The sequence below is a fragment of the Streptomyces sp. NPDC059499 genome, assembly GCF_042749285.1.
Taxonomy (GTDB): Bacteria; Actinomycetota; Actinomycetes; order Streptomycetales; family Streptomycetaceae; genus Streptomyces.
The window spans coordinates 757473-867752 of sequence record NZ_JBHYTT010000001.1; the positions used below are offsets into that span (position 1 = coordinate 757473).

124 protein-coding genes and 4 tRNA genes (2 of these 128 running past the window's edge) are annotated in these 110280 nt (G+C 69.3%); 34 read left to right on the top strand and 94 right to left on the bottom strand.

Going from position 1 to position 110280, the window contains the following annotated elements; translation table 11 throughout:
- The 7 genes from ACFW9O_RS03485 to tsaB form a co-directional block, all read right to left on the bottom strand.
- A protein-coding gene (locus ACFW9O_RS03485) for a VOC family protein (RefSeq protein ID WP_384604524.1) crosses the window boundary here: on the bottom strand, nt 1-112 show its beginning. The gene continues 353 nt to the left of window position 1, outside the view; the window shows 112 of its 465 coding nt (coding positions 1-112); it begins with the start codon at nt 110-112; its stop codon lies off the left edge, out of view.
- Between the two features lie 69 nt (nt 113-181).
- Complete coding sequence (locus tag ACFW9O_RS03490; protein ID WP_384604526.1) at nt 182-1423, bottom strand: RNA polymerase sigma factor; 1242 nt, start codon at nt 1421-1423, stop codon at nt 182-184.
- 77 nt (nt 1424-1500) lie between these two features.
- Entirely contained in the window at nt 1501-1857 is a 357-nt protein-coding gene (locus ACFW9O_RS03495) for a YciI family protein (RefSeq protein ID WP_384604529.1), read from the bottom strand.
- 142 nt (nt 1858-1999) lie between these two features.
- A complete protein-coding gene (locus tag ACFW9O_RS03500; RefSeq protein WP_384604532.1) occupies nt 2000-2269 on the bottom strand; it encodes a hypothetical protein in 270 nt (89 codons plus the stop codon).
- Nucleotides 2266-3366 (bottom strand): tRNA (adenosine(37)-N6)-threonylcarbamoyltransferase complex transferase subunit TsaD, encoded by a 1101-nt coding sequence (gene tsaD, locus ACFW9O_RS03505; protein ID WP_384604535.1) that lies wholly within the window; start codon nt 3364-3366, stop codon nt 2266-2268. Before tsaD ends, ACFW9O_RS03500 begins: the two co-directional genes overlap by 4 nt.
- Nucleotides 3366-3857 carry a ribosomal protein S18-alanine N-acetyltransferase gene (rimI, locus tag ACFW9O_RS03510; protein WP_351170137.1) on the bottom strand — a complete coding sequence of 164 codons (492 nt, stop codon included), beginning with the start codon at nt 3855-3857 and terminating at the stop codon, nt 3366-3368. Before rimI ends, tsaD begins: the two co-directional genes overlap by 1 nt.
- Nucleotides 3854-4516: a tRNA (adenosine(37)-N6)-threonylcarbamoyltransferase complex dimerization subunit type 1 TsaB gene (gene tsaB / locus ACFW9O_RS03515; RefSeq protein WP_384604538.1), complete on the bottom strand. Its 663-nt coding sequence runs from the start codon at nt 4514-4516 to the stop codon at nt 3854-3856. The genes rimI and tsaB overlap by 4 nt, the downstream gene beginning before the upstream one ends.
- Nucleotides 4517-4671: 155 nt before the next feature.
- Here tsaB and ACFW9O_RS03520 point away from each other — a divergent pair, with 155 nt between their 5' ends.
- Entirely contained in the window at nt 4672-5232 is a 561-nt protein-coding gene (locus ACFW9O_RS03520) for a hypothetical protein (protein ID WP_384604540.1), read from the top strand.
- A 75-nt stretch (nt 5233-5307) separates the two neighbouring features.
- On the opposite strand, the gene ACFW9O_RS03525 is transcribed toward ACFW9O_RS03520, so the two are convergent.
- The 8 genes from ACFW9O_RS03525 to glmS all read right to left on the bottom strand — a co-directional run bounded on the left by ACFW9O_RS03525 (nt 5308) and on the right by glmS (nt 12789).
- Complete coding sequence (locus ACFW9O_RS03525; RefSeq protein ID WP_351170146.1) at nt 5308-5496, bottom strand: hypothetical protein; 189 nt, start codon at nt 5494-5496, stop codon at nt 5308-5310.
- Nucleotides 5497-5663: 167 nt separating this feature from the next.
- Nucleotides 5664-6197: a tRNA (adenosine(37)-N6)-threonylcarbamoyltransferase complex ATPase subunit type 1 TsaE gene (tsaE, locus tag ACFW9O_RS03530; RefSeq protein ID WP_384604543.1), complete on the bottom strand. Its 534-nt coding sequence runs from the start codon at nt 6195-6197 to the stop codon at nt 5664-5666.
- Nucleotides 6166-7443, bottom strand: a complete 1278-nt coding sequence (locus ACFW9O_RS03535; RefSeq protein WP_384604547.1) for an alpha/beta fold hydrolase — start codon at nt 7441-7443, stop codon at nt 6166-6168. Before ACFW9O_RS03535 ends, tsaE begins: the two co-directional genes overlap by 32 nt.
- The gene (alr, locus tag ACFW9O_RS03540; RefSeq protein ID WP_384604549.1) at nt 7440-8606 is read right to left on the bottom strand and encodes an alanine racemase; all 1167 of its coding nucleotides are present in this window, start codon (nt 8604-8606) and stop codon (nt 7440-7442) included. The genes ACFW9O_RS03535 and alr overlap by 4 nt, the downstream gene beginning before the upstream one ends.
- A gap of 60 nt (nt 8607-8666) precedes the next feature.
- Entirely contained in the window at nt 8667-9053 is a 387-nt protein-coding gene (locus tag ACFW9O_RS03545) for a DUF488 family protein (protein WP_351170158.1), read from the bottom strand.
- Nucleotides 9054-9098: 45 nt separating this feature from the next.
- A complete protein-coding gene (locus tag ACFW9O_RS03550; RefSeq protein WP_384604552.1) occupies nt 9099-10556 on the bottom strand; it encodes an NAD(P)H-hydrate dehydratase in 1458 nt (485 codons plus the stop codon).
- A 4-nt stretch (nt 10557-10560) separates the two neighbouring features.
- Nucleotides 10561-10929, bottom strand: coding sequence for a holo-ACP synthase (locus ACFW9O_RS03555; RefSeq protein WP_384605255.1), 369 nt, complete (start codon nt 10927-10929; stop codon nt 10561-10563).
- 12 nt (nt 10930-10941) lie between these two features.
- On the bottom strand, nt 10942-12789 hold the full coding sequence (gene glmS, locus ACFW9O_RS03560) for a glutamine--fructose-6-phosphate transaminase (isomerizing) (protein WP_384604554.1): 1848 nt from the start codon (nt 12787-12789) through the stop codon (nt 10942-10944).
- A gap of 336 nt (nt 12790-13125) precedes the next feature.
- Between glmS and ACFW9O_RS03565 the strand changes: the two genes are divergently transcribed.
- The 3 genes from ACFW9O_RS03565 (at nt 13126) to ACFW9O_RS03575 (ending at nt 15920) form a co-directional block, all read left to right on the top strand.
- On the top strand, nt 13126-13875 hold the full coding sequence (locus tag ACFW9O_RS03565; protein ID WP_384604557.1) for a vWA domain-containing protein: 750 nt from the start codon (nt 13126-13128) through the stop codon (nt 13873-13875).
- A gap of 72 nt (nt 13876-13947) precedes the next feature.
- On the top strand, nt 13948-14940 hold the full coding sequence (coaA, locus tag ACFW9O_RS03570; protein WP_351170173.1) for a type I pantothenate kinase: 993 nt from the start codon (nt 13948-13950) through the stop codon (nt 14938-14940).
- Nucleotides 14941-14957: 17 nt separating this feature from the next.
- A complete protein-coding gene (locus ACFW9O_RS03575; protein ID WP_384604560.1) occupies nt 14958-15920 on the top strand; it encodes a DUF389 domain-containing protein in 963 nt (320 codons plus the stop codon).
- Nucleotides 15921-15924: 4 nt separating this feature from the next.
- On the opposite strand, the gene glmM is transcribed toward ACFW9O_RS03575, so the two are convergent.
- The 4 genes from glmM to ACFW9O_RS03595 all read right to left on the bottom strand — a co-directional run bounded on the left by glmM (nt 15925) and on the right by ACFW9O_RS03595 (nt 20370).
- The gene (gene glmM, locus ACFW9O_RS03580; RefSeq protein ID WP_384604563.1) at nt 15925-17283 is read right to left on the bottom strand and encodes a phosphoglucosamine mutase; all 1359 of its coding nucleotides are present in this window, start codon (nt 17281-17283) and stop codon (nt 15925-15927) included.
- Between the two features lie 213 nt (nt 17284-17496).
- The gene (gene rpsI / locus ACFW9O_RS03585; RefSeq protein ID WP_329208277.1) at nt 17497-18024 is read right to left on the bottom strand and encodes a 30S ribosomal protein S9; all 528 of its coding nucleotides are present in this window, start codon (nt 18022-18024) and stop codon (nt 17497-17499) included.
- Between the two features lie 45 nt (nt 18025-18069).
- Nucleotides 18070-18513, bottom strand: coding sequence for a 50S ribosomal protein L13 (rplM, locus tag ACFW9O_RS03590; RefSeq protein WP_031096418.1), 444 nt, complete (start codon nt 18511-18513; stop codon nt 18070-18072).
- 237 nt (nt 18514-18750) lie between these two features.
- The gene (locus ACFW9O_RS03595; RefSeq protein WP_384604567.1) at nt 18751-20370 is read right to left on the bottom strand and encodes an ABC-F family ATP-binding cassette domain-containing protein; all 1620 of its coding nucleotides are present in this window, start codon (nt 20368-20370) and stop codon (nt 18751-18753) included.
- 67 nt (nt 20371-20437) lie between these two features.
- Here ACFW9O_RS03595 and ACFW9O_RS03600 point away from each other — a divergent pair, with 67 nt between their 5' ends.
- Nucleotides 20438-21289, top strand: coding sequence for a hypothetical protein (locus ACFW9O_RS03600; protein WP_384604570.1), 852 nt, complete (start codon nt 20438-20440; stop codon nt 21287-21289).
- 67 nt (nt 21290-21356) lie between these two features.
- The gene (locus tag ACFW9O_RS03605) at nt 21357-23246 is read left to right on the top strand and encodes a hypothetical protein (RefSeq protein WP_384604573.1); all 1890 of its coding nucleotides are present in this window, start codon (nt 21357-21359) and stop codon (nt 23244-23246) included.
- On the opposite strand, the gene truA is transcribed toward ACFW9O_RS03605, so the two are convergent.
- The 31 genes from truA to rpsJ all read right to left on the bottom strand — a co-directional run bounded on the left by truA (nt 23215) and on the right by rpsJ (nt 40574).
- Nucleotides 23215-24069 carry a tRNA pseudouridine(38-40) synthase TruA gene (gene truA, locus ACFW9O_RS03610; protein WP_351170193.1) on the bottom strand — a complete coding sequence of 285 codons (855 nt, stop codon included), beginning with the start codon at nt 24067-24069 and terminating at the stop codon, nt 23215-23217. The genes ACFW9O_RS03605 and truA overlap by 32 nt on opposite strands.
- A 78-nt stretch (nt 24070-24147) precedes the next feature.
- Nucleotides 24148-24654 carry a 50S ribosomal protein L17 gene (gene rplQ / locus ACFW9O_RS03615; protein ID WP_056796563.1) on the bottom strand — a complete coding sequence of 169 codons (507 nt, stop codon included), beginning with the start codon at nt 24652-24654 and terminating at the stop codon, nt 24148-24150.
- 187 nt (nt 24655-24841) lie between these two features.
- Nucleotides 24842-25864, bottom strand: coding sequence for a DNA-directed RNA polymerase subunit alpha (locus tag ACFW9O_RS03620; RefSeq protein ID WP_003966937.1), 1023 nt, complete (start codon nt 25862-25864; stop codon nt 24842-24844).
- Nucleotides 25865-26000: 136 nt separating this feature from the next.
- Nucleotides 26001-26405, bottom strand: a complete 405-nt coding sequence (gene rpsK / locus ACFW9O_RS03625; RefSeq protein WP_003956432.1) for a 30S ribosomal protein S11 — start codon at nt 26403-26405, stop codon at nt 26001-26003.
- A 105-nt stretch (nt 26406-26510) separates the two neighbouring features.
- A complete protein-coding gene (rpsM, locus tag ACFW9O_RS03630) occupies nt 26511-26891 on the bottom strand; it encodes a 30S ribosomal protein S13 (RefSeq protein ID WP_307125430.1) in 381 nt (126 codons plus the stop codon).
- Between the two features lie 197 nt (nt 26892-27088).
- The gene (gene rpmJ, locus ACFW9O_RS03635) at nt 27089-27202 is read right to left on the bottom strand and encodes a 50S ribosomal protein L36 (RefSeq protein WP_003956441.1); all 114 of its coding nucleotides are present in this window, start codon (nt 27200-27202) and stop codon (nt 27089-27091) included.
- Between the two features lie 61 nt (nt 27203-27263).
- Nucleotides 27264-27485 carry a translation initiation factor IF-1 gene (gene infA / locus ACFW9O_RS03640; RefSeq protein ID WP_014047798.1) on the bottom strand — a complete coding sequence of 74 codons (222 nt, stop codon included), beginning with the start codon at nt 27483-27485 and terminating at the stop codon, nt 27264-27266.
- 235 nt (nt 27486-27720) lie between these two features.
- Nucleotides 27721-28557 carry a type I methionyl aminopeptidase gene (map, locus tag ACFW9O_RS03645; protein ID WP_384604576.1) on the bottom strand — a complete coding sequence of 279 codons (837 nt, stop codon included), beginning with the start codon at nt 28555-28557 and terminating at the stop codon, nt 27721-27723.
- A 122-nt stretch (nt 28558-28679) separates the two neighbouring features.
- Complete coding sequence (locus ACFW9O_RS03650) at nt 28680-29339, bottom strand: adenylate kinase (RefSeq protein ID WP_329208288.1); 660 nt, start codon at nt 29337-29339, stop codon at nt 28680-28682.
- Nucleotides 29339-30658 carry a preprotein translocase subunit SecY gene (gene secY / locus ACFW9O_RS03655; protein WP_351170202.1) on the bottom strand — a complete coding sequence of 440 codons (1320 nt, stop codon included), beginning with the start codon at nt 30656-30658 and terminating at the stop codon, nt 29339-29341. The genes ACFW9O_RS03650 and secY overlap by 1 nt, the downstream gene beginning before the upstream one ends.
- 224 nt (nt 30659-30882) lie before the next feature.
- The gene (rplO, locus tag ACFW9O_RS03660) at nt 30883-31338 is read right to left on the bottom strand and encodes a 50S ribosomal protein L15 (protein ID WP_384604580.1); all 456 of its coding nucleotides are present in this window, start codon (nt 31336-31338) and stop codon (nt 30883-30885) included.
- Nucleotide 31339: 1 nt separating this feature from the next.
- Nucleotides 31340-31522, bottom strand: coding sequence for a 50S ribosomal protein L30 (rpmD, locus tag ACFW9O_RS03665; protein ID WP_018550611.1), 183 nt, complete (start codon nt 31520-31522; stop codon nt 31340-31342).
- Entirely contained in the window at nt 31522-32127 is a 606-nt protein-coding gene (gene rpsE, locus ACFW9O_RS03670; protein ID WP_056796577.1) for a 30S ribosomal protein S5, read from the bottom strand. Before rpsE ends, rpmD begins: the two co-directional genes overlap by 1 nt.
- 47 nt (nt 32128-32174) lie before the next feature.
- Nucleotides 32175-32558 carry a 50S ribosomal protein L18 gene (rplR, locus tag ACFW9O_RS03675; RefSeq protein ID WP_328905327.1) on the bottom strand — a complete coding sequence of 128 codons (384 nt, stop codon included), beginning with the start codon at nt 32556-32558 and terminating at the stop codon, nt 32175-32177.
- Nucleotides 32559-32561: 3 nt separating this feature from the next.
- Nucleotides 32562-33101 carry a 50S ribosomal protein L6 gene (gene rplF / locus ACFW9O_RS03680; protein ID WP_351170209.1) on the bottom strand — a complete coding sequence of 180 codons (540 nt, stop codon included), beginning with the start codon at nt 33099-33101 and terminating at the stop codon, nt 32562-32564.
- A gap of 21 nt (nt 33102-33122) precedes the next feature.
- The gene (gene rpsH / locus ACFW9O_RS03685) at nt 33123-33521 is read right to left on the bottom strand and encodes a 30S ribosomal protein S8 (RefSeq protein ID WP_014154584.1); all 399 of its coding nucleotides are present in this window, start codon (nt 33519-33521) and stop codon (nt 33123-33125) included.
- Between the two features lie 223 nt (nt 33522-33744).
- Nucleotides 33745-33930, bottom strand: coding sequence for a type Z 30S ribosomal protein S14 (locus ACFW9O_RS03690; protein ID WP_003948630.1), 186 nt, complete (start codon nt 33928-33930; stop codon nt 33745-33747).
- 2 nt (nt 33931-33932) lie between these two features.
- Complete coding sequence (gene rplE / locus ACFW9O_RS03695) at nt 33933-34490, bottom strand: 50S ribosomal protein L5 (protein WP_014047789.1); 558 nt, start codon at nt 34488-34490, stop codon at nt 33933-33935.
- Entirely contained in the window at nt 34490-34813 is a 324-nt protein-coding gene (rplX, locus tag ACFW9O_RS03700; RefSeq protein ID WP_014047788.1) for a 50S ribosomal protein L24, read from the bottom strand. Before rplX ends, rplE begins: the two co-directional genes overlap by 1 nt.
- 2 nt (nt 34814-34815) lie before the next feature.
- Nucleotides 34816-35184 (bottom strand): 50S ribosomal protein L14, encoded by a 369-nt coding sequence (rplN, locus tag ACFW9O_RS03705; protein ID WP_003966950.1) that lies wholly within the window; start codon nt 35182-35184, stop codon nt 34816-34818.
- Between the two features lie 100 nt (nt 35185-35284).
- Complete coding sequence (gene rpsQ / locus ACFW9O_RS03710; RefSeq protein ID WP_073718385.1) at nt 35285-35569, bottom strand: 30S ribosomal protein S17; 285 nt, start codon at nt 35567-35569, stop codon at nt 35285-35287.
- On the bottom strand, nt 35569-35793 hold the full coding sequence (gene rpmC, locus ACFW9O_RS03715) for a 50S ribosomal protein L29 (protein WP_014047786.1): 225 nt from the start codon (nt 35791-35793) through the stop codon (nt 35569-35571). Before rpmC ends, rpsQ begins: the two co-directional genes overlap by 1 nt.
- Nucleotides 35793-36212, bottom strand: coding sequence for a 50S ribosomal protein L16 (rplP, locus tag ACFW9O_RS03720; RefSeq protein WP_014047785.1), 420 nt, complete (start codon nt 36210-36212; stop codon nt 35793-35795). Before rplP ends, rpmC begins: the two co-directional genes overlap by 1 nt.
- 5 nt (nt 36213-36217) lie before the next feature.
- Nucleotides 36218-37054: a 30S ribosomal protein S3 gene (rpsC, locus tag ACFW9O_RS03725; RefSeq protein WP_014047784.1), complete on the bottom strand. Its 837-nt coding sequence runs from the start codon at nt 37052-37054 to the stop codon at nt 36218-36220.
- The gene (rplV, locus tag ACFW9O_RS03730; protein WP_026290933.1) at nt 37054-37401 is read right to left on the bottom strand and encodes a 50S ribosomal protein L22; all 348 of its coding nucleotides are present in this window, start codon (nt 37399-37401) and stop codon (nt 37054-37056) included. Before rplV ends, rpsC begins: the two co-directional genes overlap by 1 nt.
- 42 nt (nt 37402-37443) lie before the next feature.
- Entirely contained in the window at nt 37444-37725 is a 282-nt protein-coding gene (gene rpsS, locus ACFW9O_RS03735) for a 30S ribosomal protein S19 (protein ID WP_023539342.1), read from the bottom strand.
- A gap of 12 nt (nt 37726-37737) precedes the next feature.
- Nucleotides 37738-38574, bottom strand: coding sequence for a 50S ribosomal protein L2 (gene rplB / locus ACFW9O_RS03740; RefSeq protein ID WP_031096363.1), 837 nt, complete (start codon nt 38572-38574; stop codon nt 37738-37740).
- A 39-nt stretch (nt 38575-38613) separates the two neighbouring features.
- Nucleotides 38614-38952, bottom strand: a complete 339-nt coding sequence (gene rplW, locus ACFW9O_RS03745) for a 50S ribosomal protein L23 (RefSeq protein ID WP_031096361.1) — start codon at nt 38950-38952, stop codon at nt 38614-38616.
- On the bottom strand, nt 38952-39602 hold the full coding sequence (rplD, locus tag ACFW9O_RS03750) for a 50S ribosomal protein L4 (protein WP_384604591.1): 651 nt from the start codon (nt 39600-39602) through the stop codon (nt 38952-38954). The genes rplW and rplD overlap by 1 nt, the downstream gene beginning before the upstream one ends.
- Before the next feature lie 4 nt (nt 39603-39606).
- A complete protein-coding gene (gene rplC, locus ACFW9O_RS03755) occupies nt 39607-40251 on the bottom strand; it encodes a 50S ribosomal protein L3 (RefSeq protein ID WP_328905321.1) in 645 nt (214 codons plus the stop codon).
- A 14-nt stretch (nt 40252-40265) separates the two neighbouring features.
- Nucleotides 40266-40574, bottom strand: a complete 309-nt coding sequence (gene rpsJ, locus ACFW9O_RS03760) for a 30S ribosomal protein S10 (protein ID WP_003948644.1) — start codon at nt 40572-40574, stop codon at nt 40266-40268.
- Nucleotides 40575-41019: 445 nt separating this feature from the next.
- On the opposite strand from rpsJ, the gene ACFW9O_RS03765 reads away from it, so the two are divergent.
- Both ACFW9O_RS03765 and ACFW9O_RS03770 read left to right on the top strand, forming a co-directional pair.
- Nucleotides 41020-41478 (top strand): GNAT family N-acetyltransferase, encoded by a 459-nt coding sequence (locus tag ACFW9O_RS03765; RefSeq protein ID WP_384604594.1) that lies wholly within the window; start codon nt 41020-41022, stop codon nt 41476-41478.
- Between the two features lie 180 nt (nt 41479-41658).
- A complete protein-coding gene (locus ACFW9O_RS03770; RefSeq protein WP_384605258.1) occupies nt 41659-43677 on the top strand; it encodes a PIG-L family deacetylase in 2019 nt (672 codons plus the stop codon).
- Nucleotides 43678-43794: 117 nt separating this feature from the next.
- Here ACFW9O_RS03770 and tuf read toward each other — a convergent pair whose 3' ends face one another.
- The 13 genes from tuf to ACFW9O_RS03835 form a co-directional block, all read right to left on the bottom strand.
- Nucleotides 43795-44988, bottom strand: a complete 1194-nt coding sequence (tuf, locus tag ACFW9O_RS03775) for an elongation factor Tu (RefSeq protein WP_351176412.1) — start codon at nt 44986-44988, stop codon at nt 43795-43797.
- 158 nt (nt 44989-45146) lie between these two features.
- Nucleotides 45147-47276 (bottom strand): elongation factor G, encoded by a 2130-nt coding sequence (gene fusA / locus ACFW9O_RS03780; RefSeq protein WP_351176409.1) that lies wholly within the window; start codon nt 47274-47276, stop codon nt 45147-45149.
- A 38-nt stretch (nt 47277-47314) separates the two neighbouring features.
- On the bottom strand, nt 47315-47785 hold the full coding sequence (gene rpsG, locus ACFW9O_RS03785; protein WP_014154599.1) for a 30S ribosomal protein S7: 471 nt from the start codon (nt 47783-47785) through the stop codon (nt 47315-47317).
- Between the two features lie 2 nt (nt 47786-47787).
- Nucleotides 47788-48159, bottom strand: a complete 372-nt coding sequence (gene rpsL / locus ACFW9O_RS03790; RefSeq protein ID WP_003948652.1) for a 30S ribosomal protein S12 — start codon at nt 48157-48159, stop codon at nt 47788-47790.
- Between the two features lie 547 nt (nt 48160-48706).
- Nucleotides 48707-52606 carry a DNA-directed RNA polymerase subunit beta' gene (locus ACFW9O_RS03795; RefSeq protein ID WP_351176403.1) on the bottom strand — a complete coding sequence of 1300 codons (3900 nt, stop codon included), beginning with the start codon at nt 52604-52606 and terminating at the stop codon, nt 48707-48709.
- A gap of 128 nt (nt 52607-52734) precedes the next feature.
- Nucleotides 52735-56220: a DNA-directed RNA polymerase subunit beta gene (rpoB, locus tag ACFW9O_RS03800; RefSeq protein ID WP_384604599.1), complete on the bottom strand. Its 3486-nt coding sequence runs from the start codon at nt 56218-56220 to the stop codon at nt 52735-52737.
- Nucleotides 56221-56820: 600 nt separating this feature from the next.
- Entirely contained in the window at nt 56821-57204 is a 384-nt protein-coding gene (gene rplL, locus ACFW9O_RS03805) for a 50S ribosomal protein L7/L12 (protein ID WP_351176397.1), read from the bottom strand.
- A gap of 86 nt (nt 57205-57290) precedes the next feature.
- Entirely contained in the window at nt 57291-57854 is a 564-nt protein-coding gene (gene rplJ, locus ACFW9O_RS03810) for a 50S ribosomal protein L10 (protein ID WP_145804073.1), read from the bottom strand.
- 534 nt (nt 57855-58388) lie between these two features.
- Nucleotides 58389-59111, bottom strand: coding sequence for a 50S ribosomal protein L1 (gene rplA, locus ACFW9O_RS03815; RefSeq protein ID WP_384604602.1), 723 nt, complete (start codon nt 59109-59111; stop codon nt 58389-58391).
- Between the two features lie 82 nt (nt 59112-59193).
- Nucleotides 59194-59628, bottom strand: a complete 435-nt coding sequence (gene rplK, locus ACFW9O_RS03820) for a 50S ribosomal protein L11 (RefSeq protein WP_329208309.1) — start codon at nt 59626-59628, stop codon at nt 59194-59196.
- A gap of 175 nt (nt 59629-59803) precedes the next feature.
- Nucleotides 59804-60727 (bottom strand): transcription termination/antitermination protein NusG, encoded by a 924-nt coding sequence (nusG, locus tag ACFW9O_RS03825; RefSeq protein ID WP_384604606.1) that lies wholly within the window; start codon nt 60725-60727, stop codon nt 59804-59806.
- 73 nt (nt 60728-60800) lie between these two features.
- The gene (gene secE / locus ACFW9O_RS03830; RefSeq protein WP_329208312.1) at nt 60801-61088 is read right to left on the bottom strand and encodes a preprotein translocase subunit SecE; all 288 of its coding nucleotides are present in this window, start codon (nt 61086-61088) and stop codon (nt 60801-60803) included.
- A 106-nt stretch (nt 61089-61194) separates the two neighbouring features.
- Nucleotides 61195-61267: transfer RNA gene (locus tag ACFW9O_RS03835), tRNA-Trp, on the bottom strand.
- 213 nt (nt 61268-61480) lie between these two features.
- On the opposite strand from ACFW9O_RS03835, the gene ACFW9O_RS03840 reads away from it, so the two are divergent.
- Both ACFW9O_RS03840 and ACFW9O_RS03845 read left to right on the top strand, forming a co-directional pair.
- Nucleotides 61481-62707 carry a pyridoxal phosphate-dependent aminotransferase gene (locus ACFW9O_RS03840; protein ID WP_384604610.1) on the top strand — a complete coding sequence of 409 codons (1227 nt, stop codon included), beginning with the start codon at nt 61481-61483 and terminating at the stop codon, nt 62705-62707.
- 125 nt (nt 62708-62832) lie between these two features.
- Nucleotides 62833-63846, top strand: a complete 1014-nt coding sequence (locus ACFW9O_RS03845) for an adenosine deaminase (RefSeq protein ID WP_384604613.1) — start codon at nt 62833-62835, stop codon at nt 63844-63846.
- On the opposite strand, the gene ACFW9O_RS03850 is transcribed toward ACFW9O_RS03845, so the two are convergent.
- A complete protein-coding gene (locus tag ACFW9O_RS03850) occupies nt 63839-64429 on the bottom strand; it encodes a TetR/AcrR family transcriptional regulator (protein ID WP_384604616.1) in 591 nt (196 codons plus the stop codon). The two genes, ACFW9O_RS03845 and ACFW9O_RS03850, sit on opposite strands and share 8 nt — an antisense overlap.
- An 89-nt stretch (nt 64430-64518) precedes the next feature.
- Here ACFW9O_RS03850 and ACFW9O_RS03855 point away from each other — a divergent pair, with 89 nt between their 5' ends.
- Entirely contained in the window at nt 64519-65154 is a 636-nt protein-coding gene (locus ACFW9O_RS03855; protein ID WP_384604619.1) for an NAD(P)-dependent oxidoreductase, read from the top strand.
- 65 nt (nt 65155-65219) lie between these two features.
- Here ACFW9O_RS03855 and ACFW9O_RS03860 read toward each other — a convergent pair whose 3' ends face one another.
- The 6 genes from ACFW9O_RS03860 to ACFW9O_RS03885 form a co-directional block, all read right to left on the bottom strand.
- Nucleotides 65220-66275 carry a UDP-N-acetylmuramate dehydrogenase gene (locus tag ACFW9O_RS03860; RefSeq protein WP_384604622.1) on the bottom strand — a complete coding sequence of 352 codons (1056 nt, stop codon included), beginning with the start codon at nt 66273-66275 and terminating at the stop codon, nt 65220-65222.
- Nucleotides 66276-66386: 111 nt separating this feature from the next.
- The gene (locus tag ACFW9O_RS03865; RefSeq protein ID WP_351175753.1) at nt 66387-66815 is read right to left on the bottom strand and encodes a MaoC family dehydratase; all 429 of its coding nucleotides are present in this window, start codon (nt 66813-66815) and stop codon (nt 66387-66389) included.
- Nucleotides 66815-67267: a MaoC family dehydratase N-terminal domain-containing protein gene (locus ACFW9O_RS03870; RefSeq protein ID WP_329208321.1), complete on the bottom strand. Its 453-nt coding sequence runs from the start codon at nt 67265-67267 to the stop codon at nt 66815-66817. The genes ACFW9O_RS03865 and ACFW9O_RS03870 overlap by 1 nt, the downstream gene beginning before the upstream one ends.
- Nucleotides 67268-67369: 102 nt before the next feature.
- Nucleotides 67370-67534, bottom strand: coding sequence for a 50S ribosomal protein L33 (gene rpmG, locus ACFW9O_RS03875; protein WP_003956487.1), 165 nt, complete (start codon nt 67532-67534; stop codon nt 67370-67372).
- Nucleotides 67535-67622: 88 nt separating this feature from the next.
- Nucleotides 67623-67695 (bottom strand) — tRNA-Met (locus ACFW9O_RS03880).
- Nucleotides 67696-67740: 45 nt separating this feature from the next.
- Nucleotides 67741-67813, bottom strand: a tRNA-Thr gene (locus ACFW9O_RS03885).
- A 346-nt stretch (nt 67814-68159) separates the two neighbouring features.
- Here ACFW9O_RS03885 and ACFW9O_RS03890 point away from each other — a divergent pair.
- The gene (locus tag ACFW9O_RS03890) at nt 68160-69419 is read left to right on the top strand and encodes an amidohydrolase family protein (protein WP_384604625.1); all 1260 of its coding nucleotides are present in this window, start codon (nt 68160-68162) and stop codon (nt 69417-69419) included.
- 34 nt (nt 69420-69453) lie between these two features.
- Entirely contained in the window at nt 69454-70110 is a 657-nt protein-coding gene (locus ACFW9O_RS03895; protein ID WP_384604628.1) for an SDR family oxidoreductase, read from the top strand.
- A 58-nt stretch (nt 70111-70168) separates the two neighbouring features.
- Here the strand turns inward: ACFW9O_RS03895 and ACFW9O_RS03900 are convergent, their stop codons facing one another.
- A complete protein-coding gene (locus ACFW9O_RS03900) occupies nt 70169-70828 on the bottom strand; it encodes a histone deacetylase (protein WP_384604630.1) in 660 nt (219 codons plus the stop codon).
- Between the two features lie 148 nt (nt 70829-70976).
- Here ACFW9O_RS03900 and ACFW9O_RS03905 point away from each other — a divergent pair, with 148 nt between their 5' ends.
- Complete coding sequence (locus tag ACFW9O_RS03905) at nt 70977-71483, top strand: cupin domain-containing protein (protein WP_384604633.1); 507 nt, start codon at nt 70977-70979, stop codon at nt 71481-71483.
- A 394-nt stretch (nt 71484-71877) separates the two neighbouring features.
- Here the strand turns inward: ACFW9O_RS03905 and ACFW9O_RS03910 are convergent.
- Nucleotides 71878-71959, bottom strand: a tRNA-Tyr gene (locus ACFW9O_RS03910).
- A gap of 166 nt (nt 71960-72125) precedes the next feature.
- Here ACFW9O_RS03910 and ACFW9O_RS03915 point away from each other — a divergent pair.
- From ACFW9O_RS03915 to ACFW9O_RS03925, 3 genes are all read left to right on the top strand, one after another.
- The gene (locus ACFW9O_RS03915; RefSeq protein WP_056796691.1) at nt 72126-72614 is read left to right on the top strand and encodes a YajQ family cyclic di-GMP-binding protein; all 489 of its coding nucleotides are present in this window, start codon (nt 72126-72128) and stop codon (nt 72612-72614) included.
- A gap of 186 nt (nt 72615-72800) precedes the next feature.
- Nucleotides 72801-73316, top strand: a complete 516-nt coding sequence (locus ACFW9O_RS03920) for a methylated-DNA--[protein]-cysteine S-methyltransferase (RefSeq protein ID WP_351175761.1) — start codon at nt 72801-72803, stop codon at nt 73314-73316.
- A gap of 17 nt (nt 73317-73333) precedes the next feature.
- Nucleotides 73334-74029: an alpha-ketoglutarate-dependent dioxygenase AlkB family protein gene (locus tag ACFW9O_RS03925; RefSeq protein WP_384604638.1), complete on the top strand. Its 696-nt coding sequence runs from the start codon at nt 73334-73336 to the stop codon at nt 74027-74029.
- 1 nt (nt 74030) lies between these two features.
- Here the strand turns inward: ACFW9O_RS03925 and ACFW9O_RS03930 are convergent, their stop codons facing one another.
- The 14 genes from ACFW9O_RS03930 to ACFW9O_RS03995 form a co-directional block, all read right to left on the bottom strand.
- Nucleotides 74031-74303 carry a GlsB/YeaQ/YmgE family stress response membrane protein gene (locus ACFW9O_RS03930; protein WP_351175765.1) on the bottom strand — a complete coding sequence of 91 codons (273 nt, stop codon included), beginning with the start codon at nt 74301-74303 and terminating at the stop codon, nt 74031-74033.
- Nucleotides 74304-74383: 80 nt separating this feature from the next.
- On the bottom strand, nt 74384-74776 hold the full coding sequence (locus ACFW9O_RS03935) for a YccF domain-containing protein (protein ID WP_329208376.1): 393 nt from the start codon (nt 74774-74776) through the stop codon (nt 74384-74386).
- Nucleotides 74773-75636 carry a zinc metalloprotease HtpX gene (gene htpX, locus ACFW9O_RS03940; protein WP_384604642.1) on the bottom strand — a complete coding sequence of 288 codons (864 nt, stop codon included), beginning with the start codon at nt 75634-75636 and terminating at the stop codon, nt 74773-74775. The genes ACFW9O_RS03935 and htpX overlap by 4 nt, the downstream gene beginning before the upstream one ends.
- Nucleotides 75637-75888: 252 nt before the next feature.
- Nucleotides 75889-76353, bottom strand: coding sequence for a large conductance mechanosensitive channel protein MscL (mscL, locus tag ACFW9O_RS03945; RefSeq protein WP_384604645.1), 465 nt, complete (start codon nt 76351-76353; stop codon nt 75889-75891).
- A 90-nt stretch (nt 76354-76443) separates the two neighbouring features.
- Nucleotides 76444-77979, bottom strand: a complete 1536-nt coding sequence (locus ACFW9O_RS03950) for an NADH-quinone oxidoreductase subunit N (RefSeq protein WP_384604648.1) — start codon at nt 77977-77979, stop codon at nt 76444-76446.
- Complete coding sequence (locus tag ACFW9O_RS03955) at nt 77976-79544, bottom strand: NADH-quinone oxidoreductase subunit M (protein WP_384605261.1); 1569 nt, start codon at nt 79542-79544, stop codon at nt 77976-77978. The genes ACFW9O_RS03950 and ACFW9O_RS03955 overlap by 4 nt, the downstream gene beginning before the upstream one ends.
- Before the next feature lie 27 nt (nt 79545-79571).
- Complete coding sequence (locus ACFW9O_RS03960) at nt 79572-81566, bottom strand: NADH-quinone oxidoreductase subunit L (RefSeq protein WP_384604651.1); 1995 nt, start codon at nt 81564-81566, stop codon at nt 79572-79574.
- Nucleotides 81563-81982, bottom strand: a complete 420-nt coding sequence (gene nuoK, locus ACFW9O_RS03965; protein ID WP_351175775.1) for an NADH-quinone oxidoreductase subunit NuoK — start codon at nt 81980-81982, stop codon at nt 81563-81565. Before nuoK ends, ACFW9O_RS03960 begins: the two co-directional genes overlap by 4 nt.
- On the bottom strand, nt 81982-82536 hold the full coding sequence (locus tag ACFW9O_RS03970; protein WP_384604655.1) for an NADH-quinone oxidoreductase subunit J: 555 nt from the start codon (nt 82534-82536) through the stop codon (nt 81982-81984). The genes nuoK and ACFW9O_RS03970 overlap by 1 nt, the downstream gene beginning before the upstream one ends.
- Nucleotides 82533-83162, bottom strand: coding sequence for a NuoI/complex I 23 kDa subunit family protein (locus tag ACFW9O_RS03975; protein ID WP_384604657.1), 630 nt, complete (start codon nt 83160-83162; stop codon nt 82533-82535). The genes ACFW9O_RS03970 and ACFW9O_RS03975 overlap by 4 nt, the downstream gene beginning before the upstream one ends.
- Complete coding sequence (locus tag ACFW9O_RS03980; RefSeq protein WP_351175781.1) at nt 83162-84130, bottom strand: complex I subunit 1 family protein; 969 nt, start codon at nt 84128-84130, stop codon at nt 83162-83164. The genes ACFW9O_RS03975 and ACFW9O_RS03980 overlap by 1 nt, the downstream gene beginning before the upstream one ends.
- On the bottom strand, nt 84127-85482 hold the full coding sequence (locus ACFW9O_RS03985) for an NADH-quinone oxidoreductase subunit C (protein ID WP_384604660.1): 1356 nt from the start codon (nt 85480-85482) through the stop codon (nt 84127-84129). The genes ACFW9O_RS03980 and ACFW9O_RS03985 overlap by 4 nt, the downstream gene beginning before the upstream one ends.
- Entirely contained in the window at nt 85479-86114 is a 636-nt protein-coding gene (locus ACFW9O_RS03990; RefSeq protein WP_351175785.1) for an NADH-quinone oxidoreductase subunit B family protein, read from the bottom strand. Before ACFW9O_RS03990 ends, ACFW9O_RS03985 begins: the two co-directional genes overlap by 4 nt.
- Complete coding sequence (locus ACFW9O_RS03995) at nt 86105-86530, bottom strand: NADH-quinone oxidoreductase subunit A (protein WP_351175787.1); 426 nt, start codon at nt 86528-86530, stop codon at nt 86105-86107. The genes ACFW9O_RS03990 and ACFW9O_RS03995 overlap by 10 nt, the downstream gene beginning before the upstream one ends.
- A 143-nt stretch (nt 86531-86673) precedes the next feature.
- Here ACFW9O_RS03995 and ACFW9O_RS04000 point away from each other — a divergent pair, with 143 nt between their 5' ends.
- The 5 genes from ACFW9O_RS04000 (at nt 86674) to ACFW9O_RS04020 (ending at nt 93519) form a co-directional block, all read left to right on the top strand.
- Nucleotides 86674-87864, top strand: coding sequence for a sensor histidine kinase (locus ACFW9O_RS04000; RefSeq protein ID WP_384604664.1), 1191 nt, complete (start codon nt 86674-86676; stop codon nt 87862-87864).
- Between the two features lie 156 nt (nt 87865-88020).
- Nucleotides 88021-89376 (top strand): sensor histidine kinase, encoded by a 1356-nt coding sequence (locus ACFW9O_RS04005; RefSeq protein WP_384604667.1) that lies wholly within the window; start codon nt 88021-88023, stop codon nt 89374-89376.
- Nucleotides 89377-89605: 229 nt separating this feature from the next.
- Nucleotides 89606-90265 (top strand): response regulator transcription factor, encoded by a 660-nt coding sequence (locus ACFW9O_RS04010; RefSeq protein ID WP_351175799.1) that lies wholly within the window; start codon nt 89606-89608, stop codon nt 90263-90265.
- Nucleotides 90266-90512: 247 nt separating this feature from the next.
- On the top strand, nt 90513-92468 hold the full coding sequence (locus tag ACFW9O_RS04015; RefSeq protein ID WP_384604670.1) for a 2-oxoacid:acceptor oxidoreductase subunit alpha: 1956 nt from the start codon (nt 90513-90515) through the stop codon (nt 92466-92468).
- Nucleotides 92461-93519, top strand: coding sequence for a 2-oxoacid:ferredoxin oxidoreductase subunit beta (locus ACFW9O_RS04020; RefSeq protein ID WP_384604673.1), 1059 nt, complete (start codon nt 92461-92463; stop codon nt 93517-93519). The genes ACFW9O_RS04015 and ACFW9O_RS04020 overlap by 8 nt, the downstream gene beginning before the upstream one ends.
- A gap of 7 nt (nt 93520-93526) precedes the next feature.
- On the opposite strand, the gene ACFW9O_RS04025 is transcribed toward ACFW9O_RS04020, so the two are convergent.
- Entirely contained in the window at nt 93527-93949 is a 423-nt protein-coding gene (locus ACFW9O_RS04025) for a winged helix-turn-helix transcriptional regulator (RefSeq protein WP_384604676.1), read from the bottom strand.
- 105 nt (nt 93950-94054) lie between these two features.
- On the opposite strand from ACFW9O_RS04025, the gene ACFW9O_RS04030 reads away from it, so the two are divergent.
- The 4 genes from ACFW9O_RS04030 to ACFW9O_RS04045 all read left to right on the top strand — a co-directional run bounded on the left by ACFW9O_RS04030 (nt 94055) and on the right by ACFW9O_RS04045 (nt 96684).
- Nucleotides 94055-94915, top strand: coding sequence for an NmrA family NAD(P)-binding protein (locus tag ACFW9O_RS04030; RefSeq protein WP_384604680.1), 861 nt, complete (start codon nt 94055-94057; stop codon nt 94913-94915).
- A 117-nt stretch (nt 94916-95032) separates the two neighbouring features.
- On the top strand, nt 95033-96073 hold the full coding sequence (gene rarD, locus ACFW9O_RS04035; protein ID WP_384604683.1) for an EamA family transporter RarD: 1041 nt from the start codon (nt 95033-95035) through the stop codon (nt 96071-96073).
- Between the two features lie 4 nt (nt 96074-96077).
- Entirely contained in the window at nt 96078-96221 is a 144-nt protein-coding gene (locus tag ACFW9O_RS04040) for a hypothetical protein (protein WP_384604686.1), read from the top strand.
- Between the two features lie 13 nt (nt 96222-96234).
- Nucleotides 96235-96684 (top strand): hypothetical protein, encoded by a 450-nt coding sequence (locus ACFW9O_RS04045; RefSeq protein ID WP_384604689.1) that lies wholly within the window; start codon nt 96235-96237, stop codon nt 96682-96684.
- 6 nt (nt 96685-96690) lie between these two features.
- Here the strand turns inward: ACFW9O_RS04045 and ACFW9O_RS04050 are convergent, their stop codons facing one another.
- Entirely contained in the window at nt 96691-97074 is a 384-nt protein-coding gene (locus ACFW9O_RS04050; protein ID WP_384604692.1) for an SRPBCC domain-containing protein, read from the bottom strand.
- A gap of 13 nt (nt 97075-97087) precedes the next feature.
- On the bottom strand, nt 97088-97717 hold the full coding sequence (locus ACFW9O_RS04055) for an ABATE domain-containing protein (protein WP_351181005.1): 630 nt from the start codon (nt 97715-97717) through the stop codon (nt 97088-97090).
- Between the two features lie 22 nt (nt 97718-97739).
- Between ACFW9O_RS04055 and ACFW9O_RS04060 the strand changes: the two genes are divergently transcribed.
- From ACFW9O_RS04060 to ACFW9O_RS04070, 3 genes are all read left to right on the top strand, one after another.
- On the top strand, nt 97740-98189 hold the full coding sequence (locus tag ACFW9O_RS04060; protein ID WP_384604696.1) for a VOC family protein: 450 nt from the start codon (nt 97740-97742) through the stop codon (nt 98187-98189).
- A gap of 66 nt (nt 98190-98255) precedes the next feature.
- A complete protein-coding gene (locus tag ACFW9O_RS04065) occupies nt 98256-99062 on the top strand; it encodes an HAD family hydrolase (RefSeq protein WP_384604699.1) in 807 nt (268 codons plus the stop codon).
- A 160-nt stretch (nt 99063-99222) separates the two neighbouring features.
- A complete protein-coding gene (locus ACFW9O_RS04070) occupies nt 99223-99771 on the top strand; it encodes a flavodoxin family protein (RefSeq protein WP_384604701.1) in 549 nt (182 codons plus the stop codon).
- On the opposite strand, the gene ACFW9O_RS04075 is transcribed toward ACFW9O_RS04070, so the two are convergent.
- From ACFW9O_RS04075 to ACFW9O_RS04095, 5 genes are all read right to left on the bottom strand, one after another.
- Complete coding sequence (locus ACFW9O_RS04075) at nt 99764-100432, bottom strand: TetR/AcrR family transcriptional regulator (protein WP_384604703.1); 669 nt, start codon at nt 100430-100432, stop codon at nt 99764-99766. The genes ACFW9O_RS04070 and ACFW9O_RS04075 overlap by 8 nt on opposite strands.
- Nucleotides 100433-100630: 198 nt before the next feature.
- Complete coding sequence (locus ACFW9O_RS04080; RefSeq protein ID WP_384604706.1) at nt 100631-101515, bottom strand: ABC transporter permease; 885 nt, start codon at nt 101513-101515, stop codon at nt 100631-100633.
- Nucleotides 101502-102488, bottom strand: coding sequence for an ABC transporter ATP-binding protein (locus ACFW9O_RS04085; RefSeq protein WP_384604709.1), 987 nt, complete (start codon nt 102486-102488; stop codon nt 101502-101504). Before ACFW9O_RS04085 ends, ACFW9O_RS04080 begins: the two co-directional genes overlap by 14 nt.
- Nucleotides 102489-102592: 104 nt before the next feature.
- Nucleotides 102593-103855: an outer membrane lipoprotein carrier protein LolA gene (locus ACFW9O_RS04090; RefSeq protein ID WP_384604712.1), complete on the bottom strand. Its 1263-nt coding sequence runs from the start codon at nt 103853-103855 to the stop codon at nt 102593-102595.
- Between the two features lie 218 nt (nt 103856-104073).
- Nucleotides 104074-105084, bottom strand: a complete 1011-nt coding sequence (locus ACFW9O_RS04095) for a polyprenyl synthetase family protein (RefSeq protein WP_329208425.1) — start codon at nt 105082-105084, stop codon at nt 104074-104076.
- A gap of 337 nt (nt 105085-105421) precedes the next feature.
- Here ACFW9O_RS04095 and ACFW9O_RS04100 point away from each other — a divergent pair, with 337 nt between their 5' ends.
- The 5 genes from ACFW9O_RS04100 to ACFW9O_RS04120 form a co-directional block, all read left to right on the top strand.
- The gene (locus ACFW9O_RS04100; RefSeq protein WP_384604715.1) at nt 105422-105625 is read left to right on the top strand and encodes a hypothetical protein; all 204 of its coding nucleotides are present in this window, start codon (nt 105422-105424) and stop codon (nt 105623-105625) included.
- A 133-nt stretch (nt 105626-105758) separates the two neighbouring features.
- Entirely contained in the window at nt 105759-107753 is a 1995-nt protein-coding gene (locus ACFW9O_RS04105) for a CocE/NonD family hydrolase (RefSeq protein ID WP_384604718.1), read from the top strand.
- Between the two features lie 126 nt (nt 107754-107879).
- The gene (gene fahA, locus ACFW9O_RS04110; RefSeq protein ID WP_384604721.1) at nt 107880-109106 is read left to right on the top strand and encodes a fumarylacetoacetase; all 1227 of its coding nucleotides are present in this window, start codon (nt 107880-107882) and stop codon (nt 109104-109106) included.
- Nucleotides 109103-109813 carry a GPP34 family phosphoprotein gene (locus tag ACFW9O_RS04115; protein WP_384604724.1) on the top strand — a complete coding sequence of 237 codons (711 nt, stop codon included), beginning with the start codon at nt 109103-109105 and terminating at the stop codon, nt 109811-109813. The genes fahA and ACFW9O_RS04115 overlap by 4 nt, the downstream gene beginning before the upstream one ends.
- 186 nt (nt 109814-109999) lie before the next feature.
- On the top strand, nt 110000-110280 hold the start of the coding sequence (locus ACFW9O_RS04120) for a GntR family transcriptional regulator (protein WP_384604727.1). Its footprint extends 490 nt past the window's final position; 281 of the gene's 771 nt are visible here — the first part of the coding sequence; it begins with the start codon at nt 110000-110002; its stop codon lies beyond the right edge, outside the window.

Consider the following 110280-nt stretch of genomic DNA (forward strand, 5'->3'; position numbering starts at 1 on the left):
TGTAGTAGGTGATGTCCACGACCGCGGAGTCACCGCCGAAGACCGAGACGTAGAAGTTCGCGGCGTCCTCCGCCTGGTCGTCGAACCACAGACAGGGCTTGATCTTCTGCATGGTCTTCTCCTTGCCACGTCGAGCTGCTCGGGAACGCTGTGCAAGGTAGACCGCGCCGGGTCCGGAAACTCATCGGGACCCGCCGTCCGCCCGTGCCAGCAACATCGCCCGCTCCCGGGCGTTGCGGGTCAGCCCGGCCGCCCGCAGGAAGGCGGCCCGCGCCTCCTCCTCACGTCCCAGCCGTCGCAGCAGATCGCCGCGCACGCTGGGCAGCAGGTGGTACGAGGCGAGCGCCGGGTCCCGCGCGAGCGCGTCGGCCAGGGCGAGTCCGGCGGCCGGGCCCTCGGCCATGGAGACGGCGACCGCACGGTTCAGTTCCACCACCGGGGACGGGGCGGCCTTGACGAGATGGCCGTACAGGGTGGCGATGGTCGCCCAGTCCGTGTCCGCGTACCGCAGCGCGCGGGCGTGACAGGCGGCGATCGCGGCCTGCAGGGCGTACGGCCCCGGGGCACCGCCCGCGGCGTGCGCCCGCTCCAGGGCCGCGAATCCACGCCGGATCAGCAGCTGGTCCCAGCGGGAGCGGTTCTGGTCGGCAAGCAGTACGGGCGCGCCGTCCGCACCGGTCCTGGCCCTGGTCCGGGAGGCCTGGAGCTCGAGCAGCGCAGCCAGCCCGTGGACCTCGGGTTCCCGGTCCATCAGCCCGGCCAGCAGCCGGGCCAGGCGCAGCGCGTCCTCGCACAGTGCGGGGCGCAGCCAGTCGTCACCCGTGGTCGCCGCGTACCCCTCGTTGAAGATCAGGTAGATGACGTCGAGCACGGAGCCGAGGCGAGCGGCGCGCTCGGGGCCGTAGGGCACCTCGAAGGGGACGCCCGCCCGGCCCAGGGTCCGCTTGGCGCGCACGATGCGCTGCGCGACAGCCGCCTCGGTGGCAAGGAAGGCGCGGGCGATCTCCTCGGTGCTCAGGCCGCCGAGCAGCCGCAGGGTCAGGGCGATGCGGGCCTCGGTGGACAGGACCGGGTGGCAGGACGTGAAGATCAGCCGGAGCAGGTCGTCGTCGATGCCGTCCGGGTCGGCGGTGTCGGGCGCCGGCACGTCCTCCAGGGCCCGCCCGGCCTCCGCCAGCTTGCGCGCGTAGGTCTCCTTGCGGCGTACGAGGTCGATCGCCCGGTGCTTCGCCGTGGCCATCAGCCAGGCGCCGGGCCGGTCGGGGACACCTGTGCTCGGCCACTGCTCCAGCGCGGCGACCAGTGCGTCCTGCGCGAGCTCCTCGGCGATGCCGACGTCCCGCACGATGCGTGCGGTTCCGGCGATGATCCGCGCCGACTCGATCCGGTACACGGCCTCGACGGCACTTCTTGCTTCTGTCACGGCCACCCATCAGAGCAGCCGGGGGCGGGGGCGGCAAGGACCCGCCGCACCCGCCCCGCTCCGGAGGACGGCTGCCGTCAGCCCTCGGCGATCTCGCGGATCTCGGAGGTGACGGTCCAGTAGGTCTCGTGGACGGCGAGGAAGCGCTTGGTCCACTCCAGGATCTCGGCCTTGTCCTTGGCCTGGATGAGGGCGTAGCCGCCGATGACCTCCTTGGTCTCGGTGAACGGCCCGTCCGTGACGGTGAACTCCCCGTCGGACCAGGTCACCCGGGTGCCCTCGGACGTCGGGGTGAGCCCGGCCGTGTCGAGCAGGACACCGGCCTTGGTCATCTCCTCGATGAGCGCGCCCATACGCTCCATCAGGCCCTCGCTGGGGCCTTCGGCGGGAGCGTTGTTCTCGTCGATGCGGACCATCGTCAGATAGCGCGGCATGGTGACTCCTCGGATCGGGCGGCGGGGCTCGTCCCCGCCTCTCACCCCTGCGTCGAACGGGACGGACCCGGATCGACACATCCGGCAGAATTCTTCTGAGATTTTTCCGGAACGGCCACCGGAAGGTCTGTGGCGGGCGGCCTCAGGCGTCCGCCGGCCCCAGCGACTCGAAGCGCCAGCGGTGCACCGGGCGCGTGATCAGCGCGGCGTCCGGCTCGGGCAGCTCCGGCAGGTCGTCGTCGTACTCCGCCTCCCACCAGGTGAGGACGAGCACCCGGTCCTGCGGGGCGCGCAGCAGCTCGCTGCGCAGCGGCTCCCGGGCCAGCTCGCCCGCCCTGGACCGGGCCCACTCCAGCAGTTCCGCGCCGCGGCCCTCGGTGGCGCGCGCCTCCCACATCAGGGCGACGGTCATGAGTAGAGGTTGTCCTTGCTGATCTCGTGCACGTGGTCGTGGTCGTGGCTGTGCGCCCCCGGCACATGGGTCTCGGTGACCGGCAGCGAGGAGTCCGCCGAGAGCTCCCAGTCCGAGGCCGGGCGGTTGCGGGCCACCATCTCCGCGCCGAGCGCGGCGACCATGGCCCCGTTGTCCGTGCACAGTCCGGGCCTGGGCACCCGCAGCCGGATCCCGGCCCGCTCGCACCGCTCCTCGGCCAGCGCCCGCAGCCGCGAGTTGGCCGCGACACCGCCGCCGATCATGAGGTGGTCGACGCCCTCGTCCTTGCAGGCCCGCACGGCCTTGCGGGTCAGCACGTCCACCACGGCCTCCTGGAAGGACGCCGCCACATCCCGTACGGGAACGTCCTCGCCCGCCGCACGCTTCGCCTCGATCCAGCGCGCGACCGACGTCTTGAGGCCGGAGAAGGAGAAGTCGTACGCGGGGTCGCGCGAGCCGCTCAGCCCGCGCGGGAACGCGATCGCCTTGGGGTCGCCCTCCCTCGCCAGCCGGTCGATGACCGGTCCGCCGGGGAAGCCGAGGTGCAGCACCCGGGCGATCTTGTCGAAGGCCTCGCCCGCCGCGTCGTCGATCGTCGCGCCCAGCGGCCGTACGTCGTTGGTGATGTCCGGCGCCAGCAGCAGCGAGGAGTGCCCGCCGCTGACCAGCAGTGCCATCGTCGGCTCGGGCAGCGGGCCGTGCTCGAGCTGGTCCACGCAGATGTGCGAGGCGAGGTGGTTGACCCCGTACAGCGGCTTGTTCAGCGCGTACGCGTACGCCTTCGCCGCGGACACCCCGACGAGGAGCGCCCCGGCGAGCCCGGGACCGGCGGTGACCGCGATGCCGTCGAGGTCGCGGGCGCTGATCCCGGCCTCCTTCAGCGCGCGTTCGATGGTGGGGACCATCGACTCCAGGTGGGCGCGGGAGGCGATCTCCGGGACGACGCCGCCGAAGCGGGCGTGCGTGTCGACACTGGAGGCGACGGCGTCGGCGAGCAGTGTCGTACCGCGCACGATGCCCACGCCGGTCTCGTCGCAGGAGGTCTCGATACCGAGTACGAGCGGTTCGTCAGCCATCAGTCAGTCTCTGTTCCTTGTACGGTCAGGCGCATGACGAGTGCGTCGATGTTCCCGGGCTGGTAGTAACCCCGGCGGAAACCGATCGGTTCGAAGCCGAAGCGTTCGTACAGCTTCTGCGCACGGGTGTTGTCGACACGGACTTCGAGGAGCACCGCGGTGCACTCGAAGGCGGTGGCGTGTCTGAGGAGGTCGGTCAGGAGTTCGGAGCCGAGGCCGCCGCCCCACTGACCGCGGCTGACGCCGATCGTCTGGACGTCGGCGAGCTCACCGGCCGCGGCGAGACCCGCGTAGCCGACGATCCGCCCGTCGACGGGGTCCTCGGCGACGACGTAGCGCCGGGTGGCCTGCGGGCCGCGCGCGTGGGCCAGCTCGGACCAGAACATCCCGGCCGACCAGGCGTCCTCGGGGAACAGCTCGTGCTCCAGTTCCAGCACCGGATCGATGTCCCACCAGCGCATCTCGCGGAGCACTGCGGTCACGGTCGTCACTTCGGGGTGACCACCTTGTAGTTCTTCGGGACCTGGGCGTCGGGCCTGCGCAGGTAGAGCGGCTGCGGGGGCAGCAGTTCCGCCCCGGCGGCGAGGCGCTCGGCGGCGAGGGCGGCGAGGGCTCCGGCCGAGACATGTTCGGGGCTGCGCGCGTCCGGGAAGGCGTCGGGGTAGAGCAGGGCGCCCGCGCCGACGACGGGCAGCCCGGCGAGCCGCTCGGCCAGGTCGGCCGGCCGGTCGACGGCGGGTTCACCGGACCGGGTGCGGGAGTCCTCGTACCGCGCCCAGTAGACCTCCTTGCGCCGCGCGTCCGTCGCGACGGCGAACGGGCCTTCGAGGCCGGCCTGCCCGGCGGCGTACGCGAGGCCGTCGAGCGTGCACAGTCCGTGCACCGGTACGGAGAGGGCGGAGCCGAACGTCGCCGCGGTCACCAGGCCGACGCGCAGCCCGGTGTACGGGCCGGGGCCGACCCCGACAACCACGTCCGTCACGGCGTCGAGTTTCACCCCGGCCTCGGCGAGGACACGGTCGACGGCGGGGAGCAGGAGCTCCCCGTGCCTTCGGGCGTCGACCTGGCCGGTCTCGGCTACGACGGAGGTCCCGTCGTGGAGGGCGACGGTGACGGCGGGCGTGGCGGTATCAACGGCGAGCAGGAGCACACAAACAGCCTACGGCTCCGCCGACTCGGGTATGTCCCGCCCGTACGTCGTACCGGTCGGCACCGTCGCTGCTGGTACCGTCGCCGGGTATACGTGTGTACGACGTAAATGCTTGTACGACATGCGACGGACGGCATGCGAAAGGGGAGCTCACGGTGGCTAGGGGCAGCTCGGGAATCGTGGCCGGGCTCACGGCGGCGGCGGTGGCCGCGGTCTGTTTCCTCGCCTACCAGGCATCGGCGAACGCCCCGGACTCCGTCGCCGCCCCCACGGCGCGGTCCTCCGGCAGCTCGACGGCCGCTCCCAGCGAAAAGCCCGAGGCACCGAGGGAACCGCTCGCGATCCCCGCCGACTCCGACACCGGGGCGCGCGTCGTGTACGCGCTGAAGGACCGGCGGGTGTGGATCGTGGACGCCAAGGAGAAGTCGCTCCGGACGTTCACCGTCATGCCGAGCGCCATCAGCCCGCTGCCCGGTGTCTACCGGGTGACCTCGCGCTCCGGCACCATCAAGGGCTCGGACGGCGTACCCATCGAACACGTGGTGCGCTTCGCGAGCGTCGACGACGTCATCGTGGGCTTCAGCGCCGCACAGGACGACTCCATGCACAGCCCCGACCCCACGATCAAGACCGGCGGGGTCCGGATGAAGCGTGCCGACGGCAACGCGATGTGGACGTTCGCGACGGTCGGCGTCAAGATCGTCGTCGTCCCGTAGGACCGCACCGCCCGTAACGCCGCACCGCACGTACCGCCTGAGCCGCCCGTCCCGCAGTGCGCGGCCGGGTTCCCCTCAGGCCGCGTCGCGTCCGGCCGGCAGCTGTTCCTGCCCGTCGTCGTCCTCGTGCTCCCCACGGGGCGGCGTCGAGACCGCCGTCGCGGCCGCGCAGGAGGCCAGCAGGTCCTTCATCGACACCGCGGACGCCGACGGTGGCTCCGCCTGCGGCGACTGCGGCTGCACTTCACGCTCGGGTGTCGGCATGCATGCCTCCTCGGGCTTCGGTGAAAGATCTGGTTAGGCAGACCTAACCCGATCTCACGACCATGTGACCACGGCCGCAGCCCCCTGCGCAACATTTTACCGACGGCTTGTCGGAAAGCACCGTCGGCGACATCGGCGACATCGGCGACATCGGCCGGAACCCGTGGTCATGCCAGGGCCAGATCCGTTCGCAGGTCCACCCAGCGCTCCCCGATGCCGACCAGCGTCACCGTGCGCCGCTCGTCGTCCGTGTCCCCGACCGCACGGTGGATCAGGACCTGCAGCCGGTCGTCCGACAACTCCTCGACCTTGCCGTCGCCCCATTCCACGACGATCACCGAATCCGGCAGCGACACATCGAGGTCGAGATCCTCCATCTCGTCGAGCCCGCCGCCCAGGCGGTACGCGTCGACGTGGACCAGGGCGGGCCCGTCGCCCAGCGACGGGTGGACCCGGGCGATCACGAAGGTCGGCGAGGTGACGGCACCCCGTACCCCGAGGCCCTCACCGAGCCCCCGGGTGAGGGTGGTCTTGCCCGCGCCGAGCTCGCCGGTGAGCATCACCAGGTCGCCGGGGGCCAGCACTCCGGCGATCAGGCGGCCGAGGTCCCGCATCTGTTCGGGGGACTCGACGGCGATGTCCAGGGTGACGGTGCCCGGTACGGCGGTGTCAGCCACCGGGCCGTTGTGCGCTGCTTCCATGCTCGCCAACGTTAGAGGATCCGGGCGCCTCGCCCGGAACCGCTCCGATCCGCACCAGCAGGTCCGCGAGCCGGTCGGTGACCGTCTCCGGGTGTTCGAGCATCACCAGGTGACCGGCGTCCGGCACGATGACCAGCTCCGCGTCCGGCAGTTCGTCCGCGATGGCCTCGCTGTGCGAACTGGGTGTGACCAGGTCCTTGTCGCCGGCCAGGATCAGCACCGGAAGATCGAGGAAGGCGGGCAGCGCCCCGCTCTTGTCGTGCTCGGTGAACGCCGGGTAGAACTCGGCGACCACATCGATCGGGGTGGACTCGATGAGCCGCTCCGCGAACCGCGCGACCGCCGGGTCCACGTCCCGCGAACCGAACGAGTACCGCTTGATCAGCCCCGCGAACAGGTCGGCGGTCGCCCGCCGTCCGCGCTCCACGAGCTCCGTCTGCGAACCGAGCGCCTTGAGCACCCCGGGCAGCACCCGGCGCACCGCGTTCACGCCCGCCACCGGCAGCCCGAAGTTCACCTCGCCGAGCTTCCCGCTCGACGTGCCGACGAAAGCGACGGCGGCGACCCGGTCACGGACCAGTGCCGGGTACTGGTCGGCGAGCGCCATCATCGTCATGCCGCCCATGGAGTGCCCGACCAGCACCAGCAGACCCTCGGGGGCCGCGGCGTCGATGACCGCCTTCAGGTCGCGGCCGAGCTGGTCGATGCCGACGGCCACCCCCTCGGCCTGGGCCCGGCCGCGCTCGGAGCGGCCGTGACTGCGCTGGTCCCAGTGGACCGTGCGCACCAGGCCGCGCAGGGCCGCCCGCTGGAAGTGCCAGGAGTCCTGGCTGAGGCAGTAGCCGTGGCTGAAGACGACGGTGACGGGCCCGGGGGCCTTGCGGCCGAAGAGCCTGCGCCGTCGCGGGCCGGGGGCCGTGCCGGATCCGGCGCCCGCCTTCGTGCCCGCGCGGCCCGTGCCGCCGTCCGGTTCGACCTCGTCGACCTCGTAGTACAGCTCGGTGCCGTCGTCGGCGACGGCCCGGCCGGACGCCCCGCGCAGCGAGCCGTACGGTCCTGCGGCGTCCAGCGCGAGCCGGGCCTTCTTGCGCATGCCGCGGCCCACCGTCAGCCGCTCGACCGCGACACCGGCCGCCGCACCCGCGGCGATGACGCCTATCGCCGCCCCGGCGATGCCCGCCCGGCGCCAGCCGGCCGCGGCAACGGCAGCCGTCGCCACCACGTCCCCCGCGCTGGTGTCGCTCACCGTGCAGTGCTCCTCGTCGTTGTCGCCGCGTTCAGATAGACGCGGGGTACGCGTGCACCGATGCGGGTGACGATCTCGTACGCGATCGTGTCGGCCGCGACCGCCCAGTCCTCGGCGCTCGGCTCGCCCCGGTCGCCCGGCCCGAACAGCACCGCCTCCGTACCCGGTTGCGGGGTGTCGCCCTCGAGGTCGACCACGAACTGGTCCATCGCGACCCGGCCCGCCACCGTCCGGATCCGCCCGTCGACGAGGACGGGGCCCCGGCCGGAGGCGTGGCGCGGGATGCCGTCCGCGTAACCGACGGGCACCAGGCCGAGCGTCGTCTCGGCGGAGGTCGTGTAGTGGTGGCCGTAGCTGACTCCGTGGCCCGGGGGCACCTGCTTGACCAGCGCGATCGACGCGGCGAGCGTCATCGCGGGGCGCAGGCCGAAGTCGGCGGATGTGCCCAGCTCCGGGCTCGGCGAGATGCCGTACACGGCGATTCCGGCGCGTACGAGATCGAAGTGCGACTCGGGCACCGTGAGGGTCGCCGGCGAGTTCGCGATGTGCCTCACCTCGGGCTCGGCGCCCGCCTTCTCCGCGTACGCCACCATGTCGCGGAACACGTTCAGCTGGGCGGCGATCGACGGGTGGCCCGGTTCGTCGGCGCAGGCGAAGTGGGACCACAGGCCGGTGATGCGCAGCGTGCCCGCGGCCTCGGCGGCGCGGGCGGCGGAGACCAGTTCCGGCCAGTCGGCGGGCTGGCAGCCGTTGCGCCCGAGGCCCGTGTCGGCCTTGAGCTGGACCCGCGCCGGAATGCCGGCCTCCGAGGCCGCGGCGACGACTTCGGTGAGTGCCCACAGGCCGCTCACCGAGACGTCGATGTCCGCCTCGATCGCCTCGCGCCAGGGGCCGCCGGGCGTCCACAGCCAGCACATCACCCGGCCGCCGATCCCGGCCGCCCGCAGGGCGAGCGCCTCCTGCGGGGTCGCCGTGCCCAGCCATGTCGCGCCGGCCTCGAGCGCGGCCCGGGCACAGGGCACCGCGCCGTGTCCGTACGCGTCGGACTTCACGACGGCCATGAGCTGTGCCCCGGACGCCCGCGCACGCAGGGCGCGCACATTGGCGCGCACCGCGGCGAGGTCGATCTCGGCACGGGCTCTCGGGGACGCTGTCTCGTTCATCGCGCCCAGTCTCTCAGAGCCGTACGCATGTGCCCTCGACCTCCCGGGCGCGGTGAGGCGTCAGCCGTGCTCCAGGGCGTGTTCCAGGTGCTCGGCGAGGACGGGGACGTGGCTGGCCGGGATGTCCTTCACCGCCGTGAGCAGCGTGACCGGGCCGCCCCGGCGCAGCAGGCCGAGCAGCTCGTCCACGGCCCGGGTGTGGGCCGGGTCTCCGAGCTCGGTGCGGTAGCGGTCCACGAAGTCGTCGTAGCGGCTGCCGGAACGGTCCTCGTGGTACCAGGAGCGGAGCTCGTTCGAGGGGGTCGCGTCCTTGGCCCACACGTCGACGGCGGCCCGCTCCTTGGACACCCCGCGCGGCCAGAGCCGGTCGACGAGGACGCGGGTGCCGTCGCCGTCCTCCGGCGGGTCGTACACCCTGCGCATCCGTACGGTGTCGCTGCTGCCCACGTCCGATCACCCTTCCGGCTCCCGTTCCGCTCCTGCCAGGGTGGATCAGGCCCGCACATCCCGCCAGGCCGCCGGGATCGCGTCCGCGACGTCCTGCGCGGCGACCGGCGCCCCGTCCGAGACCCGGCGCGCCGCGAGCCCGTGCAGGTAGGCGCCCACCGACGCGGCGTCCCGCGGGGCGAGGCCCGCCGCCAGCAGCGAGCCGGTCAGCCCGGAGAGCACATCGCCGCTGCCCGCCGTGGCCAGCCAGGACGTACCCGTCGGGTTGACCCGTACGGGCGCGCCCCCGGCCTCGGCGACCAGGGTCGTCGACCCCTTGAGCAGCACCGTCGCGCCGTAGCGCGCGGCCAGTTCCCGTACGGCGGCGAGCCGTCCCGCCTCGACCTCCTCGCGCGGGACTCCGAGGAGCGCGGCGGCCTCCCCGGCGTGCGGGGTGAGCACGGTGGCGGCGGTGCGCGACCGTACGGCTCGGGCGTCCATCAGCCGCAGCCCGTCCGCGTCGACCAGCACCGGAACGTCCGTGGCCAGTACGTCGGACACCGCGTCGGACGCCGCGGTGGAGTCTCCGAGCCCCGGCCCGACCACCCAGGCCTGCACCCGTCCGGACTTCGACGGCGGCCACGGGTGCACCAGGGTCTCCGGGAAGCGGGCGATCACCGCGTCCGCGCCGGGACCGGCGTACCGCACGGCTCCGGCACCGCCGCGCAGCGCGCCCGCGACCGCGAGCACCGCGGCACCCGGGTACCGCTCCGACCCGGCGGCGACGCCGACCACGCCACGCCGGTACTTGTCGCTCTCGGCCCCCGGCACGGGCAGGAGCGCCGCCACGTCCGCGTACTGCAGCGCCTCCAGGTCGGGGCGCCCGGGCAGCTCGGGTCCCAGCCCGATGTCGACGAGCCGCAGGGCGCCCGCCCGTTCGGCGCCCGGGTCGATGAGCAGCCCCGGCTTGTACGTACCGAAGGTGACGGTGGCGTCCGCCCGTACGGCCGCCCCCAGGACCTCACCGGTGTCCGCCTCGACCCCGCTCGGCAGATCCACGGCGAGCACCGGCGCACGCCCGCCGGTGACCGCACGGACCAGTTGCTCCGCCTCGGGGCGCAGACCTCCGCGGCCCCCGATTCCGGTGATGCCGTCGACCACGAGGTCGACGGGACCGAAGGCGTGGCCGATGCGGTCCGGGGAGTCCAGGACCTGACCGCCCGCCGCGAGCAGCGCGGCGAGACCGCCCCGGTGGGCCTTGTCCGGCGCGGTCAGCAGGGCCCGTACGCCCGCTCCGCGCCGGGCCAGCCGGGCACCCGCGTACAGCGCGTCGCCGCCGTTGTCACCGCTGCCGACGAGCAGGAGCACCCGTGACCCGTACACCCGGCCGTTGCGCCGGAGCAGGTCGCCGCAGGCCACCGCCAGACCCGCGGCGGCGCGCTGCATCAGGGCGCCCTCGGGCAGCCGTGCCATCAGCGCCTGTTCGGCGGCCCGTACGGTCTCGACGCTGTACGCCTGTCGCATGCCCTCAACCCTCCGCGATCACCACGGCCGACGCCACCCCCGCGTCATGGCTGAGCGAGACGTGCCAGCTGCGCACGCCCAGCTCGGCGGCGCGGGCCGCGACCGTGCCGCGGACCTCCAGCCGGGGCTTCCCGCTGTCCTCGACGCACACCTCGGCGTCCGTCCAGAGCAGCCCGCCCGGCGCCCCGAGCGCCTTGGCCAGCGCCTCCTTGGCGGCGAACCGGGCGGCCAGGGAGGCGATACCCCTCCGCTCCCCGCTGGGCAGCAGCAACTCCCTCTCCAGGAAGAGGCGGTCCGCCATCTGCGGTGTGCGTTGCAGCGCCGCCCCGAAGCGTTCGATCTCCGCCACATCGATCCCGACCCCAATGATCACGCGCTCACTCACTCACTCGACTGTCACGGACTTCGCCAGGTTGCGCGGCTGGTCCACCTCGTTGCCGCGGGCCGTCGCCAGCTCGCAGGCGAAGACCTGCAACGGCACGGTGGCGACCAGCGGCTGAAGCAGCGTAGGCGTAGCGGGGATCCAGATGAGGTGGTCCGCATACGGGACGACCGCCTCGTCGCCCTCCTCGGCGATGACGACGGTACGCGCGCCGCGGGCCCTGATCTCCTGGATGTTCGACACGATCTTGTCGTGCAGCACCGAACGGCCGCGCGGGGACGGCACGATGACGACGACGGGCAGCCCCTCGTCGATGAGCGCGATCGGCCCGTGCTTGAGCTCTCCGGCCGCGAAGCCCTCGGCGTGCATGTACGCGAGTTCCTTGAGCTTCAACGCGCCTTCCAGGGCCACCGGGTAGCCGACGTGCCGGCCCACGAAGAGCACCGTGTCGCGGTGCGCGAGCGAGCGGGCGAGCGCGCACACCGGCTCCATCGTCCCGAGGAGCTCCTCCACCTGCCGGGGGATCCCGGAGAGCTGACGCACCACGGTGCGGATCTCGTCGCCCCACTTGGTGCCGCGGATCTGGCCGAGGTACAGCGCGACGAGATAGCAGGCCACGAGCTGCGTCAGGAACGCCTTGGTGGAGGCGACGGCCACCTCCGGACCGGCGTGGGTGTAGAGGACGGCGTCCGACTCCCTCGGGATCGTCGACCCGTTCGTGTTGCAGATGGCGAGGACCTTCGCCCCCTGCTCACGGGCGTGCCGCAGAGCCATGAGCGTGTCCATCGTCTCGCCGGACTGGGAGATCGCGATGACGAGGGTGTTCCGGTCCAGGATCGGGTCGCGGTAGCGGAACTCGCTGGCCAGCTCCGTCTCGCAGGGCAGCCGGGTGACGTGCTCGATGGCGTACTTGGCGATCATCCCGGCGTGGAACGCGGTCCCGCAGGCGACGATGAAGACCTTGTCGACCTCCCTGAGCTCGCTCGGCGGGATCCGTACCTCGTCGAGGCGCAGCGCACCCGAGGCGTCGATCCGGCCCAGGAGCGTGTCGGCGACCGCCTTCGGCTGGTCCGCGATCTCCTTGAGCATGAAGGAGGCGTAGCCGCCCTTCTCGGCGGCGGAGGCGTCCCAGTCCACGTGGTACTCACGCGACTGGGCGGGGAAGCCGTCGAACCCCGTGACGGTCGCCCCGTCCCTGCGCAGCTCCACCACCTGGTCCTGGCCCAGCTCGATCGCGGACCGGGTGTGGGCGATGAAGGCGGCCACATCGGAGGCCAGGAACATCTCCCCGTCCCCCGCCCCGACCACCAGGGGCGAGTTCCGCCGCGCCCCGACGACCACATCCGGTTCGTCCGCGTGCACCGCGACCAGGGTGAACGCGCCCTCCAGCTGCCGGCAGACCTGGCGCATCGCCTCGGCGAGCTCACCGGCCGAGGAGTACGCCTCCGCGAGCAGGTGGGCGACGACCTCGGTGTCGGTCTCGGAGGCCAGCTCGTGACCACGCCCGGTCAGTTCCTCGCGCAGGGCGGCGAAGTTCTCGATGATCCCGTTGTGCACGACGGCGACGCGCCCCGCGTTGTCGAGATGCGGGTGGGCGTTGACATCGGTCGGCCCGCCGTGCGTGGCCCAACGGGTGTGCCCGATACCGGTGTTCCCGGCGGGCAGTGGCCTCTCCTTGAGCTCCTTCTCCAGGTTGAGGAGCTTCCCGGCCTTCTTCGCCCCGGCCAGACCACCGTCCGAGAGGACGGCGACCCCGGCGGAGTCGTACCCCCGGTACTCCAGCCGCTTCAGCCCCGCGACGACGACGTCCTGCGCCGACTGCCCACCGACGTAACCCACGATTCCGCACATATCGGCACCATAAGGCCGCGAGGTGGCGGAGGACAGTAGCGGTGGGCCGCGCCTCCTGACACCCCGTGTCGGTGGCCTGAAAGTCCCGGCGCCCACGGCCGAAGGCGATGATCCGAGATGCGCAGTCCTGCTGGTCCGCGTAGTACCGGAGGGCCGGATTCACGGCCTCCTTCTTGATCCTGGCCCTGGACAGGGCCATGGTGCGCTCCAGCGCGTCATCGTCGACTACGGACATCCGGCGCCTCCGGGTGAGCATGGGGCACGTACAAAGAATTGGCTGAGCAATTTCGACGAAAACCACGCGCCCCGAGCCGGACGCGCGAACAATCACGCCGCATGAGCATCGACTACCGCAAGCAACCCAAAGCGCCCGCAGCCGCCGTCGGACTGGAGCAGATCACAGACAGCGCTCCCGGCCTCGTCAGCCTCTACAAGACCGCCGCGGTCTCGCTGGCGAAACGCCGGATCAGCGGGGAACGCGCCGCCGTCTATCTCGTACTGGACCGCTCCGGAAGCATGCGCCCCTACTACCGCGACGGCTCGGTTCAGCACCTCGCCGAACAGACCCTCGCCCTGGCCGCCCACCTCGACGACGACGGCGTGGTGCCCGTCATCTTCTTCTCCACCGGCATCGACGGAACCGCCGACATCAGCCTCGACGCCTACCAGGACCGCATCAACCCCCTGCACGAATCCATGGGGCACATGGGGCGCACCAACTACCACGTGGCCATGCAGGCCGTCATCGACCACTACGAATCGTCCGGCGCCACCGCCCCGGCACTCGTCGTCTTCCAGACCGACGGCTCCCCCTCCTCCAGGACCGCGGCCGAACACGTCCTGTGCACAGCGGCGAGACTGCCGATCTTCTGGCAGTTCATCGGTTTCGGCCACGACGACTTCCGTTTTCTCCGCAAGCTCGACGATTTGCCCGTGCCGGGCAGGCGCGTCATCGACAACGCCGGGTTCTTCGCCGCCGGGCCGTCGCCGAGGGACATGGGAGACGTGGACCTGTACGACCAGCTGCTTCAGGAGTTCCCGCACTGGCTGACCGCAGCCCGCAACGCCGGAATAGTCAGGAACTGACAGGGGCCGCCGGCTCCCCCACGTGACCGAGCCCACCCTCCACTCCGTTAAAACTCCCGCAACAATGAGTACGTGATCACTTCGCCCGCACGGAGCTCCCGTCGCACCGAGCACGCGCCGACGCCCTACGTCGACCTGACCCGGGCGGAGTGGAGCGCTCTGCGCGACAAGACCCCGCTGCCGCTCTCCGCCGACGAGGTCGAGAAGCTGCGCGGGCTCGGCGATGTCATCGACCTCGACGAGGTGCGGGACGTCTACCTGCCCCTCTCCCGGCTCCTGAACCTGTACGTCCAGGCCACCTCCGGTCTGCGTGGCGCGCTGAACACCTTCCTCGGGGACGCGGGCAACGGCCACGGCGAGCAGCGCGGCACACCGTTCGTCATAGGGGTCGCGGGCAGTGTCGCCGTCGGCAAGTCCACCAGCGCCCGCATCCTGCAGGCACTGCTGGCGCGCTGGCCGGAGCATCCCCGGGTAGAGCTGGTGACCACGGACGGGTTCCTCCTGCCGATGAAGGAGCTCGAGGCGCGCGGGCTGATGTCGCGCAAGGGGTTCCCGGAGTCCTACGACCGGCGGGCCCTGACCCGGTTCGTCGCCGACATCAAGGCCGGCAAGGACGAGGTGACGGCGCCCGTCTACTCGCACCTGATCTACGACATCGTGCCGGGCGAGCGGCTGACCGTACGCCGTCCCGACATCCTGATCGTCGAAGGGCTGAACGTGCTGCAGCCCGCACTGCCCGGCAAGGACGGCAGGACCCGGGTCGGCCTCGCCGACTACTTCGACTTCAGCGTGTACGTGGACGCGCGCCCCGAGGACATCGAGAACTGGTACCTCCACCGCTTCCGCCGACTGCGCGAGACGGCGTTCCAGAACCCGTTCTCGTACTTCCGCAAGTACACCCAGGTCTCCGAGGAGGAGGCACTGGACTACGCGCGCACCATGTGGCGGACCATCAACAAGCCCAATCTCCTGGAGAACGTGGCACCGACACGGGGCCGTGCCACTCTGGTGCTGCGCAAGGGGCCGGACCACAAGGTCCAGCGTCTGTCGTTGCGCAAACTCTGACTCCGGAAGGGTGCGCCGTGCTGCATCTGCGCCTCATCGTGCCCGCCGACCGCACCGAGGAGGTGCTGGAGCTGCTGGAGCACACGGTGGGCACCGCACATCTCGCGGTGCTCAGCGGCGCGGCACGCAGCCCGGCGGGCGATGTGGTCCTGTGCGACGTGGCGCGCGAGGCGGGCGACGAACTGATCGGCGCACTGCGGGAACTCGGTATCGACAAGTCCGGTTCGATCACCGTCGAGAACATGGACCTCACCCTGTCCGCGCACGCCGACAAGGCGGAGAAGGACGCGCCCGGCGAGGGCGCGGACGCGGTGCTGTGGGAGGAACTGACGGAAGTCACCCACGAGGAGTCCACGTTCAGCGTCACGTATGTGGCGTTCCTCGCCGTGGCCACGATGCTGGCCGCCTGCGGGGTGATGCTCGACAACGCGATCCTGATCGTGGGCGCGATGGCGGTGGGCCCGGAGTTCGGCCCGCTGGCCGGGATCTCGACCGCGCTCGTGCAGCGCGCGCCGCGGCTGGTCGGGCGGTCGCTGTGGGCACTGATCGGCGGGTTCGCGGTGGCGATGGTGGTGACGGCCGGGTTCGCCTGGCTGCTGGACGCCTTCGGGCTGTTCGACGAGGGCATGGTCACGGCGGACCGGCCCAACACGGGATTCATCTGGCATCCGGACTGGATGTCGTTCGTGGTGGCGCTCCTGGCGGGCGTCGCCGGAACGCTCTCGCTGACCTCGGCGAAGTCAGGGGCACTGATCGGCGTGGCGATCTCGGTGACCACCGTGCCGGCCGCCGCCAACGCCGCGGTCGCCTTCAGCTACCAGGACCTCCAGCAGACCTGGGGCTCCACGGCGCAGCTCCTCGCCAACCTGGGCGGCATCGTGGTCGCGGGAACACTGACGCTGCTGCTCCAGAAGGCGCTGTGGGCCGCCCAACGCCGGAAGGGCCCGACCACGCGGCCGAGCCCTTCCACAGTCGGGTAGTCCGTCAGCCGAGGGCGGACTTCACCACGTCGGCCAGCTGCCCGGCCACGGCGCGCGCCTGCTCGATGTCGGCGGCCTCGACCATGACCCGTACCAGCGGCTCCGTGCCCGACTTGCGCAGGAGTACACGCCCTGTGTCGCCGAGCTCACGCTCGGCCTCGGCGACCGCGGCGGCCAGCTCGGGCGAGGTGTCGACGCGGGACTTGTCGACGTCCGGCACGTTGACGAGCACCTGCGGGAGGCGCTGCATCACACCGGCAAGGTCCGCGAGCGTACGGCCGGTGGCGACGATCCGTGCCGCGAGCATCAGGCCGGTCAGCGTGCCGTCACCCGTCGTGGCGTGGTCCAGGACGATGACGTGGCCGGACTGCTCGCCGCCCAGCGCGAAGCCTTCGGCCTTCATCGACTCCAGGACGTAGCGGTCGCCGACGGCGGTCTGGACGAGTTCGATGCCCTCGCGCTCCATCGCCATCTTGAAGCCGAGGTTCGACATGACCGTGCCGACGACGGTGTCCTTGCGCAGCTGTCCGGCCTCGCGCATGGCGAGGGCGAGCACGGCCAGGATCTGGTCGCCGTCGATCTCCTCGCCCATGGCGTCCACGGCCAGGCAGCGGTCGGCGTCGCCGTCGTGCGCGATACCGAGGTCGGCGCCGTGCTCGACGACAGCGGCGCGCAGCAGACCCAGGTGGGTGGAGCCGCAGCCGTCGTTGATGTTCAGGCCGTCCGGCTCGGCACCGATGGTGACGACCTCGGCCCCTGCGCGGGCGAAGGCCTCGGGCGAGACGCGGGCGGCGGCGCCGTGTGCCTCGTCCAGGACGACCTTCAGCCCGTCGAGCCTGTTCGGCAGGACCGCGATGAGGTGCGCGACGTACCGGTCGAAGCCCTCGGTGTAGTCGGTGACCCGGCCCACTCCGGCACCCGTCGGACGCGCCCAGGGCTCGCCGGTGCGGTGCTGCTCGTAGACCGTCTCGATGCGGTCCTCCAGCTCGTCGGCCAGCTTGTGGCCGCCGCGTGCGAAGAACTTGATGCCGTTGTCCGGCATGGCGTTGTGGCTCGCGGAGAGCATCACGCCGATGTCGGCGCCGAGCGCGCCGGTGAGATACGCCACGGCGGGGGTCGGCAGCACGCCGACCCTCAGGACGTCCACGCCCGCGCTGGCCAGGCCCGCCACGACGGCGGCCTCCAGGAACTCTCCGGAGGCGCGGGGGTCACGGCCCACCACGGCTGTCGGCCGGTGTCCCTCGAAGGTGCCTGCCTCGGCCAGTACGTGCGCCGCAGCGACCGAGAGCCCGAGCGCGAGCTCGGCCGTCAGGTCCGCATTGGCGACACCGCGCACGCCGTCCGTGCCGAAGAGTCGTCCCACTGGTGTCCTCCGAAGGTGCTCCGAAACCACAAAACCAAAGTACTCAAAACAGGGCACAGCACAGCAATGCGCAGCAAAGTGAGGCGCGATCGAGGCCGCCCGGCCCTATAAACGTCTTAAGCCGTTATACGCCCGCGGGCGCCGATAAACGAACGCCCCAGCAGCACGAGGTGTGCCGCCGGGGCGAACGTGTAAAGCAGACGAGCAGGCGATTTAGCGCTTGCTGTACTGCGGGGCCTTGCGGGCCTTCTTGAGACCGGCCTTCTTGCGCTCGACCGCACGGTCGTCACGGCAGAGGAAGCCGGCCTTCTTCAGCGTGGCGCGGTTGTTGTCCACGTCCGCCTCGTTCAGCGAGCGGGCCACGCCGAGGCGCAGGGCGCCGGCCTGACCGGAGACGCCGCCACCCGAGATGCGGGCGATGACGTCGTAGCGGCCGTCGAGCTCGAGCACCTTGAAGGGCTCGTTGACTTCCTGCTGGTGCACCTTGTTGGGGAAGTAGTCCTCAAGGGTGCGACCGTTGATCTTCCACTTGCCGGTACCCGGAACGATCCGGACACGGGCGATGGCGTTCTTGCGACGGCCAAGGCCGGCGGCGGGCTGCGGGTCGCCGAAGCGGCCCGCGAGCGACTCGGAGGTGTACTCACCCTCGACGGGGACCTCCGACTCGAAGGTGGTCACCTCGGCGAAGGTCTCTTCGCCCTCGGTGCCCTCGACGGGCGTCTCAACAGTGGTCTCGGCCACGATTCTCCTCAGATCTTTCTTTACGTCTTAGGGGGGAGGCCGGAACTACTGCGCGACCTGGGTGATCTCGAACGGGACCGGCTGCTGCGCAGCGTGCGGGTGCTGGTCACCCGCGTAGACCTTCAGCTTCGAGATCATCTGACGACCCAGGGTGTTCTTGGGGATCATGCCCTTGATGGCCTTCTCGACAGCCTTCTCCGGGTTCTTGGAGAGCAGCTCGTCGTAGCGCACGGAGCGGAGACCGCCCGGGAAACCGGAGTGGCGGTACGCCATCTTCTGGGTCTTCTTGTTGCCGGAGAGGTGAACCTTCTCGGCGTTGATGATGATGACGAAGTCGCCCATGTCCATGTGGGGGGCGTAGATCGCCTTGTGCTTGCCTCGGAGGAGGTTCGCAGCCGTGGTGGCCAGACGGCCCAGGACGATGTCCTCGGCGTCGATGATGTGCCACTGGCGAGTGACATCGCCGGGCTTGGGGCTGTACGTACGCACTTCGTAGCCTTCGCTTCTTCAGTGGATGGGGTCCAGACACACGGCACCCCTGAAGCGATATGCAGCTGGGGCTCACAATGCCGGGGACGCTGCCCGTATGCGAGCCACTGGTAACTGCTCCAGGGAACCTACGTAAGGGCCCTTCGCGTGAGAACGACGAAGCCAATACGCATAACAGTCCTCGACACTACCCGCACCGCCCCGGACGGGTCAAAACGACCCCGCCCGGGGTATCCCTCAGCGTGCGCGTTCCACCCTGCGCTCGTCCCAGACCGGCTCCGTGGACTCCCGTACGACCCCGTCCGAGCCGAAGACCAGGTACCGGTCGAAGGACCTCGCGAACCAGCGGTCGTGCGTGACGGCCATCACGGTGCCGTCGTACATCTCCAGCCCGTCCTGCAGGGCCTCCGCCGACTCCAGGTCCAGGTTGTCCGTCGGCTCGTCCAGCAGGAGCGCGGTGGTGCCGGCCAGCTCCAGCAGCAGGATCTGGAAGCGCGCCTGCTGCCCGCCGGACAGCCTCTCGAAGGCCTGGTCCCCCTGCCGCTCCATCTCGTACCGCCGCAGTACGGACATGGCTCCGCCCCGGTCCTTGGCGTGCTCCGTCCACAGGATCTCGACGAGTGTCTTGCCCAGCAGCTCGGGATGGGCGTGCGTCTGGGCGAAGTGGCCGGGCATGACCCGCGCCCCGAGCTTCCAGTCCCCGGTGTGCGCCACCGGCTCCCCCGCCAGCAGCCGCAGGAAGTGCGACTTCCCCGACCCGTTGGAGCCGAGGACGGCGACCCGCTCCCCGTAGTAGATCTCCAGGTCGAACGGCTTCATCAGACCGGTCAGCTCCAGGTTCTTGCAGGTCACCGCCCGCACCCCGGTCCGACCGCCGCGCAGCCGCATCTTGATGTCCTGCTCGCGCGGCGGCTCCGGCGGCGGGCCCGCGTCCTCGAACTTCTTGAAGCGGGTCTGCATCGCGTGATAGCGGTTCGCCATGTCGGGACTGTTCGCCGCCTGCTGCCGCATCCGCAGGACGAGCGCCTTCAGCCGGGCGTGCTCCTCCTCCCAGCGCCGCAGGAGCTCCTCGAAGCGTGCGAACCGCTCCTTGCGGGCCTGGTGGTACGTGGCGAATCCGGCACCGTGCACCCAGACGTCCGAGCCGGCCGCGCCGGGCTCCACGCTCACGATCTTCTCGGCGGCCCGTGACAGCAGCTCCCGGTCGTGGGAGACGAAGAGCACCGTCTTGCGGGTCTCCTTGAGCTTCTCCTCCAGCCACCGCTTTCCGGGGACGTCGAGATAGTTGTCCGGCTCGTCCAGGAGCAGCACCTCGTCCGGGCCCCTCAGCAGCGCCTCCAGGACCAGCCGCTTCTGCTCGCCCCCGCTGAGTGTGCGCACCTCGCGCCACTGCGCCTTCTCGTACGGGATCCCGAGCGCGGCCGTCGTGCAGATGTCCCAGAGGGTCTCGGCCTCGTATCCGCGGACCTCGGCCCAGTCGCTGAGGGCCTGCGCGTACGCCATCTGCGCGGCCTCGTCGTCCACGGTGAGGATCCGCTCCTCCGCCACGTCGACGGCCTTCGCCGCCTCCTTGATGCGCGGCTGTGCCACGGACACCAGCAGGTCACGCACGGTCCGCCCGTCCCGCACGGAGCCCACGAACTGGCTCATCACGCCCAGTCCGCCGCTCACCGACACCGAGCCGCCGTGCGGCTGGATCTCCCCGGCGAGCAGCCTCAGGAGCGTCGTCTTGCCCGCCCCGTTCGCTCCGACGAGGGCGACGACCGCCCCGTCGGCCACCCGGAACGAGGCATCGCCGAGCAGCACCCGCCCGTCCGGTAGGTAGTACTCCAGGTGGCCCGCTTCAAGATGTCCCATGCACAGCATTGTCACGGGCGGCGAACCCCTGGCCCAACCGGATTACACAGGCTCTAGGATTCGCGGCATGAGCTTTGGGCAAGGGGGGCCCTCCTGGGGGCCGGGAGACAGCAGGACTCCGGACTGGGCGGCACTGGCCGATGAGTCCGCGGCACGCAGCCGCCGCAGGAAGTGGCTGCTGATCGGGGGCGGCGCACTGGCGACCGCCGCAGTCGCCGCGATCGTGGCCACGGCCGTCGTCACGGCGAACGACACCGGCAGCCCCGGATCGGACAAGAACGCGAGCGACCTGCCGGCTCCCGCCGACCTGCCCTCGGACACCTCGCAGCCGCAGCCCTCCTTCTCCTCGGTGGCACCGCCGCCCCCGCCGGACCCGAAGGACTACATATCCGACGCCCGGAAGGACAAGGCGCCGATCACCGTCGACGCCTTCTTCCCCGGCAAGAAGGTCACCATGGGCGACCGCGTCCACGCCAAGGGCGCGACGAACCGTACGAACAGCTGCGCCGCGACCACCCAGGGCGCTCTCGGCTCGATCCTCACGTCGAACGGCTGCGACCAGGTCATCCGCGCCACGTACAGCAGCGGCGGCGTCGCGGTCACCGTCGGCCTCGCCGTGTTCGGCACCGAGGCCGAGGCCAAGAAGGCGGCCCAGCAGGCGTCCGGCGGCATCGCGTCCCTGAACGGCGCGGGCGTCCCCACGTTCTGCCGCGCCGGTGCCGTCTGCCGCCGCACCGCCAACTCCTACGGCCGCTACGCCTACTTCACCGTCAGCGGCTACACCAACGGCAAGAACGTCACGACCGCGGACAAGGACGTGTACGCGGTGGGCGACGACCTGACGGAGTTCACATTCCGTCAGATCCGCCACCGCGGTGAGGTCCAGGCATCGGCAGCGGCCGGGCTCCCCACCGCCTGACACCGCGCCACCTCTCCCCCCACGCACACCAGTCCCGTCCCTCCCCTCCCCCCGAGGACCCGCCGCCGTGCGTCTGACCGCCCTGTTCACCATCCCGCGCGTCCTGCGCCACAGCGACGCGATAGGCGCCGACCTGCCGCCGGACGAGGCTGTCGTCCTCGACGCGCCGGACCCCTCGCTGCGGGACGCGCTGGCCGCCGCCGCGGCCGGTGACCACGGGCCGGCCGCCGAACTGCTCGCCGCCACGCGCGAGCACGCCCAGTGGGAACGCAGGGACGCCTGTGTCTCCCGGCTGGCACGGGCCTCGCTGCACCACCCCGGCTGGCTGGACAGCTGGCTCGATGAGTCGCCGCACGACCCCGACGCCGTACTGGTCAAGGCGGACCAGTACGTCTACCAGGCCTGGCAGATACGGACCGGCGCACGCGCCAAGCACATCGAGCACGACCAGTTCCAGGCGTTCCACGCCGTCCTGCGGGACGCCGTCCCGGTCATTTCCGAGGCCGCCGAACTCAATCCCGGCGACCCCGTCCCGTGGCGCATCGCCCTCACCCAGGCCCGCGGCATCCAGGCCCCGCGCGAGGTCTTCGACTCCTACCTCGCCGAAGCGGCCGACTGCGACCCGCACCACGAGGGCTGCCACATACAGGCGCTCCAGTACCTCTGCGACAAGTGGTACGGCTCGCACGAGGAGATGTTCGACTTCGCCGAGCGGTCGGCGGAGCAGGCACCGCCCGGCTCCAAGCTCCATGCCCTGCCTCTCCAGGCGGTCGTGGAGTACCTCATCTCCGACGACGAGGTGAGCGAGCCCGACCCGTTCACGCCCCGCGCCGAGGCGGCCGTGACCCGCGCGCAGGCCCTGTCGGACAGCTACGCCCCCGGGGACCGGGAAGCGGCCGGCTTCCGCAACCACCTGGCCATGATCCTGTGGTCGATGAACCGCTTCGAGGAAGCCCTCACCGTCTTCCGCTCCATCGGGGTGCACGCCACCACCTACCCCTGGACCTACTTCGGCGACCCACGTGCCGAGTTCCTCGAGGCCCGCTCCGACACCCGGGTCGAGCTGGCGATGAAGGTCCCCTTCTTCCGCTCCCCGCCGAAGCCCCCGGCCTCCGAAACCCCCGACTGGGAGAGGGAGCTGGCGCCCCGGTCGCTCGCCATCGCCGCCACCGGGCCCACCGAGGTCGCCCAGGCCGCGCTGATCTGCGGCCACAGCCTGCGGACCGCCCCGGCGGGCAGCGGCCACACGTACGTCGAGATCGTCCCGGACCCCGTACGCGGCAAGCGCGCGGCCCTGCTCCCCGAGGACCCCCTCACCTCCGCGGCGGACAACTTCACGACCGGCGAGGACTGGCCCGCCCTGGTGCTGCACCGCACCCCGGAGCGCAGCAGCTTCACACTCCTGCACCGGGGCAAGAAGGTGGCTGCCCACTCCTGGGAGACGGCGGCCCCGGCCGCCGACCACGCCGAGGTGACCGAGACGGCCACGGCGCTGGCCCGGGTCTACGGGCTGTCCGACCCCCGCCCGCTGATCCACCTCCTGCGCGCCACCGGCGACCCCGCCCGCCACCAGAGCGGCCTCGTCGCGGCTCTCGGCCTCCCGCCCCTGCCCGCGGGCTACGGCGGCGAGCAGGAGATACTCGCCGCCCTCCCGGGTGCCCGCGTCCTTGCCCGGCGCGGCTTCCTCGCGGGCATGCGGGACACGATGTCCACGAAGGACGGCGTCCACCCCGAGACCCCGGCCCCGGCCGAGCCCCACCCGCCCCTCTGGTGGGTCCTGCGCGTCCTGGGCCTGCTGCTGTTCACCGCGGCGGCGGTCTACGCCTGGTGGACCCCCGACATCGGCTGGTTCCGCTCCACCATGTCCAGCTTCGTCGCCGTGTACTTCGCGGCCAAGCTGGTACGGGCCCTGCGCCGCCGCCGGATCAGCAGCAGCCCGCCCCCGGCAACGTCCTGACGTTCCGGGCCTCTTCGGCCCTGGCCGCCAGCAACGCGTCGGCGGGATAGGCCACTTCCTCCAGCGTCAGCCCGTGCGGCCGCACCACGTGCACCGCGGGATCGCGCACCTTCGCCGCCAGCACCTCCGCCGGCCACGCGGCCGGACGGCGCCCGTCCCCCACGAACAGTGCCGCGCCGATCAGGGCCCGCACCATGTTGTGGCAGAAGGCGTCGGCCTGCACCGTCGCGCCGAGGACCCCGGACTCCGCGTCCCGCACCCAGGACAGCTTCTGCAGCGTCCGGATGGTCGTGGCGCCCTCGCGCTTCTTGCAGTACGCCGCGAAGTCGTGCTCACCGACCATCAGGGCGGCCGCCTCGTTCATCGCGTCGACGTCCAACGGCCGGTCGTGCCACAGCACATGACCCCGAGTCAGCGGGTCCACCCCGCCCGGCCGGTCCGCGACCCGGTAGACGTAGCGCCGCCACAGCGCGGAGAAGCGCGCGTTGAACCCGGCGGGCGCCTCGGCCGCCCGCCAGATCCGGACGTCCAGCGGCAGCCGCCCGGCCATCCGCCGCAGCAGCTTCTCCTCGTGCTCGGCCCACACCTCGGCCGGCAGATCCACGTGCGCCACCTGGCCGCGCGCGTGCACCCCCGCGTCGGTGCGCCCGGCGACGGTCAGGTCGTACGTCACCGAGGACCGTGTCACGGTCCGCAGCGCGTCCTCGATCTCGCCCTGCACCGTGCGCCTGCTGGTCTGCTTCGCCCAACCGGAAAAGTCCTTGCCGTCGTACGAAAGGTCCAGCCGTACCCGTACGAATCCGGGCTCTGCCTCATCACTCACCAGCGCATCCTCTCAAAACAGAACGGGCCCGCACCGCCCCGAAGGGTGATGCGGACCCGTCCCGGGGTCTCAGGACGCTCAGGCGTCCTTGGACTCCTCAGCAGCGGCGTCGGCCGGCTTGGCGTCCTCGACGGTCTCGGCCGGAGCCTCGTCCTTCTTGAGGGCGTCTTCCTTGACCGCACGCTTCGTCGCAGCCTCGGCCTCACCGGTGGCGGCCTGCGCCACGGTCAGGGCCTCGACGAGCTCGATGACAGCCATCGGGGCGTTGTCGCCACGACGGTTGCCGATCTTGGTGATGCGGGTGTAACCACCGGGGCGGTTCTCGTACCGCGGGGCGATCTCGGTGAAGAGCGTGTGCACGATGCCCTTGTCCGTGATCGACTGCAGCACCAGGCGACGGTTGTGGATGTCGCCCTTCTTCGCCTTGGTGATGAAACGCTCGGCGACCGGACGCAGGCGGCGGGCCTTGGCCTCGGTCGTGGTGATGCGGCCGTGCTCGAACAGCGACTTCGCGAGGTTGATGAGAAGAAGCTTCTCGTGCGCAGCGCTGCCGCCCAGACGGGCACCCTTGGCGGGCTGAGGCATGGTTTTTCTCCTTGTGTGCTGCACCGGCCGTATCAGGTACCGGTGTCAGTTCCCGCGAGGCGGCTGCCCCGCGGAAGTTCTGGTTCAAGCCGAGCGGGTCTCGTTCAAGCCCGTCCGGCGTGTGAGGACGAAGCCTCAACCCCGGCGCGGGGCACCCTCAGAACCGGGCGCCCCCGCCGGAGGCGGATCAGTACTGCTCGGTCTCCACGAAACCGGCGTCCGCGTCGTCGTCGGCGCCGAAGGCGTCGGCGGCGGCCGTCGGGTCGAATCCGGGCGGGCTGTCCTTGAGCGCCAGGCCCATGCCGGCCAGCTTCGCCTTGACCTCGTCGATCGACTTCGCACCGAAGTTGCGGATGTCGAGCAGGTCGGCCTCGGAGCGGGCCACGAGCTCGCCCACGGAGTGGATGCCCTCGCGCTTGAGGCAGTTGTACGAACGGACCGTGAGCTCGAGCTCCTCGATCGGCAGCGCCAGATCGGCGGCGAGCGCGGCGTCCGTCGGGGACGGGCCCATGTCGATGCCCTCGGCGTCGATGTTGAGCTCGCGCGCCAGACCGAACAGCTCGACCAGGGTCTTACCGGCCGACGCCATGGCGTCACGGGGACGCATGGCCTGCTTGGTCTCGACGTCGACGATCAGCTTGTCGAAGTCGGTGCGCTGCTCGACACGGGTCGCCTCGACCTTGTACGTGACCTTGAGCACCGGCGAGTAGATGGAGTCGACCGGAATCCGGCCGATCTCCTGGCCCACCTGCTTGTTCTGGACGGCGGAGACGTAGCCGCGACCGCGCTCGACGGTCAGCTCCATCTCCAGCTTGCCCTTGCCGTTCAGCGTGGCCAGGACGAGATCCGGGTTGTGGACCTCGACACCGGCCGGCGGGGCGATGTCAGCAGCGGTGACCAGGCCGGGACCCTGCTTGCGCAGGTACATCACGACCGGCTCGTCGTGCTCCGATGAGACGACCAGCTGCTTGATGTTGAGGATGAGGTCGGTCACGTCCTCCTTGACGCCCGGCACGGTGGTGAACTCGTGCAGGACACCGTCGATCCGGATGCTGGTGACAGCGGCACCGGGGATCGAGGAGAGGAGGGTACGACGCAGGGAGTTGCCGAGGGTGTAACCGAAGCCCGGCTCCAGCGGCTCGATCACGAACCGGGAGCGGAACTCGTCGACGACCTCTTCGGTCAGCGACGGACGCTGAGCGATAAGCATGAAGGAATCCTTCAGTCGTGGGCACCCACTATTTGATGCCCGACAGATGTAACAAGGGTACGGGCGGCACACCCCCGAAGAGGCATACCGCCCGGACCCGCACTACTGACCGACGGCCGTCACCGGCCGTCGAACATCAGACGCGACGACGCTTCGGCGGACGGCAGCCGTTGTGCGGCGTCGGGGTGACGTCCTGGATCGAACCGACCTCGAGGCCCGTGGCCTGCAGGGAACGGATCGCGGTCTCGCGGCCGGAGCCCGGACCCTTCACGAAGACGTCAACCTTGCGCATGCCGTGCTCCTGCGCGCGGCGGGCGGCCGACTCGGCGGCCATCTGCGCGGCGAAGGGGGTGGACTTGCGCGAGCCCTTGAAGCCGACGTGGCCGGCGGAGGCCCAGGAGATCACGTTGCCCGAGGGGTCCGTGATCGAGACGATGGTGTTGTTGAACGTGCTCTTGATGTGGGCGTGCCCATGAGCGACGTTCTTCTTTTCCTTGCGACGCACCTTCTTGGCTGCGCCCTGACGACCCTTGGGGGGCATGTCTTTACTCCAGATGGAGAGGGGAGGTGATCGGTCCTACAGCGAAGACCGCTGGTAGCTGCGAACGTCCGGTGGTCCGGACACCCGCAGTGCGTCCGCTGAGGACTACTTCTTGCCCGGCTTCTTCTTACCGGCGATTGCGCGACGCGGGCCCTTGCGGGTACGCGCGTTCGTGCTGGTGCGCTGGCCGTGGACCGGCAGACCACGACGGTGACGGATGCCCTGGTAGCAGCCGATCTCGATCTTGCGGCGGATGTCGCCCTGGATCTCGCGGCGAAGGTCACCCTCGGTGCGGAGGTTGGCGTCCACGTACTCGCGGATCTTGACCAGGTCCTCTTCGGCCAGGTCACGAACGCGGGCGTTGGGGTTCACGCCGGTGGTGGCGAGGATCTCCTTGGACCGGGTGCGCCCGATACCGAAGACGTAGGTGAGGGCAACCTCCACGCGCTTTTCGCGCGGGATGTCAACACCTGAAACGCGTGCCATTCAATGGCTCCAGTTGTTATTTCGGGGGTCTTCCGCAGTACCACTCCCGAACGCCGACCTCATCCGTACTGCTAGAGGTGGTACGCCCGAGTCCCCGGCCCCCGCCGGAGGTGTCGTCAGCCGAAGCTTGGACGGGCACTGCGTATGTACGTTTACGTGCGTCGCGCGAAGAGCTGCGAGATGCAAGTGGTCGTGCGTCAGCCCTGGCGCTGCTTGTGGCGCAGGTTGTCGCAGATGACCATGACCCGACCGTGACGGCGGATCACCTTGCACTTGTCGCAGATCTTCTTGACGCTCGGCTTGACCTTCATGGGATGTCAGGTTCTCCGGGTCAGTGCCCTCACCGCGCCGTAGCAGCGGTGGTGGCAAGATCTACTTGTACCGGTAGACGATCCGGCCACGCGTCAGGTCGTACGGAGACAGCTCCACAACGACCCGGTCATCCGGGAGGATACGGATGTAGTGCATCCGCATCTTGCCGCTGATGTGCGCGAGGACTTTGTGACCGTTCTGGAGCTCCACCCTGAACATAGCGTTCGGGAGGGACTCGATCACGGTGCCCTCAATTTCGATGGCACCTTGCTTCTTGGCCACGCTTCGCCTTTCGAATCGGCTACCTTGATCGACTCCGGCCGCCGTATGCGGACACACGGATGCACGAGAGCCGACGAGTCAGTCTACGTCAGCGGACTCCAAAAGACGAATCCGTCAAGTTTGCCCACTGGGACTGATCCTTAGACACGTATTCCCGACGCAGTCCTTGCGGACCCGGCGCCGGGACACGTAATGAGCGGCTCAGCCGAGGGGGTCCGGCGCGCTCGGCCGGGCATCAGCCCAGCGGGTCCGGCGCCACCTCGACGCCGTACTGCGCCAGCCTCGCCCGTCCGCAGTCCGGTGCCGTCAGGACCAGCGGCCCCTGCTCCGTGAGTGCGATCGAGTGCTCCCAGTGGGAGGACCGGCTGCCGTCCGTCGTGAGCACGGTCCACTCGTCGGCGAGTACCTTCGTCTGCGCCGTACCCAGCGAGACCATCGGCTCGATCGCCAGGCAGACGCCCGGAACCAGCTTGATGCCCTTGCCGCGCTTGCGGGAGACGTAGTTCAGCAGGTGCGGGTCCATGTGCATCTCGGTGCCGATCCCGTGGCCGCCGTAGTCCTCGATGATCCCGTACTTGCCCGTCGCCGGCCGGGGCTGGCGGCGGATGTAGGACTCGATGGCCTTCGAGATGTCCACGAGCCGGTTGTTCACCTTCATCGCGGCGATCCCGGCCCACATGGACTCCTCGGTCACCCGGGAGAGCTCGACGAGCTCCGGAGCGTGACCGGTACCCACGAAGGCCGTGTACGCCGCGTCCCCGTGCCAGCCGTCGATGATGGCGCCGGCGTCGATCGAGATGATGTCGCCGTCCTTGAGGACGGTCTTCTCGTCCGGGATGCCGTGGACGACGACTTCGTTGACCGAGGTGCAGATCGTCGCGGGGAATCCGCCGTAGCCCAGGAAGTTCGACTTCGCTCCGTGATCGGCGATCACCTTGCGTGCGACCTCGTCCAGGTCCTTCGTGCTGGCTCCGGGGACGGCCGCCTCGCGCGTCGCGGCGTGAATGGCGGCGACCACCAGGCCCGCCTCGCGCATCTTCGCGATCTGCTCGGGGGTCTTGATCTGCACCATTGCTCGGCGCCTCTCTGCGTTCGATGGGGACGGTCGGGGCCGTACTCCACGATACGGCGCAAACAACAGGCCGCGGCGCCCTGAGGCGCCGCGGCCGGCTGCAGTGGTGAAACGCGGGGGCGTCAGCCCTCGTCGGAGCTCTTGAGAGCCTCCATGGCCCGCTCGGTCACATCGGTGACCTTCCCGAGCGCGGAGATCGTCACGACCAGGCCCTGGGCCCGGTAGTAGTCGATGATCGGCTCGGTCTGCGTGTGGTAGACCTCGAGCCGGGTACGAACCGTCTCTTCGCTGTCGTCGTCGCGCTGGTACAGCTCGCCGCCGCACTCGTCGCAGACTCCGCTGGTCTTCGGCGGGTTGTACGTCACGTGAAAGACGTGAGCGCTCTCGTTCCGGCAGATACGGCGGCCGGCGATGCGCTTGACCACCTCGTCCTCGGGGACCTCCAGGTCCAGCACCGCGTCCAGCTTGACGCTCTCACTCCTGAGCATCTCGTCAAGCGCCTCGGCCTGCCCCACGTTGCGGGGGAAGCCGTCGAGCAGGAAGCCGTTCACGGCGTCCGGCTGGGACATGCGGTCCTTGGCCATTCCGATGGTGACTTCGTCCGGCACCAGCTGTCCCGCGTCCATGTAGGCGCGGGCCTGCTTGCCAAGGTCGGTGCCCTGGCTGATGTTGGCGCGGAAGAGGTCGCCCGTGGAGATGTGCGGAATCGACAGGTTCTTGGCAAGGTACGCAGCCTGCGTTCCCTTGCCGGCACCGGGCGGCCCGACGAGGACGATTCGCATCAGCGGAGGAACCCTTCGTAATTGCGCTGCTGGAGCTGACTCTCGATCTGCTTCACGGTTTCCAGACCCACACCCACGATGATCAGGATGCTTGTCCCGCCGAACGGGAAGTTCTGGTTGGCACCGCCGAAGCCTGCCAACGCCATCGTCGGCACGAGTGCGATCAGACCCAGATACAGCGAGCCCGGCCAAGTGATCCTGTTGAGCACGTAGCTCAGGTACTCGGCGGTCGGGCGACCAGCCCGGATACCCGGGATGAAGCCACCATACTTCTTCATGTTGTCGGCGACTTCCTCGGGGTTGAACGAAATCGCCACATAGAAGAAGGCGAAGAACACGATCAACAGGAAGTACGTCGCGATGTAGTACGGGTGGTCGCCCTTGACGAAGTGGTCCTGGATCCAGGTAGCCCAGCCCGCAGTGGAGTTGGAGAACTGGACGATCAGAGCCGGGATGTAGAGCAGCGAAGAAGCGAAGATGACGGGAATCACACCCGCCTGGTTCACCTTCAACGGGATGTACGTGGACGTACCGCCGTACGACCGGCGGCCGATCATGCGCTTCGCGTACTGCACCGGAACCCGTCGCTGGGCCTGCTCGACGAAGACGACGAGGCCGACCATGACGAAGCCGATGAGGATGACGGTGATGAACTCGATCCAGCCGTCGGCGAGCTTGCCGCTCTGCTTGATGGCCCACAGCGCGCCGGGGAAGCTGGCGGCGATCGAGATGAACATCAGGATCGACATGCCGTTGCCGATGCCGCGGTCGGTGATGATCTCACCGAGCCACATGACTGCGGCGGTTCCGGCGGTCATGGTGACCACCATGACGACGGTCGTGAAGATCGACTGGTTGGGGACGATCTGGTCGGCGACGGGGCAGCCGCTGAACAGCGCCCCGCTGCGGGCGGTTGCCACCAGGCCCGTGCCCTGGAGGATCGCCAGCGCCACGGTCAGATAACGCGTGTACTGCGTGATCTTTCCCTGGCCCGACTGCCCCTCCTTCTTGAGGGCTTCCAGTCGGGGGATGACGACGGTCAGCAGCTGAAGAATGATGCTGGCCGTGATGTACGGCATGATGCCGAGCGCGAAGATCGTGATCTGCAGCAGTGCACCACCGCTGAACATGTTCACCAGGCCGAAGAGGCTGTTATTGCCCTTACTTGCCTGGTCAACACAAATCTGGACGTTCTCGTAGCTCACCCCGGGTACGGGAATGTGCGCCCCGAGACGGTAGAGCACGATGATGCCGAGCGTGAAGAGCAGCTTCTTGCGCAGGTCGGGCGTCTTGAACGCCCGGGCGAACGCGGTGAGCACGGTGCCTCCTGCGACCCCCGCGCAATGCGTAGAGGTGACGGTCTTGAGGATCGACGATTAGGTAACAGTCAATGGTCCCCGGGCGCTTGCCCAGGGCTTACCACAGCAACAGTGGACGCCACCTTACCGGCGGACATGCCCCCCTAGGAACGACCAACCGGGGATGCCCCATATGAGAGGCATCCCCGGTCGGATGTTCAGACCACCGAATTGTCCGTGTTGTCTCAGACGAGTTCGGTGACGGTGCCGCCGGCGGCGGCAATCTTCTCCTTGGCGGAGCCGGAAACGGCGTCAACCGAAACCTGCAGTGCCACGGAGATCTCGCCCTGTCCGAGGACCTTGACGAGGTGGTTGTTGCGCACAGCGCCCTTGGCGACCAGACCGGCCACCGTGACCTCTCCACCCTCGGGGTAGAGCGTCGCGAGCTTGTCCAGGTTCACGACCTGGTACTCCGTGCGGAACGGGTTCTTGAAGCCCTTGAGCTTCGGGAGACGCATGTGGAGGGGCATCTGGCCACCCTCGAAGCGCTCCGGAACCTGGTAACGAGCCTTCGTACCCTTGGTACCACGGCCTGCGGTCTTACCCTTGGACGCCTCACCACGACCCACACGGGTCTTGGCGGTCTTGGCGCCCGGGGCAGGCCGGAGGTTGTGGGCCTTCAGCGGGTTGTTCTCCGCCATATCAGTCAACCTCCTCAACCGTCACGAGGTGGCGGACGGTGTGAACCATTCCGCGGAACTCGGGGCGGTCCTCCTTGACAACTACGTCGTGCAGGCGCTTGAGCCCGAGCGAACGCAGGGTGTCGCGGTGGTTCTGCTTGCTGCCGATGTACGACTTCGTCTGCGTGATCTTGAGGCGAGCCATTACGCACCCGCTCCCGCACGTGCACGAAGCAGAGCCGCGGGGGCGACGTCCTCGAGGGGCAGACCACGGCGAGCCGCGATCTCCTCGGGACGCTGCAGGCCCTGGAGGGCCGCCACGGTCGCGTGCACGATGTTGATCGGGTTCGAAGAACCGAGCGACTTCGACAGGATGTCGTGAACGCCGGCGCACTCCAGAACGGCGCGCACCGGGCCACCCGCGATCACACCGGTACCGGGGGAAGCAGGCTTGAGCAGGACAACGCCCGCAGCCTTCTCGCCCTGGATCGGGTGAGGGATGGTGCCCTGGATACGCGGAACCTTGAAGAAGCTCTTCTTGGCCTCTTCAACGCCCTTGGCGATGGCCGCGGGAACTTCCTTGGCCTTGCCGTATCCGACACCGACGGTGCCGTCACCATCGCCCACCACGACCAGCGCGGTGAAGCTGAAGCGACGACCACCCTTCACAACCTTGGCGACGCGGTTGATCGCGACGACGCGCTCGACGTACGCGGTCTTCTCGGCGGCGCTGGCGCCACCGTCACGGCCCTTCCGGTCCCGCCGCTCGCCGCCACCGGCACCGCTTCCGCGGCGCTGGGGTCCAGCCATTGGAATTACCTCTCTCTGTTACGTCCGCTGTGCGTAGGAACCGGGGCTTAGAACTTCAGCCCGGCTTCACGGGCGGCGTCAGCCAGAGCGGCAATCCGCCCGGCGTACTGGTTACCACCGCGGTCAAACACGACGGCCTCGACGCCTGCGGCCTTGGCGCGCTCGGCGACCAGGGCCCCGACCTGCTTGGCCAGGGTGCTCTTGTCACCCTCGCCACCACGGATGGAGGCGTCCAGGGTCGATGCCGAGGCGAGCGTGTGGCCCGCGACGTCGTCGATGACCTGAGCCACCATGTGGCGGTTGGAACGCGTCACAACCAGGCGCGGCCGCTCCGGCGAACCGGAGATGTGCTTGCGGACGCGGATGTGGCGGCGCTTGAGGGCGGCACGCTTGTAGGCGTCACCCTTGGCGATCTTTACACCGTATGCCATGGCTTACTTACCCGCCTTTCCGACCTTGCGGCGGATAACCTCGCCGGCGTACTTGACGCCCTTGGCCTTGTACGGGTCGGGCTTCCGCAGCTTGCGGATCTTCGCGGAGACCTCGCCGACCTTCTGCTTGTCGATGCCCTCGACACTGAACTTCGTGGGCGACTCGACCTTGAAGGTGATGCCATCCGGAGCCTCGATGAGGATCGGGTGGCTGTAGCCCAGGGCGAACTCCAGATTGGAGCCCTTCGCCTGGACTCGGTAACCGACACCGCTGATCTCGAGCGCCTTGCTGTATCCCGCGGTCACGCCGGTGATCATGTTCGCCACCAGCGTGCGGGACAGGCCGTGAAGGGCCTTGTTCTGACGCTCGTCGTTAGGGCGGACGACGTTGAGCACGCCGTCCTCACCCTTGGTGACCTCGATCGGCGCTGCGACGGTGTGCGAGAGGGAACCCTTGGGGCCCTTCACCGCGACCGTGCGGCCATCGATGGTGACGTCCACACCGGCGGGAACCTGGATGGGGAGCTTGCCGATTCGCGACATGAGCTATTCCTCCGTTCCCGACTACCAGACGTAGGCGAGGACTTCCCCACCTACGCCCTTCTTGCTGGCCTGCTGGCCGGTCAGGAGACCGTGGGACGTGGAGATGATCGCCACGCCCAGGCCGCCGAGAACCTTCGGCAGATTGGTGGACTTTGCGTATACACGCAGACCCGGCTTCGAAATGCGCTTGATGCCGGCAATCGAACGCTCGCGGTTCGGCCCGAACTTCAGCTCGAGAACGAGGCTCTTACCGACCTCGGCGTCCTCGACCTTCCAGCCGGTGATGAAGCCCTCCTGCTGGAGGATCTCCGCGATGTGCGACTTGATCTTGCTGTGCGGCATTGCGACATCGTCGTGATACGCCGAGTTCGCGTTACGCAGACGCGTGAGCATGTCTGCGATGGGATCAGTCATGGTCATGAGTTGGCCTTCGGCCTCTCTCGCCGGGGTTTCCTGTATGCGCCATCCCTCTCCCCACTCAGTGGCGGGACGGGTGCGGTGCGGGGACCTACGGCGTAGTAAGTCGGTCAGGGCGGCAGGCGCCCAACCCTTCAAGCCTACGGCATGAAGAGCGGGGCTCCTGCCGACCAGATACTTACCGAGAGCTTTCTGGTCCTCCCAAGCCCCTAGGGGCGAAGGAGAATTACCAGGAGCTCTTGGTCACGCCCGGCAGCTCGCCACGGTGAGCCATCTCACGAAGGCACACGCGGCACAGGCCGAACTTGCGGTAGACGGAGTGGGGCCGGCCGCAGCGCTGGCAGCGGGTGTACCCGCGCACGCCGAACTTCGGCTTACGGGCGGCCTTAGCGATCAGAGCCTTCTTCGCCACGGTCAGTTCTCCTTGAACGGGAAGCCGAGGTGACGAAGCAGGGCACGACCCTCGTCGTCGTTGGTCGCCGTGGTGACCACGGTGATGTCCATGCCCCGGACCCGGTCGATCTTGTCCTGGTCGATCTCGTGGAACATGACCTGCTCCGTGAGACCGAAGGTGTAGTTGCCACGGCCGTCGAACTGCTTCGGCGACAGGCCACGGAAGTCACGGATACGCGGAAGCGCGAGCGACAGCGTACGGTCCAGGAACTCCCACATGCGGTCACCACGGAGGGTGACGTGGCAGCCGATCGGCTGCCCCTCGCGCAGCTTGAACTGCGCGATCGACTTGCGGGCCTTGGTGACGGCCGGCTTCTGACCGGTGATCGTGGTGAGGTCCCTGACGGCACCGTCGATCAGCTTGGAGTCGCGGGCGGCGTCGCCCACACCCATGTTGACCACGATCTTGACCAGACCGGGGACCTGCATGACGTTCTCGTAGGAGAACTCCTCACGCAGCTTGCCGGCGATTTCCTCGCGGTAGCGCGTCTTGAGACGCGGCGCAGTGGTGGTCGTCATCAGATGTCCTCACCGGTCCGCTTGGCAACGCGGATCTTCTTGCCCTCGTCGTCAAAGCGGTAGCCGACGCGGGTGACGACCTTGTTGCCGTCCTTCTCCACGACCAGCTGAACGTTGCTGACGTGAATCGGGGCCTCGGTGGTGACAATGCCACCCGTCTGCGAGCCGCGAGCCGTCTGACCGGCCTTGGTGTGCTTCTTGACCCGGTTGACACCCTCGACGAGGACGCGGTCCTGAGCGGGGAAGGCAACGATGACCTTGCCCTGCTTGCCCTTGTCCTTACCGGTGATGACCTGAACCAGGTCGCCCTTCTTGATCTTCATGCTTACAGCACCTCCGGCGCGAGCGAGATGATCTTCATGAACTTCTTCTCGCGCAGCTCACGGCCCACCGGGCCGAAGATACGGGTGCCGCGGGGGTCGCCGTCGTTCTTGAGAATGACAGCGGCGTTCTCGTCGAAGCGGATGTACGAGCCATCCTGACGACGACGCTCCTTGACGGTGCGAACGATGACGGCCTTGACGACGTCACCCTTCTTCACGTTGCCACCGGGGATCGCGTCCTTGACGGTGGCGACGATGACGTCACCGATGCCCGCGTAGCGGCGACCCGAGCCACCGAGAACACGGATGGTGAGAATTTCCTTCGCACCCGTGTTGTCGGCGACGCGCAGTCGCGACTCCTGCTGGATCACGTCTATCTCCTGATCGTCTGCCGGTTCCCGGCGGGGGCTCCGGTGAAGGAGCCCCCGCCGAGCCTGGCGGAACTTGCCTGAGGGGGGAGCCCTTCAGGAATTACTTGGCCTTCTCGAGGATCTCGACGATGCGCCAGCGCTTCGAAGCGGACAGCGGACGCGTCTCCATGATGATGACGCGGTCGCCGACGCCTGCAGCGTTCTGCTCGTCGTGGGCCTTGAGCTTGTTCGTACGGCGGATGACCTTGCCGTACAGCGCGTGCTTGACGCGGTCCTCGACAGCGACGACGACGGTCTTGTCCATCTTGTCGCTGACGACCAGACCCTCACGGGTCTTGCGGAAACCGCGGTCAGTGTTGGTCTCAGTCACAGTCTTCTCGCTCATCAGACGCTCTCCACCGTCTCGATGCCCAGCTCGCGCTCGCGCATCAGGGTGTAGATCCGGGCGATGTCCTTACGGACGGACTTGAGCCGACCGTGGTTCTCGAGCTGCCCCGTCGCCGCCTGGAAGCGGAGATTGAACAGCTCTTCCTTGGCCTCGCGGAGCTTGTTGAGGAGCTCCTCGTTGCCCAGCTCGCGCAGCTCGGACGCCTTGGTACCGGCCGACATCACGACTCACCTGCCTCGCGCCGAACGATCCGGCACTTCATCGGAAGCTTGTGAGCAGCGCGGGTGAGCGCCTCACGAGCAATCTTCTCGTTCGGGTAGGACAGCTCGAACATCACCCGACCGGGCTTGACGTTCGCGATCCACCACTCGGGAGAACCCTTACCGGAACCCATGCGGGTCTCGGCAGGCTTCTTCGTCAGGGGGCGGTCCGGGTAGATGTTGATCCAGACCTTGCCGCCACGCTTGATGTGGCGGGTCATCGCGATACGAGCTGCCTCGATCTGGCGGTTCGTCACGTACGCCGGGGTCAGCGCCTGGATGCCGTACTCGCCGAACGCAACCTGCGTGCCACCCTTGGACATACCGCTGCGCTTCGGGTGGTGCTGCTTGCGGTGCTTGACCCTACGGGGGATCAGCATTTCGGTCAGGCCTCCGTTCCGGTGCTCTCAGCCGGAGCAGCGGCGGCGGGAGCGTCGGCCTTGGGGGCCTCTGCTGCCGGCGCGGACTGCTGCGGCTTGCGGCCGCGACCGCCACGCTCGCCACCACGGCCACCACGGCCGGCCGGGCGGTCAGCGCCGCCACGAGCCGGACGGTTGCCGGCGCGAGCCGCTGCGTTCTCGGCGCGGACCTCGGCGATGTTCTTGACGTCGCCCTTGTAGATCCAGACCTTCACGCCGATGCGGCCGAAGGTCGTCTTGGCCTCGAAGAAGCCGTAGTCGACGTTCGCACGGAGCGTGTGCAGGGGCACGCGGCCCTCGCGGTAGAACTCCGAGCGGGACATCTCGGCGCCGCCGAGGCGGCCACCGCACTGGATCTTGATGCCCTTGGCGCCGGCCTTCATCGTGCTCTGCATGCTCTTACGCATGGCACGACGGAAGGAGACGCGGGAGGAGAGCTGCTCGGCGACGGCCTGGGCCACCAGCTGAGCGTCGACCTCGGGGTTCTTGACCTCGAGGATGTTCAGCTGGACCTGCTTGCCGGTCAGCTTCTCCAGCTCGCCACGGATGCGGTCGGCCTCGGCGCCACGGCGACCGATGACGATGCCCGGGCGGGCGGTGTGGATGTCAACGCGGACGCGGTCGCGGGTGCGCTCGATCTCAACCTTCGAGATACCGGCACGCTCCATGCCCTTCGTCATCATGCGACGAATGGCGACGTCTTCCTTGACGTAGTCCTTGTACAGCTTGTCGGCGTACCAACGGGACTTGAAGTCCGTGGTAATGCCGAGCCGGAACCCATGCGGGTTAACCTTCTGGCCCATTACCGGGTTCCTTCCTTGCTGCTGACGACCACGGTGATGTGGCTGGTCCGCTTACGGATCCGGTAGGCACGGCCCTGAGCACGCGGACGGAACCGCTTCAGGGTCGGGCCCTCGTCCACGTACGCCTCGCTGATGACCAGCGAAGAGGCGTCAGGGTGGTCGTAGTTGTGTGCAGCGTTGGCGATGGCGCTGTCAAGCACCTTGCCAACCGGCACGCTCGCGGCCTGCGGGGCGAAACGCAGGACCGCCTGAGCCTCCGTGGCATCCATGCCACGGATGAGGTCCACCACTCGGCGGGCCTTCATGGGCGTGACGCGGATGTACCGCGCCTGGGCCCTGGCTTCCATGGTTGTCCCTTCGGTGTGAGTCATAGTCGTTTCCACCCCGCGCTAGCGGCGCTTCGACTTCCGGTCGTCCTTGACGTGGCCGCGGAAGGTGCGAGTCGGCGAGAACTCGCCGAGCTTGTGGCCGACCATCGACTCGGTGACGAACACCGGGACGTGGATCTTGCCGTTGTGCACCGCGATGGTGTGGCCCAGCATGGCCGGGATGATCATCGAGCGACGGGACCAGGTCTTGATGACGTTCTTGGTGCCTGCCTCGTTCTGTACGTCCACCTTCTTGATGAGGTGGCCGTCGACGAAGGGCCCCTTCTTGAGACTGCGCGGCATCTAAACCCGCTCCTAGCGCTTCTTGTTCGTCTTGCGGCGGCGGACGATGTACTTGCTCGATGCCTTCTTCGGCGAGCGAGTACGACCCTCCTTCTGACCCCACGGCGAGACCGGGTGACGTCCACCGGAGGTCTTGCCTTCACCACCACCGTGCGGGTGGTCAACCGGGTTCATCGCGACACCGCGGACGGTCGGGCGTACGCCCTTCCAGCGCATACGGCCGGCCTTGCCCCAGTTGATGTTCGACTGCTCGGCGTTGCCGACCTCACCGATGGTGGCGCGGCAGCGGGCGTCGACCAGCCGGATCTCTCCGGAAGGCATACGAAGGTGGGCCATCGTGCCCTCCTTCGCCAGCAGCTGCACGGAGGCACCCGCGGAACGGGCGAACTTCGCGCCGCCGCCGGGCCGCAGCTCGATGGCGTGGATGGTCGTACCGACCGGGATGTTGCGCAGCGCCAGGTTGTTGCCCGGCTTGATGTCTGCGGTCGGCCCGTTCTCGATGCGGTCACCCTGCGACAGACCACGGGGAGCGACGATGTAACGCTTCTCGCCGTCCGCGTAGTGCAGCAGCGCGATGCGCGCAGTGCGGTTCGGGTCGTACTCGATGTGCGCGACCTTGGCCGGCACGCCGTCCTTGTCGTGACGACGGAAGTCGATCACTCGGTAGGCGCGCTTGTGGCCACCGCCCTGGTGGCGAACGGTCACACGACCGGCGTTGTTACGGCCGCCCTTGCTGTGCAGGGGGCGGACCAGCGACTTCTCCGGCGTGGACCGCGTGATCTCGACAAAGTCGGCGACGCTGGAGCCACGACGGCCCGGGGTCGTCGGCTTGTACTTGCGGATACCCATTTCTCAGTCCTCGTCCGATTCCGGACGACTCGACCTCCGTCAGGAGGTCGGGCCGCCGAAGATGTCGATACGGTCGCCCTCGGCGAGGGTCACGATGGCGCGCTTGGTGTCAGCGCGCTTGCCGAAGCCGGTCTTGGTCCGCTTGCGCTTGCCCTGCCGGTTGATCGTGTTGACCCCGGTGACCTTGACCGAGAAGACCGCTTCCACGGCCTGCTTGATCTGGGTCTTGTTGGAGCCCGGCGCGACGATGAACGTGTACTTGTTCTCGTCGAGCAGCGCGTAGCTCTTCTCGGAGACAACCGGCTTGACGAGAACGTCGCGCGGGTCCGAGTAGGTCTTGCTCGTGATGGTCGAGCTGGTAACGGTCGCCTCGCTCATCAGGCGTCGCTCCCTTCGGTCTCAGCGGTCTGGGGGCCAGACACGAAGGACTCGAAAGCGGCCTGAGTGAAGACCACGTCGTCAGAGACGATCACGTCGTACGTGTTCAGCTGGCCCGGCTCCAGGATGTGCACCTGGGGCAGGTTGCGTGCGGACAGCCACGCGGCCTCGTCGGCGCGGTCGACGACCAGGAGCAGGTTGCTGCGCTCCGAGATCTTGCCGAACAGCGTCTTGGCGGCCTTCGTGGACACTGCACCGTCGACCACGCCGGTGATGACGTGGATGCGGGAGTGACGCGCCCGGTCGGAGAGGGCACCGCGCAGGGCGGCGGCCTTCATCTTCTTCGGGGTGCGCTGCGAGTAGTCGCGCGGCTTCGGGCCGTGGACAACGCCACCGCCCGCGAACTGCGGCGCGCGGGTCGAACCCTGGCGGGCGCGGCCGGTGCCCTTCTGGCGGTAAGGCTTACGGCCACCACCGCGGACTTCACCGCGGCGCTTGGTCGAGTGCGTGCCCTGACGGGCAGCTGCCAGCTGTGCGACAACGACCTGGTGGATCAGCGGAACGCTGGTCTTCGCGTCGAAGATCTCCGCGGGGAGCTCGACGGTACCGGCCTTGTCGCCTGCCGGCGAAAGGATGTCAATGGTGCTCATTACCTCAAGCCCCCTTGGCCGCGGTACGGACCAGGACGAGGCCGCCGTTCGGACCGGGGACTGCGCCCTTGATGAGCAGCAGACCCTTCTCCGCGTCAACCGCGTGGATGGTCAGGTTCTGGGTGGTGACGCGCTCGTTGCCCATCCGGCCGGCCATGCGCATGCCCTTGAAGACACGCCCAGGGGTGGCGCAGCCACCGATCGAACCGGGGGAACGGTGCTTGCGCTGGACGCCGTGGCCGGCGCCGAGGCCCTTGAAGTTGTGACGCTTCATGACACCGGCGAAGCCCTTGCCCTTGCTCTTGCCCGTGACGTCAACCTTGACGCCGGACTCGAACACCTCGGCAGTGATCTCCTGGCCCAGCGTGTACTCGCTGGAGTCAGGGGTGCGGAGCTCCACCAGGTGGCGGCGCGGGGTCACGTCGGCCTTGGCGAAGTGGCCCTTGAGGGGCTTGTTCACCTTGCGCGGGTCGATCTCGCCGAAGGCGATCTGGACCGACTCGTAGCCGTCGCTGTCGTTCGTACGAACCTGCGTCACGACGCACGGACCGGCCTTGACGACGGTCACCGGGACAACCCGGTTGTTCTCGTCCCAGACCTGGGTCATGCCGAGCTTCTCGCCCAGGACGCCCTTGATGTTCTTGCTCATCTCGGCCCGTCCCCTCAGAGCTTGATCTCGATGTCGACGCCAGCCGGCAGGTCGAGGCGCATCAGCGAGTCAACCGTCTTCGGCGTGGGGTCGAGAATGTCGATGAGGCGCTTGTGCGTGCGCATCTCGAAGTGCTCGCGAGAGTCCTTGTACTTGTGCGGCGACTTGATGACGCAGTACACGTTCTTCTCAGTGGGCAGCGGCACCGGGCCTGCGACCGACGCACCAGTGCGGGTCACCGTCTCGACGATCTTCTTCGCCGAGGAGTCGATGACCTCGTGGTCGTAGGCCTTGAGCCGGATGCGGATCTTCTGTCCCGCCATGGCTACTAGTAGTCCTGTCTCTCATAACGCTCTGGAACCCGGGAGTTCTAAGAACTCCACCTCCGACCCACGCGGTCGGGCGTGTCGCATCCCCTCTACGAAAATCTCCCGAAGGAAATCCCAACCAAGGGGGTGCGGGCCTGAGACCTCGCGGCCGGGGGTAGAACACCCACCGGGTGCCTGGTCTGCGCCCTGCTGAACTTCCCGAAAGATTCCCGTACGTCCGACCCATGGGGTCGACGAGTACCGTGGGACTCGCTTCCGGTCCTCCCGGCGGGAGGCGCGCAGCATTGACACTCAACCGAGCAACCTGACCAGTGTGCCATACGGGTCGTAGGCCTGGCCAATCGGGCGGAGGATCCTACCCCCCGTGGTCGGATGGTCAAACGCGGGCACGCCCGGGGCGGCCACCTGCCCCCCGTACCCCTCCTGCGAAACTCTCCCCGTGGACACGAACACGGCCCCTGCCTGGACGCTGCGCCCCGCCGGCCTGCGGGACCTCGAGCCGATCGCGGAGCTCCGCGCGGCCGTGATGCGCCCCGATCTGGAGCGTCTGGGCCGCTACGACGAGCACCGCGTACGGCAACGGCTGCGGGACGCCTTCGTCCCCGAGCACACCTCGGTCGTCGAGTCCGAAGGGGCCTTCGCGGGCTGCGTCGCCCTGTGCCCGCGGGAGAACGGCCACTGGCTGGAGCACTTCTACCTCTCCCCCGCCCTCCAGGGCCGGGGACTCGGCTCCGCCGTCCTTGGCGTCCTCCTGGCCCGCGCGGACGCCCAGGGCGCCACCGTCCGGCTGAACGTCCTCCAGGGCAGCGCGGCGAAGCGTCTGTACGAGCGCCACGGCTTCGTCCTGGAGGACGAGGACCCCGTCGACGTCTTCATGGTCCGGGCACCGAGGGCCTGACCGGGGCAACCTGGCCGCGCGCATCTCCGTCTATCCCCCCGCGGGACCGGGCCGACCGACCCTGACCTGCGCGTAGTTGGTCGTACGCAGCACAGGGCCGCCCATGCGTCCGCTGCGGGGGAAGCGGAAGCGGACGGAGTACGCGGCGTGACGGATCGACCTGCCCTGCCCGGAAGAGGTGTGCCCCGGCGCACCACCCTGCTCGCGGCCACCGCGACGGCCGCCCTCAGCGCCTGTTCCGTACCGGCCCCCAGGCGCCGCAACCCCACACCGAACCCCGCCCCGGGCTTCCCGATCAGCAGTTCACGGCGTGCCCGGCTCATGCAGATACTCGCCCACCCGGACGACGACCTGTACTTCATGAACCCGGACACCCGGCAGCTTCTCGACGCCGGTACGCCCCTGGTCTGCGTCTATCTCACGGCGGGCGAGGCCGACGGCGTCAACAGGGTCCCCGGCGCCGGACGTCCCGCCCCGGACAGGGCCGCGTACTCCTCCTCGCGCCACCAGGGCCTCCGGCAGGCGTACGCGACCATGCTCGGGCTCGGCAGGTTCACCCCCTGGCAGCGGTCCGTCATCACCCTGCACGACGGCCACCGGGCCGAGGTCGACGTCCTCGCGAACGGCGCGCGCCGGGTCGAGCTGATCTTCCTCAACACCGCCATGCACACCTCGCGCGGCCGTCTCGGGCTGCCGAGCCTCTGGCGGGACCGCCACCTCGTCCTGCGTACGGTCGTCGCCGCCGACTCACCTCTGCGCAGGGCCGGTTCCTACACGTACGAGGGCCTCATCGACGTCCTCTCCGGGCTGCTGGAGCGGTACCGGCCCACCGTCGTCCACACCCTGGACCCCGATCCGGACATCCAGCACAGCACCGAGGCGGTCCGCCGGCGGGACAGCGAGCAGCGCGGGTACTCCGACCACGCCGACCACACGGCGGCCGGCTGCTTCGCCTGGGCGGCGATGATCCGCTGGGTGGCCCGGTCGACCGGGGACGGCGGTGCGGTGCCCGGTTTCGCCGTGACCTCGTTCCGCGGGTACTACAACCGGCACTGGCCCAAGAACCTGCCGCCCGGAGTGCTGGCCGAGAAGGCCGGCCACCTCGTCCCGTACGGCGGGTCCCCGGACTGGGAGTGCGGCAATCCGTCCGGGTGCGGGGACTGCAACGTGGGCGGCGACCGCCCCCTGACCAACAGGAAGGGCTGGGTCCGCTCCACCCACCACCGCTACCCGGGAGCCCGGACCGCCGTCACCACCGGGCCGGACGGCCGGCTCGTCGCCTACGGGGTGCTGGGGCTGCGCGCGGTCCGGTGGCGCGAGAGCACACCCGGCAGCGGGGTCTGGGACGAGCCGGACGACCTCGGAGGCGGCCCGCTCGCCCCGGCCCTGGGTTCGGCGGTGCTGCCCGACGGCAGACAGCTGCTCCTCGGACTGCGCTTCGCGGCCCTCGGCGGACACGGCAGCGACAACGAGCGCGAGATCGTGCTGCTGGAGCAGCGCTCCCCCGGAGGCGGTTTCCGTGCCTGGCGTGGGCTCGGCAATCCCGCCCGGGGGCAGGACCACGGGCGCCGCATCGGCGTACCGGTGGCCGTCGCCGCCCCCGACGGGCGGGTCCACCTCTTCGTGAGGAACGCCGAGAACGGGCTCAGCACCCAGATACGGGACTCGGCAGGCCGGTGGAGCGGCTGGCGGGACCTGGGCGGCGGCGAGGTCCAGGACGGGCTGAGCACGGCGGTGGACGGAGCGGGCCGCGTCCACGTCCACGCGGCCGGCCGTCACGCCGTGCACCACTGGACGCAGGACACGCCGGACGGCGGGCTGACCGCCCGCGCGCCGCTCACCGCGGCGCCGGTGCCCGGGGAGCCGCCGGCCTCGCTCGTGGGCGCCGACGGGTCCGTGGAGCTGTTCTACCGGGCCCGGGCCACGTCCCGGCTGACGGCCGTGCGGGCGGGGGCCGCGGCGGACCGCGACGACTTCGACGGGTACGGGCCCGTGGCCGCCGCCGCCACCCCGCTCGGCACGGTGCTGCTCGGCCGCACCGAGGAGGGCCGCATCCAGCTCCGTACCGGCCGGGGCCTCTCCGTACGGACACGAGGACCCGCGGCCCTCGACGGAACCGCGCTCCACCTCGGCGCGGACGGCCGCCCCACGGCGATCGGCCTGGGACCGGACGCCGTGCCGTGGGTCTGGCGGCCGTAGGCGATCGCCCTCATGGAGCCCCGGGCATGCCGAAGGGCCCCGGTCCACCGCTTGCGCGGCGGGCCGGGGCCCCTCTTGGTGCTCTGTGCGGAGCTACCAGGTCAGACGATCAAGTAATTACTTGATGATCTTGGTGACCTGGCCGGCGCCCACGGTCCGGCCACCCTCACGGATGGCGAACTTCAGGCCCTCTTCCATGGCGACCGGCTGGATCAGCGCGACGTCCATGAGGGTGTTGTCACCCGGCATGACCATCTCGGTGCCCTCGGGGAGGGTCACAACGCCCGTCACGTCCGTGGTACGGAAGTAGAACTGCGGGCGGTAGTTGTTGAAGAACGGGGTGTGACGGCCACCCTCGTCCTTCGACAGGATGTAGGACTGCGCCTGGAACTCGGTGTGCGGCGTGACCGAACCCGGCTTGATGATGACCTGGCCGCGCTCGACGTCCTCGCGCTTGATGCCACGAAGAAGCAGACCGACGTTCTCACCGGCCTGGCCCTCGTCGAGCAGCTTGCGGAACATCTCGATGCCGGTGACCGTGGTGGTGGTCTTCTCGGTCTTGATACCGACGATGTCGACGGTCTCGTTGACCTTCAGGACACCACGCTCGATGCGGCCGGTGACGACCGTACCGCGACCGGTGATCGTGAAGACGTCCTCGATGGGCATGAGGAACGGCTTCTCGACGTCACGCTCGGGCTGCGGGATGGCCTCGTCGACGGCGGCCATGAGGTCCAGAACGGTCTGGCCCCACTCCTTGTCGCCCTCGAGCGCCTTGAGCGCCGAGACCTTGACGACCGGAAGGTCGTCGCCCGGGAACTCGTACTCGGAGAGGAGCTCACGAACCTCGAGCTCGACGAGCTCCAGGATCTCCTCGTCGTCCACCATGTCGGCCTTGTTCAGGGCGACGACGATGTACGGAACGCCGACCTGGCGGGCCAGGAGCACGTGCTCCTTGGTCTGCGGCATCGGGCCGTCGGTGGCGGCAACCACGAGGATCGCGCCGTCCATCTGCGCGGCACCCGTGATCATGTTCTTGATGTAGTCCGCGTGACCGGGGCAGTCGACGTGGGCGTAGTGACGCGACTCGGTCTGGTACTCAACGTGAGCGATCGAGATCGTGATACCACGCTGGCGCTCTTCGGGAGCCTTGTCGATCTGGTCGAAGGCCGAGGCCTCGTTCAGGTCGGGGTACGCGTCGTGCAGCACCTTGGTAATGGCGGCCGTGAGGGTCGTCTTACCGTGGTCGATGTGACCGATGGTGCCGATGTTGACGTGCGGCTTAGTCCGCTCGAACTTTGCCTTCGCCACTGGGGTCCTCCTGAGTGGTTCTGTACGCCTTGCTTCATCGGCGCCAGGTGATCTTTGCTGGAATGCCGGTGCCGGGGGCATTCGCCGCACTGCTTGCGCGCTGCGACGAATGCCCGGCCAGGCTCCGGTGACAAGCCTAAAGCGTGGACTCGGAAGAGTTACTCGCCCTTGGCCTTCGCGATGATCTCCTCGGCGACGTTCCGCGGAACCTCGGCGTAGGAGTCGAACTGCATCGAGTAGCTTGCGCGACCCGAGGTCTTGCTGCGGAGGTCTCCGACGTAGCCGAACATCTCCGAGAGGGGCACGAGGCCCTTCACGACGCGAGCGCCGCTGCGCTCCTCCATGGCCTGAATCTGGCCACGGCGGGAGTTGAGGTCGCCGATGACATCGCCCATGTAGTCCTCGGGCGTGGTGACCTCGACGGCCATCATCGGCTCGAGGAGCACGGGGGACGCCTTGCGGGCACCCTCCTTGAACGCCTGCGAACCGGCGATCTTGAAGGCGAGCTCCGAGGAGTCGACCTCGTGGTAACCACCGTCGAGAAGGGTGACGCGGACGCCGACCATCTCGTAACCGGCCAGGATGCCGAACTGCATGGCTTCCTGGGCACCCGCGTCCACCGAGGGAATGTACTCACGGGGGATGCGGCCACCGGTGACCTTGTTGACGAACTCGTAGGAGGCGTCGCCACCCTCGATGGGCTCGAGGGCGATCTGCACCTTCGCGAACTGGCCGGTACCACCAGTCTGCTTCTTGTGCGTGTAGTCGATGCGCTCGACGGTCTTGCGGATCGTCTCGCGGTACGCGACCTGGGGCTTGCCGACGTTCGCCTCGACGCGGAACTCGCGCTTCATGCGGTCGACGAGCACCTCGAGGTGAAGCTCGCCCATACCACCGATGATGGTCTGGCCGGTCTCCTCGTCGGAGTGCACCTGGAAGGAGGGGTCCTCCTCCGAGAGACGCTGGATGGCTACACCCAGCTTCTCCTGGTCACCCTTGGACTTGGGCTCGATGGCGACCTGAATGACCGGCGCCGGGAAGTCCATGGACTCCAGGATGACCGGGTTCTTGTCGTCACACAGCGTCTCACCGGTGGTGGTCTGCTTCAGGCCCATGACGGCGACGATGTCACCGGCGCCCACCGAGGGGATCTCCTCACGCTTGTTCGCGTGCATGCGGTAGATCTTCCCGATGCGCTCCTTCTTGCCCTTGACCGAGTTCAGCACCGCGGTGCCGGCCTCGAGGCGACCGGAGTAGATCCGGACGAAGGTGAGCTTGCCCAGGTGCGGGTCGCTCGCGATCTTGAACGCCAGGCCGGAGAACGGCTCGTCGTCCGAAGGCTGCCGCTTGACAACCTTCTCCGGGTCCTTCACGTCGTGGCCTTCGATGGCCTCGACGTCCAGGGGGGAAGGCAGGTAGCGGACGACCGCGTCGAGCAGGGGCTGGACGCCCTTGTTCTTGAACGCGGTGCCACAGAACACGGGGGTCACGGTGACGGAGTCGGCCGTGCCCTTCGACGCGAGGGTGATCCGACGGATCGCCTCGTGCAGCTGCTCCTCGGTGGGCTCGACGCCCTCCAGGTACAGCTCCATCATCGCGTCGTCGTTCTCCGAGACGGCCTCGAGCAGCTTGCCGCGCCACTCCTCGGCAGCCTCGACGTGCGTGTCGGGGATGTCGACGGTGTCGTACATCTCGCCCTTGGCGGCCTCTTCCGACCAGACAAAGGCCTTCATCGACACGAGGTCGACGACGCCCTTGAAGTCGGCTTCGGCGCCGATGGGAAGCTGCATGACCAGCGGAACAGCGCCGAGGCGCTCGATGATCATGTCGACGCAGCGGTGGAACTCGGCACCCGTGCGGTCGAGCTTGTTGACGAAGCAGATACGCGGCACGCCGTAGCGGTCCGCCTGACGCCAGACAGTCTCGGACTGGGGCTCGACGCCCGCCACACCGTCGAACACGGTGACGGCACCGTCGAGGACGCGGAGCGAACGCTCCACCTCGACGGTGAAGTCGACGTGACCCGGGGTGTCAATGATGTTGATCGTGTGATCAACCTCATTGAGCGGCCAGTGACAGGTCGTCGCGGCCGACGTGATCGTGATGCCGCGCTCCTGCTCCTGCTCCATCCAGTCCATCGTGGCTGCGCCGTCGTGGACTTCACCGATCTTGTACGAAACGCCGGTGTAGAAGAGGATCCGCTCGGTGGTGGTCGTCTTGCCCGCGTCGATGTGGGCCATGATCCCAATGTTGCGGACCTTGGCCAGGTCAAGCGAAGTGGTGGCCATAAGGCTCAATCTTCTCTCGGTCTCGATGGGGTAAGCGACTACCAGCGGTAGTGCGCGAAGGCCTTGTTCGACTCGGCCATCTTGTGGGTGTCCTCGCGCTTCTTGACAGCTGCGCCAAGACCGTTGGAGGCGTCGAGCAGCTCGTTCATGAGGCGCTCGGTCATGGTCTTCTCGCGACGGGCGCGGGAGTAACCCACGATCCAGCGCAGCGAGAGGGTGGCGGCACGACCGGGCTTGACCTCGATCGGCACCTGGTAGGTGGCGCCACCGACACGGCGGGACTTGACCTCGAGCGAGGGCTTGACGTTCTCAAGCGCGCGCTTCAGCGTGATGACCGGGTCTGCGCCGGTCTTCTCGCGGAGGCCTTCCATGGCGCCGTACACGATCCGCTCGGCGGTGGAACGCTTGCCGTCGAGGAGGATCTTGTTGATCAGCGAGGTGACAAGAGGAGAGCTGTAGACCGGGTCGATGATGACCGGGCGCTTCGGGGCGGGGCCCTTACGAGGCATTCTTACTTCTCCTTCTTGGCGCCGTAGCGGCTGCGGGCCTGCTTGCGGTTCTTGACACCCTGGGTGTCGAGCGAGCCGCGGATGATCTTGTAACGAACACCCGGCAGGTCCTTCACACGGCCGCCACGCACGAGCACGATCGAGTGCTCCTGCAGGTTGTGTCCCTCACCCGGGATGTAGGCCGTGACCTCGATACCGGAGGTCAGACGCACACGCGCGACCTTACGGAGGGCCGAGTTCGGCTTCTTCGGGGTGGTCGTGAACACACGCGTGCAGACGCCACGGCGCTGGGGCGAACCCTCGAGCGCGGGCGTCTTGTTCTTCTCGACCTTGTCCTGCCGGCCCTTCCGGACCAGCTGCTGAATCGTAGGCACTACTTCTCCGGTTTCTGTGTGCCGTCGTTGTAACTAACCTGAAACACTCGCCGACCCACGCGGTCGGGTGTGTCGAATACTGCAAGCTCCCGCCCTGAGGCAGGAAAAACGCAGATTGCGGTGGCCACTTACGGACTCGCCATGCGGTTGAGGACACGCACCCGAGCCCAGGCACACCCCAGGCACAAGGCTTGAGCGTACCTACCTCACGGACTCCGGTCAAAACAAATGCCACGGGGCACGTCCCGGCCCGAAGCCCCACCTGCCGCCACGGGGCACACAGAAACCCGCACCGGCCTCCTCCACCGGGTGCGAATCCCCCGGCCACCAGGGGCCGGGCCGCACCCGTACGGCCGGTACAGCGCTTCCCACCAGCGTAAACGGCCCACCACGCGCCCGCCCACCGGCGCACCCGCACCACGCCGGACCCTCACCCTGCGCCGCGGTCGCGGGTGAGGCACCTCACGGTCCGCCGGCCCGCACGCCGAAGGGCGGCCACCCCGTACGAAACGGGGTGACCGCCCTTCGGTCGTATCAAGCGACTCGCTTACTGGTTGTACGGACCGTAGTCGTAGTCCTCCAGCGGAACGGCCTGGCCGGAGCCCGTGCCGAACGGCGAGTAGTCGATGTCGTCGTAGCCGACGGCCGAGTACATCGCGGCCTTGGCTTCCTCGGTCGGCTCGACCCGGATGTTGCGGTAGCGGGACAGGCCCGTACCGGCCGGGATGAGCTTACCGATGATGACGTTCTCCTTGAGGCCGATCAGGGAGTCCGACTTGGCGTTGATCGCCGCGTCGGTCAGAACCCTGGTCGTCTCCTGGAAGGACGCCGCCGACAGCCACGACTCGGTGGCGAGCGAGGCCTTGGTGATACCCATCAGCTGCGGACGGCCGGAGGCGGGGTGACCGCCCTCGGTGACCACACGACGGTTCTCGACCTCGAACTTCGACCGCTCGACGAGCTCGCCCGGCAGCAGCTCAGCGTCGCCGGACTCGATGATCGTCACGCGGCGCAGCATCTGCCGGATGATGATCTCGATGTGCTTGTCGTGGATCGACACGCCCTGCGAGTTGTAGACCTTCTGGACTTCGCCGACCAGGTGGACCTGGACCGCGCGCTGACCGAGGATCCGCAGCACGTCGTGCGGGTTCGTGGCACCGACGGTGAGCTTCTGGCCCACCTCGACCGCGTCGCCCTCGCCGACCAGCAGACGGGCACGCTTGGAGATCGGGAACGGCGTCTCCTCGCTGCCGTCGTCCGGCGTGACGACGAGCTTCTTGGTCTTCTCGGTCTCCTCGATCCGGACACGGCCCTTGGCCTCCGAGATCGGGGCGACACCCTTGGGTGTACGTGCCTCGAAGAGCTCGACGACTCGGGGCAGACCCTGCGTGATGTCGTCACCGGCCACACCACCGGTGTGGAAGGTACGCATCGTCAGCTGGGTACCGGGCTCACCGATGGACTGGGCGGCGATGATGCCGACCGCCTCACCGATGTCGACCAGCTTGCCGGTGGCGAGCGAGCGTCCGTAGCAGAAGGCACAGGTGCCGACCGCGGACTCACAGGTCAGGACCGAGCGGGTCTTGACCTCCTCGACGCCGGCGCCCACCAGGGCGTCGATCAGGACGTCACCGAGGTCGACGTTGGCAGGCGCGATGACCTTGCCGTCGACGACGACGTCCTCGGCGAGCATGCGGGCGTAGACCGAGGTCTCGACGTCCTCCGTCTTGCGGAGCACACCGTCCGCACCCTTGACGGCGATCTTCAGCTTGAGGCCGCGGTCGGTGCCACAGTCCTCCTCGCGGATGATCACGTCCTGCGAGACGTCCACCAGACGACGGGTCAGGTAACCCGAGTCGGCGGTACGCAGGGCGGTGTCCGCCAGACCCTTACGGGCACCGTGCGTGGAGATGAAGTACTCCAGAACGGTGAGGCCCTCACGGAAGGACGCCTTGATCGGACGCGGGATGGTCTCGTTCTTCGCGTTCGACACCAGACCACGCATACCCGCGATCTGACGCATCTGCATCATGTTTCCTCGGGCACCCGAGTCAACCATCATGAAGATGGGGTTCGTCTTCGGGAAGTTCGCGTTCATCGCCTCGGCAACCTCGTTGGTCGCCTTGGTCCAGATCGCGATGAGCTCCTGCGTGCGCTCGTCCTTGGTGATCAGACCGCGCTCGTACTGCTTCTGGACCTTCTCGTCCTGCTCCTCGTAGCCCTTGACGATGGCCTTCTTGGCCTCGGGGACGACGATGTCGGCAACAGAGACGGTGACCCCGGAACGGGTCGCCCAGTGGAAGCCCGCAGCCTTCAGGTTGTCGAGCGTCGCCGCCACGATGACCTTGGGGTAGCGCTCGGCCAGGTCGTTGACGATCTCGGAGAGCTGCTTCTTGCCCACCGAGTAGTCGACGAACGGGTAGTCCTCGGGCAGCAGCTCGTTGAAGAGCGCGCGGCCCAGGCTCGTACGCAGCCGGAAGGTGTCACCCGGCTGGTACTCGGGCTCGCCCTCCTCGGCGACCGGCGGCACCCAGCCGCGCGGAGGCATGGTGCCCACCGGGAAGCGGATGTCCACCTGCGCCTGGAGCGAGAGCTCCCGGGCGTCGAAGGCCATGATCGCTTCAGCCGTCGAACCGAACGCCCGGCCCTGACCGATGACCTTGCGCTCCTCCTCGTCCGTGGTGAGGAAGAAGAGGCCGAGCACCATGTCCTGGGTGGGCATGGTGACGGGACGGCCGTCGGCCGGCTTCAGGATGTTGTTCGAGGACAGCATCAGGATGCGGGCCTCGGCCTGCGCCTCCGCGGAGAGCGGAAGGTGCACGGCCATCTGGTCACCGTCGAAGTCCGCGTTGAACGCGGTGCAGACGAGCGGGTGGATCTGGATGGCCTTGCCCTCGACCAGCTGGGGCTCGAAGGCCTGGATGCCGAGGCGGTGCAGGGTGGGTGCACGGTTCAGCAGCACCGGGTGCTCGGCGATGACCTCTTCGAGGACGTCGTACACGACGGTGCGGCCACGCTCGACCATGCGCTTGGCCGACTTGATGTTCTGCGCGTGGTTCAGGTCCACCAGGCGCTTCATCACGAACGGCTTGAAGAGCTCCAGCGCCATCGCCTTCGGCAGACCGCACTGGTGCAGCTTGAGCTGCGGACCGACGACGATCACGGAACGCGCGGAGTAGTCCACACGCTTGCCGAGGAGGTTCTGACGGAAACGGCCCTGCTTGCCCTTCAGCATGTCGCTGAGGGACTTCAGGGGACGGTTACCGGGACCGGTGACCGGGCGACCACGGCGGCCGTTGTCGAACAGTGCGTCGACGGCCTCCTGCAGCATCCGCTTCTCGTTGTTCACGATGATCTCGGGGGCACCGAGGTCAAGGAGACGCTTGAGGCGGTTGTTGCGGTTGATCACACGGCGGTACAGGTCGTTCAGGTCGGAGGTCGCGAAGCGGCCACCGTCCAGCTGCACCATCGGACGCAGGTCCGGCGGGATGACCGGCACGCAGTCGAGCACCATGCCCTTGGGCTTGTTGCTGGTCTGCAGGAACGCGGAGACGACCTTGAGGCGCTTGAGCGCACGGGTCTTCTTCTGGCCCTTGCCGGTACGGATGATCTCGCGGAGGCGCTCGGCCTCCTCGTCGAGGTCGAAGGACTCCAGGCGCTTCTGCAGGGCAGCAGCACCCATGCAGCCGTCGAAGTACGTGCCGAAACGGTCACGCAGCTCGCGGTAGAGCAGCTCGTCGCCCTCGAGGTCCTGGACCTTGAGGTTCTTGAAGCGGCTCCACACCTCGTCGAGACGGTCGATCTCGCGCTGCGCACGGTCACGCAGCTGCTTCATCTCACGCTCGGCACCTTCGCGCACCTTGCGGCGCACGTCGGCCTTGGCACCCTCGGCCTCGAGCTCGGCCAGGTCGGTCTCGAGCTTCTTGGCACGGTTCTCGAGGTCCGAGTCACGACGGTTCTCGACCTGCTGGCGCTCGACGGAGACATGCGCCTCCAGCGACGGGAGGTCGCGCGTACGGCGCTCCTCGTCGACGAACGTGATCATGTACGCGGCGAAGTAGATGACCTTCTCGAGGTCCTTCGGCGCGAGGTCCAGCAGGTAGCCCAGGCGCGACGGGACGCCCTTGAAGTACCAGATGTGGGTAACGGGAGCGGCAAGCTCGATGTGGCCCATGCGCTCACGGCGCACCTTGGCGCGCGTGACCTCGACGCCACAACGCTCACAGATGATGCCCTTGAAGCGGACACGCTTGTACTTGCCGCAGTAGCACTCCCAGTCCCGGGTCGGACCGAAGATCTTCTCGCAGAAGAGTCCGTCCTTTTCGGGCTTGAGCGTGCGGTAGTTGATGGTCTCCGGCTTCTTCACTTCGCCGTGGGACCAGGTCCGGATGTCGTCCGCGGTGGCAAGGCCGATCCGCAGCTCGTCGAAGAAGTTGACGTCGAGCACTTGTCGTCAATCCCTCTTTCGGGGGTTCGAGCCCCCTCGCCTGAGCGAGAAATCGGGGCACTTCAGCAATGGTCTGAACGGGTCCGGGGAGAGCCGGCCGGATCACTGGGATCCGGCCGGCCAACCCGTCAGACCTCTTCGACGCTGCTCGGCTCGCGCCGGGACAGGTCGATACCGAGCTCCTCCGCCGCGCGGAAGACGTCCTCGTCCGTGTCACGCATCTCGATGGACATACCGTCCGAGGACAGCACCTCCACGTTGAGGCAGAGCGACTGCATTTCCTTGATGAGCACCTTGAAGGACTCGGGAATGCCGGGCTCGGGGATGTTTTCGCCCTTGACGATCGCCTCGTAGACCTTCACGCGGCCGGTCACGTCGTCGGACTTGATCGTCAGCAGTTCCTGGAGGGCGTATGCGGCGCCGTAAGCCTCAAGGGCCCACACCTCCATCTCACCGAATCGCTGCCCACCGAACTGTGCCTTACCACCCAGCGGCTGCTGCGTGATCATGGAGTACGGTCCGGTCGAACGGGCGTGGAGCTTGTCGTCGACCAGGTGGTGCAGCTTGAGGATGTACATGTAGCCGACCGAGACCGGCTCGGGGAACGGCTCACCGGAGCGGCCGTCGAACAGGTTGGCCTTGCCCGAGGGCTGGACCAGCCGGTTGCCGTCGCGGTTCGGGATCGTGGCCTCGAAGAGGCCGGTGATCTCGTCCTCACGGGCGCCGTCGAAGACCGGCGTCGCGACGTTGGTGCCGGGGGCGACCTGGTCGGCGCCGATGGACTGCAGGCGCTTGGCCCACTCGTCACCGAGGCCGGAGACGTCCCAGCCGCGGCTGGCGAGCCAGCCGAGGTGGATCTCCAGGACCTGTCCCGGGTTCATTCGGGACGGGACACCCAGCGGGTTGAGGATGATGTCGACCGGGGTGCCGTCCTCCAGGAACGGCATGTCCTCGATCGGCAGGATCTTCGAGATGACGCCCTTGTTGCCGTGACGGCCGGCGAGCTTGTCACCATCGGTGATCTTGCGCTTCTGCGCGACGTAGACGCGGACCAGCTGGTTCACGCCCGGCGGCAGCTCGTCGCCCTCTTCGCGGTCGAAGACGCGGACGCCGATGATCTTGCCGATCTCGCCGTGCGGGACCTTCAGCGAGGTGTCGCGCACCTCGCGCGCCTTCTCACCGAAGATCGCACGGAGCAGACGCTCCTCCGGCGTCAGCTCGGTCTCACCCTTGGGCGTGACCTTGCCGACGAGGATGTCCCCGGCCGTGACCTCGGCACCGATACGGATGATGCCGCGCTCGTCGAGGTCCGCGAGGACCTCTTCGGAGACGTTCGGGATGTCCCGGGTGATCTCCTCCGGGCCGAGCTTGGTGTCACGGGCGTCGACCTCGTGCTCCTCGATGTGGATCGAGGAGAGGACGTCGTCCTGCACCAGACGCTGCGACAGGATGATCGCGTCTTCGTAGTTGTGGCCCTCCCACGGCATGAACGCCACGAGGAGGTTCTTGCCGAGCGCCATCTCGCCCTGCTCGGTCGCCGGACCGTCCGCGAGGACCTGGCCCTCGACGATCCGGTCGCCCTCGTTGACGACAACCTTCTGGTTGACCGAGGTGCCCTGGTTCGAGCGGGAGAACTTGGCGATGCGGTACGTGGTGTACGTGCCGTCGTCGTTGGTGACGGTGACGTAGTCCGCGGAGACCTCCTGGACCACACCGTCCTTCTCCGCCTTGATGACGTCACCGGCGTCGACCGCGCAGCGGTACTCCATGCCGGTGCCGACGAGCGGAGCCTCGGACGTGATCAGCGGCACGGCCTGACGCATCATGTTCGCGCCCATGAGGGCACGGTTGGCGTCGTCGTGCTCGAGGAACGGGATCATGGCGGTCGCGACCGACACCATCTGGCGCGGCGAGACATCCATGTAGTCGACGTCGTCGCCGGGGATGTAGTCGACCTCTCCGCCACGACGGCGGACCAGGACGCGCGGCTCGGTGAACCGCATGTCCTCGGACAGCGTCGCGTTCGCCTGGGCGATCACGAAGCGGTCTTCCTCGTCGGCGGTCAGGTAGTCGACGTCGTCGGTGACGACACCGTCGACGACCTTGCGGTACGGCGTCTCGACGAAACCGAACGCGTTGACGCGTCCGTACGAGGCGAGCGAACCGATCAGACCGATGTTCGGGCCTTCAGGGGTCTCGATCGGGCACATGCGTCCGTAGTGGGACGGGTGCACGTCTCGGACCTCGAAGCCGGCCCGCTCACGGGACAGACCACCCGGGCCAAGAGCCGACAGGCGGCGCTTGTGGGTGAGACCCGACAGCGGGTTGTTCTGGTCCATGAACTGCGACAGCTGGCTGGTGCCGAAGAACTCCTTGATGGAGGCGACGACCGGCCGGATGTTGATCAGGGTCTGCGGCGTGATCGCTTCGACGTCCTGGGTCGTCATGCGCTCACGCACGACGCGCTCCATACGAGCCAGACCCGTGCGGACCTGGTTCTGGATGAGCTCGCCGACGTTACGCAGACGACGGTTGCCGAAGTGGTCGATGTCGTCGGTCTCGACGACGATCTGGGTACCGCTCTCGCCGACCGTCTCGGTCTCCCCGGCGTGCAGCTTCACCAGGTACTTGATGGTCGCGATAATGTCGTCGCTGGTGAGGACACCCGCGTCGAGCGGCTCGTCGGCGCCGAGCTTCTTGTTCACCTTGTAGCGGCCGACCTTCGCGAGGTCGTAGCGCTTCGGGTTGAAGTAGAGGTTCTCGAGCAGCGTCTGAGCGGCCTCACGCGTGGGCGGCTCGCCCGGGCGCAGCTTGCGGTAGATGTCGAGCAGCGCGTCGTCCTGGCCCTGGGTGTGGTCCTTCTCCAGGGTGGCGCGCATCGACTCGTACTCGCCGAACTCCTCGAGGATCTGCTCGGTGGTCCAACCGAGAGCCTTCAGGAGAACGGTGACGGACTGCTTGCGCTTGCGGTCGATGCGGACACCGACCATGTCGCGCTTGTCGATCTCCATCTCCAGCCAGGCACCCCGGGAAGGGATGATCTTGGAGGAGAAGATGTCCTTGTCGGACGTCTTGTCGATGGAGGAGTCGAAGTAGACACCCGGCGAGCGGACCAGCTGCGACACGACGACACGCTCGGTGCCGTTGATGACGAAGGTGCCCTTATTGGTCATGAGCGGGAAATCGCCCATGAAGACCGTCTGGGACTTGATCTCGCCGGTCTCGTTGTTGGTGAACTCGGCCGTGACGAAGAGCGGCGCGGCGAACGTGAAGTCGCGCTCCTTGCACTCGTCGATGGAGTTCTTCGGGGGCTCGAACCGGTGGTCGCGGAACGTGAGCGACATCGACCCGGAGAAGTCCTCGATCGGCGAAATCTCCTCGAAGATCTCTTCCAGGCCGGACTTGGTGGGGACGTCTTGTCCGCTGTCCAGAGCAGCCTCGACGCGAGCCTTCCAGGCGGCGTTGCCGAGGAGCCAGTCAAAGCTCTCGGTCTGCAGCGCGAGGAGGTTCGGAACCTCGAGGGGCTCCCTGATCTTTGCAAAAGAGATGCGCAGCGGGGCGGTGCTGGCACCGTTGTTCGTATTCGAGGTCGAGGCGTTGCGCGAGGCGGCCAAGAGGGGGTCCTTCCGAGGGCTCGGACTCACTACGCGCGTACCGGCCCCAAGCCGCACACAGAGACAGAAATCCCAAGGTCAGGGAAAGGTCGGTCATCGGTGCTAGGCGTGGGCATGCCCCTGGTGACGGGCAGGAGGCAGCTAACAGGCAGCGCAAAGGGTCAGTGTAGCCAAGCGGCACACTGATGTCCAGTCGGGGTTCTCAGAGACCCACGTTGCTCTCAACAGCTGTTCTCAACACCTATGAATAGCCCTCGCGCGGTGTGCGCTCTTCTTTACTGCCCTCTTCGTTCTCGATCCATGCCTCGGATGCGGATCGAGATGACGACGCGTCCTGAGAATTGCGCGCCGCGTGCGGTTCGTCAAGGCCCCCGAGCTCCGGATGGACTCCCGCGATCTTCACCTGGGCTCCCAGGACGCCCGTTGACGCCCCCTGGGAGACGCACGGCGAAGATCACCCTACTCGTCGCCGCCGGAAGATCAAGGCACCCTCAGCGGGTACGCCAAAGGGCGACCACCCGAATGGGTGATCGCCCTTTGCGATGTGACATCCCAGCCTCGCGGCAGGGACGGTCCTGAGGAGTCAGATGACTCGCAGGGTCACTTGACCTCGACGGAGGCGCCAGCGCCCTTGAGGGACTCGGCAGCCTTCTCGGCGGCCTCCTTGGCGACCTTCTCGAGGACGGGCTTCGGGGCGCCGTCCACGAGGTCCTTGGCCTCCTTGAGGCCCAGGGAGGTCAGCTCGCGCACGACCTTGATGACCTGGATCTTCTTCTCGCCGGCACCCGTGAGGATGACGTCGAACTCGTCCTGCTCCTCAGCGGCCTCGGCAACGGCGCCCGGGCCGGCGGGGCCGGCAACGGCGACCGCGGCGGCGGCGGTGACGTCGAACTTCTCCTCGAACGCCTTAACGAACTCGGAGAGCTCGATGAGGGTGAGCTCCTCGAACTGAGCGAGCAGGTCTTCCTGGCTGAGCTTCGCCATGATGGCGTCCTTCCACTAATTCGGCAGGTGCCGGATGTATATGTAGGCGGGCGTACGGGCCCGCTTCGAGCCGATGACGCGGAGTGTTACTCCGCCACCTCGGCGTCGGCGGGAGCCGGCGTACCGGCACCGCCCTGCTCGGCCCTCTTGGCGCGAAGCGCTTCCGCGGTGCGGACGAACTTCGACGGCAGAGCCTGGAAGAGCTGCGCAGCCTGAGTCTGCTTGCCCTTCATGGCGCCGGCCAGCTTGGCGAGCAGAACCTCGCGGGACTCGAGGTCCGCGAGCTTCTTGATCTCATCGGCGGACAGCGCCTTACCGTCAAGGACACCGCCCTTGATGATGAGGTTGGGGTTGTCCTTGGCGAAGTCACGAAGACCCTTCGCCGACTCCACCGGGTCACCGGTGACGAAGGCAACCGCCGTCGGACCCGAGAACAGGTCGTCCAGCGTGTCGATCCCGGCCTCGTTGGCCGCAATCTTGGTCAGCGTGTTCTTCACCACGGCGTACTGGGCGTTCTCACCGAGCGAACGGCGCAGCTCCTTGAGCTGTGCCACGGTGAGACCCCGGTACTCGGTCAGCACAGCGGCGTTCGAGCTGCGGAACTGGTCCGTCAGCTCGGCTACCGCGGCAGCCTTGTCGGGCCTTGCCATGAGCGTCGGCCTCCTTCCGGGTGATGAGGACCGCTCAGAAGGGGCCGGGAAAGACGAAACGCCCCGGCGCAGGCGCCAGGGCGTAGCTCGACCGAATGAATCCGGGAGCTTTCCACAGTCACCTGCGCAGGTCGTCCGTTCTCGACGGATCCTTCGGTCACCGTCCCTCTTGCGAGAGCGCGGCAACGACCAGCGGTCTTTGGCTTCCTGAGGAGCGTACGCGACCGGGGCGCCCCGGAGCAAATCCGTCCCGGTTCGACCGGTGCGAGAGGTTTAGGACGCGTATCAGGAGGGACCTGTGGGGCCGCCCGAGCTGCGCCGCCGGGTGTCCGGCGGTGCCTGCCGCCCCTGCTCGCGGCGAGCCGCCGACGGCCTGCGGCCGTCCCTCGCGGGCCTTCTCGGAGCTCTGGGAGGTACGCGTACCCCTGCCGTGCTCACGGGCTCTCCCGCACATACGAGGACGGGCCCCGCACCTCGAAAGGTTGCGGGGCCCGTCCCATGCCGTGAAACCGGCTACCGGGTGAGCACGGGGGCTCAGACGGAGGCCGGGTCCTCCTCGACGAGGAGGTTGCGCACGCGGTTGGAGTCCAGCGGGATGCCGGGGCCCATCGTCGTGCTCAGGGTCGCCTTCTTGATGAAGCGGCCCTTGGCGGCGGACGGCTTCAGGCGGAGGATCTCCTCGAGAGCCGCACCGTAGTTCTCGACCAGCTTCGTGTCATCGAAAGAGGTCTTTCCGATGATGAAGTGCAGGTTCGAGTGCTTGTCGACGCGGAACTCGATCTTGCCGCCCTTGATGTCGTTGACAGCCTTGACGACATCGGGGGTGACGGTGCCGGTCTTCGGGTTCGGCATCAGACCACGCGGACCGAGCACGCGGCCCAGGCGGCCGACCTTGCCCATGAGGTCCGGGGTCGCGACGACGGCGTCGAAGTCCAGACGGCCCTTCGCCACCTCGTCGATGAGCTCGTCGGCGCCGACGATGTCGGCGCCCGCGGCTTCCGCGGCCGCAGCACGGTCACCGGTCGCGAAGACCAGGACCCGGGCGGTCTTGCCGGTGCCGTGCGGGAGGTTCACGGTGCCACGGACCATCTGGTCGGCCTTGCGCGGGTCTACACCCAGGGCAAACGCGACCTCGACGGTGCTGTCGAACTTCGTGGAGGCGGTGTCCTTGGCGATACGGACGGCCTCGAGCGGGGCGTACTGGCGCTCCCGGTCGATCTTCGCGTCCGCAGCGCGGAGGTTCTTGCTGCGCTTCACTTCTACTCCTGTGGTTATCAGAGTGTGGAGTCGTGGTGCGGACCAGCGCTTGGTCCTACCACTAGGGGCTTACGGGGCTGAATCAGCCTTCGACCGTGATGCCCATGGAACGGGCGGTGCCAGCGATGATCTTCGACGCGGCGTCGAGGTCGTTGGCGTTCAGGTCGGGGAGCTTCGTCGTGGCGATCTCGCGGACCTGGGCAGCCGTCAGCTTGGCAACCTTGGTCTTGTGCGGCTCGCCGGAGCCCTTCTCCACGCCCGCGGCCTTGAGGATCAGCTTGGCGGCCGGCGGAGTCTTCGTGATGAAGGTGAAGGAGCGGTCGTCGTAGACCGTGATCTCCACCGGCACGACCATGCCACGCTGCGACTCGGTCGCGGCGTTGTAGGCCTTGCAGAACTCCATGATGTTGACGCCGTGCTGGCCCAGTGCGGGGCCGACCGGCGGGGCCGGGTTGGCCGCACCGGCGTTGATCTGGAGCTTGATAAGCCCCGTGACCTTCTTCTTCTTGGGAGGCATTGCTCTCTCCGGGTCCTAGTGAGAGTGTTTCGCCGCCATTCCGGTCATCCGGATGGAGGCATACCGCACAACGATAACGGGTATAGCTGCGCGACCAAAAACCGAGCAGGTCAGACCGGCTGCGAAGCCGGTCTGACCTGCTCGGTAGGCATGTGTCCGGAAGCTGCGGAAACCGCTAGTTCTTCTGGATCTGGTCGAAGCTGAGCTCGACCGGGGTTTCGCGACCGAAGATCTCGACGAGGCCCTTGACCTTCTTCGAGTCGGCGTTGATCTCGTTGATCGTCGCCTGCAGCGTCGCGAACGGGCCGTCGGTGACGGTGACCGAGTCGCCGACCTCGAAGTCCAGCACCTGGACCTCGACCTTGCGGGCCGGAACCGGCTTGCCCTCGGCCTCCGCGGCCTCGCGGGCGGCCTTCTCCTCGGCCTCCGGGGCGAGCATCTTGACGATCTCGTCCAGGGTCAGCGGGTACGGGTCGTAGGCGTTGCCGACGAATCCGGTGACGCCGGGCGTGTTGCGGACAACACCCCAGGACTCGTTCGTCAGGTCCATGCGCACCAGGACGTATCCGGGGAGCTTGTTCTGACGGACGTTCTTGCGCTCACCGTTCTTGATCTGGACGATCTCTTCCTCGGGCACTTCGGCCTGGTAGATGAAGTCCTCGACGTTGAGCGAGACGGCGCGCTGCTCCAGGTTGGCCTTCACGCGCTTCTCGTAGCCGGCGTACGTGTGGATGACGTACCACTCGCCGGGCAGACCGCGCAGTTCGTCGCGCAGGGCGGTGACGGGGTCGACGGGGGCGGCCTCCTCGGCCTCCTCCTCCGTGTCCTCGTCGGACTCCTCCGTGTCCTCGTCGGACTCGGCGGCGTCCGTGTCGTCAGCGGCCTCGTCGGACTCGGCGGCCTCCTCGGCCTCCGCTTCCTCGTCGGACTCGACGTGCACGGCGTCCTGCTCGGCGGGCTCGCCCGCGGCGTCGTCAGCAGCTTCGACCTGGTCCGGGGCCACGGCGTCCGCCGCCTCGACGATGTCGAGCTCGTCCTCGGCGGACTCGACGGCGCTCGCCGTGGGCTCGGCGTCGTCGTTCAGGTTCGGGTCAGACACGATGGCTGCTTCTTCCTGGATACAAATGGGTGGAACATGCGAAAGGGGCGCCTGTGAGGCGCCCTCCGCGGGATCAGCCGAAGACGTACTTGATGACCCGCGCGAAACCGAAGTCAATCACGGTAACGAGACCGATCATGACGACCACGAACACGATCACCACGGCCGTGTAGGTCGTCAGCTGGCTGCGAGTGGGCCAGACGACCTTGCGCAGCTCGGCAACGATCTGGCGGTAGAACAGCGCGAGCCGGCCCAGAGGGCCCTTCTTGCCGCGCTTGCCGCCCTTCCGGGTCTTCTTCTTCGACTCGGGAGCCTCATCATCGGCATCAGGCATGTCGATGGAGCCCACGGCGTCCGTCACGCTACTCACCTGATTCCGGGTCGTGGCCGTGCCGCGCCCGGTGGAGCCGCACGGCGATGCATTGAAGTACGTACATGCGCACACATCCTGGCGAAGGAGTGTGTAGCAGGGCCGGAGGGACTTGAACCCCCAACCGCTGGTTTTGGAGACCAGTGCTCTACCAATTGAGCTACGACCCTTTGTGGTTTCCACCAACCTACCGCATCTTCCCCGGTGGGCCGGGTGCAAAAACGGTGCGGCTGATGAAGGCCAACGACAGGTGAGTGTACGTGCTCAGGGGCGTCGCGTCGAACAGACAACTACCGACCGGTCCTGTCCGGATGCTGTCCGACTCCTGTCCGGTCCCTGAAACCCCTGTGCCGACGGCATTTCCGGTCTGCGAGCATGGGGGCATGAGCGCTGCAACTTCTCCGTCCGAGCGCCGGGTTTCGGCCCGCATCGGTGCGATCTCCGAGTCCGCCACCCTCGCCGTCGACGCCAAGGCCAAGGCCCTCAAGGCCGCTGGGCGTCCGGTGATCGGCTTCGGCGCCGGTGAGCCCGACTTCCCGACCCCCGGTTACATCGTCGACGCCGCGATCGAGGCCTGCTCCAACCCGAAGTACCACCGCTACACCCCGGCGGGCGGGCTCCCCGAGCTCAAGGCCGCCATCGCAGAGAAGACGCTGCGCGACTCCGGCTACGAGGTCGAGCCGTCCCAGGTCCTGGTGACCAACGGTGGCAAGCAGGCCATCTACGAGGCCTTCGCCGCGATCCTCGACCCGGGCGACGAGGTCATCGTCCCCGCCCCGTACTGGACCACCTACCCCGAGTCCATCCGCCTGGCGGGCGGCGTCCCGGTCGAGGTCGTGGCCGACGAGACCACCGGCTACCGGGTCTCCGTCGAGCAGCTCGAAGCGGCACGCACCGAGCGCACGAAGGTCGTCCTGTTCGTCTCGCCCTCCAACCCGACGGGCGCCGTCTACAACAGGGCCGACACCGAGGCGATCGGCCGCTGGGCCGTCGAGCACGGCCTGTGGGTGCTGACCGACGAGATCTACGAGCACCTGGTCTACGGCGACGCGGAGTTCACCTCGCTCCCCGCGCTCGTGCCCGAGCTGCGCGACAAGTGCATCGTGGTCAACGGAGTCGCCAAGACCTACGCGATGACCGGCTGGCGGGTGGGCTGGATCGTCGGCCCGAAGGACGTCGTCAAGGCCGCGACCAACCTGCAGTCGCACGCCACGTCCAACGTCAGCAACGTCGCCCAGGTCGCCGCGCTGGCCGCGGTCTCCGGCCCGCTGGACGCGGTCGCCGAGATGCGGACCGCCTTCGACCGCCGCCGGCGGACGATCGTGCGCATGCTCAACGAGATCGACGGCGTGCTCTGCCCCGAGCCCGAGGGCGCGTTCTACGCGTACCCGTCGGTGAAGGGGCTGCTCGGCAAGGAGATCCGGGGCAGGCGTCCGGCCGACTCGGCCGAGCTCGCCGCCCTCATCCTGGACGAGGCCGAGGTCGCCGTCGTACCGGGTGAGGCCTTCGGAACTCCGGGCTACCTGCGCCTGTCGTACGCGCTGGGCGACGACGACCTCGTCGAGGGCGTCTCGCGGCTCCAGAAGCTGCTGGGCGAGGCCCGCGACTGACCCGCGTACCTCCGAACGAAGAAGTGGCCCCCGGCTCCGGCTCGGGGGCCACTTCTTTGTTCGAGCACCAACTCAGGAGGGAATCCGGCTACCGCGACACCCCTCATGTGCGGCAAGATCCTTCAATGGAGCGTGACGTAAGGCTGTTGCCCAAGGCCCACCTGCACCTGCACTTCACCGGGTCGATGCGGCCGACGACCCTGCTCGAACTCGCGGACAAGTACGGGGTGCACCTCCCCGAGGCGCTCACCAGCGGCGAGCCGCCCAGACTGCGGGCGACCGACGAGCGCGGCTGGTTCCGCTTCCAGCGCCTCTACGACATCGCACGGTCCTGCCTGCGCTCCCCCGAGGACATCCAGCGGCTCGTGCGCGAGGCGGCCATGGAGGACGTGGCGGACGGCTGCGGGTGGCTGGAGATCCAGGTCGACCCCACCTCGTACGCCCCACTGCTCGGCGGGCTCATCCCGGCCATCGAGATCATCCTGGACGCCGTGGACAGCGCGGCCCGCGATACCGGGCTCGGTATCCGGGTCGTCATCGCGGCGAACCGGATGAAGCATCCGCTGGACGCCCGGACGCTGGCCCGCCTCGCCGTGCGGTACGCGGACCGGGGCGTCGTCGGCTTCGGGCTCTCCAACGACGAGCGCCGCGGCATGGCCCGCGACTTCGACCGCGCGTTCGCCATCGCCCGCGAGGGCGGCCTCCTCGCCGCCCCGCACGGCGGCGAGCTCTCCGGGCCCTCCAGCGTCCGGGACTGCCTGGACGACCTCGACGCGTCCCGGATCGGGCACGGCGTGCGGGCGGCCGAGGATCCCCGGCTGCTGCGCAAGCTCGCGGAGCGCGGGGTGACCTGCGAGGTCTGCCCGGCGTCCAATGTGGCGCTGGGCGTCTACGAGAAGCCCGCGGACGTACCCCTGCGCACTCTGTTCGACGCGGGGGTCCCGATGGCGCTCGGAGCGGACGACCCGCTGCTGTTCGGTTCGCGGCTGGCTGCCCAGTACGACCTCGTACGGCGCCACCACGCCTTCACCGACGAGGAGCTGGCCGAGCTGGCGCGGCAGTCCGTACGCGGGTCGGCGGCACCTGTCGAGGTCCGGGAGAAGCTGCTGGCCGGGGTCGACGGGTGGCTGGCTAGCTGATTCCGGCCAGCAGGGTGCGGGCGATGGAAGCGGCGAACTCGTCCAGTGGCTGAGGGGGCCTGCCCTCGGGTGCCATCTCGTAGGCGAAGGCGCGCTGGGCGCAGGCGCCCAGCAGCAGGGACGCGGCGGCGTAGGTGTCGGCGTCCGTGCGGATGCGGCCGGCTCGCTGTTCGGCGCGCAGGTAGGCGTCGAGTCCCTGGATCGGCTTGTGCGGTCCGGTGCCCATCTCGCGCATCGCCGCCCGGTGGCGGCGCTGGAGCTGGGGCTCGGCGTAGAGCGACGCGGCCATCGGGAAGGTCTGCTGGTAGAAGAGCGCGGCCCGGCGGGCGATCTCGGTGAGGTTCTGCTCGATGTCGCCCTCCCCCGGCTCCAGATGGCTGAGGAGCGCCCCGAGCCCGGGCAGCCGTTCGCCGAGCACGGTCACGAAGAGCTCTTCCTTGCTGGCGAAGTACTTGTACAGCGCCGCCTCGGAGCAGCCGGCCGCCTTCGCGATCTCCTTCGTCGTCGTCCGCGCGAGACCCAGGCCGAGCATGAGCTCGTGAGCCGCGTCGACGATTCGGACGCGGGCGGGTTTCTGCTCCATGCGTGCTCCCGACAGCCTTGACGAGTGGGTGAGTGTCCACTCACTCTAGAGGTTAGTGAACACTCACCCACTCGGAGAGGGCGTGCACGATGAGGCTCACAGTGTTCGGTGCGACGGGGGCCGTCGGCCAGGAGATCGTGGGGCAGGCGCTCGGGGCGGGGCACGAGGTGACGGCGGTGGTCCGCGATCCCGCCCGGCTCCCTCAGGGGTTGGCCTGGTCCGGTCTTCACGCGGTGGTGCGACTCGGCGACGAGGAGGCCGTGCGCGCGGCGGTGGCGGGGCGGGACGCGGTGCTGTCCGGGCTCGGTTCGCGCGGGCGGAAGTCGGGCGATGTCGCGGAGAGGCTCACCGGGCAGGTCCTGCGCGCGATGGAGGCCACGGGGGTGCGCCGGCTGCTGGTCGTGAGCGCGGCCCCGGTCGGGCCGGAGGCGGCGGACGAACCCCTGCCGGACCGTCTGATGCGCAGGGCGATCGGCGCGGTGCTCAAGGAGCTGTACGCGGATCTGACGCGGATGGAGGCCGCGCTGGCCCGGAGCGCCACGGACTGGACGTCCGTGCGGCCGCCGAAGCTGACGAACGGCCCACGGACAGGCGTGTACCGGACGGTCGTCGGCGGCACCCCGCGCAGCGGCCGGTCCCTCTCACGGGCCGATGTGGCACATGCGATGCTCGCGCTGATCGATGACCCGGCGGCCGTGAAGCAGGGTGTGGGCGTCGCCTACTGAGGGCCGGCCCGCGGGTCTCCCGGACTCCTGCCGCAGGCCCGCCCCGACCCGACGACGGGCCTCGGCTACAGGCTGACGCCGACCGTGACCGGTTCGTTGACGAGCGTGACTCCGAAGGCCTCGTGGACCCCGGCGACGACCTCGCGGGCCAGGGCCAGCAGGTCCTCGGTCGTCGCGCCGCCCCGGTTGGTGAGGGCGAGCGTGTGCTTGGTGGAGATACGGGCCGGGCCCGTGCCGTAGCCCTTGGTGAAGCCCGCCTTGTCGATGAGCCAGGCCGCGGACGTCTTCACGCGGCCCTCGCCCGCGGGGAAGGCCGGAGGCGTGACGTCCGCGCCCAGCCGCTCCTCGGCGCGGGCGAGGAAGGCGGCGTGCTGCGCCTCGTCGAGGATCGGGTTGGTGAAGAAGGACCCAGCCGACCAGGTGTCGTGGTCCTCCGGGTCGAGGACCATGCCCTTGCCCGCCCTCAGCTTCAGGACCGTTTCACGGGCGGCCGCGGCGGGAACGCGATCACCCTGCTCGACGCCCATGGCACGGGCCGTCTCGGGGTAGCGCAGGGGTGCAGACTGCCCGCCCGCGTCCTCCAGCTCGAAACGGACACGGAGCACGACGAAGCGGTCGGGCTCGGCCTTGAAGCGGCTGTGCCGGTACGAGAAGGCGCACGCAGCGTTCGGGACGGTGACCGTCTCCCGGGTGGACCGGTCGTAGGCGACGACCTCGGTGATGACCGAGGACACCTCCTGCCCGTACGCACCGACGTTCTGGATCGGTGTCGCCCCGGCGGATCCGGGGATCCCGGCGAGGCACTCGATGCCTGCCAGGCCGGCCTCGACGGTGCGGGCCACGGCGTCGGTCCAGACCTCGCCGGCCGCCAGTTCCAGCGTCGTGCCCGAGAGCTCGAAGCCCTTGGTCGCGATGCGCAGGGCTGTTCCGTCGAAGCCCTTGTCGCCGATGACCAGGTTGGAGCCGCCGCCGATGACCAGGAGCGGGGTGCCGCTCTCGTCGGCCTCGCGCACGGCGGCGACCACCTCGGCGTCGGTGGTGGCCGTCAGAAGGCGGCCGGCGGGGCCGCCGAGCCGGAAGGTGGTCAGGGGGGCGAGGGGGGCATCGTGGAGTTCCTGCACGGGGACAAGAGTACGGTCCGCGGCCCCACCGCTCGGGCGGGGCCACGGACCGTACGCGCAGGGCCGCAGGTCGGGCCGCGGCAGGAGTCCGGCGCGCGCCGGACCCGTACCTCAGGCCAGCCGGACCACGGCGCGGGACATGCCCAGCACCTTCTTGCCGTCGCTCATCGCCGTGAGGTCCACCCGCACCAGGTTGTCGTCCAGCTTCGCGCCGACCTTGCCGCTGACCTCGACGGACGCACCCGTGTCGTCGTTCGGCACGACGACGGGCTTGGTGAACCGCACCCCGTACTCGACGACCGCGCCCGGGTCACCCGTCCAGTCCGTGACCACCCGGACCGCCTCGGCCATGGTGAACATGCCGTGCGCGATCACGTCCGGAAGCCCGACCTCGCGCGCGAACTTCTCGTTCCAGTGGATCGGGTTGAAGTCACCCGACGCGCCCGCGTACTGCACGAGCATCGCCCGGGTCACCGGAAACGACTGCGCCGGCAGCTCCGTACCGACCTCGACCGCCTCGTACGCAATCCTCGCCGTCATCACGCCTCCTCGGCGGCACGCGCCACCAGCTTCGTCCACGCGGTCACGACGTGCTCACCGCTCTCGTCGTGCACCTCGCCGCGGATGTCCACGATGTCGTTGCCCGCCATCGACTTGACCGCCTCGATCGTCGAGGTGACCGTCAGCCGGTCCCCCGCCCGCACCGGACGCACGTACGCGAACTTCTGGTCGCCGTGCACCACACGGCTGTAGTCCAGGCCGAGCTGCGGGTCCTGGACCACCTGGCCGGCGGCCTTGAACGTGATCGAGAAGACGAACGTGGGCGGAGCGATCACATCCGAATGGCCGAGGGCCTTTGCGGCCTCGGGATCCACGTACGCAGGATTGGTGTCACCCACCGCCTCCGCGAACTCCCGGATCTTCTCCCGGCCGACCTCGTACGCCGGGGTGGGCGGATAGGTCCGCCCCACGAAGGACTGGTCGAGCGCCATGAGCTCGCTACCTCCTGATGAAAGTCGAATTGGGCGAAGTACAACCCATACAACGACACGAGGCCGCCCCCAATGGGGACGGCCTCGTGTACGAGCCTGTTTTCAGCGCGTTTCGCGGTGCGCAGTGTGCGAGTTGCAGCGCGGGCAGTGCTTCTTCATCTCAAGACGGTCCGGGTTGTTACGCCGGTTCTTCTTGGTGATGTAGTTCCGCTCCTTGCACTCCACGCAGGCCAGCGTGATCTTCGGGCGGACGTCGGTGGCAGCCACGTGAGTGCTCCTTGGACGGACGATGGACGGATGAACGCAAAAAAGAGTAGCCGATCGAAGGACCGACCCCACAATCGGCTACCGTTAGTAGCGGTGACCGGACTTGAACCGGTGACACAGCGATTATGAGCCGCTTGCTCTACCGACTGAGCTACACCGCTTTGATGACGAGTTCCCCCGCCGAAGCGGAGTCACCCGATCACCAGAGCCCCAATGCGGAATCGAACCGCAGACCTTCTCCTTACCATGGAGACGCTCTACCGACTGAGCTATTGGGGCGAGCGAGGAAGACATTACACGGTCCCTCGCCGATCGCCCAAATCCGTTTCGTCCGCCCACCGCCGGACCTTGATCGGCCCCCCGGCCACCCCTCCTCCGGACCCCCTGATCAGGCCCTTGATCAGGGGCGAATCGGGGGCTGATCAGCGGCTGACGAGGTTTTGACGGGCAGCGGTCCGGGGGCTGTGCCGCCGCCTCGCACGGGCCGGAAGTCCCGGTGGACCCACCCGCCCCGCGTACGCCGCCGAGCCACAGCGGTACGACTATTCGGCTCCTCCTCGAAGCACACCCGGCACCCCCATAGGCTCGGCCCACTCTGCGTGATCATGTCTCCCCCTGGAGTGCGATGCCCCACAGTGAGCCGCACCGGCCGGACAGCGACGCGGCGGGCCCCGGAGCCACCCCCGGCGCGACCGCGCTCCTCCTCAGCGGCGCCCGGCTCACCGACGGGCGCACCGTCGACGTGAGGATCCGCGGCCACCGCATCGAGGCCGTGGCCGCGGCAGGCACCCTCACCGCACACGGAACGCGCCTGGACCTGCGCGGCCACCTCCTGCTCCCCGCCCCGGCCGATCCCCACGCACACAGCGACACGGCACTCACCGCCGACAGCCCCGGCCCCCCGCCGCACCCCGTCGAGGACATCCGGCGCCGCACCACCGAAGCCGCCCTGATCCAGCTCAGCCAGGGCGCCACCGCCCTGCGCAGCCACGTACACATCGGGAACGGACAGGGCCTCGCACCCCTCGAAGCCGTCCTCCGGGCCCGCCGCTCCCTGCGGGGGCTCGCCGAGATCGTCGCCGTCGCCGTACCCGGGCTCCTCACGGGCACCGCGGGCGCGGACAACCTCGCCATGCTCCGCGACGCCATGGACATGGGCGCGGGCGTCGTCGGCGGCCGCCCTGGCCTGGACCCCGACCCGGACGGCTACACAGAGACGGTCCTGGACATCGCCGCCGCGCACGACCGTCCCGTCGACCTCCACACCGACGGTGACGACCCCGTCCGGCTCGCCCGCCTCGCCGCCATGGCCCAGGGACTGCGCCCCGGCGTCACCATCGGCCCCTGCGCGGCCCTCTCCCGGCTCCCCGCCGAAGCCGCCGCCCGCACGGCCGACCGGCTCGCCTCCAGCGGCGTAGCGGTGGTCTGCCTCCCCCAGGGCAGATGCCCGGACGCCGAACACCGCGGAACCCCGCCCGTGTCCCTGCTGCGCTCCGCGGGGGTACGTGTCGCCGCGGGCAGCGGGGCCCTTCGGGACGCCGCGAACCCCGTCGGCCGCGGTGACCCCCTGGAGGCGGCCTACCTCCTCGCCTCGCAGGACGGCCTGAGCGCCGAGCACGCGTACGACGCCGTCTCCACCGTCGCCAGGTCGGCCATGGGTCTGCCGGCCGTACGGATCGAAGCCGGCTTCCCGGCCGAACTGCTCGCCGTACGCGGAGACGGACTCTCCGGGGTGCTCTCCCTCGCGTACAGCCGGATCGTGGTGCACCGAGGACGCGTTGTCGCGCGGACCAGCGCGGTACGCGAGTACTGCGACTCCGATACCACCGCCCTGGGACTCCCCCGTCAGGGGCGCACCGATCCCGGCCCCGGCGGCGGAGCTTGAGCGCGAACGCGCGCTCCGGCGTACGGTCGTGAGCATGCGCATTGTCATTGCAGGCGGACATGGTCAGATCGCGCTGCGGCTGGAGCGGCTGCTCGCCGCGCGCGGAGACGAAGCGGTGGGCGTCATCCGCAACCCGAAACAGATCGAGGACCTCCGGGCCGCGGGAGCCGAACCCGTGGTCCTCGACCTCGAATCGGCCTCCGTCGAAGAGACCGCGGAGGTTCTGCGCGGGGCGGACGCGGTGGTCTTCGCCGCCGGTGCCGGCCCGAACAGCGGCGGCGAACGCAAGGACTCGGTGGACCGCGGTGCGGCGGTGCTCTTCGCGGACGCCGCGGAACAGGCGGGGGTACGCCGCTACGTCGTCGTCTCCTCCATGGGCGCCGACCCCGAGCACCCCGGCAACGAGGTGTTCGACGTCTACTTGCGCGCCAAGGGCGCCGCGGACGCCGACGTACGGTCCAGGGCCGCACTCGACTGGACGATCCTGCGCCCCGGGATGCTGACGAACGACGCCGGCACCGGCCAGGTGCTGCTCGCCGCCTCGACGGGCCGCGGCCCGGTCCCGCGTGACGATGTGGCAGCGGCTCTGCTGGAGTTGCTGGACACACCTGCGACTGCGGGCCTGACCCTGGAACTGATCTCCGGGAGCGTGCCGTTGACGGTCGCGGTGAAGGACATCGCCGGGAACTGATTCCCGCGATGTCCCTACGATGCCCCGGGAGCCGGGGAGTTGAGCACCTTCGTTCCCCTCAGCCGATCAGCTCCCGGATCTCGTGTTCGGACCAACGGCCTGCCACCCCTCGCGCGGAGGCGATGTAGGCAGCCACGGTTGCCGCGTCCCAGGCACCGGCCGCCGACAAGCCCGAGGCGATGAAGCGCACATAGTCGCGGGACGGCGGCACCGGGGTCACGTCGTCGGCGCTCCACGGGGCCGTGAAGGTGAGCACAGGGACCCTGTCCAGCAGGCCCGCGCAGATCAACGTCTCGTACCGGCCGCTCCCGATCCTGGCCACGCCCGAGGTGAGTACCTCGCCGAGGTCCAGGTCCTTCCCGGGCTCCCTGTACATCTCCTGGGCGGCGATGTCCGCGAACTGCGACGCCGAGACGAGGTGGGCCCGGGCACGGAGCAGCCCTTCGCCTTCCGGGTCGTAGAAGGCCCGCCCACCGCCCCAGACCGGCGACTCGGTGGCGAAGTAGAGGGCTCCCGCCAGTTCCACAGGAACGGACCGACGGGGTGGACGGGGGTCCCGGCAGCCCGGGTACGCCCTGCCGGCCCCCGGCGGCCTGCCGCCCTTGAGATAGCAGGCGAGCCGTTCCAGATGCATGTTGGAGCCGTAGGAGGCGTACCAGACGTGCTGCGGCGCGGTCTCCTGCATGGTCCCCGGCTCGATCCGGTGCACGCCAACCACAGCGCCTCCCTCAGGCCCATCCCGTTGTCACACTCGCACACGTGCGCAAACCCCGCCCGCCCCGTGGCGGTCGGGTGTGCCGGTGACTGATAGGTGAGACCGGAATAGAGTGGTAAAGGGTAGGAGAAGCGACATATGGGAGGCCGCCGTGAAGGCTCTCCGCTTTGTAGTCGAACCGGACGAGGGCAAGTCGATCTGGCTCGGGGGCATCGGGGTCGACTTCAGGATTTGGGCCGAGGAGACCGGGAACCAGTTCTCGATCGTCGAGCATCCGATCGAGCCCGGCCGTCTCGTACCGCCGCATGTGCACAGCCGTGAGGACGAGTTCTCATACGTCCTGCAGGGCCGGGTCGGTGCACGGGTGGGCGACCAGGAGGCCACGGCAGGTCCGGGCTCGTACATCCTCAAGCCACGAGGGATCCCGCACACCTTCTGGAACGCCGGGCCGGAACCGGCCAGGATCCTGGAGATACTCTCCCCCGCAGGTTTTGAGCGATTCTTCGATGAGATGGGCACCATCGCCGAGACGGCGGCCGACCCCGAGGAGTTCATCCGACAGCGCGCCGAACTGGCCGAGCAATACGGCCTCGAGTTCTCGGACGAGTGGGTAGCCGAACTGACCGACAGGTACCAACTCAAGCTCGTCGGTGAGTAACCGCACCGCAGAGTGCTCCGGCTGCACCCGGCACGCGACCAACCGCACCCGAAGACAGCACGAGGAGTGCACGACGCCGTACGGGCTGAACCCGTTGCGGCGTCGGACGAGACGGCCGGCCTGCCTGCCTGTACGAGGGCGCCCGCGCTGCCGCACAGACGCAGGAGCGGCCCACAGCCGGATCGACGTGGCGCGCCGCGGGGTGGAACGGGCCGGAGTGTTCCCGTCCCCCCGGGGGGGGACGACTGGGGGACACACCCTGATCGGGGATGGGATTCGGGTGAGACAGCGTGGGATACGGGGGTCGATCGGCACCCTCGGGGTCCCACGTCCACACATGCAGAAACCCCGCCTGACCTGTGGTTAAGCAGGTCAGACGGGGTTTCCCGTCCTGTGGCGGCGCCAGGGTTCGAACCTGGGTAGGCTGAGCCGGCAGATTTACAGTCTGCTCCCTTTGGCCACTCGGGCACACCGCCTGGAACGACGCGTCGGGGGCCCGTCTTGGGGCTCCTTGGCGACGACGTAAACGATACCCGATGACCAGGGGTGCTCCGCCACCTGATTGATCAGTGCTCGCGGCGTGCGGGGATGGCTAGGCTTTGTGCCGTACCCACCGCATACGAACGCAAGGAGCCACACGTCATGGCCGACTCCAGTTTCGACATCGTCTCGAAGGTCGAGCGGCAGGAGGTCGACAACGCCCTCAACCAGGCCGCCAAGGAGATCTCCCAGCGTTACGACTTCAAGGGCACGGGTGCATCGATCTCGTGGTCCGGCGAGAAGATCCTGATGGAGGCGAACGGCGAGGAGCGGGTCAAGGCGATCCTCGACATCTTCCAGTCCAAGCTGATCAAGCGCGGGATCTCGCTGAAGTCGCTGGACGCGGGAGAGCCTCAGCTCTCCGGCAAGGAGTACAAGATCTTCGCCACCATCGAGGAGGGCATCTCCCAGGAGAACGCCAAGAAGGTGGCGAAGATCATCCGCGACGAGGGTCCGAAGGGCGTCAAGGCGCTCGTCCAGGGCGACGAGCTGCGGGTCAGCTCGAAGAGCCGGGACGACCTGCAGACCGTGCAGGCGCTGATCAAGGGCAAGGACCTCGACTTCGCGGTGCAGTTCGCCAATTACCGGTAGGCGGTTCGCCGCTGTGTGCGGCCGTTCATGTGCGGGGCGGGTCGTGCCGGTCGGTGCGGGTCGCCCCGCCGTCGTACGTGATGTCCGAATACCGCCGGTCGTGGCGCGGCGCGGGTCGCAGACTCGTGGGTACGGGATGTGATCGGGCCGCTTGAGCGGTCCGCCGGGCAGGGAGTGTGACGAGTCATGGCAACGGTGTACGCGAGGGTGGGCAGCCCGCTGGGTGAGCTGCTGCTGGTCGGCGAGGAGCGGGCCGGTTCGGCGGACGGTGTGGCACTTGTATCGCTGTCCCTGCCCGGCCAGAAGGGTGCCGCTGTCGTGGAGGACGGATGGCGGCACGCGCCGGAGCTGTTCGGTGGTGTCGCCGGGCAGTTGGCGGCCTACTTCGAGGGGCGGCTGACCCGGTTCGACATTCCGTACGCGGACGGTGCGGGCACGGAGTTCCAGCGGCGGGTGTGGAAGGCCCTGGATGCCATTCCGTACGGGGTGACGGTGTCGTACGGGCAGATCGCGGAGCAGGTGGGGTCCGCGGGGGCCGGGGTGCGGGCTGTCGGGACGGCGATCGGGCGCAATCCGCTGCTGGTCGTGCGGCCGTGCCACCGGGTGATCGGTGCGGACGGGACCTTGCGTGGCTACGCGGGCGGTGTGGAGCGCAAGGAACAGCTGCTGGGGCTGGAGGGTGCCCTGGCGGTGGGGCGCTGAGGGCGGCGGGCCGGGTGGTGCCGGACGCAGTTCCGCCGTCGCAGGACGGGCTCTTCCCGAGACCGCGCAGGGAGGTCGCTCCGGGGGCGGTGCATGTTCCGGGGTGGTTGTCGCCGGAGCGGCAGCGGGAGTTGGTGGCAGCGTGCCGGGAATGGGCGCGGGGGCCCGTGCCGTTGCGGCGCACCGTGCTGCCGGGTGGTGGCGTGATGTCGGTGCGGACGGTGTGCCTGGGGTGGCACTGGCAGCCGTACCGGTACACGCGTACGGCGGACGACGTGAACGGGGCGCGGGTCGCGGCGTTCCCGCAGTGGCTGGTGGAGTTGGGGCGGGCGGCCGTGGCGGAGGCGTACGGGGATGCGGGGCGGGCCCTGGCGTACGCGCCGGATGCGGCGTTGGTCAATTTCTATGACGGCGCGGCGACCATGGGGATGCATCAGGACAGGGAGGAGCGGTCCGAGGCTCCTGTGGTGTCGCTGAGTCTCGGCGATTCCTGTGTGTTCCGCTTCGGGAACACGGAGGACCGGGGGCGTCCCTACACGGATGTGGAGTTGGTCTCCGGCGACCTGTTCGTGTTCGGCGGTCCGTCGCGCTACGCGTTCCACGGGGTGCCGCGGGTGTTCGAGGGTTCGGCCGGTCCCGCGTCGGGGATGCGGGCCGGCCGGCTCAATCTGACGTTGCGCGAGACCGGGTTGGGCGAGCGGCCGGCGGCGTAGCTCAGCGGCGGTCGCGCGAGTTGCCGAACAGCAGCCGGTAGGCGATGAGCAGCACGAGAGACCCGGCGACGGCGGCGATCCATGTCGCGGTGTCGTAGAAGTCCGTGCTGATGGGGCGGTCGAGGAAGCGGGAGGAGAGCCAGCCGCCGAGGAAGGCCCCCACGATTCCTATGAGGGTCGTGCCGATGATGCCGCCCGGGTCCCGGCCGGGGAGCAGGAGCTTGGCTATGGCGCCGGCCAGGAGTCCGAGGATGATCCAACTGATGATGCTCATGTTCGCGAACCTACCCGTCACGTCGTCGTACAAGCCAGGACGGATGTCGGGCGGGTGCGGTTGCGGTACGGGGCGCCGGTCTACCTCGACGCGAAGGGCTCGTCGGTGCGGACGATCTCCTTGCCGAAGGGCATCAGGGACACCGGGATGAGCTTGAAGTTCGCGATGCCCAGGGGGATGCCGATGATCGTGATGCACAGGGCGATGCCGGTGAAGATGTGGCCGAGTGCGAGCCACCAGCCGGCCAGGATCACCCAGAGGACGTTCCCGATGAACGAGCCTCCTCCGGCGTCGTGACGGTCGACGACCATGTAGCCGAAGGGCCAGAGGGCGTAGACGCCGATGCGGAACGCGGCCACGCCGAAGGGGATGCCGATGATCGTGATGCAGAGCAGGAGTCCCGCGACGATGTAGCCGAGGAACATCCAGAAGCCGCACAGGATCAGCCATATGACGTTCAGGATTGTTTTCACGGTCGGTAACCTGCCATCTGCTCGAGTCGGGCGATGCGTTCCGCCATGGGCGGGTGGGTGGAGAACATCTTGGACATGCCCTGGCCTGGTCGGAACGGGTTCGCGATCATCATGTGGCTCGCCGTTTCGATCCTGGGTTCGGGCGGCAGCGGAAGCTGTTTGGTGCCGGCGTCGAGCTTGCGCAGGGCGCCGGCGAGGGCGAGCGGGTCGCCGGTGAGCTGAGCCCCGGCGGCGTCCGCCTCGTATTCGCGGGAGCGGCTCACGGCGAGCTGGATGACGGTGGCGGCGAGCGGGCCGAGGATCATGACCAGGAGCATGCCGAAGATGCCGGGGCCTTCGTCGTCGTTGGACCGGCCCACGGGGATCAGCCACGCGAAGTTGACCAGGAACATGACGACGGAGGCGAGGGCGCCCGCGACGGACGAGATGAGGATGTCGCGGTTGTAGACGTGGCTGAGCTCGTGGCCGAGGACGCCGCGCAGCTCGCGTTCGTCGAGGATCTGGAGAATGCCCTCGGTGCAGCAGACCGCGGCGTTGCGCGGGTTGCGGCCGGTGGCGAAGGCGTTGGGTGCCTGTGTCGGGGAGATGTAGAGCCGGGGCATGGGCTGACGGGCTGCGGTCGAGAGCTCGCGGACGGTGCGGTACAGCTGTGGTGCTTCGAACTCGCTGACGGGCCGGGCACGCATGGCGCGCAGGGCGAGCTTGTCGCTGTTCCAGTACGCGTACGCGTTGGTGGCGAGCGCGACGAGGAGGGCCACGATCAGGCCGATACGTCCGAAGAGGCTGCCGATGACGATGATGAGTGCGGACAGGCCCCCGAGGAGTACGGCGGTTTTCAGCCCGTTGTGCCGGCGGTGCACGGTACGCCCTCCAAGTGGTGCAGCAGGGGAACCCTTGCTTGGTGGTGCTCCACTCCCCAGTGGAGCCTCCCGTACTGGTCAACGCGAGGCGAGGAGAGCTAGTTCCCTTGTGCGTGGGGCCGCAGGCAAAGGCCGAAGGGGCGGATCCGGGTGGATCCGCCCCTGGGCCGTACGGGTGGTGGGGTGCGTTTCGGCGGCCTGTGGGGCTGCCGGTGTGCTGCCGCTGCCTCGCCCTGTGGAGGGCGGAGGGGGTCAGCGCTGTGCGGGGAGGCCGGCGAGTGCGCGTGCCTGGGAGTCCGGCTCGACGTCGCTGGTGCAGTGGGCGCAGCGGCTGGCGACGGCGGGGATCTCGGTGAAGCAGCGGGGGCAGTCGCGGAGGGCGGCCTTGATGTCGGCCTTCGCTTCCTCTTCCTTGGCCGTGAAGCGGTTCTGGACCTTGGCCATGGGGACGACGACGAGGAAGTAGAGGACTGCGGCGGTGATGAGGAAGGCGATGGCGGCGCTGATGAAGAGGCCGTAGGGGAAGATCGCGCCTTCGACGGTGAAGGTGGCCTTGCTGAAGTCACCGGTTCCGCGGGTGAAGAGCCCGATGAGCGGCACGATGAAGGCGTTGCTGAAGCCCGTGACCACAGCGGTGAACGCGGCTCCGACGGCGAGGCCGATGGCCATGGAGATGACGTTCCCGCGCAGGATGAAGTCCTTGAACCCGTTCAGCACCGCTTTGGCTCCTCTTTGCTCTTTTCGTGGCGTTTGCAGGCAAGACCATGCCCTGTCCGGGGCTCCCCGGGCAAACCGATCTTGCGAGGGTCAGAAGAGGCTGACCGCGGCGAAGCGGAGGACGAGCTGGGGTGCCCCCGAGAGGGCGATGCCGGTCACTGCGGTCAGGACGATCGCGAGGGTGAGGGGGGCGGGGACGTGGTGGGTGCGGGGGGTGGCGGCCGGCTCGTCACCGGGTGTGGTCTCCGGTGTGCGGAAGAGCGCCGCGGTCCACTGGAGGTAGTAGTAGAGCGCGATCACCACGTTGACGGCCATCACGACGGCGAGCCAGCCCAGCCCCGCGTCCACGGCCGAGGAGAAGACGGTGACCTTGGCGAAGAGGCCGATGATCCCCGGGGGCAGGCCGGCCAGGCAGAGCAGGAAGAAGCCCATGGCGAGCGCGGCAAGGGGCCGGGTGGCGTACAGGCCGCGGTAGTCGCTGAGGCGGTTGCCGGGGTGGGTACGGGCGACGAGGGCGGCGACGGCGAATGCGCCGAGGTTCACGACGGCGTACATGAGGGCGTACGCGACGGTGGAGCCGATCTGTTCGTCGCTGGAGTACGCGGCGGCGGCGATCGGGACGAGCAGGTAGCCGGCCTGGCCGACGGACGACCAGGCGAGGAGGCGCACGGCGCTGCGGGCACGGGTCGCGGTCTGCCGGAGCGCGGCGACGTTGCCGACGGTCATGGTGAGGGCGGCGAGCACGGCGAGGGCGGGTCCCCACACGTCGGCGTAGGACGGGAAGCCGATGACCGTGACGAGGATGAGGCCGGAGAAGCCGACCGCCTTGCCGACGACCGAGAGGTACGCGGCGATCGGGAGGGGGGCTCCGACGTAGGTGTCGGGTACCCAGAAGTGGAAGGGTGCGGCGGCCGTCTTGAAGGCGAAACCGACGAGGGTGAGGACGACGCCCGCCTTGGCGAGGGTGTCGAACTGGCCGGGTACGTCGTCGAGGCGGTCGGCGATCTCCGTGAGGTGCAGGCTGCCGGTGGTCGCGTAGACGAAGCTGACGCCGAGGAGCATCACGGCGGTGGCGACGACGGAGGAGAGGAAGAACTTCAGCGCGGCTTCGGAGGAGCGCCGGTCGCCGCGCTTGATGCCGACGAGGGCGAAGGCGGGGAGCGAGGCGACTTCGAGGGCGACGACGAGGGTGGCGAGGTCGCGCGCTGCGGGCAGGAGTGCGGCGCCCGCCGCGGAGGACAGCAGAAGGAACCAGAACTCGCCGGCCGGCAGTTTGCGGGTGTCGCCGATCGAGAGCAGCGCGGTGAGCAGGGCTCCGCCGAGTACGAGGGCCTGGATGACGAGGGCGAAGTGGTCGGCGGTGTAGCTGCAGGCCTGGGTGCTCCCGGTGAGGCAGAAGGTGGAGCGGTCTCCGGCGCGCAGCGGGATGAGGAGGGCGAGCGCGGCGACGAGTCCGGCGACGGCTCCGTAGCCGAGGAGCGTCTTGTGTCGTTCGCTGACGAAGAGGTCGGCGACGAGGATGGCGAGGGCCACCACGGCGGCGACGACGGGCGGTGCGATCGCGAGCCAGTCGACGGACTGGACGAGGCTTGCCGCCCCGGTTGCGCTGTCGGCTGCCACGGTCACGACTTGCCTCCTGCGAGGAGCTTCTGCACGGCCGGGTCGGTGAGGCCGAGGAGGACGGCGGGCCAGAGTCCGGCGAGGACGGTGAGGGCGGCGAGCGGGGTCCAGGCGGCGAATTCGTAGCTCTGGATGTCGGCCACCGGGCGGAGCTCCTCGCGGTCCCCGCCCGTTTCGGGCGTCCCTCCCATGCAGACGCGGCGTACGACGATGAGCATGTACGCGGCCGTGAGCAGGGTGCCGAACGCGCCGATGGACATGAAGGTGAGGAAGGCGGGGCGGCTGAGGCCCGCGGCGGGGTCGAACGCGCCGAAGAGGGTGAGCATCTCGCCCCAGAATCCGGCGAGGCCGGGGAGGCCCAGCGAGGCGATCGCCGCGAAGGCGAGAAGGCCGCCGAGGCGGGGGGCCCGCCCGTAGAGAGCGGCTCCGGTGGCCCCGGCGAGCGTGTCGAGGTCCGCTGTGCCGTACCGGTCCTTGACGGCGCCGACGAGGAAGAACAGCAGTCCGGTGATCAGGCCGTGGGCGATGTTGGCGAAGAGCGCGCCGTTGACGCCGGTGGGGGTCATCGTCGCGATGCCGAGGAGTACGAAGCCCATGTGGCCCACGGAGGAGTAGGCGATGAGGCGCTTGAGGTCGCCCTTCGCGCCGGGGCGGGCGAGGGCGAGGCAGGCGAGGGATCCGTAGATGATTCCGACGACGGCGAACGCGGCGAGGTAGGGCGCGAAGGTCCGCATCCCGTCGGGCGTGACGGGGAGCAGGATCCGCACGAAGCCGTACGTCCCCATCTTCAGCATGACGCCGGCGAGGAGGACGGATCCGACGGTCGGCGCGGCGGTGTGGGCGTCGGGGAGCCAGCTGTGCAGCGGCCACATCGGGGTCTTCACCGCGAGGCCGATACCGATGGCGAGTACGGCGATGACCTGCACGGACGCGGTGAGACCACGGCCGTTGTCAGTGGCGAGTGCCACCATGTCGAAGGTGCCGCTCTTCAGTCCGATGAGGAGCAGCCCCAGCAGCATGAGCACGGAACCGAGCAGCGTGTAGAGGATGAACTTCCAGGCGGCGGGCTGCTTCCGGTCGCCGCCCCAGCGGGCGATGAGGAAGTACATCGGGACGAGGACCATCTCGAAGGCCAGGAAGAACAGCAGCAGGTCGAGGACGGCGAAGGTCGCGAGGGTGCCGGACTCGAGGACCAGGACGAGTGCGACGAAGGCCTTCGGGGAGGGGCCTGCGGGGAGCTTGAAGTAGCTGTAGAGCGCGCAGAGGAAGGTCAGCAGCGCGGTCAGTACGAGGAGGGGGAGCGAGATGCCGTCGGTGCCGAGGTGGATCCGGACGTCGAGTGCCGGGATCCAGCTGATGTCGGTGGTGGCCTGCATCTTCGACGGGTGGTCGTGGTCGAAGCCCGCTGCCAGGACGAGTGCGGCGACGAGGACGGCGCCGGTCACGGTCACGCCGTGGCGGAGCACGGCCTGGCCGGGGTTCCTGCCCTTGAGCCCGGGAGGGGCGGGCAGGAGCGCGGCGGCGGCACCGACGAGCGGGCCGACGACGATGAACGCCAGAAGGAACTGCATCACGGATGCGCTGATATCGATCACGGTTCACGCCCCGGCGTTGACGTTGGCAAAGACGACGGCGGCGATCGCCAGGACAAGGGATCCGGCGAGCAGCGCGCCGAGGTAGGTCTGCACGTTGCCGGTCTGGGCGCGACGGACCACGGTGCCGAGGCCGCGGGCGAGGCTGCCCGAGGCGCTCACGTACGTGTCGACGACCTCGCGGTCCAGGAAGCGGACGAGGCGGGCTGCCGCCTGTACGGGGCGGACGAAGAGCCTCGTGTACAGGGCGTCGAGGTGGAAGCCGGTGACGGCGTGCCGGTGGAGTGGGCCGAGCAGGAGGCGGCCGGGGTCCGAGGGGTTGGGGGCGTCCGCGATGGTGCCGTAGGCGGCGGTGTGGGAGGTCATCGCCTCGACCTCCACCAGGGCGGGTTCCGCGTCGGGGTGGGCGGCGACCGCGCCGACCGGGGGACGGTCGGCCATCGCCATGGTGTGGCGCCAGGCCCCGTACGTGACGAGTCCGCCGACGAGGCCGACCCCGGTGGAGAGCACGGCGGTCGTGAGGGACGGGGTGAGGCTGTGTCCGTCGAACCAGTCGGCGATGGCGCCGACGGTGAGGCCGAAGGCGATCGTGGGGACGGCGAGGACCCAGAGCACGGAGGTCATCGCGACGGGCTGCCTGCCGTGGTCGGGGGCTTCGGTGCCGCGCCCGCGGAAGGCGAGGAGCCACAGTCGGGTGGCGTAGGCGGCGGTGAGGACGGCGGCGAGGAGCCCGGCGACGAGGATCGTCCAGCCTGCGGCCGCGGGCGCCACGTCACTGTCGCCGAAGGCGGTGTGCTCGGCGGCGACGAGTACGGCTTCCTTGGAGAAGAAGCCGGCGAACGGGGGGATGGCGGCGAGCGCGAGGAGGGCGACGGTCATCGTCCAGTAGGCGTCGGGGATGCGCTTGGCCAGGCCGCCCATGCGGGACATGGCGGCCAGTGAGTTGGTTCCCGCGGCGTGGATGACGACGCCTGCGGCGAGGAAGAGGACGGCTTTGAACGCACCGTGCGAAATGAGGTGGAAGACGGCGGCACCCCGGTCGCCGACGGCCAGGGCTCCGGACATGTAGCCGAGCTGTCCGATGGTCGAGTAGGCGAGGACGCGTTTGATGTCGTCCTGGGCCAGAGCGGCGAGCCCGGAGCCGATCATCGTGACGGCGGCCATCACGGCGAGGACGACGAGGGCTGCGCCGGATTCCGCGAAGACGGGGAGGAGCCGGGCCACGAAGTAGATACCGGCGGCGACCATCGTCGCGGCGTGGATGAGCGCGGAGACCGGGGTCGGGCCGGCCATCGCGTCGGGCAGCCATGTGTGCAGGGGGAACTGCGCGGACTTGCCCGCGACGCCTGCGAGGAGCAGCAGGGCGATGAGGGTGGGGTGGTCGAGTCCGCCGTCGGCGACGGCGCCGAGGATGCCGGTGATGCGGAAGGTGCCGGTGTCCGCTGCGAGTGCGAACAGGCCGATGAGGAAGGGGACGTCGCCGAGCTTGGTGACGAGGAAGGCCTTGAGGGAGGCGGCGCGGGCCTCGGGCGTCTCCCAGTAGTGACCGACCAGGAAGTACGAGCAGATGCCCATGATCTCCCAGCCGACCAGGAGCACCATCAGGTCGCCGGAGTAGACGACGAGCAGCATCGCGGAGGTGAAGAGGGAGACGAGGGCCGCGTAGGAGGGGTAGCGGGCGTCGTCGCGCAGGTAGGCCGTCGAGTAGATCTGCACACACGTGGCGACGAGTGCGACGAGGACGGCGACGAGGACGGCGAAGCCGTCGAGGTACAGGGCGAGGTCGATGGGGACCGAGCCCGTGGGGGTGAGTTCGGTCGCGGCGACGATGGCCGGACCGCCGCCCTGGCGTACGGCGACGACGACGGCGATGACGCCTGCGGCGAGCGTGGGCAGTACGGCGAGGGGCCGGGCGTAGCCGGTCCTGCCGAGGAGGAGTCCGGCGGCAGCACCCAGGAACGGGAGGAGGGGGACGAGGACGGCGAGGGTCGTGGTGGTCACGCGGTGGCCTCTGCCTTCTTTGCCTTCCCTGCCGGAGCAGCGGCCGGGTCTGCGGTGCCGCGGACGGCGTCGTCGGTGTCCTCGTCGCCGGGGAGCGTCTCGGCCTCGTCGGTCTCCGCGGTGTCGCGGAGACGGTCGACGTCCGAGCTGCCCCGGTTGCGGTAGACGGCCAGGACGATCGCCAGGCCGATGCCGATCTCGGCGGCGGCGATGGCGATGGTGAAGAGGGTGAGGGCCTGGCCGGAGTGGAGCGCGTCGCGGAGCCAGACGTCGAAGGCGACCAGGTTGAGGTTGACGGCGTTGAGCATCAGCTCGACGGACATCAGTACGAGGATCGCGTTGCGGCGGGCGAGGACTCCGTACAGCCCCGTGCAGAAGAGGAGGACGGCGAGCACGGCGGGATAGGCGAGGTGCATCAGCTCTTGTCCTCTCGGTCCTTGCGGGACAGGACGATCGCGCCGACGAGGGCGGCGAGCAGCAGGACGGAGAGCGCTTCGAAGGGCAGCACCCAGTGCCGGAAGAGGAACTCGCCGGTCGCCCCGGTGGAGCCCTGGGCCGGTCCGTCCAGGTCGATCCAGGTCGTACGGAAGGCGTCCACGACGACCCAGACGAGGGCGGCTGCCGAGGCCACGGCCACGCCCAGGGCGACCCATCGGTTGCCCGAGTCGGCGTCCGGGGAGTGGCCGATGGGGGCCCGGGTGAGCATCAGCCCGAAGAGGAGGAGGACGACGATGGAGCCGACGTAGATCAGCACCTGCACCCAGGCGATGAACTCGGCGGTGAGCAGGAGGTACTCGACGGCCAGACCGCCGAGCGCCACGACGAGCCAGAGGGCGGCGTGTACGAGCTGCTTGGTGGTGACGGTGATGAGTGCCGCGCCGAAAGTGGCGAGTCCTACGAGGAGGAAGGCGATCTCGACGCCGGTCGGGGAGAGGAAGCCGGGGTGACCGGCGGCCGCTGCGAGGGTCACTCCTGTCCCCCCTGTTCGCCGTCCTGCGCCGCGTCCTGCGCCGCGTCCTGTGCCGCGTTCTGTTCCGTAGCCCGGTCCGTGACCACGGCCTGTTCCGCTTCCTGGGCGGCCTGGAGCTTCTCCGCCGTCTTGCGGGCGGCCGCGATCTCCTTCGGCTCCTCGGCTCCCGGGTCGAGTGCGGGCGGCTCGGGCACGGTCCACATCCATTCGCGGAGCTTGTCGCGCTCGTGGGTGAGTTCGTGGATGTCCGTCTCGGCGTACTCGAACTCCGGAGACCAGAAGAGCGCGTCGAAGGGACACACCTCGATGCAGATACCGCAGTACATGCAGAGGGCGAAGTCGATCGCGAACCGGTCCAGGACGTTACGGCTGCGCTCGCGGCCACCGGGAGCGGCGGCGGGCACGGTCTCCTTGTGGGAGTCGATGTAGATGCACCAGTCGGGGCACTCGCGTGCGCAGAGCATGCAGACGGTGCAGTTCTCCTCGAACAGTCCGATGACGCCGCGGGTACGGGGCGGCAGTTCCGGCTGGACGTCCGGGTACTGGGCGGTGACCGTGCGCTTCGTCATGGTCCGCAGGGTGACGGCGAGACCCTTGGCCAGGCCTGAGCCGGGGATCGGAGGCACTAGTTGATCGCCACCTTCACGATGCCGGTGAGCGCGATCTGCGCGAGAGCGAGGGGGATGAGCGTGGTCCAGGCGAGCTTCTGCAGCTGGTCCTCGCGCAGACGGGGGTAGGTGACACGGAGCCATATGACGACGAAGGCGAGGACGGCCACCTTGAGCAGGGTCCAGACCCAGCCGAGCCCGTCGGCACCGAGCGGGCCGTGCCAGCCGCCGAGGAAGAGAACGGTGGTCAGCCCGCACAGGACGACGATTCCGGCGTACTCGGCGAGCAGGAACAGGGCGAAGCGCAAGCCCGTGTACTCGGTGTACGCGCCGAAGATGATCTCGGAGTCGGCGACCGGCATGTCGAACGGCGGACGCTGGAGTTCGGCGAGCCCTGCCACGAAGAAGACGAGGGCCCCGACGATCTGCCAGGGCAGCCACCACCACTCGAAGGCGTTCAGGATGCCGGGGAGCGAGACGGTGCCGGCCGCCATGGCCACGGAGGCGGCGGCGAGCAGCATCGGCAGTTCGTACGCGAGGAGCTGCGCCGCGGTGCGGAGCCCGCCGAGGAGCGAGAACTTGTTGGCCGAGGCCCATCCCGCCATCAGTGAGCCGAGTACGCCGATGCCCATGACGGCGAGCACGAAGAAGATGCCCGCGTCGACGACCTGGCCGACCGCGCCCTCGCTGGGCCCGATCGGGATGGCGACGAGCACGAGGAGGTACGGGAGGAGGGCGACGGCGGGAGCGAGCTGGAAGACGCGGCGGTCGGCATCGGCCGGGACCACGTCCTCCTTCTGCGCGAACTTCACGCCGTCCGCGACGAGCTGGGCCCAGCCGTGGAACCCGCCCGCGTACATCGGGCCGAGCCGGCCCTGCATATGGGCCATCACCTTGTGCTCGGCCTGTCCCACGACGAGCGGGACGACCATGAACACGGCGAAGACGATGACGAGCCGGATGGCGACGTCGAGTACGTCGTTCACGCGGTATCGCCTCCGGCGGGACGGTCGGTTCGGGGGTCTGGGTCGGGTTCGGGCTCGGGCTCGGCTTCGACGGGGCCTGGCTCGGAGTCGGGGCCGGATTCGTCCTGCGGCGCGGGAGCGGGTGCCGTGGGCGGCTCAGGCTCGGCGGCTTCGGCGGCTTCGGCGGCTTCGGGCTCCGTGACTGCGGGCTCAGGCTCGGTCGCCTCGGCCCCAGGTTCGGTGACTCCCGCCCCAGGTTCGGTGACCCCGGCCTCAGGCTCCGTCGCTCCTGCCCCGGTGGTCCCCGCCTCCGTGGCCTGGTCCGGAGCAGCCTCCGGAGTGGGGCCGGCGTCCGGAGCGGTGGGCTCGGGTGAGTCGGTGGCGCCGCCTGAGGAGGCGTCGTCGAAGGCAGGGCGTGCGTGGTGCCAGGGTGCGTCCGTGCTGCGGACAGCACGGGGTGCACGCGTGCTCGTCGGCTCGGTGCCCGCGGGCCCGGCGTCAGCCGGTGCGGGTGCCGCGTCTGCCTCGGTGGCCTCGGTCGCCGGGGCGGCAGGCTCCGCGGACTGGCTTGCCGAGCCCTGGGAGACACTGCGGCTCCGACGCGGCGGCCCCGCCTGCGGGGTCGCCGCGGCATCCGGCGCCGTGGCATCCGGCGCGGTGCCACCCGCCGCGGCGTCCGGCGCCGCGGGGCGCTGCGCCGCCGAGCCTTCGCTCGCGGTGCGTGCCCGGCGTACGGGACGGTCGCCCGCCGCCCGGGCTCCCCTGGCCGGGCGGGCCGGGGCAGGCGGGAGCTGGCCCTTGAGCGGGCCCCACTCGTTGGGGTCGGGGACGCCCGGCGGCAGCATGGTGCGCCGCTTGGGCCCGCCGTGTTCGGACTCGCCCGGCTCCTTCGCGCCCGGCCAGGCCTTGGCGACCCGGGCGGCCAGGACGAAGTCCTTGCGCAGCGGGTGGCCTTCGAAGCCCTCGGGCAGCAGGAGCGGAACCAGATGCGGGTGGTCCTCGAACCGGACGCCGAACATCTCGTGCGTCTCGCGCTCGTGCCAGGCCGCCCCCGCGTACACGTCGATCGCGCTGGGCAGTGTGGGCGCCTCGTGCGGAACCGTCGTACGCACCAGCAGGCGCCGGACCCGGCCGCTGCTCGGCGCTGCGACGTGGGCGCAGACGAGGAAACCGGTGCCCGGCTCGTCGACCGCGCTCAGCCAGTCGAAGTAGCCGCAGCCCAGCTCGTCGCGGGCCGTTTCGAGGGCGGTGATCCAGGAGGAGGCGGGAACGTCGACGGTCAGCAGGTCGTACGCGTACGCAGCCGTGGCGTCCTCGCCGAAGATGTCGACGACGGCATCCGGCAGCCGGTCGTACGTGTCCGCGGCGGTCACTTCTGCTCCTCCCCCGGTGTCTTCGGGGCGGCGACGAGACCGCTGCGCAGCGCGGCGGTCGAGGGGCGGGCGGTGTCCTCGGTGGCGTACCGCTCGGCGAGCGACTCCCGGGCGATCTTCTCCTGGAGCTTGAGAATGCCCTGGAGCAGGGCTTCGGGCCGGGGCGGGCAGCCGGGTACGTACACGTCGACGGGGATGATCTGGTCGACGCCCTTCGTCACGGAGTACGAATCCCAGTACGGGCCGCCACAGTTGGAGCAGGCGCCGAAGGAGATGACGTACTTGGGTTCGGGCATCTGCTCGTAGAGCCGCTTGACCGCCGGGGCCATCTTGTCCGTCACGGTGCCGGACACGATCATGAGGTCGGCCTGCCGCGGTCCGGGGGCGAACGGAATCACGCCGAGCCGGATGAAGTCGTGGCGTGCCATGGAGGCGGCGATGAACTCGATGGCACAGCAGGCGAGTCCGAAGTTGAAGACCCAGAGGCTGTAGCGGCGGCCCCAGTTGAGGACCACCTTCATCGGTTCGGGCGCGAGCCGGGACAGCACGCCGAGCCTCTTCGGCTCCGGCAGCAGCGTCGGATCGGGCAGCGGCACGGGAGGTTCCGGGTTCGGCCGGCTCGTCACGCCCATTCGAGGACGCCCTTCTTCCATGCGTAGAGCAGTCCTACGGCCAGGAAACCGAGGAAGATGAACATTTCCACCAGCGTCGTCGCACCGTATCCGGGTGCCGCGAACACCGTTGCCCACGGGAACAGGAAGATCGAGTCGACGGCGAAGATCACGTACAGGAAGGCGTAGACGTAGTAGCGGACCTGGGTGTGGGCCCAGCCCTCTCCCACGGGGTCCACGCCGCACTCGTAGGTGAGAAGTTTCTCCGGCGTCGGGACCACGGGCCTGAGCAGTCGGCCGGCCCCGAAGGCGACGGCGACGAACAGCACGCCGACCAGGGCGAGCAGTCCGACCACTGAGTAGCTCTGGAAGTAGTCCGACGCGAGAACGGTCGGTCCCGGCACGTCCGCCACGTCCGCCCCTCGCTCCCTCAGCATGTCCGACGTCTGTACGCACGGGAGTCTAGGCCCTGTTAAAGAGAGGGTAAGCAGCCGCGTCGGACAAGTGGTGGGGTTATCCCTACTTCGCCCCACCCACGAACCCCATGGCGTGCGCGGGTTCCGCCCGGCAGGCTGGGTCCATGACCATGAGCCCCTCCCTGCCGGACAACGACCGGCCGCCGCCCGCGCGCTTCGCCTTCGACCGGCAGACGTGGAAGGAGATCGCGTTTCTCCTGGCCAACCTTCCGATGGCAATTGCCGGATTCGTCTACACCGTGCTCCTGATCGGCGTGGGCGTGGGGCTCTCCGTCACCGTCGTCGGTCTGCCGTTGCTCGCCCTCGGGCTGCAGGGCGCGCGTGGGCTCGGCAGGGCGGAGCGGGCCCGTGCGAGGGGGATGCTCGGGGTGCGGATCGACGAGCCGAGCCCGATGCCGCGCGGCCGCCGGGACCGGGGGTTCTTCTCCTGGCTGTGGTCGGGGCTGAGGGATCCGGTGGGCTGGCGGGCGTTGTTGTTCTCGTTCATGCGACTGCCGTGGGGTGTGGCGACGTTCGCCGTGACACTGGTGGGCCTCTTCGTGCTGTGGCCGGTGCTTCCCTTCGTCGCGCGGGGGCTGACGAACGCGGACCGGGCGATGGCGCGGGGGCTGCTCTCCCCCTCCGACGAGTTGGAGGCCCGGATCGCCGAGCTGGAGTCGGACCGCGGGGTGGTCGTGGACACGGCCGCCGCGGACCTGCGCCGCATCGAACGGGACCTCCACGACGGCGCCCAGGCCCGCCTCGTCGCCCTCGCCATGGACCTCGGCCTCGCCAAGGAGAAACTCACCGCCGACCCCGAAGCGGCCGCCCGCATGGTCGACGAAGCCCACGGCGAAGTGAAGGTCGCCCTCCAGGAACTCCGCGACCTCGCCCGCGGCATCCACCCCGCCGTCCTCACCGACCGCGGCCTGGACGCCGCCCTCTCCGCCATCGCCTCCCGCTGCACCGTCCCCGTCAACGTCTCCGTGGACCTGCCCGGCCGGCCTGCGGAGGCCATCGAGGGGATCGCGTACTTCACGGTGTCCGAACTCCTCCAGAACGTCAGCAAGCACAGCCGTGCCCGGTCGGTCTCCGTCGAGGTGTGGCGCTCCCAGGAGCGGCTGCTGATCCAGGTGACGGACGACGGGATCGGCGGCGCCCGGCTGGACGGCGGCACGGGCATGGCCGGGCTGGCGGAGCGGCTGGGCGCGGTCGACGGGCTGTTCGTGCTGGACTCTCCGGAGGGCGGGCCCACCACGGTCACCGCGGAGCTGCCGTGGCGCGACCGTGCGGACGCCGCGCCGAAGACCGTCTGACGGTGTCCCGCGGGCGGAGGGGTGGGGAAAACCCCCGGCCGGATACGGAGACCGTCCTCATGGTGCGGATCCCCTCGGCACAGCAGTCTTGAGATATCAGCCGTTGTACCGGCACGCGGGGAGCTCCCGCCCAGAAGAAACGGACGGAGGCCACTGATGGCCACGGCATACGGACCGGACGCACGGGACCACCACCGGCCCGGCGCCGGATCGGGCGGTTACCCCCCGGAGAAGCACTTCCTCCCGGCGGTCCTGCGCGCACCCTTCGAGGCGCGGACGTGGCGTGAGCTCGCCTACCTGGTGCTGAGCCTGCCGATCAGCGTGGTCCTGTTCAGTTTCGCGATCACCATGATGTCGCTGGGCCTGGGCATGCTGATCACCTTCCTCGGCATTCCGGTACTTGCCGCGGGTCTGGTCATGTGCCGCGGCTTCGGTGCGATGGAGCGGGTCCGCGCGCGTGGGCTGCTGAAGCTGGACGTGGCCGATCCCGCACCGGTACGGGGGAGGACGGGCGGCCTGATGTCCTGGGTCGGTGCGGTGCTGAAGAGCGGGGTGTCCTGGCGGCATCTGCTGTACGCGCTGCTGCACTTCCCGTGGGCCCTGTTCGCCTTCGTCGTCTCCGTGACGTTCTGGACGTACGGGTGGGCCATGTTCACCTATCCGCTGTGGCGCTGGGTCTTCCCGGCGTACGCGGGCGTCGACGGGATCCAGCTGTACGGCGACAGCACCCATCAGGTCTACCTCGACTCAGCCTTCGAGATGGCGGTCACCAGCGGTCTCGGCCTGGTCCTCGTCCTGGTCACGCCGTGGATCATCCGTGGCCTGGCGTCCGTGGACCGGGTGATGGTCGGCGGCCTGCTCGGCCCCTCGCGGCTGGCGACCCGGGTCTCGGAGCTGGAGTCGGACCGCGGGGTGGTCGTGGACACGGCCGCCGCGGACCTGCGCCGCATCGAACGGGACCTCCACGACGGCGCCCAAGCCCGCCTCGTCGCCCTCGCCATGGACCTCGGCCTCGCCAAGGAGAAACTCACCGCCGACCCCGAAGCGGCCGCCCGCATGGTCGACGAAGCCCACGGCGAAGTGAAGGTCGCCCTCCAGGAACTCCGCGACCTCGCCCGCGGCATCCACCCCGCCGTCCTCACCGACCGCGGCCTGGACGCCGCCCTCTCCGCCATCGCCTCCCGCTGCACCGTCCCCGTCAACGTCTCCGTGGACCTGGAGTCCCGGCCCGCCCAGGCCATCGAGGGCATCGCTTACTTCACGGTGTCCGAACTCCTCCAGAACGTCAGCAAGCATGCCCGGGCCACCCGTGCGGGGGTCGATGTGTGGCGCGCCGCGGACCGGCTGATGCTCCAGGTGACGGACAACGGGCGCGGTGGGGCCGACCTCACGTCGGGCAGCGGCCTGGCCGGTCTGACCGAGCGGCTGGACGCGGTCGACGGCATTCTCGTCGTGGACTCCCCCGCCGGTGGCCCGACGACGGTCACGGCCGAGCTGCCCTGGCGGGGCTGACAGTTCCCCGCAGCGCACCAGCCACTCCACGCAGCGCCCCGGCCGCCTCGAAGGCGACCCGGGGCGCTGCGCTCGGCGTGCGGCGGACGAAAGCTGCTTGTACGGCCCGTCAGGGCGTCGATCCTGGGATGCTTGAGGTCGCGGGCACGGCGCGTTGGGCGGCGTACACACGGATCACCATCAAACGTTGGACATGGACAGTGGGGGACACAGCGTCGTGGAGGAACGAGTGCGGGTTGTCATCGCCGAGGACTCAGTACTGCTTCGGGAGGGACTCACCCGGCTTCTGACCGATCTCGGGCACGACGTCGTCGCGGGGGTGGGGGATGCCGAGGCGCTGATCAAGACCGTGAACGACCTCGCCGCTCAGGATGCGCTGCCCGATGTGGTGGTCGCCGATGTGCGGATGCCACCGACCCACACCGATGAGGGTGTGCGTGCCGCGGTTCGGCTGCGCAAGGAGTACCCGGACATCGGGGTGCTGGTCCTCTCGCAGTACGTCGAGGAGCAGTACGCCACCGAGCTGCTGGCCGGCAGCAGCCGGGGGGTGGGCTACCTGCTGAAGGACCGGGTCGCCGAGGTCAGGGAGTTCGTGGACGCCGTGGTGCGGGTGGCCCAGGGCGGGACCGCGCTGGACCCCGAGGTGGTGGCGCAGCTGCTGGGCCGGAGCCGTAAGCAGGACGTGCTGGCGGGGCTCACTCCGCGCGAGCGGGAGGTCCTCGGTCTCATGGCGGAGGGGCGGACGAATTCGGCAGTGGCCAAACAGCTGGTGGTCAGCGACGGCGCCGTGGAGAAGCACGTCAGCAACATCTTCCAGAAACTGGGCCTGTCACCCAGTGATGGAGATCACCGGCGCGTTCTGGCGGTTCTCACCTATCTCAAGTCGTAGCGATCCGACGATGTAGTGGCATTGGAGCGAAATCCCAGGCCTGGAACGAAAGGATGAGTGCCGAGAGCGTTCGTCCGAAGGCCCGGGGGTCCGAGAAATATGGCAAAGCGTGACGAATCAGTTTCCCAAAAACGCGTCCACCATATGATCGGTCCAAGGAAGGCGACCCTTACAGAAGTAGGGTGGGGCCTGGACCGCCGGCGGGCCGGCCGGTCCCGAGCCGCCGCCCCGAGGGAGGTCCAGTTCAGTGACCAGCCAGGTCAGTAGCCCAGCCGGAAAGACCGATGACGCCAGCGAGGCTGTCGTCGGGGAGCAACGCGCCCCCCAGTCAGAACAACCGGGCGCCACTGAGAAGGAAATCCGCCGTCTGGACCGGGTGATCATCCGTTTCGCGGGTGACTCGGGTGATGGCATGCAGTTGACGGGTGACCGGTTCACGTCGGAGACGGCGTCGTTCGGGAACGACCTGTCGACGCTGCCGAACTTCCCGGCCGAGATCCGGGCGCCTGCCGGCACGCTGCCGGGTGTGTCGTCGTTCCAGCTGCACTTCGCGGACCACGACATCCTGACTCCCGGCGACGCGCCGAACGTCCTGGTCGCGATGAACCCCGCCGCACTCAAGGCGAATATCGCCGATGTGCCGCGCGGGGCGGACATCATCGTGAACACGGACGAGTTCACGAAGCGCCCCATGGCGAAGGTCGGCTACGAGACCTCCCCGTTGGAGGACGGGTCGCTGGAGGCGTACAACGTGCATCCGGTGCCGTTGACGACGTTGACGATCGAGGCTTTGAAGGAGTTCGGGCTTTCCCGTAAAGAGGCCGAGCGGTCGAAGAATATGTTTGCGCTCGGGTTGTTGTCGTGGATGTACAACCGTCCGACGGAGGGTACGGAGAAGTTTCTCCGGTCGAAGTTCGCGAAGAAGCCGGTCATTGCCGAGGCGAATGTGGCGGCGTTCCGGGCGGGCTGGAATTTCGGTGAGACGACGGAGGACTTCGCTGTCTCGTATGAGGTGGCTCCTGCGACGCAGGCGTTCCCGACGGGTACGTACCGCAATATTTCTGGGAATCTCGCGTTGTCGTACGGGTTGATCGCGGCGGGCCGGCTGGCGGATCTTCCGGTGTACTTGGGTTCGTATCCGATCACTCCCGCCTCGGACATCCTGCATGAGCTGTCGCGTCACAAGAACTTCGGTGTGCGCACGTTCCAGGCGGAGGACGAGATCGCGGGGATCGGGGCGGCGCTGGGTGCGGCGTTCGGTGGTTCCCTCGGAGTGACGACGACGTCGGGTCCGGGGGTGGCGCTGAAGTCGGAGACGATCGGTCTGGCGGTGTCTTTGGAGCTGCCGTTGCTGATCATCGACATCCAGCGGGGCGGCCCCTCGACGGGACTGCCGACGAAGACGGAGCAGGCGGATCTGCTGCAGGCGATGTACGGGCGCAACGGTGAGGCGCCGGTGCCGATCGTTGCTCCCAGGACACCGGCGGACTGCTTCGACGCGACGCTGGACGCGGTGAGGATCGCGTTGACGTACCGGACTCCGGTGTTCCTGCTGTCGGACGGGTATCTGGCCAACGGTTCGGAGCCGTGGCGGATCCCCGAGACCGACAGCCTCCCGGACCTGCGGACACAGTTCGCGACCGGCCCGAACCATGAACTCGCCGACGGTACGGAGGTGTTCTGGCCCTACAAACGGGATCCGCAGACGCTGGCCCGTCCCTGGGCGGTTCCCGGGACGCCGGGGCTGGAACACCGGATCGGCGGGATCGAGAAGCAGGACGGCACCGGGAACATCTCCTACGACCCGGCCAACCACGACTTCATGGTCCGCACCCGCCAGGCGAAGATCGACGGCATCACCGTTCCTGACCTGGAGGTGGATGATCCGGCGGGGGCCACCACCCTGGTCCTCGGGTGGGGTTCGACGTACGGGCCGATCACCGCTGCGGTACGCCGGCTGCGGGCGGCCGGTGAGCCGATCGCGCAGGCCCACCTGCGTCACCTCAACCCGTTCCCGAAGAACCTCGGCGAGGTGCTGAAGGGCTACGACAAGGTCGTCGTCCCGGAGATGAACCTCGGCCAGCTCGCCATGCTCATCCGGGCCAAGTACCTGATCGACGCCCGCAGTTTCACCCAGGTCAACGGAATGCCCTTCAAGGCCGAGCAGCTCGCCACAGCCCTCAAGGAGGCCATCGATGCCTGACACCAACGAACTCCTCCACCTGGTCCCCAAGGCCGAGGGCAAGCAGTCCATGAAGGACTTCAAGTCCGACCAGGAGGTGCGCTGGTGCCCGGGCTGCGGTGACTACGCGGTACTCGCGGCGGTGCAGGGGTTCATGCCCGAACTCGGGCTGGCGAAGGAGAACATCACCTTCGTCTCCGGCATCGGCTGCTCATCCCGCTTCCCGTACTACATGAACACCTACGGGATGCACTCCATCCACGGCCGCGCCCCGTCCATCGCGACCGGACTGGCCACCTCACGCCGTGACCTGTCGGTCTGGGTCGTCACCGGCGACGGAGACGCCCTGTCCATCGGCGGGAACCACCTCATCCACGCCCTGCGCCGCAACGTCAACCTCAAGATCCTCCTGTTCAACAACAGGATCTACGGACTGACCAAGGGCCAGTACAGCCCCACCTCCGAAGTCGGCAAGATCACCAAATCCACACCGATGGGCTCCCTCGACGCCCCCTTCAACCCCGTCTCCCTCGCCCTGGGCGCCGAGGCGTCCTTCGTCGCCCGCACCGTCGACTCCGACCGCAAACACCTCACCAGCGTGCTGCGCGCCGCGGCCGACCACCCGGGCACCGCACTCGTGGAGATCTACCAGAACTGCAACATCTTCAACGACGGCGCCTTCGACGCCCTCAAGGACAAGGACCGGGCCGAGGAAGCCGTCATCCGCCTCGAACACGGCCGGCCCATCCGCTTCGGCGCCGACGGCCACAAGGGCGTCGTACGCGACCCGATCACCGGCGACCTCGAAGTCGTCGCCGTCACCGAGGACAACCAGTCCCGCATCCTCGTCCACGACGCCCACAACCCCAGCCCCACCACCGCCTTCGCCCTCTCCCGCCTCGCCGACGCCGACACCCTCCACCACACCCCCATCGGCGTCCTGCGCAGCGTCGAACGACCCGTCTACGACACCCTCATGTCCGACCAGCTCGACACCGCCGTCGAACAACACGGCAAGGGTGATCTGAGCACCTTGCTGGCGGGCAACGACACCTGGACCGTGATCGGCTGATCCGCCGTCACACCTGTTCGCCGGGGCCCGGAACCGACTGGTTCCGGGCCCCGTCGTATGCCGCGCGCGCCGACTCGACGGCGTCCACCTGCTGCTCGGACCAGCGGGCCAGCGCCCAGACCCGGTCGGCGGCCTCCCTGCCGAGCGGGGTGAGCGAGTAGTCCACGCGGGGCGGGATCACCGGCTTCGCGTCCCGGTGCACGAAGCCGTCGCGCTCCAGCGTCTGGAGGGTCTGGGCCAGCATCTTCTCGCTGACGCCGCCGACCGTGCGGCGCAGCTCGCTGAACCGGTAGGAGCGCTCCAGCAGCGCGGCCAGCACGAGCACACCCCACCGGCTGGTGATGTGTTCGAGAACCAGCCGGGAGGGGCAGTTCTGCTGGTTGACGTCCGGGCGGCGACCGCCCACTTCGTCCAGGATGCTTACCTTCATACCAGTACCTTACTTCAAAGTGGGTACTTTCCTAGGGTTAGTGCCCCTCTTATGGTGAGTGTGTCCCCCTCACCTCAGTACCAGCGCCACCAGGAGAGAACCCCCATGAGCATCGTCGTCACCGGAGCCACCGGACAACTCGGCCGCCTCGTCATCGAGCAGCTGCTCACCACGGTCCCGGCGGACGGGATCGCCGCAGTCGTCCGCAGCAAGGAGAAGGCTGCCTCTCTCGCCGCCCGCGGCGTCGAGATCCGCATCGCCGACTACGACCGGCCGGAGACCCTCACCGATGTGTTCCGGGCGGGCGACCGGGTGCTGCTGGTCTCCGGCAGCGAGATCGGCCGGCGGGTGGCGCAGCACACCGCCGTGATCGCCGCCGCCAAGGCGGCGGGCGTCGCCCAGCTGGCGTACACCGGCGTGCTGGGCGGGCCGGACGCGGACTTCCAGCTGGCTGCCGAGCACAAGGTGACCGAGCAGCTCATCCTCGACTCGGAACTCCCGTACACCCTCCTGCGCAACGGCTGGTACACCGAGAACTACACGGCGAACCTCGCGCCCGTCCTGGAGCACGGGGCCGTCGTCGCCAACGCGGGTGACGGCCGCATCGCCTCCGCCTCGCGCGCCGACCTCGCCGCCGCCGCGGCGGCCGTACTGACCGGCGAGGGCCACCTCGGGGCCGCGTACGAGCTGAGCGGCGACGTCGCCTGGTCCCTGGCCGAGTACGCCGCCGTGGTCGCCGCCGCGACCGGCAAGGAGGTCACGTACACGAACGTGCCCGCCGCCACGCACCGGGAGATCCTCGTCGGCGCCGGGCTGCCCGAGGGCCTCGCGGCGATCCTCGTCGACGTCGACGAGGCGATCGGACGCGGACTCCTCGCCGGTACCAGCGGTGACCTGGCCCGCCTGATCGGCCGGCCGACGACTCCGCTCGCCGAGACGGTGGCGGCCGCGGTCTCCGCCGGCTGAACGGCCGGCCGTAGCCGTGTCACGAGTGTTTCCGTGAGACGGCTATGACACGAGGCCTTTCCGGCGCTACCGTCGTGCAGTCGGCCGACCGTCGACGCAGGAGCGCCGGGAGGGCCCGTGAAGGGGAAGAACGAACAGCGGGCAGGCCTGCTGTACGGAATCGGGGCGTACGGGATGTGGGGCCTCGTGCCCCTGTTCTGGCCGCTGCTGCAGCCGTCCGGAGCGATGGAGATCCTCGCCCACCGGATGGTCTGGTCGCTGGGTGTCGTGGGCATCGCGCTGCTCGCCCTGCGCCGTTGGGCCTGGATCGGCGAACTGCTCAGGCAGCCCGCGAAGCTGGGTCTCATAGCGATCGCCGCGACGGTCATCTCCGTCAACTGGGGCATCTACATCTGGTCCGTCAACAACGGCCACGTCGTCGAGGCGTCACTCGGCTACTTCATCAATCCGCTGGTCACGATCGCGATGGGTGTCCTGCTGCTCGGTGAGCGGCTGCGGCCCGTGCAGTGGACCGCGGTGGCGACCGGTCTCGCCGCGGTGCTGGTCCTGGCGATCGGCTACGGGCAGCCGCCCTGGGTCTCGCTGGCCCTGGCCTTCTCCTTCGCGACGTACGGACTGGTGAAGAAGAAGGTCAACATGGGCGGCCTGGAATCGCTGGCCGCCGAGACCGCTGTGCTGTTCGTGCCCGCGCTCGGGTTCCTCCTGTGGCTCGCCGCACGCGGTGACACGACGTTCCTGGTCGGGGGCGCGGGACACGGGGCGCTCCTCGCCGCGACGGGCCTCGTGACGGCCGTCCCCCTCGTCTGCTTCGGCGCGGCGGCGATCCGGGTGCCGCTGTCCGTGCTCGGTCTGCTGCAGTACCTGGCCCCGGTCTTCCAGTTCGGGCTCGGCATCCTGTACTTCCACGAGGCGATGCCGCCGGAGCGGTGGGCCGGCTTCGCTCTGGTCTGGGTGGCGCTGATGCTGCTGACCTGGGACGCGCTGCGGACCGCGCGACGGACACGGGCCGAGGCGCTGCGCCTCGCCGTCCTGGCCGCGGAGGCCGGGGCGCCGGTGGGCACGCCTGCCGCTCCGGCCCCGGATGCGGCGCCTGGCACGGCACCGGGGGCGTCTGCCGGTACGGGTGCGGCGGCCGCGGAGCGGGCACCGGCTTCCTGACCGGGTGGGCCAGGACGAGATCGCGGCAGCCCGCGCGGGCTACGACGCACGCGCGGCCCCGGAGGAACGCCAGGACTCCTCCGTCCGGATCATGCCGTCGGACCGGGTGGGTGTGGCATGCATGGTGGACGGCACACGCAAAGGCTGATTGAGTGCCCGGGATGGGGACGATTCTGGGGGACATGAGGCACGTTCAGTGGCATGAGCTGCGCCATGCGGGCGGCTCCGCCTCCCAGGTCCCCGGCATGCTGTCGCGGATCGCCTGGGGCGACAGCGAGTCCGCCGAGGACGCACTGAGCGACCTGGGGCAGTGGATCGGCGCCATGGCCGTCTTCGACTCGACGGTCGCCACGGTGCCGTTCCTGTGGGAGCTCGCCGCGACGGCGTCGGTGAAGGACCGCGTCGGTGTGCTCGGACTGCTGCAGACGATCCTCGCCCACGGGCACATGCACCACCCGGAGTGGACGAGGGACTCCCACCTGGCCGTCCTGGCGGGCCGGACGACGGCCCTGCGGCTCACCGGTGACGGCGATCCCGCGGTCCGCGAGTCCGCCCAGGAGCTGCTGACCGCGCTCGACGGTCACGTCTGCAGGGCCTGCCCACCGGAGTAGGAGAGGTCAGCCGAGCGCGGCCTCGACCCGGTCCATCACGTGCTGCCAGTGGACGCGCCGCTCCTCGCGTGCCTCCGCGTTCGCGAGACGCTCCTCGTGGAAGCGGAGCACCGCCTTGTCCTGCGGGCTGGGCGACACCGTGACCTGGACCGTCGTGGAGCCGTGGGTCAGCCGGATGCGGTTGCCCGGGTGGTAGCTGCGGATCTCGCCCTCGACCCCGCCGGCCGTGCGGTACGGGGAGCCCTTCTCGGTGGGCAGCGACGAGGAGCCGAGCCAGAGGGCCACGCCCTCGTCGCCGGCGATGAACTCCCAGACGGCCGAAGCGGTCCTGGGCAGGGTCCTGGAAACGCCGATCTCCCACCCGGCGTCCTGTGTGAGTCCGGTCGGCATCATGCCTCTCCCTTCACTCCCCGGCGTCGCCGGGTTCCGTGTGGCGGGCGCGGTGCGCCCGTACCTTGTGGCGGTTGCCGCAGCGGCCCATCGCGCACCAGCGCCGCCTGCCGGGGCGGGAGGTGTCGACGAAGTGCAGGGCGCACCCGTGGGCCTCGCATTCCCGGATCCGGGAGGCGTACGGCCCCGTGAACAGCTCCACGGCATCCCGGGCGACCGTCGACAGGAGGGCCGTTCCGGTCGCCCCCGGGGCCCACTCCCGGCTGCCGTCGGCCGTCATCAGGGCCGCCAGCGGGGGCTCGGCGGCGGCCGCGTTCACCACGTCCGTGTCGGCGGGGGCGAGGCCGAGGCCCTTCGCGCGGGCCCGGGTCATCCGCCAGAGCGCACCACGCAGTGCATGGGCGCGGGCGAGCTCAGCCTCGCCGACCAGGAGCACCAGGCCGCCGGGCAGCCGGCTCTCGCCCGCCCACCGGACCAGGTCGGCGGGCTCGCGCAGCGTTTCGTAGTGCCATGGCACGCCGCCCGGATCGCTGGTGAGCAGCAGCTCCAGACACAGGGCCCCCGGATCGAACCGGTACGAACGGCCCTGCCGGGTCCGGAGGATCAGCCCCGGTTCCGGCGTGCCTGTTGCCGACGCAGTCATGTAACCACTATAAACGGTTTCCATGACCCTGCACTGGAAAGTCGTCATCGATGCCCAGGACCCGCACGCCCAGGCCGACTTCTGGGCCGAGACGCTGGGGTACGCGGTGGAGGACCACAGCGCCCTGATCGAGGAGCTGCTCGGCTTCGGGGCGGTGGACGAGTCCCTCACGACCGAGTCCCACGGGCGCCGGGCCTGGCGCGACCTCGCCGCCGTGCGGCACCCCGACGAACCCCACGAGGAGAAGAGCGGCATGGGCCTCGGGCGCCGCCTGCTCTTCCAGCGCGTCCCGGAGCCCAAGACGGTGAAGAACCGCCTCCACCTGGACGTTCACACGCCCGAGGGACAGCGCGAGGCGGAGGTGGAGCGACTGGTGGGGCTGGGCGCGAGCGTGCTGCGCACCGTCGACGAACCCTCCGGGTCCTGGCAGGTACTCGTCGACCCGGAAGGCAACGAATTCTGCGTCCAATGACAGAGCTGACCGTCCGCGCAGGTCAGCGGGGTACGGCCGGAAGCCGATCTCCCTAGGCTGACCCCCATGCTGACGCCACCCGCCTACACCCTCGTCGCCACGGACCTGGACGGCACGCTCCTGCGTCCCGACGACACCGTGAGCCCCCGCTCCCGGGCCGCCCTCGCCCGCGCCGCCTCCGCCGGCGCGCGGCATCTGATCGTCACGGGCCGCCCGGTGCCGGGCATACGCGGCCTGCTCGCGGACCTGGGCTACGAAGGCCCCGTGGTCTGCGGGCAGGGCACACAGGTGTACGACGCCGGGTCGGCCCGCATGCTGAGTTCGGTGACGCTCGACCGGGAGCTGGCCGACACCGCGCTCGGCAAGATCGAGGCAGAGGTCGGGCCGGTCTTCGCCGCGGTCGACCAGGACGGCACCGAGGGCCGGACCCTGATCGAGCCGGGCTACCGCATGCCGCATCCCTCACTCCCCGCCCGGCGGACGGAGCGCCGCAGCGAGCTGTGGGCGGCACCGATCATCAAGGTCCTGGTGCGTCACGCGGAGCTGACGGACGACGAGCTGGCCGCTGCGGCCCGTGGGGTCGTGGGGAATCTGGCGACCGTCACGATGGCGGGGCCGGGCACGGTGGAACTGGCGCCGTTCGGAGTGGACAAGGGAACCGGGCTCGCGCTGGCGGCCGAGGTGCTGGGCTGCGACACCGCCGACGCGGTGGCGTTCGGCGACATGCCCAACGACCTGCCGATGTTCCGTCGCGTTGGCCACCGCGTGGCGATGGCCAACGCCCACGTCGAACTGAGGGCAGCCGCGGACGAGGTGACCCTGTCGAACGAGGACGACGGCGTCGCGGCTGTCCTGGAGCGGCTGTTCCGCTGAGGGGCTGTTCCTCTGAGGGGCTGTTCCGTTGAGCGGTCGGCCCACTGAGCGGCTGGTCCACTGGGCGGCTGCGCGACCGAGCAACCTTCCCCCGGTTCCATGCGCGTGCATATAATGCGGACGCAGGTAACAGTCGCATGCAGTCAACCGGGGGTCCATCATGGCCACGCGCAGCTTCCTCTTCCTGCTCGGCAGCAGCCGCGCCGACGGCAACACCGAGACGCTGGCCCGGCTCGCCGCCGAGCAGCTCCCGGCGGGTGCCGAGCAGCGCTGGTTGCACCTGCGGGACCTGCCGCTGCCGGACTTCGAGGACATGAGGCACGCCGACGGCGAACACCTGCCCCCGGACGGGCACGCCGCGACCCTGCTGGAGGCCACGCTCGCCGCCACCGATGTCGTCATCGCCTCACCGCTGTACTGGTACTCGGTCTCCACCTCCACCAAGCGCTACCTGGACCACTGGTCGGGCTGGCTGAGGGTGCCCGGCGTCGACTTCAAGCGGCGGATGGGCGGCAAGACCCTGTGGGGCGTCACGGCACTCGCGGACTCGGATCCGGCGGTCGCCGAGCCGCTGACGGGGACGCTGAGGATCTCCGGTCAGTACCTGGGGATGCGGTGGGGCGGGGTGCTGCTGGGCAACGGCAGCAAGCCCGGTGACGTCCTGTCGGACACCGCGGCGGTGACCCGGGCCAAGACCTTCTTCAGCTGACGCGATCCGGCCCGGGACCCTCGGGTTCCGGACCCTCGGGGCCGGGACCGTCCACCCCCGGCCCACCGGTCTGCTCCACCCCGGCGCCCAGCGACCGCAGGACATGGGCCACCAGTGCGACGACCGTCGCGTCGTCCTGAGCCGGCTTGCGCAGCACGTGGCGGTAGTAGACGGGGCCGTAGAGCATTTCCACGGCCAGCGGCAGATCGGCGCCCGCCGGGATCTGGCCCTGTTCCTGGGCACTGCGCAGCCGCCCCACGGCTCGCTCGACCCGCGGGTCGACCAGCTGTTCCCTGACCGCCGCCGCGAGGGCGTCGTCATGGTGCATCTCGGAGAGGATTCCGGCGTAGGCGGGGCCGTACGGCGGTGAGGACAGCAGCTTCACCGCGCTGTTGATGTGGGTCCGGAGGTCGGCGGCGATGTCACCGGTGTCGACGAACGGTGTCGCACCGACGAGCGCCTCGGTGAAGGCTTCGAGGAGCACCGCGCCCTTTGACGGCCACCAGCGGTAGATCGTCTTCTTGCTCACCCCGGCGCGGGCGGCGATGGCCTCGACGGTGACCCGTCCGTACCCCTTCTCCGTGCACAGCTCCAGAGCCGCGTCCAGAGTCGCCCGTCGTGATCGCTCGCTGCGGCGCAGGGAACTCGGCGATGTGATCATTCGGTGAGCATAGGGGGATTCGGCCCACTGCTTGTTGACAGCCCGTCGCCAGAAGTCGAACAATGACCTGGAAGAAACGGAACGTACCGTGTCGTGACGTTCCGTGCTTCTTACCGTTCGTGCCGTTTGCGCCGCGACGAGCCGATCGGGGGACGGCTCGACCGGCCGACGGCGCGGACGGTCCCCGGTGAGCCGCCTTCAGACAGTGATGTCCTTCGTGGTGAAACGCGCCCAGGCAGCAGAGCCGAACACCGCCGCGTACGCCGCCTGCAGCCCGAGGTTCCTGGCCGTCTCGTCCCAGTAGACCGGGTCGCGCAGCAGGTCCGTGAAGGACATCCAGTAGTGCGGGAAGAGATACGGGTGGATCCCGTCCAGCTGCGGCATCGCATCCAGGATCTGCACGGTGATCAGTACCCCCACGGTGGCCGCCATCGCCGCGATCCCGCTGTTGGTGAGCGTCGAGACGAACAGGCCGAGCGCCGCGAATCCCGTCAGGGACACCGCCACCGCCACCGCGATCAGGCCGGCCCGCACGAGTCCTTCGCCGAAGCCGATCCGGGTCCCCGAGATCGTCGTGACCTCTCCGACGGGGAAGAGCAGCGCACCGACCGCGAGCGCCGATGCCGCCACGACCAGCGTCGCGACCAGGCAGAACACCAGCACCGACGCGTACTTGGCGAGCAGCAGCCGGGTCCGGCCCGCCGGGGCGACCAGAAGGTAGCGCAGGGTGCCGCCGCTCGCCTCACCCGCGACGGAGTCGCCTGCGACGACCCCGACCGCCATCGGGAGGAAGACGGGGAGCGTCGCGGACAGGGCCGCGAAGACCAGGAAGAGGCCGTTGTTGGTGACCTGGGCGAGGAACGCCGGTCCACCGCCGCCGTCGGGGCCCGCCGAGGAGCCGTCGCCCGTCTCGATCCTCACGGCGATCCCGATGAGCACGGGTACGGCGGCCAGCACACCGAGCAGGGCGAGGGTGCGCCAGCGGCGCAGTGTGGTGGTGAGTTCGGAGCGCAGGATCCCCAGCGTCCACAGGGGGCGCGGTGTGCGGGGTGCGGCCGCCGTGGTGAGTTCAGCCTGCGACATCGAATCCCTCTCCGGTGAGTGCGACGAAGGCGTCCTCGAGCGAGGCCCGTTCGACGCCGAAGGACCGTACGCGGACTCCGCCGCGCACCAGGGCGGCGTTGAGGTCCGCCAGTTCGACCTCGCCCGGTGGCGCGTCCGCGGTGACCCGGTCCCCGTCGCTCAGGAGGCCCTTCGCCCCGTGCTCCCGGAGGATGCGGGCGGCGGCGCCCGGGTCGGGGGTGGTGACGGAGAGCCTGCCGCGGGTGCCCGCCGCGAGTTCGGCGACGGGGCCCTGTGTGAGGAGCCGCCCGCGGGCCATCACCGCGGCGTGCGTGCAGACCTGTTCGATCTCGTCGAGCAGGTGGGAGGAGAGGAAGACGGTGGTGCCCTCGGCCGCGAGTTCGCGGATCAGGGAGCGGATCTCGCGCATGCCCTGCGGATCGAGACCGTTGGTCGGCTCGTCCAGGACGAGGAGCCTGCGCGGCCGGAGCAGCGCGGCGGCGAGCCCGAGGCGCTGCTTCATGCCGAGCGAGTACGCCTTGGCCTTCTTGCCGGCCGCGGCGCCGAGGCCGACCCGGTCCAGGGCGCCGTCGACGCGGGCGCGGCGGGTGCGCGGATCGGCCGACGGGTCGACGGAGTCGTACCGCCGGAGGTTGTCGCGGCCGCTCAGGAACCCGTACGGCGCGGGCCCTTCGATCAGTGCGCCGACCTGCGGGAGCACGGTGCGGGAGGCCGTGGGCATGGGTCTGCCGAGGACCTGTGCGGTGCCCGACGTCGGGTCGATGAGGCCCATGAGCATCCGGATGGTGGTGGTCTTGCCCGAACCGTTGGGGCCGAGGAAGCCGAAGACGCTGCCGCCGGGGACGCTGAGGTCGAGCCCGTCCACCGCCAGTTGGCCGCCGCGGTAACGCTTGGTGAGGCCACGGGTCTCGATCACGGGGGCCGGCCCCGGTCCCGCACCCGCCTCCACCGTCCCGGCCGCTGTGTCGGTCATGCGCACTCCCGGTCCCTTCCCACTCGCCACCGTGGGGCTGCCGTCCGTGAAACGGGCCGCCCCGCCGTACGGAGCGTACGGCGGGGCGGCTCGCAGGGCGTGTACTACTTTGCGGTGTTGGCGGCCTTCACCAGCGCGTCCTTGGTGACCGCGCCGACGTAGACCTTGCCGTCGTCCGTCACCAGGGCGTTGACCAGGCGCGTCTTGAAGACCGTGCCGGAGCCGAAGTCTCCGGTGACCTTGTCGCCGAGTGCGTCCAGGAACTGCATGGCCCCCTCCGGTACGTCACCGGATCCGGAGCCCTCCGTGGGAAGCCCCGCGAGGCCCGCGCCGCCGGGGGTGTCGATCACGGCGACGGCGTTCCAGCCCTCGCCGATGACGTTGAGGCCCTTGAAGTCCTCCAGTGCCGCGAGGTCCTCCGGAACCTTGTCCGCCTTGGCGTTCTTCTCCGCCTCGGCCTGCAGCTCGTCGGCCTCGGTCACCTTCGCGCCCTTGGGCGGGGTGAAGGAGAAGGAGGACGCGTCGGGCTTGTCGAAGTCGACCTTCGTGAAACCGGCGTCGATCGCGGCCTTGCCGCCGCTGCTCGGCGACAGGGTGAACTTCAGCGGTACGCCGTTCTCGGCGTCCACCGCGATCCTGATGGAGCCGATGGTCGAACCGGACTGCTTGGGCTTGATCAGCAGCTGGTACGCGTCGCGCCCCGCCACCTGTGCCGTGCCGTCGACCGTGACCGACGTGGTGTCACCCGCGGCGGCGAGTGCTTCCTCGGCCAGCTCCTTCGGCGTGGCCGGGACGCCGCCGGGCGCCTTGTGCTCCTTGGCCTTCCCGCCCGCACGGTCGCTCTGCCCGGCCTGCGCGTGGTACGCCTCGTCGGACTTGCTGTCGTACGCCCAGACATCGTCCCCGTTGTGGACGATGCTGTACTCGGAGGCCTCGCCGAGGATCGACAGGCGCTGCTTGTCGGGCCCGTCGGCCGCCACCCGCAGCGTGTGCGTCCCGGAGGCGAGCTCCATCAGCTTGGCTTCGGGCGCGGCGCTCGATGAGCCGTTCCCCTTGTCCGTTCCGGTCGCGCCCTGGGCGAAGGAGTCCGCGAGCCCGCCGAGGGACGGGATGCCGAGGTCCGTGCTGACCTTCACCGTGCCGGAGAGCTGCTCCTCGTCCGATGCGGCGATCTTCTCGATGAGTTCCTGCGCGGTGATCTTCGGCAGCTCCGGGTCCCCGGAGCTCGCGAGCGCCGGGACGAGTCCGATCGTCGCCGCGGCCACCCCCGCCACTGCGACGGGAACGATGTAGCGTGCGGCCTTCCTGCGGCCCACGACAGTGCCCGTGGCCTCGCCGTTGGTCTCTGCGCTGTCGTTCGGTGCCATGTGTGCCCTACCTCCGTGGTCGGCGGCTTCCGTCCGGTTGCACTCCGTCCACTCCCTGCCGCCATTCTCACCCGATGTGGTCAGGAGTGGTTGTTCTCCATCTGACCAAATCGGGCGGCAACATGCGTCAGCCCGCGGGAGCAACTGCGCCTACCCCTCCGGTATGACACCGAGGGGTCCGGGGTCCGCCATCCAGTAGGGGATGGGCCGGTCCGGCGTCAGCCCGCGCGGTGCACCACGGCGTCGCACAGCTCTTCGAGGGCGGCCTTCGCGTAGCACTCGGGCAGCGGTGCCAGGGTCGCCCGCGCCTCCTGGGCGTAGCGGATGGTGTCCCGCCGCGCCTGCTCCAGCGCGGGGTGGGCGCGCAGCCTGCGCAGCGCCTCCGCGAGCCGGTCGTCGTCGCCGAGGTCGCCGTCCAGGAGCGCGACGAGTTCCAGGTCGTCCGGCTTTCCGTCGGCCGCCGCCTGCGCGCGCAGATGGAGTACCGGGAGGGTGGGGATGCCTTCGCGCAGGTCCGTGCCGGGCGTCTTGCCCGACTCGTGGGAGTCGGAGGCGATGTCGAGTACGTCGTCGGCGAGCTGGAAGGCGATGCCGAGCCGCTCCCCGTACTGGGTGAGGATGTCGACGACCGATTCGTCCGCGCCGGCCATCATGGCGCCGAACCGCCCGGACACGGCGACCAGCGAGCCGGTCTTGCCGCCGAGCACGTCCATGTAGTGGTCGACCGGGTCGCGGCCGTCGCGCGGGCCCGCTGTCTCCAGGATCTGGCCGGTGACGAGCCGTTCGAACGCCTCCGCCTGGATGCGTACGGCCTCGGGTCCGAGGTCGGCCAGGATGTGCGAGGCGCGGGCGAAGAGGAAGTCACCCGTCAGGACGGCGACGGAGTTGCCCCAGCGGGTGTTCGCGCTGTCCACCCCGCGGCGTACGTCCGCCTCGTCCATCACGTCGTCGTGGTACAGCGTCGCCAGGTGCGTCAGTTCGACGACCACGGCCGAGGGAACGACCCCCGGCGCGTCCGGGTCACCGAACTGGGACGCCAGCATCACCAGCAGCGGACGGAACCGCTTGCCCCCCGCGCTCACGAGGTGCTGCGCGGCCTCCGTGATGAACGGGACCTCGCTCTTGGTGGCATCCAGCAGCCCCGCCTCGACAGCGGCCAAACCGGTCTGGACATCGGCCTCAAGAGCCTGGTCCCGCACGCGCAGTCCGAACGGCCCGACGACGGTCACGAGGGGATCTCCTGTCTGCTGACGATCACACGGAATGTCGATGTGTCGCTGTCCTCACTCAACTCAGCGTATCCGGTCGCCTTTGGATCAACGTGGGCGCCTTCCCGCCATCGCCGGTATGTTCGGGATCAGGTCATACGATCAGGAGTTGCCGCTTTGTCCCACACCGCGACCGACGTCGAGCCGGCCCAGCCGCCGCCCGGGGACGACCACGCCTCGTCGGGCCATTCGCGGGGCCTCATGACCCTGTCCGGGCTCGATGTGCGGGAGCGGTTCTCGTACCCGGACGCAGGCCGTCCCGGTCCTCTTCTTCGCCGGCACGGTCGCGACCGGCGCCATGGGCACGGCCCTTGCGCTGTCCGGGTGGCCGGCCACGGCCCGCTTCGTCGACGTACTCACCCCGGTGCCGGTGATCACGCCCGTCGGGTACGTCGTGGGGAGGTTCCGGAGCCCCAGGGTGCCTCCCGGGGAGCGCGGGCCCGGCGACATCCTGCTGGAGGCATCCGGTACGTCCCCCACCACGTCCGGGCGCAGGTCGTGAAGCTGTACGGCGAGGTCTCCCACCCCGCCCACGTCGGTGTCAATGGCGCAATCGCGGTGGCGGCCTGTATGGCCGTCCTCGCCGCCGCTCCTGGCTCGAGCGCACCATGCACCCCGTCCACCGAGGTACCGCCATGCAGATCCGCACCGAATTCCCGTACGAGACGGCCCACGAGGACCTCTACATCCCGCTGTCGGACGGCACCGAGCTGTACGCGCGGATCTGGCGGCCGGTCACCGACGAACCGGTGCCCGCGCTGCTGGAGTACCTGCCCTACCGGCTGAGCGACTGGACGGCCCCGCGCGACTGGCAGCGCCACCCCTGGTACGCGGGCCACGGCTACGCCTCCGTACGGGTCGACGTGCGCGGGCACGGCAACAGCGAGGGCATGCCGGGCGACGAGTACGACGCGCAGGAGCTCGCCGACGGGGTGGCCGTCGTGCACTGGCTCGCCCGGCAGGAGTGGTGCTCGGGCCGGGTCGGCATGTTCGGCATCTCCTGGGGCGGCTCCAACTCCCTCCAGATCGCCGCACTGGCCCCGGAGCCCCTGAAGGCGATCGTCACCGTCTGCTCGGCCGACGACCGCTACGACAACGACGTCCACTACATGGGCGGCTCCGTCCTCGGCGTCGACATGCACGCCTGGGCCGCCACCATGCTGGCCTTCGCCTGCCGTCCGCCCGACCCGGCGGACGTCGGTGACGACTGGAGGGACATGTGGCTGAAGCGGCTGGAGGCCGTCGACCCGTTCATCCATACGTGGCTGGCGCACCAGACCCGCGACGACTACTGGAAGCACGGCAGCGTCTGCGAGGACTACGGCGCCGTCGAGGCCCACGTCCTCGCGGTGGGCGGCTGGCACGACCCGTACCGCGACACCGTCCTGCGACTCGTCGAGCACCTGGACCCGGCGAAGGTGCGCGGGCTGATCGGCCCCTGGTCGCACCAGTACCCGGACCGGGGGCTGCCTCCGGGGCCCGCGATCGGCTTTTTGCAGGAGACCCTGCGCTGGTGGGACCAGCACCTCAAGGACAAGGACACCGGGGTGATGAACGAGCCCCTGCTGCGGTCCTGGATCAGCGGTTCGCACCCTCCCGCGACGGTCTACGAGACACTGCCCGGCCGCTGGGTCGGCGACGCGGACTGGCCGTCGGAGAACGTCTCGCCGGTGGCGTACGCCCTCCAGGGCGGCCCGCAGACCGTCCGCTCGCCGCAGCAGACCGGGATGGACGCGGGCCGGTTCTTCCCCTTCGGCAACGACGCCGACCTGCCGCCCGACCAGCGGGGTGAGGACGCCAGGTCGGTGTGCTTCGAGTTCCCCGTCGTGGAGGCTCCCATCGAGATCCTCGGCCGGCCCCGGGTGAGGCTCCGCATCCGGATGGACGTGCCGCGCGGCCAGGCGGTCGCCCGGCTCTGCGACGTGGCCCCGGACGGCGCCTCGACCCTGGTGACGCGGGGCGTGCTGAACCTGGCGGCGCGCCACGGGCGCGACCGGTCGGAGGACTGGCCCGTCGGGGAGACCGAGGACGTGACCTTCGAGCTGAACGGCATCGGGCACACCTTCCCGCCCGGCCACCGGATCAGGCTCGCCGTCTCGTCCTCGTACTGGCCGTGGATCTGGCCACAGGCCGGCTCGGACGGATTCACGCTCGACGCGGACGGCAGCCTCGTCGAACTCCCGGTGCGCAGGCACACCGAGGACCCGGCGATCAGCTTCGGCGAACCGGAGCAGTCGGAGCCGCTCGGTGTCGTCCTTCCGGTCACGCTCGACGAGGAGCGCCCGGAGCGTCTGATGGTCCGCGACGTGGCCAAGGGCGAATGGCGGCTGGAGGTCGACCCGCGCTACGGCGGTACGCGTGTCTACCCGGACGGGCTGGAGTACACCGAGGACGCGGTCGAGACGTACACGATCCGCGAGGACGACCCGCTCTCGGCCGCCGCTCGTTCGGACTGGAAGATCCGGCTGCACCGGCCGGAGATGTCCTGGGACGTGAGGATCGAGTCGCGTTCGGAGACGAGTGCGGACGACGACGACTTCATCACGTCCGACGAGGTGGTGTGCAGGGACGGCGACGAGATCGTCTTCCACCGGACCTGGGAGAAGAGGATCCCGCGCACGGCGGGATGAAGGCGACGGCCATACGGGAGTACGACGGAACTTTCCGGGCATTACGCATAGTTGAGACACTGCCGCCGGGTGCCGCCGCCGACGTAACGTGTCCCCCAAGCGACCTGGAAAGCGAGGCAGCAACAGATGCCCGAGAGCAGCCCGCTCGATCTGGCCGAGGGCGACCCCTTCGGTCCGCACAACCTTCCGTACGGAGTGTTCTCCACCCCCGAACACCCGGACGACCGCAGGGTCGGCGTCCGCATCGGCGCCCATGTGCTGGACGCCGGAGCAGCCGCGCACGCGCTCGGCTCCCCGTACGCCCAGCTGCTGGCCAGGCCCAGCCTGATGCCGCTCCTCGCGGCGGGCCGCACCGCGTGGCGGGACGTGCGCCGCGCGCTCACCGCCTGGGTGACGGTCCCGGCGCACCGCCCGGACATAGAGCCCCTGCTCCATCCGGTGGACGCGGTGACGATGCACCTGCCGTACGAGGTCGCGGACTACGTCGACTTCTACGCCAGCGAGCACCACGCCACCAACGTCGGGCGGATCTTCCGGCCCGACGGCGTGGCCCTCACCCCCAACTGGAAGCACCTGCCGATCGGTTACCACGGGCGGGCGGGCACGGTCGTCGTCTCCGGTACGGAGGTGGTGCGCCCCTCCGGGCAGCGCAAGGCACCCACCGACCCGGCCCCCGTCTTCGGGCCTTCGGTGAAGCTGGACATCGAGGCCGAGGTCGGTTTCGTCGTCGGAGTCCCCTCCCGGCAGGGAACCCCGGTCGCGCTCGCCGACTTCCGCGAGCACGTGTTCGGTCTCTGCCTGCTCAACGACTGGTCGGCGCGGGACATCCAGGCCTGGGAGTACGTGCCGCTCGGCCCGTTCCTCGGCAAGTCCTTCGCCACCTCCGTATCGGCGTGGGTGACCCCGCTGGAGGCCCTGGACGCGGCCCGGACCGCCCCGCCCGCCCGGGACTTCGAGCTGCTCCCCTACCTGGACGACGCGGACGACGAGGAGCCGGGCGGCTTCGACATCCGGATCTCGGTCGCGATCAACGGACAGCCGGTCTCCGAACCGCCGTTCTCCTCCATGTACTGGACGGCGGCGCAGCAGCTGGCGCAGATGACGGTGAACGGCGCCTCGCTGCGCACGGGTGACCTGTACGGCTCCGGAACCGTCAGCGGCGCCGAGCCCGGCGAGCGCGGCTCCCTGCTCGAACTCACCTGGAACGGCCGCGATCCGCTGGACCTGCCCGAGGGCAAGCGGACGTTCCTGGAGGACGGCGACACGGTCACCATGACCGCGTGGGCCCCCGGGCCGCACGGCACGCGCGTCGGCCTCGGCGAGGTCATCGGCCGGATCGTCCCCGCGGCATGACCGACCGGCCGACGCTCCCCGAGGAGCTGTTGCTGCTCGCGCTGGACCCCGTGCGCGGCAAGCCCCTGTGCCGGTGGAGGTACCTGGAGTACGGCCTGGCCGGGGCCGTACTGGCAGAGCTGGAGCTCCAGGGACGGATCACCGAGGAGCGAGGCCGGGTGCACGTGGCGAATCCGCTGGACCCGCCGGACCCGCTGCTCGCGGTGTTCCTGCGCAGCCTGCCGGCACCGGCCAAGAGCCGGTTCCGCGGAGGCGTGTCGGCCAGGGGCTGGGTCCGGCACGCGGGGCGGCAGGCCCAGGGCCTCTACCTCGACGCGCTGGTGCAGCGCGGCCTCCTGCGCAGGGAGACCCGCCGCTTCCTCGGCCTCCTGCCCTACCACCGCCACCTCCCCGGCCACGGAGGCCTGTCGGCACACATACGGGAGCACTTCGCGGCGGCCGGCGGGGCGGGCTTCTCCGACCGCCGCGACAGGCTGCTGGCGGCTGTCGCCGCGGCGGTCGAGCTGCCGTCGGCGGTCGGGCAGGGCGACCGGCGGACCCGTTCGGCCATGCGGGCACTGGCCCGCCAGGAGTGGCCGGCCCTGGCGGTGCACCGCAACGTGAGCCAGGACAAGGCCGGCCAGAACGGCGGCGGAGGCGTCGGCGGGGGCGGCGGAGGGGACAGGAGCGGAGGCGTCGGCGGGGGCGGCGGCGGAAGCGGCGACTGACACCTGCCCGGGTGTCCGAGGGGTGGTCGACAGGCGCCTCCACTGTCCGAGGGGTGGTCGTCCCGGGTGGCAGATCTTCGCCGTCCGGGCGGAAACCCGCTGGTCAAGGCTCCGCAGCCTGAGGGCGGAAGTGGCGCAACACTGCGGCAACACCACCGCGGGGGCCCCGTCGGTATGGTCCAGCGCATGCCAGCCGATCGCATCCGTGAGCACACCGTGCCCGTCGCCGCCGCCCGCCGGCGCCGGCTGCGCGCGGACCATGCCCGGCTGCTGGCCGACCTGCTGCGCCACCAAGTGCGCACCGGGGGCTTCCCCGGTGGCGTACTGCCGTTCGAGGACACCATCGGCGCCGACTACCGCGTCTCCCGCAACACCGTCCGTCAGGCCCTCGACCTGCTGCGTGCCGAGGGTCTGGTGGAACGCCAGCCGGGTGTCGGCACCGTCGTCGTCAGTGAGAAGTACCCGCA

Bases quoted from the DNA above. Each gene is read 5' to 3' on its own strand.
- ACFW9O_RS03495 (WP_384604529.1), bottom strand. From the start codon at position 1,857: ATGCCGCGCTATCTGACGATGGTCCGCATCGACGAGAACAACGCTCCC.
- ACFW9O_RS03500 (WP_384604532.1), bottom strand. From the start codon at position 2,269: ATGACCGTCGCCCTGATGTGGGAGGCGCGCGCCACCGAGGGCCGCGGC.
- tsaD (WP_384604535.1), bottom strand. From the start codon at position 3,366: ATGGCTGACGAACCGCTCGTACTCGGTATCGAGACCTCCTGCGACGAG.
- ACFW9O_RS03525 (WP_351170146.1), bottom strand. From the start codon at position 5,496: ATGCCGACACCCGAGCGTGAAGTGCAGCCGCAGTCGCCGCAGGCGGAG.
- tsaE (WP_384604543.1), bottom strand. From the start codon at position 6,197: ATGGAAGCAGCGCACAACGGCCCGGTGGCTGACACCGCCGTACCGGGC.
- alr (WP_384604549.1), bottom strand. From the start codon at position 8,606: ATGAACGAGACAGCGTCCCCGAGAGCCCGTGCCGAGATCGACCTCGCC.
- ACFW9O_RS03550 (WP_384604552.1), bottom strand. From the start codon at position 10,556: ATGCGACAGGCGTACAGCGTCGAGACCGTACGGGCCGCCGAACAGGCG.
- glmS (WP_384604554.1), bottom strand. From the start codon at position 12,789: ATGTGCGGAATCGTGGGTTACGTCGGTGGGCAGTCGGCGCAGGACGTC.
- ACFW9O_RS03565 (WP_384604557.1), top strand. From the start codon at position 13,126: ATGAGCATCGACTACCGCAAGCAACCCAAAGCGCCCGCAGCCGCCGTC.
- ACFW9O_RS03595 (WP_384604567.1), bottom strand. From the start codon at position 20,370: ATGGGACATCTTGAAGCGGGCCACCTGGAGTACTACCTACCGGACGGG.
- ACFW9O_RS03600 (WP_384604570.1), top strand. From the start codon at position 20,438: ATGAGCTTTGGGCAAGGGGGGCCCTCCTGGGGGCCGGGAGACAGCAGG.
- rplQ (WP_056796563.1), bottom strand. From the start codon at position 24,654: ATGCCTCAGCCCGCCAAGGGTGCCCGTCTGGGCGGCAGCGCTGCGCAC.
- ACFW9O_RS03620 (WP_003966937.1), bottom strand. From the start codon at position 25,864: ATGCTTATCGCTCAGCGTCCGTCGCTGACCGAAGAGGTCGTCGACGAG.
- rpsK (WP_003956432.1), bottom strand. From the start codon at position 26,405: ATGCCCCCCAAGGGTCGTCAGGGCGCAGCCAAGAAGGTGCGTCGCAAG.
- rpsM (WP_307125430.1), bottom strand. From the start codon at position 26,891: ATGGCACGCGTTTCAGGTGTTGACATCCCGCGCGAAAAGCGCGTGGAG.
- rpmJ (WP_003956441.1), bottom strand. From the start codon at position 27,202: ATGAAGGTCAAGCCGAGCGTCAAGAAGATCTGCGACAAGTGCAAGGTG.
- map (WP_384604576.1), bottom strand. From the start codon at position 28,557: ATGGTGCAGATCAAGACCCCCGAGCAGATCGCGAAGATGCGCGAGGCG.
- ACFW9O_RS03650 (WP_329208288.1), bottom strand. From the start codon at position 29,339: ATGCGAATCGTCCTCGTCGGGCCGCCCGGTGCCGGCAAGGGAACGCAG.
- rplO (WP_384604580.1), bottom strand. From the start codon at position 31,338: ATGGCGGAGAACAACCCGCTGAAGGCCCACAACCTCCGGCCTGCCCCG.
- rpmD (WP_018550611.1), bottom strand. From the start codon at position 31,522: ATGGCTCGCCTCAAGATCACGCAGACGAAGTCGTACATCGGCAGCAAG.
- rpsE (WP_056796577.1), bottom strand. From the start codon at position 32,127: ATGGCTGGACCCCAGCGCCGCGGAAGCGGTGCCGGTGGCGGCGAGCGG.
- rplR (WP_328905327.1), bottom strand. From the start codon at position 32,558: ATGGCATACGGTGTAAAGATCGCCAAGGGTGACGCCTACAAGCGTGCC.
- rplF (WP_351170209.1), bottom strand. From the start codon at position 33,101: ATGTCGCGAATCGGCAAGCTCCCCATCCAGGTTCCCGCCGGTGTGGAC.
- rpsH (WP_014154584.1), bottom strand. From the start codon at position 33,521: ATGACCATGACTGATCCCATCGCAGACATGCTCACGCGTCTGCGTAAC.
- rplE (WP_014047789.1), bottom strand. From the start codon at position 34,490: ATGACGACCACCACTGCGCCGCGTCTCAAGACGCGCTACCGCGAGGAA.
- rplX (WP_014047788.1), bottom strand. From the start codon at position 34,813: ATGAAGATCAAGAAGGGCGACCTGGTTCAGGTCATCACCGGTAAGGAC.
- rpsQ (WP_073718385.1), bottom strand. From the start codon at position 35,569: ATGAGCGAGAAGACTGTGACTGAGACCAACACTGACCGCGGTTTCCGC.
- rpmC (WP_014047786.1), bottom strand. From the start codon at position 35,793: ATGTCGGCCGGTACCAAGGCGTCCGAGCTGCGCGAGCTGGGCAACGAG.
- rplP (WP_014047785.1), bottom strand. From the start codon at position 36,212: ATGCTGATCCCCCGTAGGGTCAAGCACCGCAAGCAGCACCACCCGAAG.
- rpsC (WP_014047784.1), bottom strand. From the start codon at position 37,054: ATGGGCCAGAAGGTTAACCCGCATGGGTTCCGGCTCGGCATTACCACG.
- rplV (WP_026290933.1), bottom strand. From the start codon at position 37,401: ATGGAAGCCAGGGCCCAGGCGCGGTACATCCGCGTCACGCCCATGAAG.
- rpsS (WP_023539342.1), bottom strand. From the start codon at position 37,725: ATGCCGCGCAGTCTCAAGAAGGGGCCCTTCGTCGACGGCCACCTCATC.
- rplB (WP_031096363.1), bottom strand. From the start codon at position 38,574: ATGGGTATCCGCAAGTACAAGCCGACGACCCCGGGCCGTCGTGGCTCC.
- rplW (WP_031096361.1), bottom strand. From the start codon at position 38,952: ATGAGCGAGGCGACCGTTACCAGCTCGACCATCACGAGCAAGACCTAC.
- rplD (WP_384604591.1), bottom strand. From the start codon at position 39,602: ATGAGCACCATTGACATCCTTTCGCCGGCAGGCGACAAGGCCGGTACC.
- rplC (WP_328905321.1), bottom strand. From the start codon at position 40,251: ATGAGCAAGAACATCAAGGGCGTCCTGGGCGAGAAGCTCGGCATGACC.
- rpsJ (WP_003948644.1), bottom strand. From the start codon at position 40,574: ATGGCGGGACAGAAGATCCGCATCCGGCTCAAGGCCTACGACCACGAG.
- fusA (WP_351176409.1), bottom strand. From the start codon at position 47,276: ATGGCCACCACTTCGCTTGACCTGGCCAAGGTCCGCAACATTGGGATC.
- rpsG (WP_014154599.1), bottom strand. From the start codon at position 47,785: ATGCCTCGTAAGGGCCCCGCCCCGAAGCGCCCGGTCATCATCGACCCG.
- rplL (WP_351176397.1), bottom strand. From the start codon at position 57,204: ATGGCGAAGCTCAGCCAGGAAGACCTGCTCGCTCAGTTCGAGGAGCTC.
- rplJ (WP_145804073.1), bottom strand. From the start codon at position 57,854: ATGGCAAGGCCCGACAAGGCTGCCGCGGTAGCCGAGCTGACGGACCAG.
- rplK (WP_329208309.1), bottom strand. From the start codon at position 59,628: ATGCCTCCCAAGAAGAAGAAGGTCACGGGGCTTATCAAGCTCCAGATC.
- ACFW9O_RS03840 (WP_384604610.1), top strand. From the start codon at position 61,481: ATGAGCGCTGCAACTTCTCCGTCCGAGCGCCGGGTTTCGGCCCGCATC.
- ACFW9O_RS03845 (WP_384604613.1), top strand. From the start codon at position 62,833: ATGGAGCGTGACGTAAGGCTGTTGCCCAAGGCCCACCTGCACCTGCAC.
- ACFW9O_RS03850 (WP_384604616.1), bottom strand. From the start codon at position 64,429: ATGGAGCAGAAACCCGCCCGCGTCCGAATCGTCGACGCGGCTCACGAG.
- ACFW9O_RS03855 (WP_384604619.1), top strand. From the start codon at position 64,519: ATGAGGCTCACAGTGTTCGGTGCGACGGGGGCCGTCGGCCAGGAGATC.
- ACFW9O_RS03865 (WP_351175753.1), bottom strand. From the start codon at position 66,815: ATGACGGCGAGGATTGCGTACGAGGCGGTCGAGGTCGGTACGGAGCTG.
- ACFW9O_RS03870 (WP_329208321.1), bottom strand. From the start codon at position 67,267: ATGGCGCTCGACCAGTCCTTCGTGGGGCGGACCTATCCGCCCACCCCG.
- ACFW9O_RS03890 (WP_384604625.1), top strand. From the start codon at position 68,160: ATGCCCCACAGTGAGCCGCACCGGCCGGACAGCGACGCGGCGGGCCCC.
- ACFW9O_RS03895 (WP_384604628.1), top strand. From the start codon at position 69,454: ATGCGCATTGTCATTGCAGGCGGACATGGTCAGATCGCGCTGCGGCTG.
- ACFW9O_RS03915 (WP_056796691.1), top strand. From the start codon at position 72,126: ATGGCCGACTCCAGTTTCGACATCGTCTCGAAGGTCGAGCGGCAGGAG.
- ACFW9O_RS03920 (WP_351175761.1), top strand. From the start codon at position 72,801: ATGGCAACGGTGTACGCGAGGGTGGGCAGCCCGCTGGGTGAGCTGCTG.
- ACFW9O_RS03930 (WP_351175765.1), bottom strand. From the start codon at position 74,303: ATGAGCATCATCAGTTGGATCATCCTCGGACTCCTGGCCGGCGCCATA.
- ACFW9O_RS03955 (WP_384605261.1), bottom strand. From the start codon at position 79,544: ATGCAGTTCCTTCTGGCGTTCATCGTCGTCGGCCCGCTCGTCGGTGCC.
- nuoK (WP_351175775.1), bottom strand. From the start codon at position 81,982: ATGCACCTCGCCTATCCCGCCGTGCTCGCCGTCCTCCTCTTCTGCACG.
- ACFW9O_RS03990 (WP_351175785.1), bottom strand. From the start codon at position 86,114: ATGGGCGTGACGAGCCGGCCGAACCCGGAACCTCCCGTGCCGCTGCCC.
- ACFW9O_RS03995 (WP_351175787.1), bottom strand. From the start codon at position 86,530: ATGCTGAGGGAGCGAGGGGCGGACGTGGCGGACGTGCCGGGACCGACC.
- ACFW9O_RS04000 (WP_384604664.1), top strand. From the start codon at position 86,674: ATGACCATGAGCCCCTCCCTGCCGGACAACGACCGGCCGCCGCCCGCG.
- ACFW9O_RS04005 (WP_384604667.1), top strand. From the start codon at position 88,021: ATGGCCACGGCATACGGACCGGACGCACGGGACCACCACCGGCCCGGC.
- ACFW9O_RS04020 (WP_384604673.1), top strand. From the start codon at position 92,461: ATGCCTGACACCAACGAACTCCTCCACCTGGTCCCCAAGGCCGAGGGC.
- ACFW9O_RS04025 (WP_384604676.1), bottom strand. From the start codon at position 93,949: ATGAAGGTAAGCATCCTGGACGAAGTGGGCGGTCGCCGCCCGGACGTC.
- ACFW9O_RS04030 (WP_384604680.1), top strand. From the start codon at position 94,055: ATGAGCATCGTCGTCACCGGAGCCACCGGACAACTCGGCCGCCTCGTC.
- ACFW9O_RS04045 (WP_384604689.1), top strand. From the start codon at position 96,235: ATGGGGACGATTCTGGGGGACATGAGGCACGTTCAGTGGCATGAGCTG.
- ACFW9O_RS04050 (WP_384604692.1), bottom strand. From the start codon at position 97,074: ATGCCGACCGGACTCACACAGGACGCCGGGTGGGAGATCGGCGTTTCC.
- ACFW9O_RS04055 (WP_351181005.1), bottom strand. From the start codon at position 97,717: ATGACTGCGTCGGCAACAGGCACGCCGGAACCGGGGCTGATCCTCCGG.
- ACFW9O_RS04060 (WP_384604696.1), top strand. From the start codon at position 97,740: ATGACCCTGCACTGGAAAGTCGTCATCGATGCCCAGGACCCGCACGCC.
- ACFW9O_RS04065 (WP_384604699.1), top strand. From the start codon at position 98,256: ATGCTGACGCCACCCGCCTACACCCTCGTCGCCACGGACCTGGACGGC.
- ACFW9O_RS04070 (WP_384604701.1), top strand. From the start codon at position 99,223: ATGGCCACGCGCAGCTTCCTCTTCCTGCTCGGCAGCAGCCGCGCCGAC.
- ACFW9O_RS04075 (WP_384604703.1), bottom strand. From the start codon at position 100,432: ATGATCACATCGCCGAGTTCCCTGCGCCGCAGCGAGCGATCACGACGG.
- ACFW9O_RS04080 (WP_384604706.1), bottom strand. From the start codon at position 101,515: ATGTCGCAGGCTGAACTCACCACGGCGGCCGCACCCCGCACACCGCGC.
- ACFW9O_RS04085 (WP_384604709.1), bottom strand. From the start codon at position 102,488: ATGACCGACACAGCGGCCGGGACGGTGGAGGCGGGTGCGGGACCGGGG.
- ACFW9O_RS04090 (WP_384604712.1), bottom strand. From the start codon at position 103,855: ATGGCACCGAACGACAGCGCAGAGACCAACGGCGAGGCCACGGGCACT.
- ACFW9O_RS04100 (WP_384604715.1), top strand. From the start codon at position 105,422: ATGGGCACGGCCCTTGCGCTGTCCGGGTGGCCGGCCACGGCCCGCTTC.
- ACFW9O_RS04105 (WP_384604718.1), top strand. From the start codon at position 105,759: ATGCAGATCCGCACCGAATTCCCGTACGAGACGGCCCACGAGGACCTC.
- fahA (WP_384604721.1), top strand. From the start codon at position 107,880: ATGCCCGAGAGCAGCCCGCTCGATCTGGCCGAGGGCGACCCCTTCGGT.
- ACFW9O_RS04115 (WP_384604724.1), top strand. From the start codon at position 109,103: ATGACCGACCGGCCGACGCTCCCCGAGGAGCTGTTGCTGCTCGCGCTG.